This is a genomic window from Bacillus sp. MHSD_36 (assembly GCF_030757775.1).
Taxonomy (GTDB): Bacteria; Bacillota; Bacilli; order Bacillales; family Bacillaceae_G; genus Bacillus_A.
On record NZ_JAVBIS010000003.1, the window covers coordinates 172,220 to 285,412 of the forward strand.

A 113,193-nucleotide genomic window follows, 5' to 3' on the forward strand; every position below is an offset into this window, starting at 1 on the left:
ATGAAGAATCCTATTGTATCAATGGTTTGAGAGGCTTTTTGAGGAATATACTGGATTGTTTTTTACAAAACTGTAATGTTTCTGTTGTTCTTTTTTATAATAAAGTAACATATTTTTAATGTTGTAGAGGCCAAAAAAGCGGCTATCTCTTTACGTAGACGAAGGAGATAGCCGTTTTCTTATTATTACGTATGTTACGAGTTATTACGAGTTGGTTTCAATTGCTTCTAATAATAAATCTACAATGTGAATTCCTCTCATTTTATGAGAAAGACCTTCTCGCTCAATACCTAATTTCATTTGTAATAAACAACCTGGATTTGCGGTAACAATGGTCGCTGCGTCTGTTTCATGCACACGATCCATTTTGTAATCTAGAAATTCCATTGATAACTCTGAATGAACAATATTGTAAATACCAGCAGAACCACAGCAGCGATCCGCGTCTTTCATTTCACGGTATGTTGCGCCTTGAATTGCTTCTAGTAACATACGAGGTTCTGAAGATGTTCGCATAACATTGCGTAAATGACAAGAGTCTTGATACGTAATAATTTGCGGCGTGAGTCGTAAGTCAGTTCGCTTGTGGAAGTCTAGTTCTACTAGAATAGCGGTAATATCTTTAATTTTAGAAACAAACTGCTTCGCACGTTCAGCCCACTGTGGATCATCTTTTAAAAGATAATCGTAGTCTACGAGGTAAGCTCCGCAACCACCAGCATTCGTAATAATATAATCGATGTTTAAATCTTCGAATGCTTTTATATTGCGTTTCGCTAATTCTTTTGCTCCGCTTTTCTCACCAGCATGCCCATGTAATGCCCCGCAGCAACTTTGTGTTTTCGGAATAACGATATCACAACCAGCTAACTGAAGAAGTTTCATTGTTGCATTATTTGTTTCTAAAAACATCGTATCCATTAAACAACCTGTGAAGAATGCAACTTGTTTCTTTTTTGTACTTTCAGCATGTAAAAATTCAGGGCGATCTTTCATTGCTTTCATTTTAGGGACTTTTGGTAGAACGAGATCCATCGTTGCAAGTGTTTCAGGGAATAACTTCATAATTCCTGTTTTATGTGTTAGCGTTTGTAAACCAGAACGCTGATAAAATCCGATTAACCCTGTTAATGTTCTCATTCGATTTTGATGCGGGAAGAGTCCTTCAAAAACGACTTTACGAACAGCTCTCACTGGCACCGAGAACTTTTTGTTTTGATTTATAATATCACGAGTTTCTTCTAATAAATGTCCATAATTCACACCTGATGGACAAACAGGTTCACAAGCGCGGCAGCCAAGACAAACATTTAATGTGTTTTCAACATCTTCATCTGGCTCAATTAAACCGTCAACGACCGCTTTCATTAATGCGATACGTCCACGTGGTGAATGTGATTCTTTATATCCAGATTGAATATAAGTAGGACAAGTTGGTAAGCAGAAACCGCATCGCATACAGTTTAGTAGTTCATCTTCACTTAATCGTTCTTTAAATTCCTTTTGAATGTTTTCTTTATTCAATGTTGTCATCGCTCAACCACCACTCTTTTACGAGTGTCCTTCGCGAACATCTTTCCTGGATTCATAATGTTATTTGGATCGAAGGCTTGTTTAATTCCTTGCATAGCAGCAATACCTTCTTTACCTAATTTCATTTCTAAATACGGAGCTTTCATCGCACCAACACCATGTTCACCAGTAATCGTGCCGCCAAGTTCAATTGCTTTTGCAAATATTTCAGCAAAAGCTTGTTCAGCCCGGTGCATTTCTTCTTCATTACGAGCATCTGTCATACAAGTTGGATGTAAGTTACCATCACCAGCATGTCCAAATGTACAAATAGGAATATTATATTTTTTTGCAATGGCATTAATCGCTTCAACCATTGGAGCGATTTGTGAACGTGGTACTGTGGCATCTTCTAGTATTGTAGTAGGCTTTAATCTTGCAAGTGCTGATAGTGCGCTACGGCGAGCTGTTCGAAGCGCATCTGCTTCTTCTTCATCTTTTGCAACGCGAACATCGACTGCATTCATGGAGCGGCAAACGTTAGCCATTTTTTCAATATCTCGATTGACAACTTCAGGTGGACCATCTTGTTCAATTAATAAAATTGCTTTTACGTCAGTTGGTAAACCGATTTGTGCAAACTCTTCTACTACTTCAATTGTCGGTTGGTCTAAAAACTCAAGTGTCGCTGGAATGATTTTATTTGCAATAATAGAAGAAACAGCACGTGCAGCTTCGTTAATATCTTCATAGAGCGCAAGCATCGTTTTCTTCGTTTCAGGCATAGGAACAAGTTTTAATATCGCTTCTGTTACGACGCCAAGTGTTCCTTCAGAACCGATAAATAACCGAGTTAAATCGTAACCAGCTACATCTTTTGCTAATTTACCACCAGTGCGAATCATATCGCCATTTGGTAAGACAAGTTCAAGACCCATCACATAATCACGTGTTACGCCATATTTTAATCCGCGTAATCCACCTGAGTTTTCATTAATGTTACCGCCAATTGTAGAAATTTTCATCGAGCTTGGATCTGGTGGATAAAACAGACCTTTTTCTTCTACGGCTTTAATAATATCAAGTGTAATGACACCAGCTTGTACAGTAATTGTTAAATTCTCTTCATCAATTTCTAAAATGTTATTCATATGGCGGAAGATAAGAACAATACCGCCTTCAAGTGGACATGTCCCTGCGCAAAGGTTTGTTCCAGAACCACGAACATATACAGGAATTTTGTGAGTGTTACATACTTTTAACACTTCAGCTACTTCATTTGTATTACGAGGAGCAATGACTGCATCAGGCATTGCTTGGAAGTTTGGAGTGGCATCATAACTATACGTTAAACGCCCCATATTGGATGTATCTACATTATCTTCGCCAACAATGGATACGAATGAATGAATAATTTGCTTATCTAACATTGGAAATCCCCCTCAAACTGTTAACGTATTTAGTCATAATAAAAAACGTTGTAACAGTGCTTTCATTATAATGATAAAAAAGTTGGGGGATTCTTTCTATGTATAATCATCTAAACATTAATCTGTTTTATCATTCTTTTTTGTATGATTATCTAATAAGAGGAGAGAGAAGTATAAAATGTTTAAGTCTTTGAATTGTTTCGGGTCAAGGTCTGTATATTCCTCAATCTTTTTAAGTCTGTAATGCAATGTGTTAATGTGTATATGTAATTGTTCAGCTGTTTGTTTATAAGATTGGTTATAATCGATAAATAAACGTAAAGTGTGCATAAGTTCAGGTGATGATAATAAGTTTTCGATGGTGCGCCTTAGAAACTGTTCCCGCGTTTCAGCAGAAATATCTTGTAAGCACATTTCTAAACGTAAATCTTCATTAAATACAATTTTTTTCGTTTCAAGTGATACAGAAAGAGCTTGTAACGCTTGTTCGTACGATAAGTTCATATTGTTTGGCGTAACGGTTTGTCCAATCCCGATATATAAAGGAATAGAAAATAAAGTTTCACAGTCTTGTTTTAATCGTTTTAAAAATTGATACGTTTGCTCTTTGGAGTGCGTGGCTGTAAATAAAATAAATCGATCATTTCCCCAGCGAACAAATAGGTGCTCCTTTGTTAATAGATTGCGTACGTGTTGCCAAACTTTACGCTGAAGCATCGTGTCATTTTGATCGATAGCGAACAAAATAAGTTGTTTCTTCTTATATAAGTCAATACCAAGTGTTTTGGCGCGATCAAGAAAGCTTGGAGACCAGTCTGTATTTTGAAGCCAATCAAAGACAAATGCTTCATAAGAACGGTGTTCAAGTTCTAGTTGTTCTAAAAAGTAGTTTTCATGAATGAGTAGTTCGGTCATTTTACGTAATATTTCTCCGTATTGTGAAATATTTTCCGGTTCGCCTGTAATTCCAATGACACCAATTACTTCGTCATGGAATAGTAAGGGGAGGTTCATACCCGCCTTTACACCTTGCAAACGTCGTTCATCTTCTTTTGTAATAATGACAGTTTTCTTTTGTTTTGCACAGCGGAGTGCGCCTTCATGAAATTGACCAATTCTTTCTACATCTGTACTTGCGATAATAACGCCTTGTATATTAATGATAATAATATTTTCTTTAATTAGTCTGCGTACTTCTCGTACAATTTTATTTGCTAAATCAGGAAAAAGCATAATTTGCACACCTCAATTTCTATTTGTTGTACATTATATATGTAAATGATATAAGAAAGGGAAATTTCACACTTTCCACACATTTATTTGTTATTTTACAATTATAACGAAATCATCCGAAGATGGAGGGAATCTTTTGAGAAAGTATGTTTTTCTTCTCTGTTTTTTATTTCTATTAGTAGGGTGTCAAGGAAGTACATATACACCGATTGCTAAAGATAAAAGTGTTATTATAACCACGAATATAAAAGAAGGTAGCCTTAGTTTTGTTGATAAACAAACTAAAAAGTTAATTACGACATGGGAACTTAATGAACCGATGGCAGGAATTGCACTGCTTCCAAACGGTGAGGACATACTTGTATATGGTAAGCAGCTAGAGTACATGTATGTATATTCACTAGCAGAAGGAAGGCAAGTGGAAAAATATAAAACGGGAAAAGGTATTGTAAATGTGGTCGTATCAGAAGATAAAAAACAATTATTTGCTGCCGATCAAAATACTCAAAAGGTAAGGCTTTTTACGATAAAAGGAAAAGAGACAGGGAGTGTGTCAACCGGAAAAGGACCAATAACGATGGTAGAGCACGATAACCAGTTATCTGTATTAAATTTTTATGATACGAAGCTAACGACAATTGATACAAAGAAAAAAGAAGTGGTCCAATCCTTTATGATTCCCCCAGCGTCAACGGGAGCAACAATTAGTCCGGATGGTAAAGAGATATGGATTGGCGGACATGGTGATGGAAATCAAGTGAATGAGAAAGTATTAGTGTATTCTTTGCAGAATGGAGAAATGATACGTTCTTTACATGCCCCATTTATGCCTGTGAATATAACGAATGATAATAAGTATGTATATGCATTAAGTCACGGCTCGAATATGCTTAGAAAGTTTGATGTTAGCACGTATAAAGAGGTTGCTTCTGTAGAAGTAGGATCGAACCCATTTGCATTTTTGAAGAGCGGAGCAGAAGGCTACGTAGCAAGCTATGATAGTGATGAAGTGTGCGTCATGGATATGAAGAATTTGAAAATGAAACAAGCAATTAAAGTCGGAAAAGGGCCGTTTCAACTCATAGAGAGAGAAGGGAAGGACAATGAGTAAATATAGGGTGCTAGTTGTAGATGATGAAAGTGATATGAGACAGCTTGTTGGAATGTACTTAGATAATTTTGGGTACGAGTGGGGAGAAGCTGAAAATGGAAAAGAAGCGCTACAAAAATTAGAGAAGAATCATTATGATTTCGTTGTACTAGATATTATGATGCCAGAGATGGATGGACTTTCAGTTTGTAAAGAAATTAGAAAAACGTCAGATGTACCAATCATATTTTTAACAGCAAAAGGCGAAGAGTGGAATAGGGTGAACGGCTTACGTATGGGAGCAGATGATTATATTGTAAAGCCATTTAGTCCTGGAGAATTAATTGCTCGTATGGAAGCTGTGTTAAGACGTTATACAAAGCAAGAACAACAAGAGGAAGTTCAATTTGGACCAATCCTTATTAATGAAAAAAGTAGGAAGATTGAGGTAGATGGTGAACCGATTTCTCTTACAGTAAAAGAGTTTGATTTACTCTATTTTCTTTGCCAACATACGGGACAAGTATTTAGCCGAGAACAATTGCTGGAAAAGGTATGGGGATATGATTATGCCGGAAGTACAAGAACGGTAGATACGCACGTGAAAACGATGCGTTTGAAACTTGGAGAAAGTGGAAACTACATTCAAACTGTTTGGGGTGTAGGCTATAAATTTGAGGTGTAACGTATGTTTACGATGGTACAGAAGCTTTGGCTGACAGTAGTATGTGCAGTATTTGTAACAGTTTCTTTTCTCTATTTTGTATCTTTATACTCGTACGAAAAACTATACGTTGATAATTTAAAAGATTCATTAGTAACGGAGGGGAAGGGGCTTGCTGCGCAATATGATAAGGGTGAAGGTATATCTACTTTTGAAGAGAAAGTAAGAGCATTTGATCAAATATCTAGTTCAGACGTTCTTTTTGTATCGAACCCACGTGATTTAAGCGCATGCTTACCTTTTGATGTGCATCATCATTCTCTTATAAGTGAAGGGGACAGGCAAGCATTATTAGATGGGAAAACTGTGACAAAGATAGGATATGAGGAACATTTTGACCGTAATATTATGGGGGTTGTCATCCCTGTTTTAGAAAATAAAAAATTAGTAGGCATTATATATTCTTATATTCCTTTAAAAAGTATAAAAGACTTAATATATGATATGGGCCTTATTTTGGCACCGTTAGCACTTGCTATAACGTTACTAACAATATGGATTGGCAGAAAAATTATTATTGCTATTACGAGACCGCTTTCACAAATGGAACGAGTTGCGAATCATTTGGCTACGGGAGATTTCTCAGAACGGATTACAATTTCTTCTGAAGATGAAATTGGACGATTAGGAAAAGCATTTAATAAAATGGCAAATTCTTTAGAGACAGAAGACGTAAAGCGTAAGGAATTTTTAGCTAACGTTTCGCACGAACTAAGAACACCGCTTAGTTATATAAAAGGATATAGCGAGGCTATTTTAGATGGTGTAGCGAAGGGGCCACAGCAAGAAAAAGTAACACAGCTCATCCATAAAGAAGCAGATCGTATGCAGCGTCTCGTTCATGATTTATTAGATTTAGCACAATTAGAAGGTGAACATTTTCCGTTAAAGAAACAACCTATCGTTTTTTCGCAACTCATTGAAGATGTGCTAGATACGTATGAGCTTAAGTTTATAGAAAAGAAAATTCGTATTTCAACAAATTTAAACCCAGAAATCATTGTAATGATAGATGAGGATCGTATGCAACAAGTGCTTCATAACGTGTTAGATAATGCGATACGGTATACAAATCAAAATGGGGATATTATGATAACGCTTAGGCAGATAGATGATTATTGTGAATTAAGCATAAAAGATACGGGCATCGGTATTGATACAGAGCATTTAGAAAATCTTGGCCAACGTTTTTACCGCGTTGATAAAGCGAGAAGTCGTCAACATGGTGGAACGGGCTTAGGACTTGCAATTGTAAGACAAATTGTTCATATACATGACGGGCAATGGCGAATTGAAAGTGAAAAAGGAAATGGAACGACAGTTAGTATTAAATTGAAAGTACAGGATGAGGAGAGCATGTTCTAATTTTTAGGACATGCTTTTTTATCCCGCTATTTGCCGGGCAGTAAGATCCCCACCTCAAAATTCAGCGGAAGCAAAGAAGTTAGGTGGGGGTCGGGCTGCCCGTAAAAGCCCGATTGTTGAGGGCTGATAATCAGTGGGAGATAATAGTTATACAAAAAGGTATAAATTAATATGTAATAAATATCAGAAATTTGACGATTTTATGAACAAAACATTTGTACTTCTTACTAATTCGTTCTAAAATAGTTATGATGCAAAGTTTTTATAAATCGTTTCAATTGTTGTTTGGAAGATACTGAGGTGATTTAACTGGAGTACAAATCGATTAAACCGAAAAAAATTTACGAAGAAGTATCTGAAGCTATTTTAACAATGATTAAAAATGGTACGTTAAAACCTGGTGACAAACTACTTCCTGTACATCAATTAGCTGAGCAGTTTCAAGTTGGAAGATCTGCTGTTCGTGAAGCGCTAAGTGCGCTAAGAGCGATGGGCTTAATTGAGATGAAACAAGGAGAAGGTACATATGTGAAGAATTTCGATTCTTCTTCATTAACAAAATCATTAAACAATAGATTATTAATGAAGAAAGAAGATATTTTAAATTTATTAGAAGTACGAAAGGTGCTTGAAGTGGGGGCAGTTCGAGCAGCTGCGGCAAAACGTACGGAAGAGAATTTGAAAAATATGAAGCATTGGTTAGATGAAATGGCAAAGAGCATTGGAGATGAAAAAGCTGGTGAAAAAGCAGATTTTCAGTTCCATATGGGAATTGCGGAGTCTTCGCATAACAACATTTTGCTTGAACTCATGAATCATGTCTCAGAGATGATTGCTGAAACAATTGGTGAATCAAGACGCATTATTTTATATGGTGAACAAACAACATCAGAACGACTTATAGAAGAGCATCAAGTTATATATGATGCAGTGTTAAAGCAAGATGTAGAATTAGCGCAACAAGCAATGCTAGATCATTTAACAAATGTAGAACATATTGTCACAGGTATAAACGATATAAATTCGTAATTTAATCTTTTAAAAATCAAATTTTTTGATAAAATAGAGAGAGATTAAGTAAGCGTTTTCTTTAGAAGAGGGAGAGGATAGGCCGTGGTTGAGCCTACTTCTTCTTTTCTCAGTCATCTGATGACCATATGTTTGTTGGTGGAGTTGTAAAAAGGGGGAGTAATCATTATGAAAGTTACTTTATTTGTTACTTGTTTAGTCGATATGTTTGAAACAAACGTCGGCAAAGCAACAGTTGAGGTGTTGGAGCGTTTAGGTTGTGAAATTGAATTTCCAGAAGCACAAGTTTGTTGTGGGCAGCCTGCTTATAATAGCGGCCATGTAGAAGCAGCAAAAGAAGCGATGAAACATATGATTGAAACTTTTGAAGATGCAGAATATATCGTTACGCCATCTGGTTCTTGTGCGACAATGTTTCATGAGTATCCGCATGTTTTTAAAGATGATCCGAAGTGGGCTAAACGTGCACAAAAAGTTGCTGATAAAACATATGAATTTACACAATTTATTGTAGATGTTTTAAGGGTCACTGATGTTGGTGCAAGTTTACCAGGGGTCGCTACTATTCATAAATCATGTCATATGACACGTATGCTTGGAGTAAAAGAGGCACCAGGAATTTTATTATCAAACGTAAAAGGATTAACTGTGAGAGAGTTACCAAATGTGCAAAATTGTTGCGGATTTGGGGGAACGTTTTCAGTGAAGATGACTCCGATTTCTGAGCAAATGGTAGATGAAAAGGTAGATAGTGCAATGGAAACAGGCGCTGATTATTTAATCGGTGCAGATTGTGGGTGTTTGTTAAACATTGGCGGACGTATTGAGCGTTTAGGAAAAGAAATAAAAGTAATGCATATTGCTGAGGTACTGAATAGTCGCTCATGAAGGGGGAACATAAGCTATGTCTATGAAAATCAGTGAGAAAAAATTTAATGATCGCGTTGGCGATGGAATTCAAGATTCATTTATGCGCGGCGCTGTATCTTCTGCACAAACACGCTTATATACGAATCGTTTAAAAGCAGCGGATGAATTAGGAAACTGGGAAGAATGGCGTGAACTCGGTGAAGAAATTCGTCAACATACGTTAGAAAATCTTGATTATTACTTAATGCAGTTAAGTGAAAATGTATCAAAAAGAGGCGGACATGTGTACTTTGCGAAAACAAAAGAGGAAGCAGCAAAGTATATTCAAGACGTTGCAAAAAAGAAGCAGGCAAAAAAGGTAGTAAAATCAAAGTCGATGGTAACAGAAGAAATTAGTATGAACCATGCGCTTGAAGAAATCGGTTGTGAAGTGTTAGAAAGTGATTTAGGAGAGTATATTCTGCAAGTAGATAACGATCCACCTTCACATATTATTGCGCCTGCTCTTCATAAAAATAGAACGCAAATTCGTGATGTATTTAAAGAAAAGCTTGGCTATGAAAATTCTGATGATCCATACGAAATGACAAAGTTTGTTCGTAAACAACTTCGTGAAAAATTTATGGATGCAGAAATTGGTGTGACAGGTTGTAACTTCGCTGTTGCAAATACTGGTTCTCTTTGTTTAGTAACGAATGAAGGTAATGCCGATCTTGTTATGTCGATTCCGAAAACACAAATTGCAGTAATGGGTATGGAACGTATGGTTCCGACAATGGAAGAATTAGATGTTTTAGTTGGTTTACTATGTCGTAGTGCAGTAGGTCAAAAGTTAACAAGTTATGTAACTGTAGCGGGACCAATTCAAGAAGAGGAAGTAGATGGACCAGAAGAATTCCACTTAGTTGTTGTCGATAACGGTCGTTCTCAAATTCTTGGATCTGAGTTCCGTCAAGTGTTGCAATGTATTCGTTGTGCTGCTTGTGTGAACGTATGCCCTGTATATCGTCACGTTGGTGGACATTCATATGGGTCTATATATTCAGGACCAATTGGTGCGGTATTAACACCACTTTTAGGTGGATATGATGATTACAAGGAGCTTCCTTATGCCTCTAGTTTATGCGGGGCATGTACAGAAGCTTGTCCAGTAAAAATTCCATTGCATGATCTATTATTAAAACATCGTCAAGTTATCGTTGAGCAAGAAGGACGTGCTCCACTTGCAGAAAAATTAGCAATGAAAATGTTTAGTATGGGTGCATCTTCAGCAGCTTTATATAAAATGGGATCAAAAATGGCGCCAGCAGCGATGAGTCCATTTACATCTGGTAACCGTGTATCAAAAGGTATTGGGCCACTTAAAAACTGGACAGATATTCGTGAATTCCCGGCTCCAAGTAAAGAAAGATTCCGTGATTGGTATAAAGACCATAAGAAAGGCGGGGACAAATAATGACAGGATTAATTCAAAACCGTGAGTCCTTTCTAGACAATATTGCAAAAGAACTTGGACGTGCGCGTAAAACGGATGGTGTAAAACGTCCAGTGTGGAAAAATAATGTGAATAAAGAAACGTTAAAAGATTATTCACAAGAAGAATTGTTAGAAGTATTTAAAAATCAATGTACAAACATTCATACAACTGTTGTGGAAACGACAAACGACCGTTTACGTGAAGATATTCAAAAAGTAATCGTGGAAAACGGTGGGGGACCTATTCTATTATCGGCAGATGAACGTTTTGATTCGTATGGATTGACTTCTTTATTTAAAGAAGAGCTTCCAAAGCAAAATATTGAAGTGAATGTATGGGATCCTGAGAAAAAAGAAGAGAATATGCGCATCGCGGAAAGAGCGAATATTGGAATTGCATTTAGTGATTATACTTTAGCTGAATCTGGTACAATCGTTGTACAAAGTCATAAAGGCCAAGGTCGTTCTTTACACTTTTTACCGACTGTATACTTTGCTATTATTCCACGTGAAACACTTGTGCCTCGTATTACACAAGCAGTTGAGGATATGAACTCGCGTATAGAAAATGGTGAGAAAGTGTCATCTTGTATTAACTTTATTACAGGACCTAGTAACTCGGCAGATATTGAAATGAATCTTGTCGTCGGAGTACACGGACCATTAAAAGCAGTATATTTCATTGTATAAAAGAGGGGAAAGCAGGCCAGAAAATGGCCTGCTTTTTTAATAGAATAGAGATAATATGAAGTAGAAGTTCTCTCCTTTTTTTGCTATGTTCTTCTGGAAAGGAGAGGAAGGGATGTTCACTTATGTATATGCATTATTAGTGGGGATGGTGTTTGGTTCTTTTTATATGTTAATTGCGATGAGAGTTCCGCTAGGTGAGTCTATCATTGCCCCGCGTTCACATTGTCATTATTGTAAGTATGTGCTAAAGCCAAAAGAATTGATTCCAATCATTTCATTTTGTATACAAAGGGGACGGTGTACGAATTGTAAGAGAGAAATTCCAATTTTGTACGTAGTATTTGAACTTGTAACCGGAATGATATTTTTTCTTACTGTATATATGATTGGGGTGGAACAAGAACTTATTATCATTTTATCGCTTTTTTCATTACTTCTTATTATTTCAGTTACAGATTACATATATATGTTAATCCCAAATCGTATTTTAGCGTGGTTTGCCTGTTTACTTATTTTAGAATGTGCTTTCGTACCGTTAGTCACTTGGCTAGATAGTATAGTTGGTAGTGGTGTTATATTCGTTTTGTTATATTGCATGCAAAAGATATATCCAGAAGGGCTTGGGGGCGGTGATGTGAAATTACTTTCGCTACTTGGATTTATAGTGGGACTGAAAGGGATTTTTATCGTTTTATTTTTAGCATCTTGCTTTAGCCTTTGTTTCTTTGGAGTGGGTCTCGTATTAAAGCGGGTGAAAATGAGGACTCAAATTCCGTTTGGTCCTTTTATTAGTTTTGGAGCAATATGTTACATGTTAATCACGTATGCAAAATAGAAAGGAGGGTAGAACATGAATGTATATATGGATGATCAAAGAAGTTGTCCGTACGGATATGTGCTCGCAACTACAGTAGAACGTGCTTTGCAAATGGTTCGAGATTATGATGTGAATATTCTTTCCCTTGACTTTAATATGGGATGGGGAGAAAAAAGTGGATTAGATTTCGTAGAGGCTTTTTGTAAAGAGGGTTTATACGTAAATGAAATGCATCTTCATACGAATGATGTCATCGGTATGTACAAGATGAAACAGAGAATTGAAAAGGGAAAGGAAGAAGGAGAAATTAATCCTTATCTTGTTGTTAAATATGTGGGAAGCTAAAAACTCCAAAGTAAAACTTTGGAGTTTTTAATGTTTCAAATGCGCTTGCAACGGAATAATCTCTTCTTGTTGAGCTGCTACTAATTCAGTTTCTTCTTGTTTCACATCAGGTGCTTTCTTTGTTAAGTAATGGTATACCATACCAACAAATACAGACCCGCCAATAATATTACCGATTGTAACTGGAATTAAGTTATGAACAGCACCTGTAAAAGAAATTGTCTCCGGATGCGGTGAAACTAAAGATAAAGCAAATAGTGATAAGTTTGCAATGCTATGCTCGTAACCAGATAAGAAGAATGTAAAAACGAGTAGCATCATCATCATAATTTTTGCTGTATCACCTTTCACTTGAGAAGGTAAGAAACAAGCAAGACATACGAGCCAGTTACATAAAACCGCTTTAAAGAATAATTGAATTGTAGGTGTATTCATTTTTCCTTCTACTACTTTATTCATGAAATGACCGTGATCAATTGCTTCGAAAATTCCAGTTGCATAAAATAGTAAAGCAAAGAATAAAGCACCAGCTAAATTTCCTGCATAACAAGCGACCCAGTTACGAAGTGTATCGGAAATCGTTGTTTCTTTTCTTAAAGTTGCTACAGTGAAGTACATTGTGTTTCCAGTAAACAATTCAGCACCGCCATATATAATAAGGACGAGGGCAATTCCGAAAAACATAGAAGCCGCTAAATAAGTGGCTGGTGAATCTGCAATGTGAAAGAAGTTACCTAATTTAAAACATAGTACGATAATAAAACCAATATAAATACCCGCAAGTGCGGCACGAATGAAATATTGCATCGGGTTTATATCTAGCATTTGTTTTTTGCTCTTAGCCAGTTTGACAACATAATCTAATCCTTGTTCTAGCATGAGTAATACGCTCCTTTAGTACATCATCTATAAATACTCCTTATATAAATAAAGTACATGGATTCAATCATAGTTTCAATAAGTTTGTGCAATGTTTCACAAAAAGGACATACATGCACTAAGAAAACGTTTACAAAAGATAGTATAATAGAAATTTTTCTGGACATTGAGAGAGAGAAAGAGAAAGGAAAAAGAAAAAGCGCTATAATTACAGCGCTTTTTCGTCTAGATTTTTTTCGACTTTTGTTTCTACTTCTTTCGAGAAGAACCAGCCGCCAACTGCGATTCCAACTAATACAATCCAGAATGTAAGCTTCCAAGGTGTAGATTCTGGGAATGAATGTGGAATTACATTTAATGCAGGGTGTGCTAATGTGTAAACTGCTAGTTTCACACCAACCCAACCTACAATTAAGAATGCTGCAGTTTCAAGTCCTGGCTTACGTTTTAAAATTTGTACGAAAGCAGTTGCCGCAAATCGCATAATGATTAATCCGATAAGTCCACCTACAAAGATAACAACGAATTGCCCAGTATCAAGACTACCAATTGTACCTAATCCAGTTTTTGGTAAAGTCATTGCTAATGCAACGGCAGCTAAAATTGAATCAACTGCGAAGGCGATATCTGCAACTTCAACTTTAAATACAGTCCACCAAAAGTTCTCTTGTTTTTTCTTTGCTTCTTTTTCTTCTGTTTCTTCATCTGTATTCTTTTTAACATATGTTTTAAATAAGTGATTACCAGCGATAAACATAAGGTAAATGGCACCGATTGCTTGCACTTGCCATACGTCGACTAGGAACGAAATCATAAATAACGATCCGAAACGGAAAACAAATGCCCCCGCTAATCCATAAAATAGTGCTTTCTTTCTTTTTTCTTCTGGTAAATGTTTTACCATAATTGCAAGAACAAGAGCGTTATCAGCTGCTAAAATCCCCTCTAGTGCAATTAGGATAAGTAATACCCAACCATACTCCAATAATAATGATACATCCATGTACATTCTCCTCTCATTTCTATAAGTACTAAATAAGTGAAGAATTTCCCCACTATTTAGTTTCCCCATACTCCTGCCTATTAACTTTGGAAGAATTTGGAAATGAATGCAAAAAAGACCTCTGCCGTTAATAGGCAAAGGTCTTGCTAGACATATGTAATGAAAATGCCAACAAAGCCGGAAGAACTAAGTTCTACGTAATGACGACTTTGTTTCCAAGAAATATTCTTGGACGCTACTCCCCTTTGGAGATATGCTATTGTACTCTCATTATATGGATAATTTATACGGTTGTCAACCTGTTAAAATATCTTCGTTCGGATATTTTATTTTTCGGTTCTTTTTACGTGCAAATGAAAAAGCAAGTGTTAGAGGTCCCATTTTCCCGAAAAACATCATAAAGATAATAATAGCTTTTCCAATCATCGTTAAGTGCGGTGTGAAATTCATACTGAGACCGACAGTCCCAAATGCTGAAAATACTTCGAAAGCACTCATCAATAGAGGAACTCGCTCAGTAATACTCAAAATTAAAATAGCAAAAAAAATAAATGAAATAGAAATAATAGTGATGGTCAATGATTTGACAATAAGAGTATCTTTAATAGATTTTTTAAACACGACAATATCATCTCGTTCTTGTAAAAATTTAAATACCCCAAAAAACATGATTAAAAAGGTTGTTAATTTAATCCCACCGCCAGTTGAAGCACTACCGGCGCCGATAAACATTAGAAGCATCATTAATAAAAGGGAAGGCTTTGATAATGCAGAAATATCAACTGTATTAAACCCGGCAGTACGCGTTGAAATTGCTTGGAAATAAGCAGCCATGCCTTCTTCCAATGGAGTAAACCCCCTCATAGAGAGAGAATTGTGGAACTCGAATATAAAAATAAAAATAGTCGCAATAATATTGACGATTAGAGTAGAAGAGAGCATAAGTTTTGAGTGTAATGTAAGGTTTTTAAAATTTTTCTTTCTTTTTATATCAACGATTACTGTAAAACCAATCCCACCTAAAACAATGAGGGAGGAAATGACGAGATTGACCAGAATGCTATGAGAATGGGACATTAAATTATCGCTCCATACAGAAAAACCTGCATTGTTAAAAGCAGAGATGGAATGAAAAAAGCTATAATAGATTCCTTTAGCAATCCCATATTTCGGTACCCATTCAAAAGAAAGAATGAAAGTAGCGATACATTCGACTGTAAAGGAGAATAAAAATAATGCTTTGGCAAGACGGATGACACCGCCTATATTCGTTTGATTTAATGCTTGTTGCAGTAAAATTCGATTTTGAAGGCCAATTTTTCTGCCGAGCATAATCGCAATTAAAACGGCAAAGCTCATAATGCCAAGTCCGCCCACTTGTATAAGCGTTAAAATGACACATTGACCAAATAAAGTAAATACTTTTCCAGTGTCCACAACCCCTAGCCCTGTAACCGTACAAGCAGAAACTGTTGTAAATAAAGCATCGAGCCATGAAATAGACGTTGTTGTAGCGATTGGTAGTTTTAATAAGCATGTACCCATAATTGATAACATGATAAAAGACAAAGTAAGGACGCGGGGAGGACTCATGCGAATGTTAATCCGTTTCATGTTACATATCGTTCCTTTCTGTTTACTCTTACTAGTATGTGAAAAAGTACGTTTAGTATGTTGAAAATAGAAAGAGGCAGAGAATATCTGCCTCTAAGCCATATGTTATAGTGTTATCCGCGTAATTGTTGTTGAGCTAAAGAAACAAGACGTTTTGTTACTTCACCGCCAACGGATCCGTTAGAACGTGATGCAGTATTAGACCCTAAGCTTACGCCGAATTCTTGTGCAATTTCATATTTAAATTGATCAAGTGCTTGTTCAGCACCTGGAACTAGTAATTTGTTTGTTTTTGCCATGGTGATACACATCCTTATAAGTAGTCCAGTCCAGTTAAGTACTTATCTGAAATGGTACTGTTATTTTATGTGGAACCGGCGTGCTCATACGCGGAAGTAATCGGTGTGATTAGAAGTTATTGGATAGAAAAAAGAGTAGCAAATTTGCTACTCTTTTTTTAGTATTGTCGCTGTACCTTCCACGACAATATCATCCGATTGATTATATATATTTGTTTGCAACGTAATGATTTTTTTGTCGTCACGTTTTTTGATGACTTCTGCCACAACGCGAAGTGTATCGCCAATTTTGACAGGAGCACGGAATGAAACGTTTTGAGATAAATAAATCGTATTTTTTCCTGGAAGTTTCGTACCAAGGATGGTAGAAATAAAACTCGAAACGAGCATACCATGGGCAATACGTTCTTTAAACATTGTCGTTTTTGCAAAAGAGTCTAAAATATGAATAGGATTCACATCTCCAGTCAATTTTGCAAAATTGATAACGTCCTCATCCGTAATCGTTTTTGTAAGTGATGCTTGATCACCGACTTGAATCTCATCATAACGAAGCTCCGGGACGGTTTGTGCTTCTTGAAATGGATTCATTTTGTCCTCCTTCTTTTCCATATCGAAAAATGCCAGCCATCTTGATGTAGTAGGAGGAAGAAAGAGTTTTGTTTGTGCTGCAGTTAGCTCCCACATTTTTCTTACTTGATGGAAGTAAATAGATTTTTTGAGTTTTCCTCGAACTTTTTTGCGAGTTCCAACTGTTTTGACTTGAAATCTTCCAAAAAACCTTCTAACTGTTTTTGAGCCTCTTCACGTTGTAATTGTTGTTGTTCAATAAATTGCTTAGTTGTTTCTTCAAATTGACCGCTTGTTTGAGTAAGGATAGACAAAGATGTTTTTGTAGGAGAAACAGTTAGCTGTTGCATATGAGCAGAAAGTTCTTTCCACTTGTCTTGCCACTCGTTAATTTGATCATTTAAGGAGTTTCCAGTTAATTGCTTCACGTAATCTGTATATTGGTTATTGAATTGATTAGTGAATTGTTGCAGTTCTTTTTCTAGTTCATCTACTCCTGATGTTAATTTATGCAAAGCGTCTTGTTGTTGTTTTAATGTTTCTAAAGTAAGTTGCTCTAATTGTTTCCCAGCTGAAGAGAAAAGGGAAAGAGATTGAGACCAGTTTTTCCAAAATGCATCGACCAATTCGTATGGTTTAGTTTCCATTGTTTGACCCCCAAATGTTTTTTTGCATATTGTGAACGCAGATTACTCTGCTGTACCACCAGGTGAAGATGAAGAATCCTTTTCATCCTTTTCTGGAGAAGTGGCGAATGGAAAGAATGCGTTCGTATATAACGTGAAAAACGTTCGCAGCATATTTTGGTAATGCTCAAAAGAAGTTGCACATGTTGCTAAATATTTCTCTCCATATTCGGTTAAAGAATAAATTCTTTTTGCTGGCCCTCCTTCGCTTGTATCCCAAGTAGAAGAAATGAGGTTTTCTTTTTCTAATTTGCGTAGTGTTCTATAGACATTACCTTGGTCAACAGAAGAAAAGCCGATATCCATTAGCATTTGAATAAGTTTGTAACCATGAAGACTCCAGTCTTTTAGACATAGAAGTAAGAAGGGAACTAAGAAGTTTTTTGGCATGGAGTTTGGTTGTTTTGCTTGGTTGTTCTCCAAACTTTCGCGTTGTTCTGGTTCATTATGTAGCATGATTGTGCATCACCTCATGAATCAGTTAGATGGAATTTTTTGCTTATAAGTGCAATTTACACCTATCTGTTTTTAAAGTCAACACATTTGTTAGAAAATAGAAAAAAATAAAATATAGACTTGAAGTTTTATTCAGAATATTAGAAAATAATGAATAGGTTGAATTGTTTCAAAAACGAAAAAGGGAGTGTAGGTAAAGTGATTGATCAAAAATTCGATCCACTACAAGCATGGAAAAATGCTTATGAACAAACCGAAACATTTTGGGGAAAAGCGCTCAATGAAACAATTAAAACAGAAGAATATTCTGCTTGGATGGGCAGCGTTCTAGATTTGAATTTGTTTTATCAAAAAGCATTAAATGATACGACAAAAAATTATTTAGAGCAGGTGAATGTGCCTACGAAAGAGGATATCGCTAGAGTGGCTACGCTTGTTATTAACTTAGAAAATAAAGTGGATAACATTGAGGAGTTTCTAGAAGAAAAGGTAGAGTCAGTAGGACAAGCTCCTACATTAAAGCGCGATGTTACGAAAGTAAAACAAGATATTCGCACGCTAGAAACGAAAGTTGATCAAATTTTAGAATTGCTAGAAAAGCAAAATGCAGTACTAGCGAAACTACAAGAACCTGTAAAAGAAGAAGTAAAACCTACGAATAAGCCAGAAAACAAAAAGTGATAATAGCGCTTGTTTATAACAGGTAAAAGAGAGGGGAGAATCTTTTTTACATGTATAAACAGCGAAACATAATTATATAGGGACTCTATAGTATGAGTACCAAAATGATTCATAATAATCGTTCACAAATTCATTTAAGGGGGAAAAGAAATGGTTCAATTAAATGGCAAAGTAGCAATCGTAACAGGTGGAGCAAAAGGAATTGGAAAAGCGATTACAGTAGCGTTAGCACAAGAGGGAGCAAAAGTTGTTATTAACTATAACAGCAGTAAAGAAGCAGCTGAAAACTTAGTAAATGAATTAGGACAAGAAGGACATGACGTTTATGCAGTTCAAGCGGATGTTTCTAAAGTAGAAGATGCAAACCGACTTGTAGAAGAAGCAGTGAATCATTTTGGTAAAGTTGATATTCTTGTTAATAATGCTGGTATTACAAGAGATCGTACATTTAAAAAGTTAAATCGTGAAGATTGGGAACGCGTAATTGACGTGAACTTAAGCAGTGTGTTTAATACGACAAGCGCGGTACTTCCATACATAACGGAAGCAGAAGAAGGAAGAATTATTAGCATTTCTTCTATCATTGGACAAGCTGGTGGATTTGGACAAACAAACTATTCAGCAGCAAAAGCAGGTATGCTAGGATTTACTAAGTCATTAGCATTAGAGCTTGCAAAAACAAATGTAACTGTAAATGCTATTTGCCCAGGGTTTATTGATACTGAAATGGTAGCAGAAGTACCAGAAGAAGTACGCCAAAAAATCGTTGCGAAAATCCCGAAAAAACGTTTTGGTCAAGCGGATGAAATTGCAAAAGGTGTAGTATACCTATGCCGTGACGGTGCTTATATCACTGGTCAGCAATTAAACATTAACGGCGGATTATATATGTAATGAAGTAAGAAAAAAGTGCATATCCATAGCAGGAATGCACTTCTTTTTTTAGAAGGAAATCGACCAAAAAGGAGATAGAAAAATGACTACATTCGTAACAGAATGGGAAAAGCAATTAGAGCTATACCCAGAAGAGTACCGAAAAGCGTACCGCCGTGTGAAAAGGGCGAGTGAAATTTTATTACGTGAACCAGAGCCGCAAGTAGGATTAACGCCGAAAGAGGTTATTTGGACGAAAAATAAGACGAAGCTTTATCGCTACATTCCAAAACAAGAAAAAACACAAAGAGTTCCAATTCTATTAATATATGCTCTTATTAATAAACCGTATATTATGGATTTAACTCCTGGAAATAGTTTAGTGGAATATCTAGTGGACCGTGGTTTTGATGTGTATATGCTTGATTGGGGCACATTTGGTTTAGAAGATAGTCATTTGAAATTTGATGATTTCGTGTTTGATTATATTGCAAAAGCAGTGAAAAAAGTAATGAGAACTGCAAAATCGGACGAGATTTCTTTACTTGGTTATTGTATGGGTGGAACGCTAACTTCTATTTATGCGGCACTTCATCCACACATGCCAATTCGTAACCTAATCTTTATGACAAGTCCTTTTGATTTCTCTGAAACAGGATTATATGGTCCGCTATTAGATGAGAAATACTTCAATCTAGATAAAGCGGTTGATACATTTGGAAATATTCCGCCAGAAATGATTGATTTCGGAAACAAAATGTTAAAACCAATTACGAACTTTGTTGGTCCATATGTTGCTTTAGTGGATCGTTCAGAGAATGAGCGCTTCGTTGAAAGTTGGAGGTTAGTTCAAAAGTGGGTTGGTGATGGCATTCCGTTCCCAGGTGAATCATACAGACAGTGGATTCGTGATTTTTATCAAAACAATAAACTAGTTAAGGGTGAACTCGTTATTCGTGGACAAAAGGTAGACCTTGCAAATATTAAGGCGAATGTCTTAAATATCTCAGGGAAACGTGATCATATCGCCCTGCCATGCCAAGTAGAAGCGTTGCTAGATCATATTTCTAGCACAGATAAACAATATGTATGTTTACCAACGGGACATATGTCGATTGTTTACGGTGGAACAGCAATCAAACAAACGTATCCGACGATTGGAGATTGGCTTGACGAGCGTTCGAAGTAAAAATAAAAAAGTCCAACTAGCATATGTTAGTTGGATTTTTTTATGAAAAATAACAAAACATAGAAAGGAGAAATTTATATTTTAGGAGTATAATTATGAAACTTATGACTGGTAAGTTGTTTTGGAATACAGGAGTTTCTATACCTTGTTATCCGTCGTTAGAAAATGATATGATATGTGATGTGCTTGTAGTCGGAAGCGGTGAAGCAGGTGCTCATATAGCGTACTCGCTATCTACAATTGGAATGCACGTTACGCTCATTGAAAAACGAGAAATCGCTTGCGGCAGTACAGCTGCTAATACAGGTTTACTACAATTTTTGCATGATAAATCGTTAACCTCACTTATCCATACATTTGGTGAAGAAAAAGGGGTACGAGCATATAAGCTTTGTTACGAAGCGTTACGAACGATGGAGAAAGTTGTACCAACTCTCGATATTGATCCCCAGTTTATTCCGCGAAAAAGTCTATATTATGCAAGTAAAAGTGAGGATGTCCCATTTTTACAAAAGGAGTACAATACGTTACAGAATTATGGATTTCCGGTTGAGTATTTTACAGAATCTGATGTGAAAGAACGCTATCCTTTTACAAAACAAGCGGCATTATACACACACGGTGATGCCGAGGTGAATCCGTATTTATTAACGCATAGCCTTTTGCATAAAGCAAATCAAATGGGGGCTACTATATATGAACATACAGAGGCCATACATATAAAAAAATGCCAAAATGACTTAATTTGTTATACGAAAACAGGAAATCAAATTGTAGCAAAGAATATTATTATGGCGACAGGTTACGAAGAACTTTTCGGAAAGAAAGAGAAAAATACAACAGTGGAAACATCTTATGCAGTTGTGACAAATAAGGTAGATTCATTTGAAGGTTGGCACGAACGATCATTAATTTGGGAAACAGCAAGGCCTTATTTGTATTTTCGTACGTATGGAAACCGTATTATTGTAGGCGGATTAGATGAAGCGATACAAATTCAAACAATCGGTGATACGAAATTATTGCATAAGCGTGATATCCTTATTAACATTGTAAAAGAGATGTTCCCCAAGTATAAGAATATACAGGCAGAGTACTATTGGGCAGCGGCATTTGGCAGTAGTCAAGACGGTCTCCCGATTTTAAAAGAAGACAAAAAGATACATAATTTATTTTACGCATTGCCCTTTGGAGGTAATGGAACTGTGTATGGAATGGTATTTGCCAAAATATTTGAGCAGTTATTTACAAATAAAGAAAGTAAAGATTTTTCTTTATTTAATCGATAGAAAAAGGTAGCGAAGTGATGGAATGAAAGATATAAAAAAGTTTTTACAAAAATTACGACCTGTTCAACTCATTGTTTTGTTTTATTTATTAGCAGTAGTTGTATCGGTGATATTGCTTAGTTTACCGTTTGTTACGAAGTCTGGTGTAAAATGGACATTTATTGATGCTCTCTTTACAGCTGTTAGTGCGGTAAGTGTTACGGGACTGTCTGTTGTTACGATTTCAGATACGTTTACTACGGCAGGAATTATTATTTTAGCCCTTATTTTACAATTAGGTGGCTTAGGAATTATGGCACTTGGTACATTCGTTTGGATTATAACGGGGAAAAAGATTGGTTTGCAGAGAAGAAGACTCATTATGGCAGACCATAATCAAGGGAATTTATCAGGTCTTGTAGAATTAATGCGTTCTATTTTAATTGTAATTATTTCGATAGAACTTATTGGAGCAATATTATTAGGTACAAGATTCCTACTTTATTTTCCATCTTGGCAAGAAGCTTATTTTCACGGTTTCTTTGCGGCTGTTAGTGCAACTACGAACGGCGGATTTGATTTAACAGGGCAATCGCTAATTCCGTATAAAAAAGATTACATTGTTCAAATGATTCATATGTTACTTATTATTTTAGGAGCGATTGGTTTCCCTGTGTTAATGGAAGTAAAACAATTCCTTAGTAAAAGGAGACAGCAATTATTTCGTTTTTCGTTATTTACAAAATTGACGACAACAACATTTTTTGCGCTCGTTGTCGTTGGAACGATTATGATTTTTTTACTAGAACGAAATCATTTTTTAGCAGGAAAGTCATGGCATGAAACAGTTTTCTATACATTATTCCAATCTGTGACGACGCGAAGCGGTGGTCTTGCTACAATGGATATACTTGAATTGTCACAACCGACGCTTTTATTTATGAGTATATTAATGTTTATAGGGGCATCTCCAAGTTCGGTTGGAGGCGGAATACGTACAACAACATTTGCTGTTAGTATATTATCGCTATACACTTTTGCCAGAGGCGGGAGAACGGTTAGAGTCTTCAAACGTCAGCTACATGAAGAGGACGTGCTGAAAGCATCTGTCGTTATGACGATGGGGATTTTATTATGTGCCACGGCACTATTTATCTTATCTATTACGGAAAATGTACCGCTTATGAGTTTAATTGTTGAAGTGTGTTCTGCTTTTGGGACAACAGGACTATCGACAGGTATTACGCCTGATTTAACAACTGTTGGTAAGCTTGTACTCATTGTACTTATGTTTATCGGGCGTGTCGGGATTTTAACATTTATACTAGCAAGTGGCGGAAGAGAACAGCCACCTCGTTATAAATACCCGAAAGAGAGAATTATTATTGGATAGTATGAAACCATTCTACCTATGTGAGGTAGAATGGTTTTTTAGTCGTTAATGCCAAATTGCGGATGCATAAAAGCATCATTCTTATTATCTACTTCTTTTTTTAGCAACTCTTGATTTTCTTCTGAAATCCACCCAATATCATTTGTAGGATGGATCCATTCTTCTCCAGCCATAATGGCAGGGTCTACATCATCACTCCAATTGTGAAGTGGACTGTTCTCGGAATCATATTTACTGTCTCCGATTATGACGTCATATTGATTGATGAAAGGTTGTTGCATCTTCTTTCCTGTTCCTTTAAAAGATGGAAAATTCATTTGATGCGGGAGCGTTTCATCTAAAATGGGTGACTGAATCTTATCTTTCTTCTTCAAAATAATCGCTCCTTTTTATAATAATTTCTTCATAGGTAGTATTTCCATCTAGCGGCTCTTATGTACTTGTTAACACTTGCCAGTAATAATTATGTCGGCTTGCTTCAAACTAGAATAGAAAGTGAATTCTTGAGAGCAGGTGAATGTATTGGTAAAAAGAAAAGTGAAACAAAATGCGGCAATCAATAATAATAAAACTCCGAAAGAAAGCTTACCAGATGCAGAATTTGCATTAGAGTATGAAGGAGAGAATAGCGCGAAGTATGCAAATCGTAATTCAAAAAAAGGTAAACAAAAATGAGGCGTTTTTTACAAACGCCTCATTTTTTTGTGGGATTATAAAGGTTTTTTTAATTATTTGTAAATTTAGGGTTCATTATTAGCAGAAAAATGCGAAAAAACATAGAAGTAGCAACGTATTACACAAAAACAAACAACAAACAAAAGATTAATGTTGGTTTAATACTGCTTTTACACTAGTTGTTTATATTTGAATTGTACATAAGATTTGTAAAAGGAGAGAGAGACAGTGAAAAAAACAATCTTTAAAGCTGTAGCAACTGGAATGGTATTTTCGTTATTAATGGGGTGTGGTGCAAAGAAAGAAGAAAGTGCTGGGGCAAAAGTGAAAGATGATAAATTATCTGGATCATTGACTGTTTACACAGCGATTGAAGAAGAACTTGTACCAATTTATCTTGATTCTTTTAAAAAGAAGTATCCAGATGTAAAACTGAACATTGTTCGTGATTCAACTGGAGTTATTACAGCGAAATTGCTAGCTGAAGGAAAAAATACACAAGCAGATGTTGTATGGGGAACAGCAGCGTCTAGTCTATTAGCTTTAGATAAAAAAGATATGTTAAAAGGATACTCTCCAAAAGGAGCAGATCGTGTTCTTCCGCAATTTAAAGATGATAAGCAACCAGAAAAATGGGTAGGTAATACGGCATTTATGACGGGGATTGCTATAAATAAAGAAGAATTAAAGAAGAAAAATTTACCGATGCCAGAATCATACGAAGACTTAACGAAACCAGAATATAAAGGAACGCTTGTTATGCCACATCCGGCTTCTTCTGGAACAGGATTTTTAACAGTTTCTGCATGGTTACAAATTATGGGTGAAGATAAAGGCTGGGATTACATGAAGAAACTTCATGAGAATATGGCAACTTATACTCATTCAGGTTCAAAACCAGCGAAATTAGCAGGCGCAGGTGAATATCCAGTTGGTGTATCAATGGTTTATAGTGCTTTAAAAGAGAAACAAAAAGGTGCACCAGTTGAAGTAGTATTACCGAAGGAAGGATTAGGTTGGGAAGTAGAAGCGAACGCACTTATTAAAAAAGATAACGCAAAAAATGAAAAATTAGCGCAAGCATTTTTAGACTGGGCAATTACTGATGATGTAATGAAGTTATACTTTGAGAAAAATGGATTTGCGACAATTAAAAACGATTATAAACTTCCAGATGGATTCCCTAAAGACGTAACAGAAAAGTTATACAAAAAGAATGACTTTAAGTGGGCAGCAGAAAATCGTGACAAAATTTTAGAAAAATGGGAAAAAGAGTTTGGCCAAAAAGCAGAACCGAAAAAGTAAGTGAGTGGGAGAGAGAAAAAATGAGCGAATATTTATCAATTCAACACATTCAAAAGCAGTTTGATGCATTTACAGCGTTAAAAGATATTTCTTTTACTGTGAAAAAAAATGAGTTTGTATGTTTATTAGGACCAAGTGGCTGTGGGAAAACAACATTGCTTCGGATTTTAGCAGGGCTAGAAGAGGCAACAACAGGTAGTATAGCTGTGGATGGAAAAGATATTACAGCATTACCTCCTGGAAAGAGGAACTTCGGAATGGTGTTTCAATCGTATGCATTATTTCCGAACTTAACAGCACTTGAAAACATTGAATATGGCTTAAAGACAAAAAAATATGGAAAAGCAGAAGTAAAAGAGAAGGCGCTAGAGGTGTTAGAACTTGTAGATTTGCTGAATGTAAAAGATAAATATCCTGCTCAAATGTCTGGTGGACAGCAGCAGCGAGTGGCACTTGCACGTGCGCTCGCTCTGTCTCCGGATATTCTATTACTTGATGAGCCGTTATCTGCTTTAGATGCAAAAGTACGTGAAAAGTTACGTAGAGAAATGCGTGATTTGCAAGAAAAAGTAGGAGTAACAACTATTATGGTCACGCATGATCAAGAAGAGGCATTAACGATGGCTGATAAAATTGTTGTAATGAATCATGCGGAAATCATGCAGATTGGCACACCAGAGGAAATTTATCAAAGACCAGCTAATCCGTTTGTGGCAGATTTTATTGGTTCTATTAATTTCTTTTCGGAAAATAATGAAGAATATGCCATTCGTCCGGAACATGTAATAGTTGTACAAAACGGTGGTATTAAAACGGTTGTAGAAAGTATGGAATTTCGCGGATCTGTATATCGGACAGAAGTGAGAGTTGTAGAAGAAAAAACACATCTGTATAACGAGAAAATTGTAGTGGATATATTGGCATCAGAAGTAGAAAAAACCGCTATTAGAAAAGGAAAGCCGATTCAAATCTCTTTCTCAGAAAATCATATGTTGTCATATGGAAAGAAGGTCATTGTATAGATGGAGATGTTAGAAAATTTAGAGGTAGAAAGAACGAAAAAAAAGGTTAAGAGACGTATTGGTAAAGAAGAGTGGATACAAAGACTATTAATTATTGGTATGCTTCTCGCGTTTTTGATTATGCTTGTATTACCGCTATTACAATTGTTTACACAAGCTTTTTACGATAAAGATGGAGCATTCATTGGTGTTGCGAATTTTAGTAAATATTTCACAACCCCAACGCTAGTTCAATCATTACAAAATACGATATGGATTTCGGGTGCGACGACAATTATTGCAGTGACACTCGCTTTCGCTTACGCCTATGCAATTGCTCGTACGAATGTGTTTGGGAAGCGTGTATTTCAATATATTGCGTTGTTACCATTATTCGCACCAACGATGATGCATGGAATTGCACTTACATATTTATTTGGCAATCAAGGGTTAGTAACGAAAGGGATGTTTGGTTTATTTGAAGGGATACAAATCCCTTTATATGGACCAGTAGGAATTGTAATGGCTGAAGTCATGTATACATTTCCGCAAGCATTTCTTATATTATTAATTGCTTTTCAAGGCTCGGATTATCGTTTATATGAAGCTTCTAATATGTTAGGGGCGAGTAAAATAAAGCAATTTTTCACTGTTACTTTACCTAGTGTAAAGTACGGATTAATTAGTGCGATGTTTGTTGTATTCACACTTAGTTTCACTGATTTTGGGGCGCCAAAAATTGTTGGTGGGCAATATAATGTACTTGCTACTGACGTATATAAGCAAGTAATTGGGCAGCAAAATATGCCGATGGGTGCAACTGTAGGAATGATTTTATTAATCCCAGCTATATTTGCGTTTGCAGTTGATCGTATTACGCAAAGAAAGCAGGCAAATCTCTTGTCTTCTAAAGCAGTACCTTACAGAATAATAAATAATAAGAAACGAGATGTTATTTCATTCGTATATTGTAGCGTAGTAACGCTTATGATCATTCTATTATTTGTGGCAGTTGGTATTGCTGCAAGTGTGAAAGTATGGCCGTATAATATGAGTTTTACATTCGAGCATTTTAATTTTTCTAGTTTAACAGGAGATGGACTTGAAGCGTTTAAAAATAGCGTAATTGTTTCAGCAATCACAGCGGCTATTGGAGCAGTTTTAACATTTATGTTCGCTTATGCAATAGAAAAAATAAATCAGCTACAATTTTTCCAAAAAGCAGGTTACTTTTTCTCTATCGTCCCTTTAGCGATACCAGGTTTAGTACTAGGGTTAGGCTACGTTTTCTTCTTTAGTCAACCAACAATACAAATCTTTGGATTTTCCGTAACGAACCCGTTTCATTCTCTATACGGAACAATCGCTGTGTTAGTACTAGTTAATATCATTCATTTTTATTCTGTAACATTTGTTACGGCAACGACAGCTTTAAAGAAATTGGACCGAGAGTTTGAACTTGTTTCACAGTCAATGGGCATCCCGTTTTATAAAACATTCTTTCGAGTAACAGTGCCGATGTGTTTACCGGCAATTTTAGAAATGGTAATGTACTATTTCGTAAATTCAATGGTAACTGTCTCGGCAGTTGTATTCTTATACGCGGCTGACTTTAAACTAGCGGCTGTATCGATTGTAAATATGGATGATGCAGGAAATGTAGCGCCAGCAGCTGCAATGAGTGTGCTTATTGTTGTTACAAATATTGTAGTAAGAGTTGTATATGAATGGGGAACGAAAGCACTTCGTAACCGAACGTCACAATGGCAAAAAAGATAAAGTGAAACTTTAATCAGTGGGGGTGTTCCTCCCCCACTGATTATTAGTTGAACCAATCGGGCGTTTACGGGCAGTTGATCTCCCACTTAACTTTTTTGCTCCAGCCGAATTTTGAGGGGGAAGTCTTACTGCCCGTTAACGCGGGATAAATAAGAAGGGTGATGGATTAAATGAAAATAGAAGCAGTTATTTTTGATTGGGCAGGTACGACAGTTGATTACGGATGTTTTGCACCACTGGAAGTATTTATGGAGATCTTCCATAAACGCGGTGTTGAAATTACAGCAGAAGAAGCTCGTAAGCCAATGGGGTTATTAAAAATAGATCATGTAAGGGCACTTACAGAGATGCCTCGTATTGCGAGTGAGTGGAATCGTGTCTTCCGTCAATTACCAACAGAGGCAGACATTCAGGAGATGTATGAAGAATTCGAAGAGATTCTCTTCGCTATTTTACCGCGCTATGCGTCCCCGATTAATGGGGTAAAAGAAGTCATTGCTTCTTTACGTGAAAAAGGAATTAAAATTGGTTCAACGACTGGTTATACGAGAGAAATGATGGATATTGTAGCAAAAGAAGCAGCATTACAAGGATATAAACCTGATTTCCTTGTAACGCCAGATGATGTTCCAGCGGGTCGTCCATATCCGTGGATGTGCTATAAAAATGCGATGGAATTAGGTGTCTATCCAATGAATCGTATGATAAAAGTTGGAGACACGGTATCGGATATGAAAGAGGGAAGAAATGCTGGAATGTGGACAGTAGGGGTAATTCTTGGCAGTAGTGAACTCGGGTTAACCGAAGAGGAAGTGGAGAGTATGGATCCAGTAGAGCTTCGTGAAAAAATAGAAGTAGTTCGTAAACGCTTTGTTGAAAATGGAGCGCACTTTACGATTGAAACGATGCAGGAACTTGAAAACGTAATGGAACATATTGAGAAACAAGAACTTATTATTTTATAAAAGGGGAATAGGATTATGGCTGAAAATCACTACTTATTATTAACGCCAGGACCATTAACGACAACAAAAACGGTAAAAGAAGTTATGTTATACGATTGGTGTACGTGGGATGTTGAATATAACACGATGGTGCAAGATGTAAGAGCTAAACTTGTATCGTTAGCAACGAAAGAAAAAGAGAAATATACGACTGTTCTTATGCAAGGAAGCGGTACGTTTTCAGTTGAAGCAGTAATCGGTTCTGTTATTCCTAAAAATGGAAAGCTACTTGTTTGTACGAATGGTGCGTACGGTAAGCGAATTGTACAAATGGCAGAGATGTTACATATAGATGTGGTAGTTAGTCAAACGGAAGAATGGGAGCCTACTAATATTGCAGAAGTAGAAAAGATATTACAACAAGATAAAGAAATTACACACATTGCGGTTGTTCATTGTGAAACAACAACAGGTATTATCAATCCAATTGTAGATGTATGTAAATTAGGAAAGCAATATGGAAAAGTAACACTAGTTGATGCGATGAGTAGTTTTGGTGGTATTGAAATAGATATCGCTGAGTTGCAAATTGACTTTTTAATTAGTAGTGCGAATAAATGTATTCAAGGTGTTCCGGGATTCGGATTTGTTATTGCAAAGCGCGATGAATTATTGAAATGTAAAGGGCAGGCACGTTCATTATCATTAGATCTATACGATCAATGGGAAACGATGGAAAATCAAAATGGAAAATGGCGTTTTACGTCACCTACACATGTTGTACACGCTTTTTACCAAGCACTACTTGAATTAGAAAAAGAGGGTGGAGTAAAAGCGCGTTACAATCGATATGATAACAATCAAAAATTATTAGTGAATCGAATGAGAGAAATCGGATTTAAGCCACTAGTAGATGAAAAATATCAATCGCCTATTATTACATCCTTTATTTATCCAGAAGAATGGTTCGATTTTGAGCAATTATACAATGAATTAAAGCATGATGGATTTGTTATATATCCGGGTAAAATTTCAAAAGTAGATACATTCCGCATTGGAAATATCGGTGATGTACATGAGGCAGATATTAATCGCTTAGTTGATAGTATTGCTAAAGGGGTTGTAATCGGTTGAAAGTATTTTGCTTAGGTGGAGCAGGCAAAATTTGTCGTGAAGCAATTTTAGATTTAGTGCAATTTTCATCTTTTGAGACGATTACAGTAGCGGATTTTAATGAAGAAGAGGGCTTGAAAGTAGTAGAATGGCTCAACGATCCTCGCGTAGACTTTGTGAAAGTAGACGTAACGAATCACGAGGATACGGTTGCAAAAATGAAAGGCTATGACATTGTAATGGACGGTACGACAATTAAGCTAAATGGCTTGTCTACTCGATGTATTGCAGAAGCAGGTTGTCACGGTGTGAATTTGAATGGATTTGGTAAAGAAAATGATTCGCATTCTATATTTGTTCAAAATAGAAAAACATGTTTACCTGGTTTTGGTATGACGCCAGGTGTAACGCAAATGATGGCAATGCATGCAGCAAATCAGCTAGATACTGTAGAATCAGTTCGTGTAAGTCACGGTTCATATCGTCCCATTGCTTTTTCTGCATCCATTACAGAAACGACGACATATGAATATGATCCACATTTACCATCGCGTACAGTGTATGAAGATGGTGAGTTTAAGCAAGTACCTCCGTTTGCGCGTCCGAGAGAAATTGAATTACCGGCGCCTTATGGTAAAGCAACGCAGTATATAATTCCGCATTCTGAAACGGTTACGTTAGCAAAAGCGCTAGAACATAAAGGCGTCAAACTGATAGAGACGAGAGGAACTTGGCCAAAGCAGAATATGCAGCTCGTACGTGCATTATATGATTACGGCATATTGCGTAATGAGCAAGTTGAAATAAATGGGGAAGAAATCGGCATTATGGATTGTATTTCGAAGTATTTATTACAATCGACAGAAGGACAAGAAACAGAGGTTTATGGTTATGCACTTCATGTAGAAGTAATAGGTACGAAAAATAATGAAAAACAAAGGCACGTCTTATATCATACACACCCGTTATCTGATGGATCTGTTGTAGGATGGGAAAACTTAAGAGCTTATACGAGAAACGTTGGTATTCCATTTGGGATTGCTACAGAGTTAATGGCAAAAGGAAATGTAAATCGAATTGGTGTTGTGACACCAGAGGAAGCTTTTATAAATCCACAAATTATTTTTGATGAACTAAAAAAGCGTGGTATTGATATTCATGAAGAAGTTTCTACATACAAAGAAAGTTATAACTTTGTATAAGCAAGGCAGTTTATGAGGTAGAAATCAATGGGGTGAGGTTATGTCTGTAGTAGGTGAAGAAAGAAAGCGAACCATTCTTGAGAAGGTAGAATTTAAAGGGAAAGTAAAAGTTTCAGAGTTAGCGAGAGAGTTTGCTGTATCAACAGAGACGATCCGCCGTTATTTAGAAGAATTGGATCGTGAAAAGAAGTTGAAGAAAGTGTACGGTGGAGCCGTCCAGCTTCCTGGAGCTGGAATAGAGGCACCAATGTTAGAACGAGAGATGCTGCATATAGAAGAGAAGAAGCGAATTGGGTATAAAGCAGCAACATTTGTGGAAGATGGTGATGTTATTGCGATTGATGACGGAAGTACACCACTTCAAATGGTGCCATATCTTGTTCATCGTAAAAATTTAACGATTGTAACAAGTTCATTTCCAGTAGCAACACAATTAATTTCTTCTATTAATAAAAAGATGTTTCATGGTGAAGTTTTATTTATTGGTGGAAAAGTATCTCCAAAGCATTCACGTGTATCAGGGTCTATTTCGCAGCAAGTAATCCAGCAATTTCATTTTCATAAAGCATTCGTTTCGATTGATGGGTTGTTACCTGGTTTTGGGGTTTCTAGTTTTGAATTAGAAAAGGCAAAACTGTCGGAAGCGATGATGAAATTGGCAGAAAAAACATATATTCTATGTGATCATACAAAGGTAGGCGTAAAAGGGAATTACCGAATAGCAGCATTTTCCCGTATTCAGCATGTTATTTGCGATAAAAAAATGCCCTATAGTTTTGATGAGGAAGTTAAAAGACATAATATTCAATGGACAATTTGCTAAATACATGGAACTCCCACCTGGTTGTAAGGTGGGAGTTTTACTGCCTGAAAATAGCGGGATAAAAGATTTGTATTTATGCAAAAAAAGTGGACACATTTTCGCATCTCTTTCATATAATTTACCAATACAAAAAAAGTTGGTCGAAGGAAAGAAGGGAAAGTATGTCAGAACGGATATATAATAAACTTGTATTGTATGCAAATATTTTGCAAAAAATTGGTGTTATTAATGAAAAAGAAAAAAGTGAAATTCTGCATACGATAAGTAAAAAGGCCCTCTAAATAAAGGGCCTTTTTATTTTGTATCCCGCATTAACGGGCAGTAAGATCCCACCTCAAAATTCAGCGGAAGCAAAGAAGTTAGGTGGGGGTCGGGCTGCCCGTAAAAGCCCGATTGGTGAGGGCTGATTAAAGTTTCAATTTATCTTTGAAAATATAATTTTTATGTAATATTCTAATTGGTAAAGATAATGGGATTCATTATCGTTTATTCGTAGTTAATTGATAAAATTTATTAATTATAAAATTATATATGATAGGGGACATTATTTTGAAAAAATATATATGAAGGTGTTAGTAGTAGCAACAACATTAGCAATTCCATTTGCTGCATATTCTACTCCAGCATTTAAGAGAAATTGTTAATAAAAAAGTATTTAATAGAAAAGATTAAAATACACCTATTACGAAAGAAGAGTTATTACAAGTAAAGAACCTGTTTTTTAATACGAATGAGATTCTTGATTATAGTGCATTAAAATATATGCTAAATTTAAAATCTTTAACAGTTGCGAATGCGAAGATAACAGATCCGTCTTTCTTTGCGTGGTAATGAATTTTCAGCTGTAACGCCACTTGTTCAGATGGAGTATTAACTCGATACGAAATGTCTGTAGTATTATATAAAGTATTTCAGTTAAAAGAAGATGGAAATAATAAAGAGAGCTTTAAAGATGTACCAAACACGTGAACAATATGCACAGTTCTTATATAACGCAATAACGAAATAAAAGATGAGAAAATACGTTATTCTTTAATTTAAAAAGAATAGCGTATTTTTTATGTATAAAATGAAATAGTCAATAGATAGGAGTATAGACATATGAATGGCCCATTTTAAAGAAGGGCTATGAAACTATATTGACAAAAAAGCGTTCTCATGTGATAATTCAATTAAATTTTTAGAATAATCAAAAAATATTCCTTTTACATAGAAAGGATTCGAACATTATATGAATATTACGCCGGGGGTGACGAAATGTTATTTTTTCTAAAGAAATGGAATGAATTAAAAGATGTGAAATCTGAGTTGGCACTTCGTGATTGGTTTTATGGTACAAAGATTAGTTTATCACTCTGTACGTCAAAAGAGCCGTTAACTTTTTTAGTAAACGTTGAGGGAAGAGATAAAGGGCTATTTTCAGAAGAGGATTTTATTGTTGTAAATTGTATGTGTGAGCCAGTATTTGAAAATGAAGAAAAACCAGCTGCCGAATCATTTATGCATGCGGATATTTATAAAAAAAGTAGTGCAGAATGTATTTTACAAGTGCAAACTGTAGATAGTCATTTAATATCAGAGTTGTATGGAGAAACAGGAGAAGTAACATTTGATAAGCGTAGCGTGGAACGTGTTTTTGGAAAAGAAGGTATAACAGAAATGACCATTCCTATTGTAGAAGATGAGAAAAAATTCGCTAATTTATTAGAAAATAATGTACCTAATTTTATTGAAGGTGGAGGCGTAGTTCTCGTTCATAATTATGGCATGATCGTGTGGGGGAAAACGCCAGAAGAAGCGAAAAAATGGCTAGAGGGTATAGAGTATTTAATGAATTACCATGTAAAATTGTTAATGATAAAAGGTGCTAAGAGCTCTGTTATATAAAATGTTTATGATGCTGTTACGAGTTAATAAATAATTGAAAGCGTTTTAAAAATAAATTTACTCATAAAATATAGGTCTCCTTATTATATATAGATTACAGGTTGACATGTAAGGAGGAACATATTTTGCGAGTTAAATATCATTTTCTGCCAAAACCGCAAGTAACATTTTGCAAAATGAACGATTCAGGTGAAAAGGCTCTGCAAATTATGAATGAAACGGGATTTCGAGCAATCCCTGTATTAGCAGAAGATGAAAAGAAATTCATGGGGATTATTTATAAAGTAGACCTTCTAGAAAAGAAGTGTAATGGCGGATTAGAAAAATTAAGTATGGATCATATGCTGGAAGATTCCTCTGCTTTTATTTTTGAAAAGGATTCTTTTTTTAGGGCATTTTATGCTATTCGTCGCCTTCCATTTTTAGCTGTACTGAATGATTATAATGAATTTGTCGGTATCTTAACCCATTCCAATATATTTGATGTTATTGAAGATTCATTCGGTATGCGGACGGGTGGTTATATATTAACAATTGCAACACAAGATTGTAAGGGAACGATTAAAGAACTTGGAACACTATTGAAAGCATTTAATATCGGTGGACTGTTTACACTAGATAATGGCGATCAATATATTCGCCGCGTTATTGTAAATATAGCAGATGAGTTAAATGAAAAAAGATTAAAGCAATTAATCGAAAAAATAGAGAAAAAAGGATTCAGGGTGAGTCATGTAGATTATATTTAAGGTGAAAAGGAAAGAGAACAATTTGCTATATGCAGATCGTTCTCTTTTTTAGTTTGAGTAATGAATCTTATTTGGAAACAGGAGGTGGAGATAATGCTAAATCCGATAAAAAGATAAAGTCTGCATGTTGGCGAATGTTAGGAATAGAAGTTTCTATAACACGTGATGTAATTTCACCTGGAGGCCCAACATGTCCGATAGCTACCATAATCGGTTTTTCTTGAAGTTTTTTTATGAGTAATTGAGCTTGTTTTGAAATATGTGCCGCTGTGTATACATCATCAAAAAATAATTGATTTTCAATAATGGGTACTCCTAATTCTTTCCCGATTTTTGGAACAACACTTTTAGGATTTGTTTTGCTATCTAAATAAAATAAACCATGTTTTTTACAAGCTGCAAGTATAAGTCGTACAATCCTTTCGTCCGCGGTCACTTTCGATCCCATATGATTGTTCATCCCAATTGCATGTGGTACTTCTTGAATCGCTTGTTCGAGTCGAGTATTTATTTCTTCGTCGCTTAAATCAGTTGTAATTGCTTTTGGTCCAAGCCATTCTTTTTTACCTTTAATAGGTTCCATTGGCATATGTATAATAACTTCGTGCCCTTTCTTATGAGCTGCTATCGCATCTTCCTTTGTGGAAGGGAGAAAAGGCATAACGGCAACAGTAAGTGGAATAGGAAGTGATAACATTTTATCAGTCCCCTTCATATTATTGCCGAAGTCATCGATGACAATAGCTACTTTGTTTGTGTGTGCCTGTGCTTGAATAGGAAACAAGAAGGTTGGTAAGAACAGAGTAAACATAAGCAATGCAATCGTATATTTGCGCATATAAATATTTCCTTTCTATATTATCAATTATCATTATGGTTTGCGTTTTTGTATAAATTAAACAAAAAATGTCGAAGAAAAGTATAGAGAAAATAGAGAATCCGCTATTTAATTGATGTTTGTAAAAAAAGAAGATGAAAAAAATGTCTATTATTGCGAATGTATTTACAAAGATAGAATAATTTGTAATAATTCTCAAAGTGAGGGTAAAGATTTGTAAATTACAGGGAGAAAATGTTAAATTTTCTGATTCTTCAAATTCAAATATGATTAAGTAGTTAAAAGGCCAATGGAGAAATGAAGTCGAGAGCATGGAAGTATAATAAGGGGGATATGAATGTTTACTGTAAAAAGGAAGTATACATTAGAAAAGCTTTCACGTGATATTCATATGAAACGTGAAGAGATGATTCAATTAGGTTTAACAAGTGGATTAAATAGTATGGAGACAATTCAAGTTAGTCAAGAATTGGACAAGCTTATTTTACAGTACCAGTGTTATAAAGAAAAACAAACGCCAAAATGGTTATCAATTATAAAAGTACCAATTTTTCAAATTGGGTATGAAGGGAAGTCGAGTAATTTTTGGCGAATGCTTGTTGCTGGTCTTATGAAATAAGTATAATTACCCTTTTGAGATAAGGATAATTATACTGTGTGTAACGGAATTTCGATATGAACTGTCGTTCCTTCGTTTTCTATACTGTCAATAAAAATATGCCCATTGTACATCTCTATAATTCGTTTACATATGACAAGTCCAAGACCTGTTCCAGTATCTTTATTAGTAAAGAACGGATGAAAGAGGTGTTTTTGAATATGTTTTGGAATCCCTTTTCCAGTGTCTATAATTTGCAATTGTGCGTGTGTGTCATTGTTTGTTACGAAAATAGCCAGTGTGTCACCAGAAGTCATGGCTTCAATTGCATTTTTTGTAACGTTTAAAACCACTTGTTTCATATGGTCTTTTGAGCAACGAATATGAACAGGATGGTCTGGCAAATGTAAATTGAATATAATGTTATATAGATTCGCCTCAGATTGAATAATTAATGCAACCTCATTTAGAATGGTTCTCACATCATATGTTTGTTCAATTATAGCAGTTGGCTTTCCAAGAATAAGAAATTCGCTGACAATTTCATTAATCCGTTCTACTTCTTGTTCGATGATGGAAAAATAGAACTGATCTTGTTCATCTTTATATTTCTCTTTTAATAGAGCGACGAGCCCTTTAATTCCAGTAAGAGGATTACGGATTTCGTGGGCTGTACTAGCTGCAAAAGTTCCAACTAATTCAATTTTTTGTAGTTCATTTTGTTGTCTTTCCAGTTTCGTTTGACGTTTTAACAACATATATTGAGCTAGTAAAAATAAAATAGACATTAAAAATAAAGTAGCTATACATTCTATTGCAACCCACTGGTATAAAGTTTTGTGATGGATCGGCAATGGAGAAACAGAGACCTTCCAATTTAATCTTTTGAGTGGCGTAGTAAGCATATTAGAATGTGCATCACTTGTTTTGTTATTATCATCATTTAGAAAAACTACATCATGTTTATCAGTTACTTCAAAATGGTATTGCGGCTTAATGGCATTTAAAGATGATGAAATGTAATCAAAGCGTAAACTTGCTAACAATAAGCCTGAGACTTTCTTCTGTTTATTGAAGATGGGAGAAGCAATGATGATAGCTTGATGTCCAAGAACACGATCTGTAATGACTGATGATACAGTTGTTTTCTTCGTTTTTAATACATCTTGAATATATTTCCGATCTGAGACATCAACAGGTGGTCGGTCACCTTCGGATGCAATTGTAATGATGCCTTCTAGAGTAGCGTAATATAGACCAGAAAAGCGTGCATCGTTTTTGTCTGTATCATGTACAATTTCTTTAATTCCATTTATATTTCCAGTCTCGGTTTCAACGACCTTTGCAAGCATTTCTAATGCGGAAATTGCTTCGCCAAGGTGATAATCTAAATAGTCTCTATATAAGAAGAGAACCGTGTGAGCAGATAGTTTGTTTTCCTGTTTCATTTTATACGAATGATATGAATAAAATGTAGCACCAATCCCTATCGTTGGTAGGATAACAAGTAATATATATAAAACTATGCTGTGGAATTTGACTTTCAAAATTGGTACTCCTTCTTTTTTATTATCATTATATATAAACTATGTTAAAATTGTCATGTTTTTATTCAAGAATCATTCATAATATATTTGGGGAGAGGTAATGAATGAGTGAATACTCATTCGGAATTTACATGCAGTACTATTTTTCTTTTTATTACTGAGAATTTAAGTGAAGGGTTGAAAGTTGTATGACATCAAATAATGGACGAGAAGAAATTTCTCAATCTTTAAAAGTATTTATTGCATTATCTCGTGTACATCGTTCTGTTATGGATACTACAAATAAATCTATACAAAGTAACGGGTTAAATCCAACTGAATTTGCTGTATTAGAACTGCTATATCATAAAGGTGGTCAACCACTTCAGCAAATTGGTGAGCGTATTTTAATAGCTAGTGGCAGCATTACATATGTTGTAGATAAGCTAGAGAAAAAGGGACTAGTAAAGAGAATTCCGTGCCCGAATGATAGACGTGTTATTTATGCACAATTAACTGAGGCTGGAGAGAGGTTTATTGCTTCTATTTTTCCAGGGCATGAGCAAGTTATACATCAGTCTTTTGAAATGTTAACGAAAGAGGAAAAGGACGAATTACTTGATCTATTAAAAAAAATTGGAAAGTATGAAAAGTAATAACGTGTTCCAAAAGAGCTTTGGATAAAGAAACCCAAAGCTTTTTTGTTTACATGTGATGATGGCAGTATATGCCGTAATTTGCTGAAGAATAAGAGGAGATTTGTAAGTAAGCATTGAATTATAGTAAGGATGCATATAATGGAGAGGAGGCTCGTTCATGTCATTTAAAGACTATGAATATAAACGGCCAAATATTGAAGAATTAAAAGAGAAGTTTACTATTGCTTTAGAGAAGTTTGATAACGCAAAAACCGCGGAAGAACAAAAACAAGTTATTCATTCAATTAACGAAATTCGCAACGATTTTGGTACAATGGGGAATCTTTGTTACATTCGTCATTCTGTTGATACGACAGATACTTTTTATAAGGAAGAACAAGATTTCTTTGATGAATTCTCTCCAGTTGTACAAGGGTATGGTACAAAGTATTATAATGCGTTAATTCATTCTCCATTCCGTGAAGAATTAGAGGCGTATTATGGGAAGCAATTATTTGCTCTTGCAGAGTGTGATTTAAAAACATATTCTGATGAAGTCGTGAAAGATTTACAATTAGAGAATAAATTGTCTTCACAATATACACAGTTATTAGCATCTGCAAAGATTGACTTTGCAGGAGAAGAAAGAACGTTATCACAGCTTATTCCATTTATGCAAGGAAAAGAGAGAAGTGAACGTAAAGCAGCGAGTGAAGCATACTACGGATTTTTAGCTGAGAATGAGGAAGAGTTAGATCGTATTTATGATGAGCTTGTTAAAGTGAGAACGAAAATCGCAAAATCTTTAGGTTTCAAAAACTTTGTTGAACTGGGATATGCACGAATGTACCGTACAGATTATAATGCGGAAATGGTGGCGAATTATCGTCAGCAAGTGCTAGATTATATCGTTCCCGTTACAACGGAATTAAGAAAACGCCAACAAGCACGTATCGGTGTAGAGAAGTTAGCGTATTACGACGAAAACTTTGAATTTCCTACAGGTAATCCAACTCCAAAAGGAGATGCGAATTGGATTGTTAATCATGGGAAAACGATGTATAAAGAGTTATCGGCTGAAACAGATGAATTTTTCAATTTCATGTTAGATAATGATTTATTAGATTTAGTTGCGAAAAAAGGAAAAGCTGGCGGTGGATATTGTACATATATTGAGAATTATAAAGCGCCGTTTATCTTCTCGAACTTTAACGGAACGTCTGGTGATATTGACGTATTAACACATGAAGCGGGCCATGCTTTCCAAGTATACGAAAGTCGTAAATTTGAAATTCCAGAATATAATTGGCCAACATATGAAGCGTGTGAAATTCACTCTATGAGTATGGAATTCTTCACATGGCCATGGATGACGCTATTCTTTGAAGAAGATGCTGATAAATATTACTTCTCTCACTTAAGTTCAGCACTTCTGTTTTTACCGTATGGTGTATCTGTTGATGAGTATCAACATTATGTATATGAAAATCCTGAAGCATCACCAGAAGAGCGTAAGACAGCATGGCGTAATATAGAGAAAAAGTATTTACCGCATCGTTATTATGAAGATAATGATTATTTAGAGCGCGGTGGATTCTGGCAACGTCAAGGGCACATATATAGCTCACCGTTCTACTATATCGACTACACGTTAGCTCAAATTTGTGCACTGCAATTTTGGAAACGTGCAAGAGATAATAGGCAAGAGGCGTGGGAAGATTATGTGAATCTGTGCCAACAAGGTGGAAGTAAATCATTCTTGGAATTAGTAGAAGTTGCAAATTTAACATCTCCATTTGCTGAGGGCTGTGTGAAAAGTGTTATTACAGAAATTGAAGCATGGCTATATGCAATTGACGACACAAAATTGTAAAAAACATGCGCTTTTTTTCACATATTTAACATCGACATAAAGAGAAAATAATGAGATAATAAAAGAAAATTCAGAATACTGAAGAGGTGTTTCTAATAAGGAGCACCTCTTTTGACCAACAAAAAGGGGGGGAAGAAGTATGCTTCAATCTAATATGGATGTGAGTTTAGAAAGTTTGGTGAACTCATTACAGTCTACCCGAAGCACGCTATTATCAGAAATTGAAATGTTAAATGATACAGAAGTGAATGTAAAGCCACGCCGCGATAAATGGAGTATTATTCAAATTTTGCATCACTTGCATTTAGTTGAACAATCTGTCACGTCTGCCCTTGTATATGCTTTACAAAAAAATGAAAGAAACATGACTCCATTTAAAGACCTCCAACTTACACTTAATCGCACACATAAACGGGAAGCTCCTCAGCAGATGAAACCAACAGAAACGTTAATGAAAAAACAGCAAGGAATTCAATTACTAGAACATTCACGACAAGAACTATTACACGCGCTTCATAGTGTGATAGATGAAAAAGATTTACTTGAAAATGGATTAAAGCATCCTATTTTTAATGATCTAAATTTGTATCAGTGGGTTCAATTTCTTGATTTGCATGAACAAAGACATCTTACGCAGTTAAAAGAGGCGAAACATGCAATTTTACAGCGATAATTAGGAAGAAGTGGGAGACCACTTCTTTTTCATATGTGCATAGTTTTTCTTCTTATTTTGGAATACTACATAGAGAAAGAAAAGAAGGAGTTGAAAAGTATGTCCAAGAAAAAGAAAGAAGAAGAGCGCGCTTGGAAAGCACGTAAAGAAAATCAAAAACCACATGGAAAAGTGAAAGCTTTTGCTGAATTAGTTGAAGGAACAGAAAAAACGTGATGAGTATTTCATCACGTTTTTTGTATGAGTGGAAAAGTTAATAAGAAGGTTGTACCTGTACCTTTTTCACTTATAATATCAATTTTTCCGTTCATAGCTTGCACAACACTGAATACGACCATCATTCCAAGACCAGTACCTTTTTCTTTCGTTGAGTAGAAAGGGGACCCAAGTCGTTTTACTTGTTCTTGATCCATGCCAACTCCTGTATCTTTTATATATAATTGAATATGCTTATGATCAGGAACTAATGTGAAATAAAGGTCACCGCCTTTTGGCATGGCCTCAATGCAGTTTTTTAAAATATTTAACAAACATTGATTTAGTTTTTGTTTTTCTCCCGCGATAAAAAAAGAAGTGCTTTGCTTTATATAATGTGTACGCACATTTGTTAAATTAGCAAGCGGTGTAATTAGCGATAATGCATGTAATAGTTCGTCTTCTAACTGTAATCTTTGTTCTTTTTCAATACTTGGTTTTGCAAAGGTTAAATAATCTGTAAGAACGTGGTTTGCTTGTTCGATTCCGTTGATAGCTATGTCGATATATAATTTTCGCTCTTGCTCAGTGCATGTATCTGATTGTAAAAGTTGCAAAAATCCTTTTGTTGAAGTTAATGGGTTGCGAATTTCATGAGAGATAGATGCTGCCATTTCACCAATTAAATGAAATTTTTCAGCATTCATAAGTTCATTTTGTAGACGGACTTGAGTTTGTAATATGTGTAGTAAATATAAAATAAGGATTGTACCAAGTATCGTACATAACTCATACACAATAATATGTGGTATATAATCAGCCTTGTTTGTAACCTTTGAAAGGAAGAAAGGTATCCAACTAAATCCGTATGTCAAACTGTAGATAATAGCAAGTATTATTTTTATACGATTAGAAGTTCGATTGAAAAATTTGTATGTAAATAGTAGAACAATATATAGGAGGATAGAACCGATAAGCGATGGGAAAACACCTATTCCTCCTAATAAAAAGCGATATATATTTAATACAACTAATATTGATCCACCAGCAATAGGACCTCCGGTTAATGTACCGACAACTAATACGATATGACGCATATCAAATTGAAACCCATAATTTGTTTTTGCTGCGAAAGTGATACATAGTATAGTAACGAGGCAGCATAATACAATAAATATAGCTGAATTTAATTTAGGAGAGCGTTTCCCTTTTTGATTCCAAAATAAATGGTATACGAGCATTGTAACAAGGATGAATAATATATTTAGAAAGAGATAAATAATAAAGGATTTCAGTGGGATGCCTCCTCTCTTCTTATATTAAATTAATCATACTATAAAATGAAAGAAATGAAATGAGAAATAGCGGAAAAATCAGAAATTTTTTCTGGTAGTATACAATATGTTACAATAAGCTTTGTCAATGAAAGAAGGAATTCCGTGCAATACGCGGGAGAGGTTCGCGAACTCCCTCTATAAAAAACTATGGAAACAACAATATCTCTAGGTATTGTTTTGTTTTTTTATTGTGACAGTTCAAGAACGTTCTTTCTTCTTATTCGTAGTAGAGAAGGAGAATGAGTGAAATGAAAAAAGAAAAGGCAGTTGTTGTTTTTAGTGGAGGACAAGATAGTACGACGTGTTTATTTTGGGCAATAGAGCAGTTTGCAGAAGTAGAGGCTGTAACGTTTAATTACAATCAACGTCACAAGCTAGAAATTGATTGTGCAGCGGAAATTGCAAAAGAGCTAGGAATTAAACATACAGTACTAGATATGAGTCTATTAAATCAACTTGCTCCAAATGCGTTAACGAGAACGGATATGGAGATTACACATGAAGAAGGTGAATTGCCATCGACGTTTGTAGATGGACGAAATTTACTATTCTTATCATTTGCTGCTGTATTAGCAAAACAAGTTGGAGCACGTCATATTGTAACGGGTGTATGTGAAACTGATTTTAGTGGTTATCCAGATTGCCGTGACGTGTTTGTGAAATCGTTAAACGTTACTTTAAATTTATCTATGGATTATCCGTTTGTAATTCATACACCACTTATGTGGATTGATAAAGCGGAAACATGGAAATTATCAGATGAACTTGGAGCATTCGAGTTTGTTCGAGAAAAAACATTAACATGTTATAACGGAATCATTGGTGATGGTTGCGGTGAATGTCCAGCATGTCAACTTCGTAAAGCAGGATTAGATACGTACCTACAAGAACGCGAAGGAGCGAGTAACTAATGGAGAATTTCTTTGGATTTCGCATCGTAGAAAATTTGCAAAAAATGGACAAGGATATTCAGCGTAAACAGCTCAAATATCATAATAAACGAGTAATGGTCAGCAAGGAATTTACTTTTGATGCAGCACACCATTTACACTGTTATGAAGGAAAATGTAAAAACTTACATGGTCACACATATAAAGTGGTATTTGGGATTAGTGGATATGTAAATGAAATAGGTCTTGCAATTGACTTTGGAGATATAAAAGAAATTTGGAAGAATGAAATAGAAATTTATTTAGACCATCGTTATTTAAACGAAACGTTACCAGCGATGAATACAACTGCTGAAAATATGGTCGTTTGGATTTATGAAAAGATGGCAGAAGCGTTAACAAAAGATAATCGTGTGAACGAATATAAAGGAGCTCGTGTTGAATTTGTTCGTCTATTTGAGACTCCGACTAGTTATGCAGAAGTAAGACGGGAGTGGATGCTCGATGAGTAAAATCCCTGTCTTAGAAATATTTGGTCCGACTATTCAAGGTGAAGGAATGGTTGTAGGACAAAAGACGATGTTTATCCGTACAGCTGGCTGTGATTATAGCTGCGCTTGGTGTGATTCTGCTTTTACGTGGGATGGATCTGCTAAAGATCAAATTAGACAGATGACAGCAGAAGACGTTTGGCATGAGCTTGTAGAAATTGGTGGCGAAAATTTTTCTCATGTTACGATTTCAGGTGGAAATCCGGCATTGCTGAAAAATATTGAGTTTCTTCTTTCTATATTAAAAGAGAACGGAATGCGAACGGCAATCGAAACGCAAGGGAGCAAATGGCAAGATTGGTTACTTGAAATTGATGAAATAACGATTTCTCCAAAACCACCGAGTTCGACGATGAATACTGATTTTCAGAAGTTAGATGATGTGATTCAGAAGCTAGCAGGAAAAGACATTAGCTTAAAGGTAGTAGTATTTGACGATTATGACTTTGAGTATGCAGTTAAGATGCACGAACGTTATCCAGATGTACCATTTTTCTTACAAGTAGGAAATGATGATACAAAAACTGTGGATGATGCGATGTTGATTAAAAAGCTATTAGATAAGTATGAGTGGCTTATTGAAAAAGCGGTTAACTGCAAAGAAATGAATAATGCAAAAGTATTGCCGCAGCTTCATGCGTTAGTATGGGGAAATAAACGCGGAGTATAATGAGAAGGGATGTTTAAAATGGCAGGAAGATTAGATGAAGATTTAAAAGATGTAACATTATTAGGAAATCAAAATACAAAATATTTATTTGAATATAGCCCAGAAATTTTAGAGGTTTTTGATAATAATCATCCAAACCGTGATTATTTTGTAAAATTCAATTGTCCTGAATTTACAAGCTTATGTCCGAAAACAGGCCAACCAGATTTTGCGACAATTTATATTAGCTACATTCCAGAACAAAGAATGGTAGAAAGTAAATCTTTAAAGCTATATTTATTTAGTTTCCGCAATCATGGTGACTTCCACGAAGATTGCATGAACGTTATTATGAATGACTTAATTAAATTAATGGATCCACGTTACATTGAGGTATGGGGTAAATTCACACCACGTGGAGGGATTTCAATTGATCCTTACTGCAACTACGGTCGCCCAGGAACGAAGTATGAACAAATGGCTGACTACCGCATGATGAACCATGATCTATATCCAGAAACAATTGATAATCGTTAATATATAATAGAAAGAAAGGATCTGTATAACATACAGATCCTTTCTTTCTATTATATTATGCATTTTGATTAATGACAGTATAGTTTTTATGACTTACAACTGTAAGAGGTTCCATATCTAGTTCTCTAAAATTTTCCATAATTGTTATATCTACAATAACGGAGTTTTGATTTACTTTTTGAACACGGCCTTGCATTCCACCTTTAAATTCAATGATATCTCCAGTTTCTGCGATCTGCATAAGCAACTCTCCTTGTTACAGTTTTCCCAAAAAAGAATAATTTTGGTTTTTTTATTTCCTCTTATTTTGAACCATATTGTCCACTTTGTAAATGTTTCCAAAGTAAAAATTCGAAAAATATTCACTTTTTGTAAGAAAATATGCAAAAATGTCATGTTATTAGAAAAAAAGAAAGGTTTAAATGCAGACATCTTTATATAGGGGTATAATAAAAATGGACAATAACCTACTAAAGTGGGAGAAATTAGAGGCGGTAAAATGATGTTTGAATTTGTGGGGAGTGTTATAGCATTAACTTTATTTGTATTTTCTTATATAAATTTAAAAAAGATTCGTCATCATGAAACGACTACATATTTTGATGGGATGGATGGGATACATGCTTCGATTTCACATGAGATTGGCGGGGATATGTAAAGGTGTACACCTTTCTTTTTTGCGTGGTATGATATTAAAAAATAGTACATAATAGAGTTCATAAGTGATGAATGGAGAGTGGAAAGAATGAAGATTTCTTTTATTCGTCATGGTCGCTTAAATCGTACTATAGAACCAATGACGGTTACATCCTTTCATGAATGGATGAAAGGATATGACTTACATACTATAACAGAAAAAGCACCTATACCAATGGAAACAAGAGAAGCGGTTGAGGCAGCCAAATTGATTGTATCAAGTGATCAAAGGTGTGCTATACAATCAGCAGCTGAATTAGTGGATTCTTTATCTTTTATCCAAAATTCTCTTTTTAGGGAAGCTGAAATTCCGACGAGTTTTTATGCTCCAAAATGGTTGAAGTGTAAACCTAACGTATGGATGTTTATCGGACGAACAGTATGGATACTTGGTTACCATAAAGATGTTGAGTCTTATAAGGAAGCAAGAGAGAGGGCAAAGCAAGCGGCTTACGTATTACACCGTTACGCTCTCGTACATGGAAGTGTTGCTCTTGTAGGTCATAATTATGTGAATGTAATGATTGGTGCGGAACTGAGAGCGATAGGATGGTCTGGTACGCCTATTTTGCACAGAGAGCCATGGGGATGTACAACATATACGTTCCACGAAGCGATGAATGGAAATGTATTGAATACGAATTTAACATAAAAGCACACGATTTATATAAATCGTGTGCTTTTTTTAAGATATAGAAATTTTGATGTTTAATGGCTTTATGAGATGTGCATAAGGTTCGCCTACAAGCATGACGATTTGATCTTTTTTATAACCTAGTTTTTCGTATAGTGAATAGGCGCGTTTGTTTTCTAAATTAACAAGTAATGCGATTTTTTCATACTCCTTTTCAGTTGCATGGATTTCAGCAGCTTCAATTAATTTAGAACCAATTCCTTTTCCGCCATGTGCACTTGAAACGGATAAAGTATCAATGTAATATTCATCAAGCTCGGCTTCTTTTTCTAACGTAATCGATTCATCTTTATGTAATTCTCTTAAGTGACGTACAATTGGTTCATCAAGCTTTGTTGCTTCACTACCGTGATAAGCGACAATAACTCCAACTGCACCCCCGTCTTGCTCATATACAAAACAGTTTTCATAGCTCAGTCGATTTCTCTCTTTTGAGAACCATGTTTCAAGTCCTAGTAATACTTCTGTCTCAACTGTGCTACCTGTAATTTTTTCAGCAATTTCGTGCAGAGCGTTATATAATAAAGGCGCTACTAGCTTCGCGTCTGTCTTTTTTGCTTTCCGAATCATAGTATCCCTCCTAGTTCTATTTATATATTGTAGCATAGTGGTATGGAACTTTGCATAATGGAATGATGAAATGATTGATATAGAGAAGTAGCTATGTTAGTATATGATATTTAGTGGACATATACTAAAGAGATCTTTTTTGAAAAATAATGAAAATGAAATAAAGGTATAGTACCTGGATAATTTTACAGTTGTTGACTTATAAAATATACGATAAAATAAAATATTGCATAGAGGTGAAATACATGGATAAAGAATTAGCAAATACAATTTTGGATCAGCTGAAAAATGGTGAAATAAAGGAGTATGTTGTTACGAAAGATGTATTTTATACGTTCAGAGAAGTTTTAGTAAGTCGAGAAGACTTTAAACATTTCATTGGTAACGCACAGCGCGGCGGACAAGTAATTTATACATATTCAGAAACGCCACGTTCGTAACTAGAAGAATATAGGGAGGAGAATTATGGGCGATTTTAAACAAGGCATATTACCGCATTGGGATTATATGTGGAAAGATAGAGCCGGTAATAGGTTTATGGGGATGGTCATGTATCCAGAGAAGCGAAAGTGTTCGGCAAAAATGCTTCAGAAAATAAAAAGAGCATATGAAGAGGCTGTAGAAATTAAAGTAACGGTACAAGTTCAACATACATATCAGTACGTAGAAGGAATGATTGTATACTTTGATGAAGAAGCTCCAGTATGTACAATGATTGATAAAGATGAAAATCCGCATCATATATTTGTAAAAGATATTTTGCGTATTGAGCACTCTGCATAATCTTTTCATAAATAAGTTGAATTTCCATAATAATAATCTTTTTCTATAATAATTATCTTTTAGTATGTAACGCGAACCGAAAGTATATGTATAATATTTAATAAAGTAAAACTGATAAATGTAATCGTTTTTTAGAACAGATTATCGTTTCATGTCTGTTCTTTTTTGCGTGATGCTGGAGAAATATATTCCTCCAGCATTTGCCGTTTTATGACAAAATATATTGTTAACTTTTTTTAAAATAAGGTTAAATTCGTTGACAACTTTTTTGAAAAGCACTTTATTGACATGAGTTTTAGAATGTTGTTTCATAGTCATTGTATTGAAAAAAATCGACTGTCTTGTCGAAAAGTAAAAGTTAAAAAAAGAAAGAATTTATACATATATCTTGTGTCTTATTTTGAAACGTAATACAATATATAGAGAAATCAAGAAAGAACATACAGAGAGTATAGATTGAAAAGGGAGGGTCGGAAATGTTAGTTGCATATGATTCTATGACAGGAAACGTGAAGCGTTTCATTCACAAATTAAATATGCCGGCCGTTCAAATTGGTGAAGATCTAGTAATAGATGAAGACTTTATTTTAATTACGTATACAACAGGTTTTGGCAATGTACCAGAACGTGTTTTAGAATTTTTAGAGCGCAATAATGAAAAATTAAAAGGCGTATCTGCAAGTGGCAATCGTAACTGGGGAGACATGTTCGGTGCAAGTGCTGACAAAATTTCTGCTAAATATGAAGTGCCTATTGTATCAAAATTTGAGTTATCAGGAACAAATAACGATGTAGAATATTTTAAGGAAAGGGTGCGGGAGATTGCGACACATTGAACTGAATAATGAAATCACGCAAATGCAGGACGGTTTTTATCAGCTTCATAAAGATAAAGAGGCATTAGAAGTCTTTATGGAAGAAGCTAGAGAGAATACCGTTCATTTTAATAGCGTGGCAGAGCGAATGGAGTATATGAAAGAACATGATTACTATTACAACGTTCTGGACGAGTATAACTTGGAGGAAGTAGAAGAGGTATATAACATCGCTTATGGTGAAAACTTCGAGTTCCAATCTTATATGGCAGCATCTAAGTTCTACAAAGATTATGCGTTAAAAACAAATGATCAAAAACAATACTTAGAAAGCTATGAAGATCGTGTAGCAATTGTGTCATTATACTTAGGACGCGGTGATGTTGCGAAGGCAAAACAATTCGCAAGCATGATTGTCAAACAAAACTACCAACCAGCGACACCAACCTTTTTAAATGCGGGAAGAAGCAGAAGAGGAGAAATGGTGTCTTGTTTCTTGTTAGAGATGGATGATAGCTTAAATTCAATCGGCTTTAACATTAATACTGCAATGCAATTATCAAAAATCGGCGGAGGAGTAGCTTTAAACTTATCTAAGCTACGCGCACGTGGTGAGCAAATTAAAGGTATCGACAATGCTGCAAGTGGTGTAGTACCTGTTATGAAGTTACTTGAAGATTCGTTTTCATATGCGAATCAGCTTGGCCAACGAAAAGGTGCCGGCGCAGTATACTTAAACATTTTCCATTGGGATATTATTGAATTCCTGGATTAATTGGTAGTCCCTCTACACAGTAATGTGTATGAGAAAACCTTGTGAACCTAACCAATAGGGTGTCGCATTAGCGGCTAACGGTATCAGTTGAATAAGGGGTAAAAGAAAAAGAACCCGCGAAGAAGCTGACTAAGAGAGCCTACGGTCCATGCAAGTGGATAGCAGGTAATACCGTGCCAAGCTTGAAAGAAATATTACTTGGGTGAAGTGGAATCTTATATTCACCGGAGGCGAGATTCCATGACCTGTGGAATTTATTTGATAATTAATAAGGAAAACAGGAAGTTTTATATTGGTAGTTCTAATAATCTCCCTAATTATCAATACTTTCAAGAAGGTGTAGAGACTATCGAACGCGCGTCATTAGACGAAAGCTAGTAGAGTAGGCTGGAAATAGGTACCAGTCGAAGTGCAAGGCAACCAGTTACAGGTTGATGATATAGTCCAACCTTCATAGAAATATGAAGACGAGTTGACCAAAAAAATAAATGCCGATGAGAAGAGCCGTATTCAGTCTCTATCAATCGGAATTATCGTTCCAAGTAAGTTCTTTGAGCTTGCTGAGAAAAACGAACCTTTCCATGTTTTCGCGCCTTATACGGTGTATAAAGAATACGGAAAGCATTTAGATGACATTGATATCGATGAAATGTACGATGAATTAATGAGCAATCCAAAAGTGAAGAAGAAGCCGCTAGATATTAGTGCACGTGATATGCTTATTAAAATTGCTATGATTCAGCTTGAGTCTGGTTATCCGTACTTAATGTTTAAATCAAATGCAAATAACCAACATCCATTGAAGGATATTGGAACTGTGAAGATGTCCAACTTGTGTACAGAAATCTTCCAGCTACAAGAAACTTCTGAAATTAACGATTACGGTACAGATGACATTATTCGTCGTGATATTAACTGTAACTTAGGATCTTTAAACATTGTAAACGTAATGGAAAATAAAGAAATTCGTGAAGCAGTTCATGCGGGGATGGAAGCTTTAACAGCTGTTTCTGATATGACGATCATTCCGAATGCACCAACTGTGAAAAAAGCAAATGATGAGCTTCATTCAGTTGGGCTTGGTGCAATGAACTTACACGGATATTTAGCAAAAAATAAAATCGCTTATGAAAGTGCAGAAGCGAAAGAGTTCGCTCGTACATTCTTTATGATGTTAAATTACTACTCTATTGAGAAAAGTATGGAAATCGCTAAAGAAAAAGGCGAAACATTTAAAGACTTCGATAAATCTGATTATGCGAATGGGACATACTTTGAAAAGTATGAAACGACAGATTACAGCCCAGTAACTGAAAAAGTTCAGCAATTATTTGAAGGAATTCATATTCCAACAAAAGAAGATTGGACAAGTTTAAAAGAGCAAGTGCAGAAGAATGGTTTATACAACTCATATCGTCTTGCTATCGCTCCCACACAATCAATCAGTTACGTTCAAAATGCAACTTCAAGCGTAATGCCGATTGTAAGTCAAATCGAATCAAGAACGTATGCGAATGCGACAACATATTATCCAATGCCGTATTTATCAAAAGATACGTTCTGGTACTATAAATCTTCTTACGATATGAATCAGTTTAAATTAATTGATTTAATCGCAGAAATTCAAGAACATATTGACCAAGGTATTAGTACAATTCTTTACGTTAATAGTGATATTTCAACACGTGAATTAGCACGTTATTACATCTATGCACATAAAAAAGGCTTAAAGAGTCTGTATTATACGAGAACACGTAAATTAAGCGTGGAAGAGTGTGTGGCTTGTACTGTTTAATATAAAAAGCGAGACATGATGAGCAGGGTTTTCTGAACCCTGCTCATGCTTAGTTATCATATTTAGAGAAGGGGCGATTGAATGCGTGCGGTAAACTGGAACAAAAAAGAAGATGATTTTAGTTTAATGTTTTGGAAGCAAAACATCGCTCAGTTTTGGACAGAAGAAGAAATCGCGGTGTCTTCTGACAAAAATACTTGGGTGCAATTATCGAAAGAAGAGCAAATTGCTTATAAGCGTGTATTAGGTGGTTTAACACTTTTAGATACGAAACAAGGCGGCGAAGGGATGCCACTTGTACTTGTTCATCTTGAAAATTTACAAGCGAAAAGTGTATTAGCTTTCATGGGTGCTATGGAAGAAGTACATGCCAAGAGTTACAGTCATATCTTTACAACATTAGCTACTGAAGAAGAAATCGATGAGATTTTTGACTGGGTAGATACTCATCCGTTACTTGAGAAAAAGGCTGGTATTATTACAAGTTACTATCGTCGTTTATTAAAACCTGAAGTGACGAAAAAAGAGTTATACATGGCAATGGTAGCAAGTGTGTTCTTAGAAAGTTACTTATTCTATAGTGGATTCTTCTATCCACTTTACTTAGCTGGTCAAGGAAAACTAACGGCAAGTGGTGAGATTATTAACTTAATAATTCGTGATGAGTCCATTCACGGCGTATTCGTCGGTATTTTAGCACAACAAATCTTCGCGGAACTTTCTGCAGAAGATCAACAAGAAGTGCAAAAAGAAACGCAAGAGTTATTAATGGAACTATATGAAATTGAAATGGCATACACAGAAGAAATTTACACTTCTATCGGTCTTGTAGAAGATGTAAATCGTTTCGTTCGTTACAATGCGAATAAAGGACTTATGAACTTAGGACTTGAGCCAAAGTTTGAAGAAGAAGAAATTAACCCAATCGTTTTAAATGGTTTACGTACAGATACGAAAAACCATGATTTCTTCTCTGTAAAAGGAAATGGTTACGTAAAAGCAACGAATGTTGAAAAGTTATCTGATGATGACTTTGTGTTTAATTTTTAATATATGATTATAAAGAAAAGCTGTCTTATTCATTAATAAGACAGCTTTTCTTTATAATTTTGTTTACATAACACTATTATTTTTGTATAACGATTTTTGTTTGGAAAGTTCTATCCGGCTAATGGATAGAACTTTTTTTGTAATTAAATGGGTATTTACAATCTTTTTGTATCAGTGTATTATTTAACTAGTACACCGATACAAAAGGAGGGAAGAAATGAAAATAGAGTTTTCTCCAAATACACCAATTTATATTCAGGTAATGGAATACATAAAAAAAGAAATCGTAACAGGATATTTATTGCCTGGTGATAAAATTCCCTCTGTACGTGAATTAGCAAGTGAATTACAAGTAAATCCAAATACGATTCAGCGTACATTTCAAGAGCTAGAACGGGATGGAGTTGTTGTAACACGTAGAGGAATGGGACGATATGTAACGAATGAAGGGGAGAAAATTATGGAGCTACGAAAAGAGATGGCGAAAGAATTACTTCACTCTTTTATAGATGGAATGGGCAATTTAGGTTTTTCAGAAGAAGAAATTCTTACAATCCTTCGTTCTTCATTACATGAGAAAAGGGAGGAGAGCGAATGACAGAGTTATTAAAAATAGAAAACTTATGGAAGAGATACGGGTTAAAAGCAGTGATTCGTGACTTAAACATAGAGATTACGGAAGGGAAAATTATAGGGCTTGTTGGAGATAACGGGAGCGGGAAAACGACGTTATTGAAAATGATTGCTGGTCTGCAGCACCCTTCTGAAGGTAGCATTACAATCGCTGGTCAAAAGGTAGGATTAGAAACGAAAGAAATTGTTTCTTTTATGTCGGATAAACCAGTATTTGATGATTGGATGACGGTAAAAGATTTTTTATTTTTCTACCGAGATTTTTATAAAGACTTCGATATTCAAAAAGCGGTAGATACGGTTGCGGAATTTAAAATACCGTTAGAAGAAAAAATTACAGCTTTATCAAAAGGGATGGTTGAAAAGCTACAAATTATTTTAACATTTTCGAGGAAAGCGAAGTTATACGTGCTAGATGAACCACTGGGCGGAATTGATCTCGTTTCTAGGGAACACGTATTGGAACTTATTTTACAGTTTTATCGCGAAGATTGTACCATTTTAATTGCAACGCATTTAATTGGAGAAGTGGAAAACATTTTTGACGAAGTAATCTTTTTAAAAGATGGTGAAAGTGTACTTCATGAAAATGTAGAGGAGTTACGCTTTCAGCGAGGAAAAGCTGTTACGGATTTGTTTAAGGAGGTGTTTAGTAGATGAAGGCCAGTTTAATATATATGTACAATGCGAATAAAAAACAAATTTTTATTTCGTTATTGTCATTCATATTTATTGTAGCTGTCGCTTTTGTAAGTATGGGGAATTATATTAAACAAGAATCAGGAGAAGTAAGGCAAATGATTATTATTGCTTTAGTATTCTTAGTTTATATGATTTTTGCAGTATTAGTATTTCTGCAGGCGATATCTGCGTTCGGGAAAATGACCGAAAGTACATTATTTCGATTAACACCGATATCTGGTAAAAAAATTATTTTAGCAATATTGTCATATGCGGCAATTAGCTTTATGTGTTTTGAAGTAATAGGTACTATGTTTGTCTATAGTATTTCGATGAAAGTAATAAAAGGTACAGAACTCTATGGAATGTTATTTACGGAAAGTACAATTGAGCTAGATATAGTAAAACAATTATTTAGTAGTGTGTTATATGTATTTAATTTATCAAGTATATTGTTAGTTTTACTTTTTACAGTAGCTGGTGTGAAAGTATTTTCTTTGAAAAAGAAAAAAATGGAGTATGTAATTATTTTCTTCTTATTTTTACTAGTAACGAAAGTAATCAACCTGATATATGAAATGCTGGGTCGACTTGCGCCTACACCTAATTTTATTAAAAAATCAGTTTATATAGATGAATCAGTGGATATAAATCTCATACTATATCCAGAAAGTCTTATGAATTTATATAGTATTACTTTTTCAATCAGTATATTTGTTTTACTTGTTTATATAACAGGTCGCATAATCGATAAAAAATTAGAAGTCTAAAGGAGGAATCGGCATTGGGAAACGTAGTAGTAAAGTTAGAGAATGTTCGAAAAAAAATTGGTGGAACGGAAATTATCCGTGGTTTATCATTTGAAGTTCGTGAAGGGGAAGTGTACGGGTTCCTTGGACCGAACGGTAGCGGTAAGACAACGACGATCCGTATGATGACAGGTCTTATTTCAATGACAGGGGGCGATATTACAATTTGTGGTCATAGTATTCGCACGGAGCGTGAAAAGGCACTAGAGAAAATTGGAGCGATTGTAGAAAATCCTGAATTATATGATTATATGACTGGAATGCAAAACTTAAAGCATTTTGCGAACATGGCAATTACACCAATTAGTAACGAGCGCATTGCTGAAATTGTAAAGCTAGTTGAGTTAGAGCATGCGATTCATAAAAAAGTGAAAACATATTCACTTGGTATGAAACAGCGTTTAGGAATTGCACAGGCATTACTTCATCAGCCGAAAATCTTAATTTTAGATGAGCCGACAAATGGATTAGATCCAGCTGGTATTCGCCAAATTCGTGATTATTTACAACGTCTAGCGAAAGAAGAGAATATTGCTGTAATCGTATCAAGTCACTTATTAAGTGAAATTGAACTCATGTGTGATCGCGTCGTTATTATTAAGCAAGGTGAGTTTGTACAAGAGTACAACTTACATGAACAAGCAAAACATGATGAGACAGTCGTTGTAGCGTTTGAAGTAGATCAAGTACAGAAAGCAAATGAAATCATGAAAGGTAAGGCGCAAGGAAATGTCATTGTAGTATCTGTAACGAAAGAAGAAATTCCACAACTTGTAAAGAAACTTGTGAATGAAGATGTGCTTGTATACGGAGTTACTGTTCAAAATAAAACGTTAGAGGACGAGTTCTTAGCGATTACAGGGGGAGTGAAAGCGTAATGTTTAAATTAATTCAAAATGAATTTTTAAAGCTGCATGCGAAAAAAGGAATGTATATTTTAATTGGTGTTATTGCAGTATTGGAGATTTTGGGAGTTTTAGTGATGTTGAAATGGGGAGACGGGACTGAATTTAAAGGATCATATTTAGATTTTGCAAGTTCAGATATTGTTTTAATTACTTTGTTTGCGACGATATTTGGAATTACGATTGCTTCTCGTATGATTACTGATGAGTTCCAAAAAGGTACAATTAAGCAGTTATTAATCCGTCCAAGAAAACGAATGACAGTTTTATTCTCTAAATATATTACAGTGTTACTTACTATAGTATTTATCATATTTGCTAGCACGTTCATTGCAATGATTATTGGCGGAATTGTAATGGATGGTAGCAAAACAGAATTAACGGTAGGAATCGTAATGAAATCTACTTTATATCAAGTACTTTCACCGTTCTTCTTTGCGACGCTTGCATTTTTCTTAGCAAATGTATTTAGAAAATCTGTATTGCCATTAATTATTACATTGTTCTTCTTTTTCCTACAACAGCCAATTAAGATGATGCTTATGATGTTTGCAAAAGGCTCCGCAAAATTTGTTGTGTTGTTCCATTTTAATTTAAATGTTTACGATGGCAATAAATTAATTAATCGTGGTGCAGAACCACCGTTCACAGAATTTACGTTTACAACTTCATTATTACTTGTGATTACGTATATTGTTGTATTACTTATAGCATCAGGCGCATTATTCCAGAAACGTGACGTATTATAATAAAAGAAATCCCCGCTTGTAAAAACGGGGATTTTTATTACATAACTTTCTTGTATATTTCAACTGGAAGAAAAGAATGATTACTATATATATTGTTCGAAATTATTTGAGAAAAATAGGAAGAATTTCAACTATATTCATATTATAATTTAGTTATCACACCATTTACTTTTACTATCTTTGGAGGTGTTCTATATGCACTATGCATTTTCACGTATAAGACTACGTAGCTTTTTTGGATGGATGATTATAGGGTTGTTCCTTACGATGATTCCATTAAGTCTATCAAATGTTTCTGAGAATACGGTGGAGGTTGTTTCACAAATAACTTTATTTTTTGTATTTCCGTTATTTTGGTTATACATAAAAACAAATAAAAATAATGTTGTATTTAACAGCTTCTTTGATAAGCCAGGACGTTTGTCGTGGGGGTTAATTGGGTTAGCAACGATAATGGGAATGATTTTTTCAGTTGGTATATCTCATATTCAATTTTACATATTAGCACATACGTTACCGAATTTCTTAGTTACTATGTTAGAAGATGGAAATGTTATTAATACAAGTAACGTATATATGACGATATTTACTTTCATTTCAGCATGCGTATTAGCACCTATTATGGAAGAGGTTATTTTTAGGGGCTTCTTTTTACAGCGAATGGCTTATAAATGGGGGATTAAAAAAGCTGTTATTATATCTTCACTTATTTTTGGCTTAGGGCATTTTGATGTTATTGGTGCGTTCATGTTTGGTGTTGTGATGTGTCTTTTATACATAAAAACGAAAAATATATGGACGAATATAGCTGTACACGCTTTAAATAATTTAATTGCAACAAGTATGCAATTTGTCGGTGGAGAAGAGGGTAGTGCCATTTCAATTCCTGAATTACAAGCGCAAAGTAATTTATGGATCGGTATCGGTCTTACAGTTGTTGGATTACTTTGGTTAATTCCTTACGTTTGGAAACAATGGCGTACAGTAAAAGAAGTGGGTGTGCCACCAGTGCGCTTTATAAATGAGGAAAAAGTAGTGAGTGCATTACAAGAAAATGAAGAGTATACTCAAGTGTTCGTAACAGATAGACTGATGGCTGTAGAGTTACCAGATGAGGCTGTGAATAAGCTTCGGTTAGAAGAAAATGATTATGTAACAGTATCTGTAGAAGAGGATAAAATTGTAATAAAGAAAGCACATGATAGATAATTAAAAAGTAGCTCCTTAAGAGCTACTTTTTAATTTGTAATAATTTCTACACGAAAATTATTACCGTTCTTTACATATTTAATATCTGTAACAGTGCGGACTGTTTTTAAAATCTCAACTTTTTCACCAATTCGAGGGATAGTCGGAACATTATCCCAAATGCCAAGCAAGCCATCTAATTGTGCCGTTTTTTCATAAAACCAGATTTTCAATGTAAAGCCCCTTTCTCGAACTTTATGTATTTTAATACATAATATATTATTTTTATTCTTATTGTAAGGGGTTTTTGTATATTTTATGAATAAAAATTAATTAATCTTCTGGGAAGATATGTTCAATATCAGGAGTAAGAGATACTTCTGATAATACGATATGAGAAACAGTCGTTGCATATGAGGAAACATCATTGATAAATTCTTCAAGTTCAACGAGTGAAGGAACAGAAATTTTTACAATGTAGCATAAGCTTCCTGTTACTCGGTAACAAAAACTTGCAGATGGATAGGACTGAATAAATTGTTGCATACGTGTTGTGTCCCCATTTTTTAAAGTGATTTCTAAAATACAATCTAAAACAAGTCCTGCTTTTTTATAATCGATATCGATTGTGTACTTTTGGATCACGCCTTCACTTTCGAGTTTACGAACACGTTCTGCAGTAGACGGAGCAGATAAGTTTACTCGTTTCGCCAATTCACGCATGGAAAGGCGACTATCATTATATAATTCATTTAAAATTTTTCGATCAACACGGTCTAGTTGCATTTGTAAATATACCTCCAGTAAAATAATGATTTTTGTAAAGGAAAAATATAAATTAAGATTCATATGAAATGTAAAGTGAACTTTATTTATTTTACAATAAAACAGAAGGAAATAGGAGGGGAAATGATGGAGAGAATTTCATTATCAAATGTAGGAGATACAAAGTTTCAAAAGTTATTAGGGCATAATCCAGAGTTATTACATTCATGGAGTATGGTAGAGAATACATTGTATAGTAAAGGAACTCTCTCGGCAGAGCTGAAAGAGCAAGTAAGAAGAACATTAGCTTACGGGAATGAATGTCCGTACTGTATGGCAAAGGGAAGGCCTGATGATATGCAAAAGGTAGAAGAAATTGGGGTAGCAGTTACTTTTGCGCATACATTTGTTCATGACAAAAAGGCGATAGATGATAATATGTTCCATGTATTGCAACAATATTGGACGGAAAAAGAAATTGTAGAGCTTTGCGCTTATATTTGTTTTATTACTGCGTCGCAACAACTTGGTTTTCTATTTCAATTACAGCCAAATGAAGGAGAAAATGATAATGAATCAAATAGCACTTATCATAATTGATGTACAAAAGGCGTTTCAATTACCATACTGGGGTGAGAGAAATAATCCTTTTGCTGAAGAAAATATGAGAATTTTGTTAGCAGAATGGAGAAAAAGGAAACGACCAGTTTTTCATATTCAACATGTAAATAAAGAAAATGAACATTCGATGTTTTATGAGGGAGCAGAAACAGTCAACTTTAAAGAAGAAGTGAAACCACTGTCAGGTGAAGTGGTTATTCAGAAAGCCGTTAACAGCGCGTTCATTGGAACAAATTTAGAAGAGCAATTAAGAGAAAACAAATGTAATGCAGTAGTGATTGTAGGGTTAACGACAAATCATTGTGTGGAGACTACGACACGAATGGCAGGAAATTTTGGATTTACAACATATTTAGTGAGTGATGCAACGGCTACTTTTAATCGTAAAGGTCTAGATGGTAAAGAGTATAGTGCAGAAGATATTCACAATATGACACTTGTAAATTTACATGAAGAGTTTGCTACGATTGTGACGACAAAAGAAGTATTAAAATTATTTTAAGAAAATAATTGCGAATTATGTAGAAAAAAATAAGAATATTTCGTATAATCTAAGTACAATCATTTTGAAAATAGGGGTGGCATCATATGGAGCAAATTCCGGTAAAGAGAATAGAAGAAGTACTTGTTGTAGCAGGGAATGATAAACAGAAGCAAAAGGAATTTTATGAATTGCTCTTATCTACTGAGTTTTATGTTGCTGGTTCACTAGAAGCAGAGGACGGGGCAACAGAAGGAATACTTCGTTTGCGTCATTTCCAAGGAGAGGGTAGATGGATCGTTCCGTTCTTTACACAAATGGAATTTGTAAAAGACGTGTTGCCAGAAGGAACGCCCCTTATTACGATACGTGGGAAAGAGTTATTTGGTAGCATTGAGAAAGATGCTACAGCAGTATTAAATGTTGGCACTGATATTAGTAAAACATTTATTCCAGAAGAAATTGCAGATATCGCATCTGGACGAATTTTTAATTATTATAAATAAAAGGAAAAGCTGAATCGCTTTTCCTTTTTTAATTTGAAAACGGAGTGGCTACGCCAGAGGAAATAGAGAGTGTTTTATTATTTGTATTTATTGTCGCTGTAGCTCCAAGAGGAATCCCGATGTTTGGGCTTATATGACCGATCGGCAAACCGAATAGAACAGGTATATGATAGGGTGCGAAATATTCATATAATATTGTTTGCAATGATTGAGATGGTTTAGAAGGAGTGCAGTCGTGACAACTTGTAAAAATAACACCACTACATTCATTAAACTTTCCAGATAAAAGTAGCTGATTTAACATACGGTCAATACGATATGGTTCTTCTCCAATGTCTTCAAGCAACAAAAGTTTATTAGCCGTATTTATCTCATAGGATGAGCCAATTATACTCGTTAATACAGTTAAATTTCCTCCTATTAACGTGCCTGTAACTGCACAGGAAGGGGTAGGTACGATACATTCTGAAGCAGATAAGATGGTGGAGTACGGATGGAATAGTTGATTGAAAGAAGATAAAGAAAGAGAATCTATACCTTTTCCTAACTCTTCAACCATTGGCCCATGAAAAGTAACGAGCTTTGCATAACGTGAAAAGGCCGTATGTAAAGCTGTAATATCGCTATATCCCCAAAAGATTTTTGGGTTTTGCCTAATGACTTCATATTGAATGTGAGGGAGGAGACGAGCACTTCCGTAACCACCTCGTGCACAGAAAATGGCCTTTACTTCATGATTTGAAAAAGCTTCATGTATATCATCGAGCCGAACTTGATCACTTCCAGCTAAATATCCGTACTTCTCATAAACACTCTTCCCGATTACTACAGATAAACCTATTTCTTGTAGTACGTTTACACCTTTTAATACATTTTCAATTGTTGGTGGGCCGGACGGTGCAATAATCATTACTGTATCACCTTGTTGTAACGCATTTGGATATATCATTGTTTTCAGCCTCCTTCACTTTCAATATATTCGCTTCATAGGAAGTTCAACCCTTGTAAAAGAAGGGGAAAGTTTGTCAAATAAAGAAGATATAAGGGGAATAGGAGGAGAAATGATGTTTACAAGTCGAGTTATAGATACATTACAAATTAAGTATCCAATCATTCAAGCGGGTATGGCAGGTGCAATTACGACGCCTGAGCTTGTTGCAGCTGTAAGTAATAGCGGAGGATTAGGAACGCTTGGAGCGGGCTATATGAGCCCTGAACAAATTCGTGGTGCAATTTATAAAATAAGGCAACAAACGGATAAGCCTTTCGGTGTGAATTTACTGTTAACGAAAGAGATACAAATAGAAGAAGAGAAGATAAACTTGGCCAAGGGATTACTTAGCGGAGTGAATAGAGAATTCGGTATAGAGGAAGAAGAGCAGTTAAAGCTTCCCAAAAGTTATAAAGAACAATTACAAGTGTTAGTAGAAGAAAACGTGCCAGTCGTTAGCTTTGCATTTCAAACGTTAGAAAAAGAAGAAATAGATGAATTGAAAAGAAGAGGAATTAAAGTCATCGGAACAGCTACTCATGTGGCAGAGGCGAAAGTACTTGCTGAATTAGGAGTAGACATTATTGTCGGTCAAGGTAGCGAGGCAGGAGGGCATAGAGGAACGTTTATTGGGAAAGAACAGGACGCTATGATTGGGACGTTCGCATTAATTCCGCAGTTAGTAGCAGCTGTCCCTCACATCCCGATTGTTGCAGCAGGTGGTGTAATGAACGGACAAGGGCTTGTTGCGGCATTTACACTGGGGGCAGAAGCTGTTCAAATGGGATCAGCCTTTTTAACGAGTGAAGAAAGTATTACGCCTGATGTATATAAACAAGCGGTTTTACGTAGTACAGATACAAGTACAACTGTGACTCGTGCGTTTTCCGGAAAATATGCACGAGGTATTCGTAATGAATTTATAGAGAAGCATGAAGGGAAAGAAGAAGGGCTTCCGATGTATCCAGTGCAAAATGTATTAACCTCTAAAATACGCCAAGAAGCAGCAAAACGTAATAAAAGAGAATATATGTCGCTTTGGGCAGGACAAGCGTCATCATTAGCACGAATAGAATCAGCTCAGCATGTAGTGGAGCGAGTGATGAAAGAAGCAGATAACGTAATCGAACAATTGCAAAATGTATATAGAAAAAGACCACTTGAATAATTCAAGCGGTCTTTTCTTTAGTTTGCTTTATAAAATTGTTGGATGGCTTCATCGATATAAACCCAGCCTTTCCAACCTAAGTGCATGTGATCTTTTAAGAAGTATTTATCATACTCATGATTTGAGAAGTCGGCAATTGGATAGCCAGCTTTCTCAATTTGCTCATGAACTTTCTTATAGTACAATTCTCGGCGTTCTTTCGGGAAGCCAGCGTAATCGTACCAAGGACCTTTTACAGGAACAGAAATGAAGAGTGGTTTTGCACCAGATTGTTTTAATAAATCAAGTACAATTTGTAAATCTTCATATTCTGGCGATTGATCATAAGCATCATTTTTTAAGTAGCCTTCACGTTGCTTTAATTTCTTCTTGATTTTGCTGTTGAAGTAACCATCTTCGATACCATATTCGTTAGATCCAGATTCCGCTGCACCTGTTTGATCTGCATGTTTACGAGCTTCATCCCAGTTCATTTGTTTTAATGAAGGGTCAAGTTTTTCTTTATGCGGTTTAATATCAAACATTGCTGTAAATAAATCTTTGCGATCTAAAATGTTACGATAAATATAAGCGAAAGGTTTAGCAGCAAGTGCTTTTACTTTATGCTTTGTATCATCGTAAACGATACCTTCAAGCGAAATTTTAAGTAAAGTTTCTTTCTTAACAATCTCAAAGTTTAATAAACGTTTTGCAATTTGCTTTTTCATTTCAGGTTTTACATCATCGTTGAAAATGAAGTGGTAACCTTGTTGTTTTGAAAAGTTAGGTGCAAAGTGTGTTTCATCAATACCTTGTGGCACAAACCATTGCGGAGAAAGAACGAATACCATTTTCTTATCCTTCAATTGATCCATTGTAGATGCAAAGTTTAATACATGTACAAGGTCTTGTGTTCCACCGCGTCCAAGTAGGAATGGTGTGAAGCCTTCAGGCTTTACTTTGAAATAATTTGATGGATGGTAAGCATCCATACGTGCGAATTCTGATGATCCATACATCGGAAGGTATTTCGAGTCTGCTAACATCTTTTGCTGTAAAATCATACTTTGAATCTTTTCTTCTTTTAAAGAAGTGGCAGCTTGTTCTACTTTTTCATCACTTAAAAGTGGAAGTAGGAAGCGCGTTGGAATAAGTAAGAATACAGCAAAAAGGGCCAATGCTAAAAGCATCGGACCAAATTTTGCTTTGTTCATCGGATTTCTTCCAACTTCTTAATAACCATGTTTGGAGTAGCCCACTCGTCACGGTCAAAATCAGAAATAGAAACTTCAATATCTAAACGCTCTTGGAATTCAACTAATAAAGATACTACAGCGAAAGAATCAAGAATACCTTCTTCAAATAATTGAACATCTAAGTTTTCTTTCACAATATCGTTTTCACATACTTCTTCTAAAATATCTAATACTTGCTCTTTGAATTCTGCCATTTTTAAAATCTCCTTTATATCCGAAATATATTATATGTGCAACTTCTTACTAGTTATAAGAAGGGTGCATTAAAAGTATCTGTTAAGGTGTCCAGAGAAAATTAGGAAACCGAAACATACAACGTGGAACGTAATTACAATCGCAAGGACGTGTGTAAATTTATTGTTTGGCCAAAACTTATGCTTCTTGTTTTTTCGTTCGAAAATATCGAATAAAATGAACAGTGCGGCATGATAGAGACCATAAATAACATATTGTGCAACAGCGCTTCCTTGGATGTGCCAAATTCCCATAATGAAGAAGTTTAAAAATGCACCGATATACGAAATTGTGTAACGGTTCTTAATTAACTTTTTCTTCGTTGCAAAAAAGACGAAACGCATGTAGATGAAATCACGGAACCAGAATGATAAACTCATGTGCCAGCGGTTCCAGAAGTCTTTAATATTACGACTAAGGAATGGCTTATTAAAGTTTTCTGGCGTTTTAATTCCCATCATGTAACTGATACCAATTACGAACGCACTATAACCTGCAAAGTCAAAGAATAATTGCATGCTAGTAGCGTACATAAAAATCACATTAGATAAAAGTGTATCTTGATTGGCGAATACTGCCTTTACAAGGTATGTTGTTATCAAGTGCGCGATTATAAACTTATACAGAAAACCTTGGAAAATACGGTTAAGCCCTGTATATAGTAAATTTTGATATTCCTCAGCACTAGGTGGCTTTTGGATATCTTTTTGGAATCTACGATAACGATCGATAGGTCCACTTGAAATCGCAGGGAAGAATAAAACGAATTCCCAGAAATTAAAGAAGGAAAGTTCTTTAATTAAATTATCACGAACTTCAAAGACCATTTGTACAGCTCTAAATGTTACGTAAGACATACCTGCGAAAACAATAAAATGTAATTCAGGTACAAATGGTGCGATTTTTGCCAAAATAAGTGGCAAAATCGATAAAATAACAGCTATACAAAACGTGAATGTACTATTATTTTGTTTTCTTAAAATTAAATAGCCTTTAATTAGGGCATATTGCCAAATAATAAATGCGGCTAACATAATCGCTTGCTTCGGTTTATCTGAGAAGATAATAGCAATCATGACTAATGTTAATACTGCATTATATTTACGCAACATTTTACCTTTTAATCCAGCTATGATAGTAGGTATTAATAAAATGCCCACTATAGCGAAAAAATAAAATGATCCATATGCGGTCATGCTGTAACCTCACTCAATAATTTTTTGCGATCTACCTTTCCATTTGGTGTCATTGGAATAGAAGATTGATACATGAATTTACGTGGAATCATGTAGTTTGGTAATCGCTCATTGAGTTCTTTTTTGATTGCAGATGTTAATTTGAATTCTTTTTCAAATGAATGTTCTCCAGGAACAACAACCGCTAATAAATAATCGTATTTTTCACCTTTTTTAATTGGAACGATAACTGCACCTTCTACGTAAGAACACGCACGAAGGTGATGCTCAATTTCTTCTAATTCCATTCGATAACCATGCAGCTTAATTTGGAAATCAAGACGACCATTATAGAATAGAAGACCATTTTCAACATAGCCAGCATCGCCTGTTTTATAGGCGCGCTCACCGTCAATCATAGTAAATGCTTTTTCTGTTAATTCAGGGCTTCCTAAATATCCAACGCTTACGCTTGGACCGACAATTACGATTTCACCTTTTTCACCATCGGGTGCAACCGTACCATCTTCTTTCATAATAAGAAGGCGGCAGTCTGATTTACAGTAGCCAACTGGAAGTGATTTGTATTGATCAAGCACTTCTTTTGTAACGTGAATACCAGTTACAGCGACAGTAGCTTCTGTTGGACCGTACGTATTCATAATTGTTGCTTTCGGGAAACGCTCAATTAATTTTCTAGCTACTTCATTTGGTAACACTTCACCGCAGAATAAGAATGTTTTCATGTTTGGTAGCATACTCTCAGAGAAAGATGCTTCCATTAAACACATCTCTGCGAAAGATGGTGTTGAAGTCCATACTTGTATATCCGATTGCTCTAAAGAAGCAAACAAGTCTTTTGGACGTGCAATCATATCTTTATCGATTGCCCAAAGTGTACCACCTGTTACTAATGATGGGTAAATATCCATGACAGATAAATCGAATGAGAAAGGTGCTTGGTTTAAGAATACTTGCCCTGTTTGTAAGTTGAAATCTTCTACAGCCCATTTTGTAAAGCTTACAAGGCAGTTATAAGTAATCTGAACCCCTTTCGGATTACCTGTGCTTCCTGAAGTGTAAATAATGTAGAAGTTCTCATCACCTTTTACCGCATGTTCAGGATTTGGAGTGTTCCCTTTATGAGTAAAGAAAATATCTTTTAAGTTGTCCTCACTTACAATGCGAACTGGTAAATCAGTTACAGTTACTGCTGCTGCTGATAAAAGTAGTTTCGCACCAGAATTTTCAGCGATACGTTGTACACGATCAGCTGGGATAGATAAATCTACAGGAATATAAGCATGTCCAGCTTTTACACATCCTAAAAAGTTAATAATCATTTCAGGTTGCATATGGCCATACACCATAATTGGTGAACGATCATCTGGATACTCAGAAGAAATCCAATGTGCTAACGCATCAGAATCTTCCTTTAATTGTTTGTACGTAATTTTCGCATCTCGCCAAACAAAAGCAGTTTGATCAGGCGTTTCAATAGCCCACTTTTCAATTTGTTCTAATAACTTCATAACGTTCCCACCCTAGAATTCATTGTAAATAAATGTACTTGTGTTTGTATCATGGAATCCATACAACCAAAGTAATGCAAATAAAATTGCAAGGTAATAAACCGTCTTTGCAACCCATTGTGTGAGTGGTCGAGACCATATCTCTTTTAATCTTTCCATGTCTTTCCCTCTCTTAATGAAATAATAGCTCTTTGTAGGTATCATGTCCTACATTATTGTGAAAAAAACAAAATTCCACATTTTAGGTAAAAATAAGTCAAAAGGCTCTTTTCTGATATTAGCACTAAATACTAAAAAAGAAAATCCCTAACTTAGCAATTATATTACATTCAGCATCAATTTGTAATGGATTTGATATGTAAATAAAAAGTGGACTGTATGAATGTAGAGAAATACAATATTTGTTTGTATTTCTTCATAATTAATATATGAATTGCTAAAGTCTCTTAAAAGGGGGAGTATCTGATGGAGAGTGTGTGGAAAAATCTAATTTCGGAAGAAAATATTGTGAAATGGAGACGACATTTTCACAAGTATCCGGAATTATCATTTCATGAAAAAGAAACTTCGCAATTTATATATGATACACTATGCTCATTTTCTTCTTATGAAGTAACGAGACCGACGAAGTATAGTGTACTAGCGATTAAAAGAGGAACGGAACAAGGGAAAGTGATTGCGATTCGAGCTGATATAGATGCTTTGCCAATTCAAGAGGAGACAAGTAAATCTTATACATCTGTAAATAAAGGAGTGATGCATGCATGTGGGCATGATGCTCACGCCGCTATTTTGTTAAGTACAGCAGAGGCACTATCAAATATAAAGGAAGATTTTGCAGGTGAAATTCGTCTATTCTTTCAGCACGCGGAAGAGGTGTATCCTGGCGGGGGGAAAGAAATGGTTGAGGCAGGCGTGATGGACGGTGTTGATTATGTAATAGGTTTACATGTTATGTCAGGACTTGAGAGCGGGAAGATTGGAATTGCGTACGGTCCGATGATGGCGGCACCAGACGTATTTACAGTTGAAATTCAAGGGAAAGGGGGACATGCGGCGAGACCAGAAGAAACGATAGATCCTATTGCTATCGGAGCACAGATTATTACAAATTTACAACATATCGTATCAAGAAATACAAATGCTTTCATGCAAAGAGTCGTTTCAGTTACGCAGTTTCATGGGGGAATGGCTGATAATATCATCCCTAGTGTAGCAACTTTAATGGGAACTGTTCGTTCATTTAATCAAGCATTGAGAGTAGAAGCAGAAGAGAAAATTGAGAAAATCGTGAAAGGAATTACAAAAGCACATGGGGGAGAGTATACATATACGTATCGATATGGATATGATCCGGTTATTAATGATGAATATATTACGAAAGTAGTAGAAGAAAGTGCACTACATTTATTTGGAAATGAGCGTGTTGTGAAGCTTAAACCTTCTATGGGAGGAGAAGATTTTTCAGCATATTTAAGAAAAGCACCTGGTTGTTTCATTAAACTAGGAACAGGGAATGAAATGATAGATACTTGCTACCCGCATCATCATCCAAAGTTTGATGTAGATGAATCAGCGCTAATTTATGGAGTGGAACTATTTTTAGAGACAGCGATAAGACTACTAAAATCATAGAAAAGTATAAAAAAAGGCAACTGCGCTCTATCGCAGTTGCTTTTATTTCTTTCCGTCAGAGAGGGCTGAGAAAGAACTATGCTCATTTATAGTATATGAATAGCTAACGGACAAGCTTGTACATTTTAATCATTTTTTTAAAAATAGTTGTTGACAGTGATAATCAATGTCAATTAATCTAAAAGTAGTTGAAATTGATAATTATTATCAATAGGGTGGATGCGACATGTTAATGAGAAAAAAATTTCACCTTCTGCGGAGGGGATTAAAAGATAAAAATAAAGAAGTTGATCAGCATATGGAATGGCAACGAAATGTAATTCGTTCCGAATATGTAGATGAGAAGAAGAGCATTCAGACAGAAAAAGAGATACAAAGTAAAGGGAGAGGTTCAGTTGAGTAAGTTAGTAATGATTTTTGCAAGTATGAGTGGAAATACAGAGGAAATGGCTGATCATATTGCCGGCGTGATTCGTGAAACAGAAAATGAAATTGAAGTGATTGATATTATGGATTCACCAGAAGCTTCTATACTAGAACAGTATGATGGAATTATTTTAGGTGCATACACTTGGGGAGATGGTGACCTTCCTGATGATTTCTTAGATTTTTATGACGCAATGGATTCTATTGATTTAACTGGGAAAAAAGCGGCAGTCTTCGGATCATGTGATTCTGCTTATCCGAAGTACGGCGTAGCGGTTGACATTTTAATAGAAAAGCTACAAGAACGCGGAGCTACAGTTGTGATAGAAGGACTAAAAGTAGAATTAACGCCAGAAGATGAAGATGTAGAAAAATGTTTACAGTTTGGAGCTGAATTTGTAAAACACCTTTCTTAATGGCAGAAGGGAGATGAAGAGCAAGTGCACGAGAAAATCGCAATCAAAACGATGACAGATTATCATTTGTATGATTTTATGCGTTGTCCGCATAAATTTTATTTTCGTCATATAAAAAGAAGAGAACCTTCTTCGTTTGAATGGCAACAAATCGCACAAATGATTGTGAATCGAATTATTAACGAATATTACACACTACCTGCGGGCCAACAAACGAAAATTGTACTTTTAATATTAATAGAAAAGTATTGGAAAAAAGTAAGGGTTAATATGTTTGCTTCGAAGGCGGAGTATTATATTGTGTTAGCGAAGCTAACAGATCACTTATTACAGTTTGTTGAAAGAGAGGATAGTCAGACACCGCCGTTATTTTTGTATGAAAAATTTCAAACATATATGGAAGAGTTAGGTGTCCACATGTCATTGACATTAGAAGTTGGTGAGTGGAGTACTAAGTCGTTTGTAATTAAAAAGTATGTTGTCGATGCAGATGAGGAAATGCTTGCTCTTTGTCAAAAGTTAATGACAGTATTTAGTTGTAAAGCTTTCGGCATTCTTCCAGGAAAAATTGAAGTAATTAATTTAATAGAAGGAACCAAGTATGAGTACATTCCGAAACAGGAAGATATTATAACTGGAATGGCTGATTTATCTAGAATGAAAGAAATGTTGCAGCAACCGGAGCATTATATAGAGCGTCAGTTTCGTTCTGAGTGTATAAGTTGTGCATTTCGTAGCGAATGCCAAGGGGAAGAAGTAAAGAAAGAAGCGGAGCAGAAGAAAAATATCGTACATTAAAGGATGCAATGTTGCATCCTTTTTTTGTATTGACATGAAAAGCTTTTCATCATTTACCGTATATTTGTAGCAGATTTTAATAAAGGGAGGAATAATTAATGAAAGATGAAACGCAAGTATTTCAATGGTTAAAAGAACAGAATGCCCCTTTTGGAATTCAACTGCAAATTTTACAGGCATTTCAACTGTATAAAGTCATTGTTGAAATGGATAAAAGGTTAATGTTGTATGAGGAGAGAGAGCAGAGGGAGAGAATGTAATCTCATCCCTGCAGTATTATTTTCAGTTGTTCTATACCCGATATGAATGCAAGTTCATTCTTATTTTCAAAGTTATAAATTATATTATGTAGTAAAGGGCTGTATTGATAAAAGGTAGTGATGCGGTGAATGAGTAATGGATCATGGTGTGAAATAAGCATGCTATATTGTTCATATACTGATGTAGTAAATTCATGTCCAAAATCATAATATAGCCCAGCAAAGTCAAAGGCGGGATCTCCCATTTGAGCATCACCAAAATCGATAATCCCTGAAATGGTTTTATTTTGTTTATCAAATAAAATGTGATGATGTGTAAAGTCAGCATGAATAATGGTATTTTGAAAAGTGGATGTATCGATACATGTAAAGAAATTTTCAAATAACCGATTTAAAGATGAATGCTGTAACGAAGTAAGACGGTTAGTAACATACTGATTTAACTTAGTTTGTAGCTCTTTCCAGTAGGTAAGTGTTTTTTCAACAGGGAACCCTAACGTTGTGCCTTGTTTTACAGGAATACTATGTAGAGTTGCAAGGAAGGTAGCTAATTGTGTAATAATAGTTTTCAGTTCTTTATCCTCAAGCTTGGTAACTGTGTCTGTTTTTAATGGTTCACCATGAATGAGCGTGTAGTAACTACAAAGTGGAACCGCATCAGCATCATTTCTATATAATAGGTGATAGTGTGGAACCTTAATTTCATGTAGTGAATAAGAGAGAAGTCTACATAGTTCTTTTTCTACCGGAATGCGCATTGCATATTCCTGTTTTCGCGGGAAACGAAACAGTAGTTCATCATTTACTATAATCGCTACGTTATCCCATCCTTCTTCATTTTGTTGATAGGAATGTATAGAAAGATTAGGCAAAGCTTCTTTTATATATTGTTTGTAAGAGTCCATAAATGTTCCTCGTTTCTAGGTTAAGTTATTCCACTTTATGATATCAGAATTTTCTTTCTATATGTTAAAATATAACTATCATTATAAATAAGGGTGGGAGTATTACGAAGAAAAGACTATTAATCGCTTCTCTATGTATTGCTTTTGGATTGTTTTGGTCATATAAACAGCAGGTTTTTGCAGCCTTTAAACCGATTGATCAATATGGATTAAATGAGGAACTGAAGAATAAAAGTATAGAAACTTTAACTCATAATGAAATGAAAAAGGTAGGAGAACATTTTGTGACAGAGCAACTATCAGTGTTTGAGTTTCATAATAAAGAAGATGTGAAACGAAAAGGTGAAGAAATATTTGTAAATAGAGGGTATGAGCAATTAATGAAAAATTATTATCCAAATCGTTTTCAGGATTTAGAGTATAAATTTATAAACGAGGAGATACGTGAAGTGATGAATGAAGGTTTTCTCTATAAAACTGTAGCATACGTTGCGGGTACTGAAAATGGTAAGAGAAGCGAAATGAAATTGAATTATGAAATGAACATCGTAAAGGTTAATAATATATTTAAAGTGTTAGAACAAAAACAGTACGTACAATAAAGGGAAACATGAACCAGTACTATAAATAGCGGTATAAAAAAATCCCCCAGTTCTTTGAGGGATTCTAAAGGTTTTCATTTTGTTGACCAATTTCTTTTTGAGCAATATATAAATTGCCTTGCTCGACTTGTTTCTGAGTAAGAACAGAATCACCTGCATACCCTTTTTCTGTTTTTACAGTTCGTTTTGAACGATTGGAATCTTGTTTCTTCATATAATAAATCACCTTCCATCAAAAATAAACGAAAATGATAAGCACAAGCAATACAGCAGCAAAAATGGTAATACCCATTAAAAACGAAGTGTTTTTATATTTAGGTTGTTTATGTACATCTTGCCGATATCCAGGTGAAATTTCAGGGGCGAATTCTTCGTCGAATGATTGCTTTTTTTCTTTTTCGTCCATATGTATCCACCTTTCTTTTTCATTATGTTATACGTTTAAAGAAAAAATATGCATAAAGAAAACCGCCCTCTATCGTGAGCGGCGGTCTTCTGTTGTGTATTTTTTTTGAACTTGAAAGAGACGGACAAGCAGGAAGGTTGCTCCAAATGCTAGACCGATAATAAGGCCAATCCAATATCCTTTTGCTGCCCAATCAGTATAGGTTGCTAATATGTAACCGAGAGGGAGACCAATTACCCAATAGGCGATCAATGTCATAATTAAGGCGACATTTACATCTTTATAACCACGTAGTGCCCCTTGTACAGGAGTTGCAATTGCATCTGAAATTTGAAATAAAATCGCAAATATAAGGAATTCTTTTGCTAAATGATGAACTTGTATATCTGTCGTATAAATCGAAGCAATTTCATCATCAAAGAAGTAAAGAAGAATGGAATATAATAGGGCGAATGCAAGTGCTAAGCCAATCCCGATAAATCCATATTGTTTTGCGTTATTATATCGTTTCGCTCCAACTTCAAATCCAACAGAGATGGTCATGGCCATTGCTAAACTTAAAGGAGTCATATATAGCAAGGAAGCGAAGTTCATAGCCGCTTGATGAGCTGCGATTGTTGTCGTACTAAAATTACTCATCATAAGTGTTACCGCAGCGAAAATACTCGTTTCAAAAAAGATAGCAAATCCGATAGGGACGCCAAGTTTTAAGAATTCTTTCCAACTCGAAAGAGAAGGGCGATATAATTGTTTAAAGATATGGAAAGATGCAAAAGGCTCTTTCGTACGAATAATCATAACGGTAATAATTAAAATGCACCAATAGGTTGCTGCAGAAGCAATTGCTGCTCCGACACCACCGAGTTTTGGAAAACCGAAATGACCGAAAATTAATACATAATTTAATACTATGTTAATAGGTAATGATAGTAACGTAATAATCATCGTTGTGCGAGTTTTTCCTAATGCATCAATAAATCCACGTAAAACAGTGTAAGTAAATAAAGGAATAATTCCAATTGCGATAATACTTAAAAATTGTGCTGCAATACGTTCCACCGGTTCTTCTAATCGCATGCCATTTAAAATGGGTGTAACAGCGAAGAATCCAATAAGGATAACGACGAAGCTAGCGCAAATTGCTAAATAGACTGCTTGTATGACGACTTGGGGGACATCCTCTTTTTTCTTAGATCCAACGAGTTGTGCAACAATTGGAGTCGTAGCCATCAAAATTCCTGTTAATCCCGTACTAACTGGAATCCATATACTTGTTCCGATAGCAACACCTGCTAAATCAATAGGGCTTGCATGTCCTGACATTGTCGTATCGAAAAAACTCATTGCAAATAATGACATTTGCGTAACGAAAATCGGGAAAAATAGTAATACAAATTGTTTTAATTTTTGTGATAATGAATTAGTTTCTTTCATAAAATCCCCTTTCCGCTAAAAAACAAACTCTAACTATCATACAATTTAATCAAAAAATAGAAAAGAAATACGCGTATACAATATGCACAATCAATAAAAAAAGGATGCACTTTAAAAGGGGATAAGGTATTATGATAAGGTGTGAAAAATTACATATTTGTTATTAAGGAGGCACTACTCGTGGCTGATTGGTTAATTGGAATAATCATGGGTGCTGTTGAAGGTTTAACAGAGTTTTTACCAGTTTCATCAACAGGACATATGATTTTAACAGGTCATTTACTTGGATTCGACGACGAGAGAGCGAAAGTTTTCGAAGTTGTTATCCAATTGGGATCGATTTTAGCAGTTGTAGTTATATTTTGGAAGCGTCTATGGTCTTTAGTAGGTATAGGAAAAGTAACAGATGGACCATCGTTGAATTTATTACATATTATTATCGGAATGATTCCTGCCGGCATATTAGGTGTATTATTCCATAGTGCAATTAAAAAGGTTTTATTTGGTCCAGGACCAGTTGTCATTAGTTTAGTAGCCGGTGGTATTTTAATGATTGTTGCTGAGAAGTTTTCGAAACCAAGTACAGCAAGAACATTAGATGAAATCACATATAAGCAAGCATTTACAATCGGAATGTTCCAATGTTTAGCGCTTTGGCCAGGATTTTCTCGTTCTGGTTCTACAATAAGTGGTGGTTTATTAGCTCGCGTGTCACATACAGCGGCAGCTGAATATACATTCATCTTAGCAGTACCAATGATGGTAGCAGCAAGTGGCTTAGATTTAATTAAAAGCTGGGATATATTAAGTGCGGCTGATATACCGTTATTTGCAACAGGATTTATTACAGCGTTCGTTGTTGCAATGCTTGCAATTGTTTCATTCTTAAAATTATTATCTCGCGTAAAACTAACACCGTTTGCTTACTACCGTTTCATTTTAGCTGCGGTATTCTATTTCTTCATTATGTAATAAAAAAACTGCCGAGTTCGGCAGTTTTTTTATTTTACTACTTTTTCCATCATACTTTTCATTACATGTTCCCAAAGAGAAGTATCATCCGCTAATGTAGCACGGAAATTAGCGTACATTTCTTTTTGTTTCTCTTCGAATGTTGGATCTTCTTTTTCAGGTAATGTAGCGCGCATCGAAGTTACTAACTCTTGTACTTTTGGAGCACGTGGTCCCCAAACGGCTTGTTCGTTTCCATCTTTATCAATGAAAATAAAGATTGGAATCGCACGTGCTGTTCCATTTGTTAAATATTGATCCATTAATTCTAAGTTTTCATCGCGAATTAATAATGACATATCAATATTTGCAACTTCAGAAATTCGTTTCATAACAGGTACGCATAAAAGAGCATCACCACACCAATCAGCTGTTAATACGATAACACGCCAGCCGTCATTTTGACGTTCTTCTAATACAGGAAGTAATTCATTTGGAATTAAAAAATTATTGTAAATGTGAAGTAACTCGTATTGATTTACTTTCATTTCATTTACATATGTATCAAAGGACATACCTTTATCAGCCCATTGTTGTAAGTTCATAAGTAACACCTCTTTAGTATGATTTGCTTTCATTGTACCAATTTTTATATAGAAAAGCTTGTATTCTTACTCTTTCTTGTCACTTAATAATTTATTTAATAGGAAAAGGAATAGTACGACACATAATTCAGCTATGTTGGACAGTTGTACGCTCTCTATCCAATCGTCAGCGGTATGAATGACGAACCAATCTAGCGTAATTTCAATGATTGCGAAAAGGGTAATAGAAAGCCAATTTGGCATGTTTTGTGTCATTGGATATAGCAGTGCCTTGAAGAAACTGAAGATGAAAAATATAATATCGTCTAAGAAAGTAATTAATAAAAAAAATAGAAGTAAGGCAGTGCGCGACCTATACTCTACACCAGTAATATGAAAGATTCCTACATATACAAAAAATATAAATGCAAAAATTATAATGAGGAACAGAATAATAAAACCAATAATCAAAATTTTATCTTTTAGATTAAAATTAGAAAATTTGTCTTCTTCGCCCACTATTCTAACTCCTTTTTTTGGAAAATCAACTTCATTTTATCATGAAATGTCTATTAAAAAACTACGAATTATGGGAAAATAAGATGACAAAAAGTAAGATTTCATGTAAGATTATTAATAAGGTTTTTATTTAACTAAATGAAATAAAAGGAGCTGTCAAAGTTGTCTCAAAATCGAGAGCAATTAATGGAAGAACTATCGACAAATGTTTTTGCTATGTTCCGCACGTTGCGTAATGATATTGGAAAAATATTTGGTGGTTACATACCGTGGAATGAGTTCATCGTCCTTAGAATATTGAATCGCACGAATAAAGAAATGGTATCACGTGTAGCGAATGAGTTAAATGTGTCGAATAGTCATATTACAGCTGTTACAGAAAAATTAATTAATAAAGGTTTTGTAACTCGTTCACGTTCTACGTCAGATCGCCGAGTTGTATATTTAGAAATCACAGAACAAGGCAAAGATTTAGTTGCGAAAATGGAAGGCGCGAAAAAACAATATTTACAAGAAAGATTCTCTATGCTTTCAGAAGAAGAAATGAATATAATGATAGCTATTTCTAAAAAACTTATTTAATTCATTATAAGTAAGAAAACGCTTACGCAGTAAAGGAGAAGCCCTTCCTTATATGAGGAAGGGCTTCTTTCGTATGTAAAAGATTATAAAAAAGAAAATATGTAACATACTACTAGTAAAGGAAAGGGGGCAAAAATATGACAAATCGAAATGGTAGTAAAGGGAGCGGAAATCAAGGCTCACCGAGATCAGGGCAATTTCAGCAAGAGTTTAGTGCTGAATTTGAGACTGGTAATGATAACAAAGGAAAAGAATATCGTTCGAAAAAAGGAAGTAAATCAAAAAAGGAGTGAATCATTTCACTCCTTTTTTGATTTAAGATGCGGCAGATTGATCCGTATTATATTTTTCTTCTGATTTTGCGACAATCATTGCGCAAATTGCATCACCAGAAATATTTACAGCTGTTCTTGACATATCTAGAATGCGGTCAATACCGATAATTAAGGCAATACCTTCTACTGGTAGATTTACTTGATTTAAAACCATCGTCAGCATTACAAGCCCAACACCTGGTACACCAGCAGTACCGATACTTGCTAGTACAGCAGTTAATACGACTACAGCTAACTGGGAGATAGTAAGTTCAACGCCGTATACTTGAGCGATAAATACAGTTGCTACACCTTGCATAATGGCAGTACCGTCCATATTAATCGTTGCACCTAGTGGTTGTACAAAAGAGCTGATTGCTTTTGGAACTCCAAGCTTCTCTTGTGCGGTTTTCATTGCAAATGGAAGAGATGCATTAGAGCTAGATGTACTAAATCCAATCGCCATTACAGGTCCGAAATGTTTAAAGAAACGGACAATACTTTCTTTTGCTAATACCTTTAATAAGCCGCCATATACGAAGACACCGTGAATAATAAGTACTAGCATAACGACAATCATATACTTGAACATCGCAGCGACGCCTGCAAGACCCATTTTACCAACGGATGAAGCGAGCAAGCCAAATGTTCCGATTGGAGCCAATTTCATAACGAGATTAACGAGATACATCATTAATTCGTTGCCTTGTTCAAGTAATGAATGGATACCTTGAACTCGTTTTCCTAAAATAGCTATACCGAGTCCGATCAATACGGCGAAGGCAATAATTTGTAACATGTTTCCGTCAGCCATCGCTTTTGCTGGATTATCTGGTACGATATTTAGCAATGTATCAACGAAAGATGTTTCGGTTTTTGCCCCCTCATATTTAAGCCCTTCGGTTTTAAAGTTACCGCCAGATCCTGGTTTTATAATAAGTGCAAATGTAACAGCGATAGAGATGGCAACAGCTGTTGTTACGAGGAAGAATGAAATTGATTTTAAACCAATTCTTCCAAGTTGCTTCGGATCTCCAAGACCAGCAGCTCCAAGCACGATAGAAATAAATACGACAGGAACAACTAGCATTTTAATGAGTCGAATAAACAATTGACCAAGTGGATTGAATACATATTGATTTAATGGATCAAAAATGGATGGAGCAGCTAAATTTAAAGTAAGTCCGACAACTAAACCGAGAAATAATGCAATTAAGATTGCTTTTGTTTGTTTCAATAAAATCCCCCCTTATTTTTTGTAAAATAGCTTTCTGCATTAATTGTACCGAAAAAATACCTATTTTGACAATATTTTCTGAATATTTTGTATAAAAAATTATTTTAATGTAGAGAGGATTACATTTTGTATAAAAAAAACAAAATAGGTCATCACATTGGATGACCTAGGGAAGGGGACAATTTATGTCAATTTAATTAGGGATGGAAGTTGTTCAAGACACTGGGGAATGTCTTATAAATTAGGGAGGAACAACTTCGATACATATACTATAAAAGGTGAGTGTGACCTTGATGTGAACATAGAGTGAAAGAGAGAGGGAGTTTTAAATAGAAGATAGAGAGACAAAAAATAAGACCATCACATATGATGGCCTAAGGAAGGGGACAATTTATGTCAATTTAATTAGGGATGGAAGTTGTTCAAGACACTGGGGAATGTCTTATAAATTAGGGAGGAACAACTTCGATACATATACTATAAAAGGTGAGTGTGACCTTGATGTGAACATAGAGTGAAAGAGAGAGGGAGTTTTAAATAGAAGATAGAGAGACAAAAAATAAGACCATCACATATGATGGCCTAAGGAAGGGGACAATTTATGTCAATTTAATTAGGGATGGAAAGCTGTTCAAAGACACTGGGGAATGTCTTATAAATTAGGGAGGAACAGCTCCGATACATATACTATAAAAGATAGATGTGACCCCTATGTGAACATAGAGTGAAAGGTATGAGGATTTAAGAAATGATACATATAAAATGATTGTTGCGAGAGTTGTAGAGTAAGGATAAATATAATAGAAAGAGTCTTGTCATAAAATGAAGTGAAGTTCGTGTATAAATAAAAGTTGAAAACTATGAAAAAAAGGATTATGCTCAACTATATTATAAGAATATAAGGTTTATCCCGCTATTTAAGGTTTTTTATAAGCCTTTAGTTATGAGGGAAAAAGGGAGTTAGTGAATATGGAAGTAACAAAAAGACAAAGGCTGTATAATCGTTTTATACGATTAAATCCACCACAAATATTAGCATTAGGTTTTTTCTGCTTAATTGTGGTTGGCGGTTTGTTATTAAAGTTACCATTCGCAACGAAAGTACATATTAGTTGGGTAGATGCTTTCTTTACGGCAACGTCAGCAGCAACTGTAACAGGATTAGGAGTAGTAGATACCGCAAGTACATTTACGATGTTTGGCGAAATTGTAATTATGTTTTTAATTCAAACAGGTGGTCTAGGTCTTATGACGATAGCCATTTTAATTGTTTGGGTATTAGGTAAAAAAATCGGATTACGCCATCGCTTATTAATTGGGGAGGCATTTAATCAGACGAATATAGGTGGTCTCGTAAAATTAGTAAAACGTGTCTTTATATTTTCAATTTGTATTGAGTTGATTGGAATTATCTTTTTATCATTTCGCTTTATTCCAGAGTTTGGCTTTGGAAAAGGTGTATACTATAGTATTTTTCACGTAATCGCATCTTATAATAATGCCGGATTTGCACTATGGCCAGATAATTTAACGAGGTATGTAGGCGATCCTATTATTAATATTGGGATCTGCTCTTTAATCGTAATAGGTGGTCTCGGATTTACCGTATTAATTGATATATGGTATAGCCGGAGTTTTCGAAAACTATCGCTTCATTCCAAAATAATGATTGTTGGAACGGTAGCGCTAAATGTGATAGCGATGATCGTGATTTTTGTATTGGAATATAATAATGTGAAGACGTTAGGGAATTTACCTTTAAATGAAAAGTTATGGGCTTCTTTCTTCCAAGGTATTACTCCTCGTACTGCTGGATTTAATACAGTTGACTACGGGGGGATGGAAGAATCATCTATATTATTTACGATGGCTTTAATGTTTATTGGTGCAGGAAGTGTATCAACAGGTGGAGGGATTAAATTAACAACGTTTGTTATTTTAGTTACATCTGTCCTTTCTTTCTTTAGAAAGAAAGAGGAAATTGTATTATTTCAGCGCACAATAAAAATGTCGACAGTAACGAGAGCGTTAGCCATTGCCGTTGCCAGTCAAATCCTCATTTTTGCAGCAGTATTTGTGTTAATGCTTACAGAAAACTTTAGTTTTATTCAGTTACTATTTGAAACAATTTCAGCGTTTGGAACGGTAGGATTAACAATGGGGATTACTGCAAAGTTATCAGCGTTTGGAAAATGTATTATTATGTTTGTTATGTTTTGCGGATTAATTGGACCGTTAACACTTGTCTTTTCTTTAGCGCGACCAGCAAAACAAAAAATTAAGTATCCATCGGAAGATGTATTTACAGGATAAGGTATCCCGCGTAAGCGAGATACCTTTTTTTTCTTTTTAAAAAAGGGAGAACAATAATCCGATAAGTGCTACTCGGAATAAAATTGCAATGAGTGCTGCAATTCCGCCGACTATCGCAGCGATACCACCAGTTACAGTAGCTCCGCGATTATAAGCGTAAATACCTAGTAATACAGAAACAAGACCAAATAATGTTGGGAAGGTAAAGAGTGATAAGATAGATAAGGCAAGAGCGATAAAGCCAGCAGTTGATCCAGCGGCCGACGATCTCACATCATCTTTATGATCCTTCTCGTCGTAATCATAATCAATGCGCTGTGGTGCAACCTCAGCTGCATATTCTTCTTTATAGTCACTATAATCACTATCTATTCTATCTCTTTTTTTGTACTCATCAAATTTCTCAGTCAAAGTCATGACTCCTTTCATAACAAGGTTCAATAGTAGTATGTATCTCTTTTTCCTTTTTATCCGAGTATGTACAGGGAGTCATATCCATTTAAAAAGTGGAGATTGTTTTTTTGAAATAGTAAAAGTTAGTATGACTTCCTCTATTTTGGAAAGTATAAAAAAGAATAATGAGGAAAGGGTGCAATACATAATGGAACATCCAATTGAAAATTTAATGAAAACAGCAATGACAAATTTAAAAGAGATGGTAGATGTAAATACAATTGTTGGCAGCCCGGTTTCAACAGCTGACGGAAATGTAGTATTAACAGTATCTCAAGTAGCTTTCGGTTTTGGAGCTGGCGGAAGTGATTTTAAAGGTGATTTTATTTCCGAAAAACATAAGAACGGGCAAGGGCAACATAAAGAGCACAAACAAAGTCATCCATTTGGAGGCGGGAGCGGGGCTGGGGTTTCTATTAGCCCAGTTGCTTTTTTAGTAGTTGGTTCTAACGGTGTGCAAGTATTGCACCTCAATAGTAGTACACATTTAATTGAGAAGGCTTTAAATACTGTACCAAGCACTGTAGATAAATTTGTAAATAACCGTCAAAAGTGAACTTGCATTTTTTAGGAATTATGATATATTAGAACAAGTGTGCTTTAGGATGATCGGTATAAATGAACTGTAAATATATATGATGTGTGGAATAAGGGAGAGGAATTTATGATTAATATCAAAAACTTAGTAGTTGGCTTATGTATGTTAGTAAGCGGCTTTGTTGTATATGTAATAAAAGAAAAAGCTCCATTCTAAAACAGACAAACCGCTACTGTCTGTTTTTAATTTGTAAAAAATGTTGACAAGTTATTGTATTGATGTTAAAATTTCAATTCGTGTCTCGGTTACAGCTAGTGTAAAGTAAATAAATCTTATAAATATAATACGAAAAGTTTGCGAAAGATCGGGTAATCTTACCAACAACTTTTGTGAACAAACCCTATAAATTATAATTATAGGCTTTATAGGTATACTAGTGAATCAAGGAGCGGTCAGTGGAACCGTAATGATGAGAGAGAGGTAGGGCTTTCATCCAGTATATGTTACTTTCCCGTTAGGTGAATATAAAAAAGAGGACTCCTTTTCAAAAGGAGTCCTCTTTCTTTTTGTAAAATAAATTTAAATACGGCTCTCAACTTGCTGACAAATTTCATCCGTTGTTAAACCATGAGCTGTAATTACCGATCCTTTAATTGATGTATCTGCAATCCCCATCATATTGGAATCTTGCCCAGTTACCACACAACAATCGCAGCCTTGTGCATCCTGTTCAGAGTTAAGGGTAACAACTTCATATCCTTGTTGCTGAAGAGCTTGCTGAACATCTGTTAATGAGTTTTCAACACCGATTCTAGCCATAATTCTCACCTCCTACCATCTAGTTACTAGTATGCTCAAGTACATCGCATATATTTATGCAAAGATGGTAGGAAACATATATTTATCTGCTATTTACCGGTAGTTTGATTAAAGTCCGATTGGTGAAGGCTAATAATCAGTGGAGGATGAAGAAAACCCCGACTGATTAAAGTTTCACTTTATTCAGTCGTTATATACACCAGTAAGCATTTGGCTTACGAATTGATCGTTTAAAGTATCTTGTGCGGAAGAAGTATTTGAATGGATGTCGATTGAAGCAATAAAATTATTATGTTCTTTATGATTTGGTTCTACCTCTACATAATTATCGAATTTACAAAAACCTTTCGTATTCATTAGATCAAATAGTTGAAGCATTTCTACTACCTCTTGTCTCGTTCCTTTAATTTGTACACACGCCATATTGTTTTCCTCCTTCATTTTGACAAATTGTTTTTTAAAAATAGGATTATGATTCCGAAATGAAAAATATGAATGTTAATTTTAGACAGCGTTATTTTTATTATTTTCCTCCTTTTTCAGCAAAAGTCGTTATATATTCCCGAATTTATAAAAACGGACGTCCGTTTATTGAATACAATAGATTCGTATCAATTGATGAAAATCCTTCTTTTAAACAAATATTTTTTTAGTGGAAATTGGCGAAAAAAATTTTTGACTTTTTTGTAAACGTTAACAATGTTGTTAAATCAATATAATTAAAGATGTACGTACGAATAAAAATTATAAATTTTCTAAAAATTCACTTGATTTATTTAGAAAGGAGAGTAAACTAGGAAACAATAAAAAATTCATAGAACATAGGAGGCGCTTTCCAGTGAACGAGCAATGGATTTTCTTAAATGGAGAATTTGTTCCAAAAGACGAGGCAAAAGTATCAGTATATGATCATGGTTATTTATATGGAGATGGAGTATTTGAAGGAATTAGAGTCTATAGCGGTAATGTTTTCCGTTTGAGAGAGCATCTTGTCCGGTTATATGAATCAGCAAAATCCATCATGTTAGAAATTCCATATTCTTTAGATGAAGTAACGAATATTGTTGTTGAGACGATTCGACAAAATAAATTATCTAATGGATACATTCGCCTAGTTGTATCGAGAGGAGCAGGAAACCTTGGATTAGATCCTGATTCTTGTAACAAACCGAATGTAGTAGTAATTGCAGAGCAACTATCTTTATTCCCGCAAGAATATTATGAAAAAGGGATTCCAGTTGTAACAGTTGCAACGCGTCGAAACCGTCCAGATGTATTGTCGCCTCAAGTAAAATCTTTAAATTACTTAAACAATATTTTAGTTCGCATCGAAGCGAAATTGGCTGGAGTACAAGAAGCGCTTATGTTAAATGATCAAGGATACGTAGCTGAAGGCTCAGGAGATAATGTATTTATTGTAAAAGGAAATAAATTAATTACACCACCAAGTTCTGCTGGAGCGTTAGAAGGTATTACACGAAACGCTATTTTAGAAATTGGTGAAAAACTTGGATATGACGTTAGAGAAGAGTTATTTACAAGACATGACGTATATGTAGCTGATGAAGTATTTTTAACAGGAACAGCAGCTGAAGTAATTGCTGTTACGACAGTAGATGGTAGAACGATTGGTTTAGGGCAAACGGGTCCACATACGAATCGTTTATTAGAGGAATTCCGAAAGTTAGTTATAGAAGATGGAGAGAAAATTTACGAAGAAAATAAAGTTGGATAACAACTCTTTATAACATAAGAAAGCGTTGATAGGGAGGAGTAGTTGATTGTGAAGCCTCACAGAGAGTCGGTGGTTGCTGGAAACCGATGGTTCACGTCGACGAACATCGCCCTTGAGTGCTAAGCTGAAGCATTTGTCTAGGCTTAGACGGTAGCTCCGTTATTAGCTAGACTCATTTATGGGTCACTGAGGCAAGAGTATTCTTGCAAAGAAGGGTGGTACCGCGAAATCTTTCGTCCCTTCAGCACATAGCTGGAGTGTGGACGTAGGATTTTTTTTATTGATAAAAGTTTTTAAAAGGGGGCTTATAAGAACAATGTCTTCAAAAACGGAAGAGAAACTGGCAACTGGTGCACAGCTATTGTTAGAAGCGCTAGAAAAGGAAGGAGTAGAAGTGATTTTCGGTTATCCTGGTGGTGCTGTTTTACCTCTTTATGATGCACTCTATGACTGTGAAATTCCACATATTTTAACAAGGCATGAACAAGGTGCTATTCACGCTGCTGAAGGGTATGCCAGAATTACTGGCAATCCAGGGGTTGTCATTGCAACGAGTGGACCAGGTGCTACAAATGTGATTACGGGTCTAGCAGATGCGATGATTGATTCATTACCACTTGTAGTATTTACAGGGCAAGTAGCAACAACGTTAATTGGAAGTGATGCTTTTCAAGAAGCGGATATTATGGGGCTTACGATGCCTGTGACAAAACATAATTATCAAGTGCGAAAGGCTTCAGATTTACCTCGAATTATTAAAGAAGCATTTCATATTGCGAGAACAGGAAGACCAGGCCCAGTCGTTATTGACCTTCCGAAAGATATGGTGGTAGAGCAAGGCGAACGATGTAGTGATGTGCAAATGGATTTACCAGGATACAACCCTAATTATGAACCGAATCTACTTCAAATAAACAAATTATTACAAGCAATTAGTTTTGCAAGCAAGCCATTAATTTTAGCTGGAGCAGGTGTATTGCATGCGAAAGCTTCGAAAGAATTAACAAGTTTTGCTCGTAAATATGAAATTCCTGTTGTGCATACATTACTTGGTCTTGGTGGCTTTCCGCCAGATGATGAACTTTTTCTAGGCATGGGAGGGATGCATGGTTCTTACACAGCTAATATGGCGTTATATGAATGCGACTTACTCATTAATATAGGTGCGAGATTCGATGATCGTCTTACTGGAAATTTAGCTTATTTTGCGCAAGGGGCGACTGTCGCGCATATTGATATTGATCCAGCAGAAATCGGAAAAAATGTGCCGACTGAAATTCCTATTGTTGCAAGTGCTAAGCAAGCGCTCCAAGTATTACTTCAACCAGAAGGAAGGAAAGAAAATCATCATGAATGGATCTCCTTATTAAAGAGTAGAAAAGAAGAATATCCATTCTCTTATAAACGAAACTCTGAACGTATTAAGCCTCAATACGCAATTGATATGTTATATGAAATTACGAAGGGAGAAGCGATTGTAACAACAGATGTTGGGCAACATCAAATGTGGGCAGCCCAATATTATCCGCTGAAAAATCCAGATAAATGGGTAACTTCAGGAGGATTAGGGACGATGGGGTTCGGATTTCCAGCAGCAATTGGTGCGCAAATTGCAAAGCCTGAAGAACTAGTTATTGCAATTGTCGGTGACGCTGGATTTCAAATGACTCTGCAAGAATTAAGTGTGTTAAAAGAACACTCTTTACCTGTTAAAGTATTTATTTTAAATAATGAAGCTTTAGGAATGGTAAGACAATGGCAAGATGAATTTTATAACAAAAGATATTCGCACTCTTTACTATCGTGTCAACCAGATTTCGTCGCTCTTGCGAATGCGTATGGCATAAAAGGAGTTCGCATAGATGATCCATTTCTTGCAAAGAAACAATTACAGCAGGCGATTGAATTACAAGAACCGGTCGTAATTGATTGCCGTGTACTTCAATCAGAAAAGGTAATGCCGATGGTTGCGCCAGGGAAAGGTGTTCACCAAATGGAGGGAGTGGAAAAAAGGTGAAGAGAATTGTTACAGCAACAGTTCGAAATCAAAGTGGTGTGTTAAACCGAATTACAGGTGTTATGACACGAAGACATTTTAATATTGAAAGTATTTCAGTAGGTCATACGGAATCGTCGGACATATCGCGTATGACGATTGTTGTACACGTTGAAAATGAACAGCAAGTTGAGCAGTTAATTAAACAACTCCATAAGCAAATTGATGTTTTGAAAGTATCAGATATTACAGAAGAAGCGATGATCGCAAGAGAACTTGCACTTATTAAAGTAGCAACTTCAGTAGCGAGGGCGGAATTATATAGTTTAATTGAACCGTTTCGAGCCGCTGTAATAGATGTTGGGAAGGATTCCATAGTGGTACAGGTAACAGGTACGCAGGAGAAAGTAGAAGCGTTAATTGAATTGCTTCGTCCATACGGTTTGAAAGAAATTGCAAGAACAGGGGTAACAGCCTTTACGCGTAGTATGAAAAAACAAGATAAGCAAGTTATGTTAATTCAATAATCATTTAAATATAGGGGGAAATGAAAATGGCTAAAGTTTATTATGAGAAAGATGTAACGGTAAATGTATTAAAGGAAAAGAAAGTAGCAATCATTGGATATGGCTCGCAAGGTCATGCACATGCGCAAAATTTACGTGATAACGGATTTGATGTAGTAGTAGGGCTGAGAAAAGGGAAGTCTTGGGATAAAGCGAAAGAAGATGGATTTTCTGTATATACAGTAGCAGAAGCAGCAAAGCAGGCTGATGTAGTAATGATTTTGCTACCGGATGAACTGCAACCAGAAGTATATGAAGCGGAAATTGCGCCAAATTTACAGGCAGGAAATTCTCTCGTTTTTGCACACGGATTTAATGTTCACTTTGATCAAGTGAAACCACCAGCGAATGTAGATGTATTTCTAGTAGCGCCAAAAGGTCCAGGACATCTTGTACGCCGTACATTTGTTGAAGGCGGAGCTGTTCCTGCATTATTTGCAGTATACCAAGATGCAACAGGAGTTGCGACTGAAAAGGCACTTTCTTATGCTGATGGAATTGGAGCGACGAGAGCTGGTGTATTAGAAACGACATTTAAAGAAGAAACGGAAACAGATTTATTTGGAGAGCAAGCTGTACTTTGCGGCGGAGTAACTGCGCTGGTGAAAGCTGGATTTGAAACGTTAGTTGATGCCGGATATCAGCCGGAACTTGCATATTTTGAATGTTTACATGAACTGAAACTTATTGTTGACCTTATGTATGAAGGTGGACTTGAAAATATGAGATATTCAGTTTCAGATACAGCGCAGTGGGGCGACTTCGTATCAGGACCACGCGTTGTAACGGAAGATACGAAGAAGGCGATGGGAGCAGTGCTAGCAGAAATTCAAGATGGTACATTTGCAAGAGGTTGGATTGCAGAGCATAAAGCAGGAAGACCGAATTTCCATGCGACAAATGAGAAAGAGAATGAACACGAAATCGAAGTAGTTGGACGTAAATTACGTGAAATGATGCCTTTCGTACAGCCGCGAGTAAAGGTAGGGATGAAATAATATGAAGCAGATTTTGTTCATGGATACGACGCTACGTGATGGCGAACAATCACCAGGAGTGAATTTAAATGAACAAGAGAAATTGCAAATTGCAAGGCAATTAGAGAGACTAGGGATTCATGTTATGGAAGCTGGCTTTGCAGCAGCTTCCGAAGGGGATTTTCAATCGGTAAAACGTATCGCGAATACAATTCAAAATGCTACAGTTATGAGTTTAGCTAGAGCAAAAGAAAGCGACATTCGACGAGCATATGAAGCTGTGAAAGGTGCGGTATCTCCTCGTTTACACGTATTTTTAGCTACGAGTGATATTCATATGAAATATAAACTTTGTATGTCAAAAGAGGATGTGTTAGATAGTATTCATCGTTCTGTTACACTTGGAAAATCATTATTTCCAACAGTACAATTTTCAGCAGAAGATGCGACAAGAACAGCAAGAGATTTTTTAGCTGAGGCAGTAGAAGTTGCGATTCGTGCAGGAGCGAATGTAATTAATATTCCAGATACAGTTGGATATACGAATCCAGAAGAATATTATTCTCTTTTTAAGTACTTACAAGAATCCGTTCCTTCATATGAAAAAGCAATTTTCTCTTGTCATTGTCACGATGATCTTGGGATGGCTGTAGCAAATTCGCTAGCTGCAGTTGAAGGGGGAGCATTGCAAGTAGAGGGAACAATTAATGGAATTGGTGAAAGAGCAGGGAATGCGGCATTAGAAGAAGTCGCAGTTGCTCTTCATATTAGAAAAGATTTCTATCAAGCAGAGCCTTCTATGACGCTAAAAGAAATTAAAGCGACAAGTACATTAGTAAGCAGATTAACAGGTATGGTTGTACCGAAAAATAAAGCGATCGTTGGAGCGAATGCATTTGCTCATGAATCAGGAATTCATCAAGATGGTGTATTAAAAGAAGTGACAACATATGAAATTATTGAACCAGCGCTAGTAGGTGAATCTCAAAACCTATTTGTACTTGGGAAACATTCTGGACGTCATGCGTTTACAGAAAAAATGAAAGAGCTTGGTTATGAATTTACAACGGAAGAACGAGATGCGGTGTTTGAAGCGTTTAAAAAATTAGCTGATCGTAAGAAGGAAATTACTGAGGAAGATTTACGAGCACTTATGCTTGGTGAAGCGGCATTTGCGGCTCAGCAATATAACATTACGCAATTGCAAGTACATTTCGTATCAAATAGTACACAATGCGCGACAGTTGTACTAAAAGATGAGGAAGGAAATGTATTCGAAGATGCAGCTACTGGCTCTGGTAGTATTGAAGCGATTTATAATGCAATTCAAAGAATTTTAGGATTAGAATGTGAATTGGCAGATTATCGCATACAATCTATTACACAAGGTCAAGATGCACTGGCTCATGTTCATGTTGAATTAAAAGAAGGAACACATCAAGTATCAGGTTTTGGTGTTGCGCAAGACGTATTGGAAGCGTCGGCAAGAGCATATGTCCACGCAGCGGGGAAATTGAAATCTTTTATCCAGCTTGTGAAATAAGTGTTTGATAGGTGAGAGGAGTTATTCTCGCCTATCAAATCAAAGTTCTGAAAATTCAATTAAAAGGAGTGTTGAAATTGGAAAAACGTATTGTTTGTTTAGCTGGTGACGGTGTTGGCCCGGAAGTTATGGAAAGTGCGAAGGAAGTATTGCATATGGTAGAGAGGTTATATGGGCATCATTTTCATTTACAAGATGAGTACTTCGGCGGGAGTGCTATTGATTTAAATGGGCAACCATTACCACAACGAACGCTTGCCGCCTGTTTAGCAAGTGATGCGGTTTTACTAGGAGCAGTTGGTGGACCAAGGTGGGATAGTGCGAAAGAAAGGCCAGAGAAAGGATTATTAGCTCTAAGAAAAGGACTTGGTGTATTTGCGAACGTTCGTCCTGTAACGGTAGAAAGTGCAACGGCACATTTATCGCCATTAAAAAAGGCTGACGAAATTGATTTCGTTGTCGTTCGTGAATTAACAGGGGGAATTTATTTTTCTTATCCGAAAGAACGAACGGACGAAGTAGCAACAGATACCCTTACGTATCATCGCCATGAAATTGAACGTATCGTTTCTTATGCTTTTCAATTAGCGAGTAAGCGGAAGAAGAAAGTAACATCTATTGATAAGGCGAATGTTTTAGAATCTAGTAAACTATGGAGAACTGTGACAGAAGAAGTAGCACTTCGTTATCCAGACGTTGAACTAGAACATATTTTAGTAGATGCCGCTGCTATGGAGTTAATTCGAAATCCAGGACGATTTGATGTAATTGTAACGGAAAATTTATTTGGAGATATTTTAAGTGACGAGGCTTCCGTATTAGCTGGATCATTAGGAATGCTTCCGTCAGCAAGTCATGCGGAAAAGGGACCTTCATTATACGAGCCTATTCACGGATCAGCGCCGGATATTGCCGGGAAAAATAAGGCGAATCCAATTGCCATGATGCGCTCTGTTGCCATGATGCTTGGGCAATCGTTCGGATTGACGAGAGAAGGGTGTGCAATTGAAGAAGCAATTTCTGCAGTCCTTACATTAGGGAAATGTACAGCAGATATCGGGGGGACTGAAACGACAACTTCATTTACGAAGGCAGTTATGCAAGAAATGGAAGAACAAGCATTGGTAGGGAGAGGAAGATAATGGGGAAAAGGTTGCTAGATAAACTTTGGGAAAGACACGTAGTTACGACAAACGAAAATGGATTGGATTTATTATATATCGATCTGCATCTTGTTCACGAAGTAACGTCACCGCAAGCCTTTGAAGGCTTGCGGCTTACAAATCGAACGGTTCGCAGACCAGATTTAACATTCGCAACGATGGATCATAATATCCCAACGAAAGATGTTTGGAATATTACCGATCGCATTGCGAAGCAGCAACTAGACACGCTTCGGGAAAATTGTAAACAATTTCAGGTGCCATTAGCGGATATTGGAGATGAAGAGCAAGGGATTGTTCATGTTATCGGACCAGAGCTAGGGCTCACGCAGCCAGGGAAAACAATTGTTTGTGGTGATAGTCATACAGCAACGCATGGTGCGTTTGGCGCGCTAGCATTTGGCATTGGTACGAGTGAAGTGGAACATGTATTGGCAACGCAAACGTTGTGGCAAAGAAAACCGAAAGCGATGGGCATTGAATTAAAAGGAAAATTACAGAAAGGTGTTTACGCAAAAGATATTATTTTGCATCTCCTTTCAAAGTACGGAGTAGCAGTTGGAACTGGATACGTAATGGAATTTTACGGAGAGACCATTGGGGCTATGGAGATGGAAGAGAGAATGACGCTTTGTAATATGGCAATTGAAGGAGGCGCAAAAGCGGGTATTATCGCGCCAGATGAAAAAACCTTTGCTTACGTAAAAGGGCGTAAATATGCACCGAAAGACTATGAAACTTTCGAGGAGAAATGGTCTGAACTTTATACAGATGCAGATGCAATGTATGACTTACATATTTCAATTGATGTTACGGATTTAGCACCGTACGTTACGTGGGGAACCAATCCGAGTATGGGTGTTCGTATTGATGAAAAGTTACCGGAAAAGCATGATGCAAATGACGAAAGAGCATTTTCTTATATGGGATTAAGCCCTGGGCAAAGTATGTATGACATTCCAGTTCAGCATGTTTTCATTGGATCATGTACGAATTCTAGACTTTCTGACTTAGAAATTGCTGCATCTGTTGTGAAAGGGAGAAAGGTAAAAGAAGGTGTGCGAGCGCTCGTTGTGCCTGGATCAAAAAGAGTAAGAGAAGCTGCAATGAAAAAAGGACTACATCACATATTTGAAGAAGCTGGGTTTGAATGGAGAGAACCTGGATGTTCCATGTGTCTTGGAATGAATCCAGATCAAGTACCTGAAGGAGAACATTGTGCTTCAACTTCAAATCGTAATTTTGAAGGAAGACAAGGAAAAGGAGCACGAACACATTTAGTTAGCCCAGCAATGGCGGCAGCAGCTGCGTTATATGGTCATTTTGTTGATACTAGAAAGGAGAGTTATGATGGAGCCGTTTCGTATTCATAAAGGTACCGTGGCAGTACTGATGAATGATAACATTGATACAGATCAAATTATTCCGAAGCAATATTTAAAGAGAATTGAAAGGACGGGATTTGGAAAATATTTATTTGATGAGTGGCGTTATGATAATAACCGTCATGAAAATCCTAATTTTTCGCTTAATGCACAAGATAGAAAAGGGGCAAGTATATTAATTACAGGAGATAATTTTGGTTGCGGTTCTTCAAGAGAACATGCACCTTGGGCACTTGCTGATTATGGTTTCCGTGCTATTATCGCTGGAGGGTTTGCAGATATTTTTTATATGAATTGTATGAAAAATGGTATGTTACCAATTGTAATGGATAAAGAAATGCGTGAACAACTTTCCCAAACGGATGCGAGAGAGCAAATAGAAGTAGATTTAGAGAATGAAGTCATTACAACAAGTACACACAGGTTTCATTTTACAATCGAAAAAATGTGGAAAGAGAAATTACTAAATGGTTTAGATGAAATTAGTATTACAATGCAGTATGAACAAGAAATAAAAGAGTATGAAAGAAGGGCAGCTGTATATTAAGAGATAACGGAATATTTAAAATGTATTTACATTCAGAATTATGTGTTATATACTATGTAAAAATTAGAGGAGAAAGGGAGTAAGTATAATGAAAACAATGCAATCTATTAAAATGCTTACACAACTACATCATCATACGTAAAGCCCTTGAACCTAACGTGAAAACGTGTAGGTGCAAGGGTTATTCCCGTTGTACCTACACGCTATTAAAGAGCCTTGTAGGTATATTTTATCTACAAGGCTCTTTTTATTTTCGGTTTAGGTGCATGAAATAAGCATACATTAGAAAGGGAAAGGTGTGAGAATTTAGATGACAAAATGGAAACGGGCAAACCCAAATGGAACGAGAGATTATTTATTCGAAGAATGTACGTTAATTGAAGAAGTGGAGCAAAAATTAAGGCGTACTTTTTTAGAGAGAGGTTATGAAGAAATAAGGACACCAACAATTGAATTTTATGATGTGTTCGCCTTTCAAAATAGACCGATAGATGAAGAAAAGATGTATAAATTTTTTGATGAAAAGGGGCGGATTATCGTATTGCGTCCAGATATGACAATTCCTTTAGCGAGAGTGGTGGGAACGCAGAGGTGTGATACGCCACTTAAAGTGACGTATAGCGGAAATGTATTTCGAGCGAATGAGTCTCTTACTGGAAAATATAATGAGATTGTACAAAGTGGTATTGAAGTTATCGGTATTGATAATGTAAGAGCTGAAATTGAATGTGTTATAAGCGTCATTCAATCACTTCAAAAGTTGAAGGTGCAATCTTTTACAATAGAGATTGGGCAAGTACAGTTATATAAATGTATTGTCAAAAAGCTCTCCATTCATGAGGAAGAAGAGAAAGTTCTTAGAACATATATTGAAAGTAAAAATTATGCCGCTCTATCAAATTTTATTAGAGAAAAGAAATTAGAGCGATGTGATGAAACAGTAAGGTTACTGGAGAAATTACCAAGGTTATTTGGGAATTTAGAAGTGATTGAGGAAGCAGAAAAACTCGCATCAAGTAATGAAATGAAAATGGCCATCGCAAGAGTGAAAGAAATATATGAAGCAATTGACAAGCTAGGCTATGGATCGTACATATCAATTGATTTAGGTATGATTCAACATTTGGATTATTATACAGGTGTTATTTTCAAAGGGTATATATATGAAATTGGAGAAGAAATTGTTAGTGGTGGAAGATATGATGAGTTAATTGGAAATTTTGGAGAAATGTTGCCGGCTGTTGGACTCGCGGTGCAAGTTAATCAAATTGTGAAGGCGCTGCAGGAGCAGCAAGAACCGTATGAACGAAAGAGAATAGATATTATGATTCATTATGAGTTAAATAGATTAGCAGAAGCGGAACGGTTACGAAATTTACTTCAAAAGGACGGGAAAAAAGTAGAGATATCTTTATGTTCTAATTTAAATGACACCTTTCAATTTGCAAGAAAAAATCAAATAGTAACGGTCGTTGAGGCAAAGAACGAATCGTTAGTGGAATATGTATGGAACGAGAAATGGATAGTCCAGAAAGAAGGAGAAACTTCATGCGTAACATTCAAATTGCGTTAACGAAAGGAAGGTTAGAAAAACATGTGATTCCACTCTTTGAGCAGATTGGAATCGATTGTTCAGAGCTTAAAAATAAAGGACGAAAGCTTGTCTTTCAAAGTAAAAATACAGATATCTCATTTATTTTGGTGAAAGCAGTAGATGTTGCTACTTATGTAGAACATGGAGTAGCGGATATCGGGGTCGTTGGAAAAGACATTTTAATGGAAAACGAAAAAGATATTTATGAAATGTTGGATTTAGGAGTAGGTGTGTGTAAGTTTTGTGTTGCTTCTATTCCTACTTATAATCCGAAGAGCTACCGGAAGAAACGTATTGCGACGAAATATCCACATATTACTTCTAACTATTTTCATGATAAAGGAGAGGATGTAGAAATCATAAAAATAGAAGGGTCTGTAGAAATCGCTCCTATTCTTGGATTGGTAGATGCGATTGTTGATATTGTTGAAACAGGAAAAACATTACAAGAAAATGGACTCATTGTATTTGAGGAAATGTATTCTATATCTGCTCGAATGATTGTGAATAAGGCTGCATTAAAAACTAAAAAAGACGAAATATTCAGTATTATAAATATGATGGAGCAAGAAATTTTGTCAGGAAAATAGGGGGACTTGTAATGGAGATCGTTTTTGAAGATTTTCAAAAGGCGTTATCGAAAATAAAATTGCTACGAGAAAACGCTAATATAATAGAAGAAACTGTTCAAAGAAATGTAAGCGAAATCGTTCGAAATGTAAGGGAGAGTAGGGATGAGGCCCTATCTTTTTATACAAAAAAGTTTGATGGTGTAAAGATGAAAGAGTTTCGTGTAAGTGAAGAAGAAATAAAACGAGCGAGTATGTTTGTAGAAAATTCATTTTTAGAAGCGTTACAAGAGGCGAAGAAAAACATTATTTCGTATCACGAAAAGCAAAAAAGGCAATCTATATTCGATTGCGAGAGTAAAGGTATCGTTAGAGGACAAATCATTCGGCCGTTAGAAAATGTAGGAGTATATGTGCCAGGCGGAACGGCTTCGTATCCTTCGTCAGTATTAATGAATGTATTGCCAGCAAAACTCGCTGGTGTGCAAAAGATTGTAATGGTAACACCGCCGAGAGAAGGAGGAATTGATCCACATATTTTAGTTGCTGCAAGTCTTGCAGGGGTAGATGAAATTTATACGATAGGTGGTGCGCAAGCAATTGCAGCTTTAGCATACGGAACGGAATCGATTCCGAAAGTGGATAAAATAGTTGGACCTGGAAATTTGTACGTCGCTCTAGCAAAACGAGAAGTATATGGAATAGTAAATATCGATATGATTGCCGGACCATCAGAAATTGTAGTTATCGCTGATGAAACCGGTAATGCAAAATATATCGCTGCTGATTTATTATCACAAGCAGAACATGACGAGAGAGCGACAGCAATTTGTATTACAACGAATATAGAGTTAGCAAAAAAAGTAGAAAAAGAGATAGAAAGACAGTTAGAAACATTACCGAGAAGCGAAATTGCACGTGAATCGATAAATAGAAATGGAGCTATTTGTATCGTTCCTTCTTTAGATGAGGCGCTCCAATTATCGAATGAAATTGCCCCGGAACATTTAGAGTTACATATAAAAGAACCGATGAATGCTTTAGCTTATGTGAAACACGCAGGATCTATCTTTCTTGGACCATATGCACCGGAACCGCTCGGTGATTATGTAGCAGGGCCGAATCACGTGTTACCGACAAGTGGAACGGCAAGGTTTTTCTCACCGTTATCAGTCGATGATTTCGTGAAAAAATCAAGCTTTTTGTCTTATACGGAGGAAGCATTAAGAGATGTCCAACATCATATTGTAGAGCTTGCCAATAAAGAAGGATTACATGCGCATGCGAGAGCAATTCAAATAAGATTTGAGGAGGAAGTATAATGCGTGAGTCTAGTCAAATACGTGAGACGACAGAGACAAAAATAAAATTAAGTTTACAGCTTGATGATGGGAAGAACGTTTCTGTACGAACGGGAGTTGGTTTTTTTGATCATATGTTAACTTTATTTGCAAGGCATGGAAGATTCGGTTTGCAAGTGGAGGCAGAAGGGGATGTATTCGTTGATGCGCATCATACAGTTGAGGATGTTGGGATTGTACTCGGAAATTGTTTGAAAGAAGCATTGCACAGTAAAGAGGGGATTAACAGATACGGCTCAGCATATGTACCGATGGATGAGTCTTTAGGCTTTGTCGCAATTGATATAAGTGGACGCTCATATATTGTATTTCAAGGAGAATTAACGAATCCGAAGCTTGGGGATTTTGATACAGAACTAACGGAAGAATTTTTTAGAGCAGTTGCTCATGCTGCCAATATTACATTACATGCTCGTATTTTATACGGAAGTAATACACATCACAAAATTGAAGCGTTATTTAAAGCGTTTGGTAGAGCGCTTAGAGAAGCAGTCGAAAGAAATGCCAACATTACTGGTGTAAATTCAACGAAAGGGATGTTGTAATTGATTGCCATTATAGATTATGGAATGGGAAATATTCGTAGTGTAGAACAAGCATTAAAGTATATTGGAGCAGCGTACATTGTAACGAGTGATAAAGAAGAGATTTTTAGAAGTGATGGAGTGATTTTACCAGGAGTAGGTGCATTTCCAAAAGCGATGGATGTATTGGAAGAAAAAGATTTAGTGCGTGTGTTACAAGAAATCGGGCGTTCAAGAAAACCACTTCTAGGTATTTGCCTAGGAATGCAGCTTTTATTTGAAAAAAGTGAGGAACTACAAGACTGTAACGGGCTAAGTTTATTGCCAGGCGTTATTCGAAAGTTAAAGGTTCCTTATAAAATTCCTCATATGGGATGGAATGAGTTAAAGAAGGAAGGAGAAATAGCGCTTTGGAATGGAGTAGAGGACGGTTCTTTCGTATATTATGTCCACTCTTATTACGCAGATTGTCCAAATGAAATTGTGTATGGAATAAGTGATTATGGAGTGAAAGTACCTGGTTTTGTAGCAAAAGGAAGTATATATGGCGCACAGTTTCATCCTGAAAAAAGTGGTGACATAGGAATGAAAATGTTGAAAAATTTTAAAGGAGTGGTAGAATCATGGAAATCTTCCCAGCTATCGATTTGAAAAAGGGACGATGCGTTAGACTGTATCAAGGAGAATTTAGTAAAGAAACAGTAATGAATGAAGATCCGGTTGCACAAGCGATTATATTTGAAACATTTGGAGCGAAACGGTTGCACATTGTTGATTTAGATGGTGCAGTTGCTGGTGAGTCGTTAAATTTGTCCGTCATTGAAAGAATTTGCAAGGCAGTACGTATTCCAGTGCAAGTTGGAGGAGGAATTCGATCACTTGTAGCCGTAGAGAAGTTATTTTCAGTAGGGGTAGATAAAGTGATTTTAGGAACAGCTGCTCTTTATGATAAGCCATTTTTAGAAGAAGCAGTTTTTCTATATAAAGAAAAAATCATCGTCGGAATTGATGCGAAAAATGGTTTCGTAGCAACGAGAGGCTGGCTTGATGTATCTGAAATTTCTTACATTGATTTAGCAAAACAAATGGAGAATGTAGGTGTTCAAACGATTGTATTTACAGACATTTCGAAAGACGGGACACTTGCAGGACCGAATATAGAACAATTGGAGTTACTACAAAAAAGCGTTTCTACTCGACTTATTGCTTCTGGAGGAGTTGCATCTATTCAAGATGTGAAAAAGTTAAATGATATGAACATATACGGCGTCATAATTGGTAAGGCTCTTTACGAGAAAACGATAGATTTAGAAGAAGTGCTAGAGGTAACAAAGTTATGTTAGCAAAACGCATTATTCCATGTCTAGATGTGAAAGAAGGGCGAGTCGTAAAGGGTGTCAATTTTATAGGATTACAAGATGTCGGGGATCCTGTTGAAATAGCAGCTTTATATAATGATGCGGGAGCAGATGAAATAGTATTTTTAGATATTACAGCAACTCATGAAGGACGAAAAACGATTATAGATGTTGTAGAAAAAACGGCTTCAAAAGTATTTATTCCTCTTACAGTTGGCGGAGGAATTTCAAGTGTGAAAGATATGTACAATTTACTAAGAGCTGGAGCAGATAAAGTTTCAATTAACTCAGCAGCAGTGCGAAATCCTAAATTAATTGAAGAAGGGGCAGAGCATTTTGGCTCACAATGTATTGTTGTAGCAATTGATGCTAGAAAAGTAGCGGAGGGTAAGTGGAATGTATATGTGAACGGCGGAAGAGTTGATACGGGAATGGATGCAATCAGGTGGGCAAAGCGTGTTACAGAGCTAGGCGCAGGCGAAATTTTATTAACGAGTATGGATGCAGACGGAACGAAAAACGGATATGACCTTCGTTTAACAGAAGAAATTTCAAAAAGTGTTTCCGTACCTGTCATCGCGTCAGGCGGGTGCGGTCATGCTGATCACATTATAGAAGTGTTTCAAAAGACAACAGTTGATGCAGCATTAGCGGCATCAATCTTTCATTACGGTGAGGCGACAATAGGGGACGTAAAGAGAAAGTTAAGAAATGCAAATGTTGAGGTGCGGCTATGAAACCTAACTTTTCAAAAGGACTATTACCAGCAGTTGTAATTGAAGAAGATACAAAAGAAGTTTTAATGCTAGCTTATATGAATGAAGAGGCATATGAAAAAACAATAGAAACGAAAAGAACATGGTTTTATTCTCGTTCAAGAAGGTCGTTATGGAATAAAGGAGAAACATCAGGTAATGTCCAACATGTGCAATCTCTTTATTTAGATTGTGATCAAGATTCAATCGTTGTTGTCGTAAAGCAAGTGGGACCTGCATGTCATACGGGAGAAAAAACATGTTTTCATTACAAAATTATATAGGGGGATACATATGAAAAACGCCTTTACATTATTATTTGAAACAATTGAAGAACGAAAGAGAAATCCACTTTCTGAATCATATACAAATTACTTGTTTTCAAAAGGAGAAGATAAAATTTTAAAGAAAATTGGTGAGGAATGTACGGAAGTAATTATTGCATCCAAAAATAATGATAACGAAGAGCTAGTGAAAGAAATGGTTGATGTAATGTATCACTGCTTCGTGTTATTAGCCGAAAAAAATATATCATTAGAAGATATTATGGAGGAAGTGAAAGAAAGAAATGGGAAGCTTTCGAGAGTAGGGGACAGAAGAGAAATAGATACATTATAGGGGGAGTATGTATGAAGGTGGATTATCACATTCATTTAGAAGAAGGGCCATATTCAATAGGATGGCTAGCTAAAATAAATGAATCATTACAACATTATGAACCGCTAAAAGAAGAAAAACATTCTATGGAATGGCTTGTGAAAACACAAGAACGCCTGCAAAGACGTGTGAATGAAGGGCCATTTACAACGAAATGGATTAATTTATATTTAGAAGCAGCTTTGCGAAACGGGATAAAAGAAGTTGGTATTGTCGATCATTTATACCGTTTTTATGAAGCGAAAGAATACTATGAAAAATATGTTGATATTAGTGATTCGGGGCTTGGACGTTTACAAAAGGAATGGTTAGACCAAGTAAGGGTAGCTTCACTACATGATTTTACAAAGGCAATTGAAGAGGCGAAAGAACGGTGGAGTAAAAGAGGTGTTACGCTTAAACTTGGAATTGAAGCAGATTATTTTATTGGTGGTGAACAACAATTACAATCTTTACTTGCATTAGGAGATTTTGATTATGTAATTGGTTCTGTTCATTTTTTAAATGGCTGGGGATTTGATAATCCAGATACGAAAGAATATTTTAAGGAACATGACTTATATGCTTTATATGATACGTTTTTCAAAACGGTTGAGTGCGCAGTTCGTTCTGAGTTATTTGATATTATTGCTCATCTTGACAACATAAAAGTATTTAATTATCGGTTAGATGAGAATGAACAAATTTCTTATTATAAGAAAATTGCGCGTGCATTAGTAGAAACAAATACAGCAACGGAAATAAATGCGGGATTGTACTATCGCTATCCTGTGCGCGAGATGTGCCCGAGTCCACTATATTTACAAGTATTAGCTAAGCATGGAGTCCCGATTACACTTTCCTCAGATGCTCATTATCCGCATGATTTAGGAAAATATGTGGAAGAGAATATAAAGACGTTACGAAATCATGATATTTCGCATTTAGCTACATTTACGAAACGAGTAAGAACGATGAAATTGCTGGAAGGAGAAGTTACAATCTTAAAATGATCACGATTTTTTGATGAAAACCCACCTTTTTGTTCAAAATAAGAAAGAATAAAAAGGAGGGTAAAGAAATGGCGAAACAACAAAATAAACAAAATGTACAAGGTGCACAGCAACAAGCGTATACTTCTGAAACGAATGCTACATCTCAATCCGTTATTGAGGAACAAATTAGTGATACAGTTGCAGAAGGAACGATTGATGTGAAGCTTGGAAAACAATCGCAAGAAAAAGCATAAGAAGAGGGGGAGATTTGCATCTCCTCTTTTTTGTGGAAAATTGTCGATTTTTAAAACTATAATCAAATTCCTTGGTTTTTATATATGGATTTCTTACAATGAGAGATAAGAGATATCTTATTTTCTATAGAAGAGGTGTTAGTAGTGGCAAAAATATTAGTAGCAGGGAAAATTCCAGCAATCGGATTAGAACTATTAAAGGATCATGATGTAGAAATGTACGATAAAGAGGCGTTAATTTCTTTAGATGAATTAACAGAGCGTGTAAAAGACAAAGATGCATTGTTAAGCCTACTTTCTACAAAGGTGACAAAAGAAGTGATTGATGCGGCACCTAATTTGAAGATTGTTGCAAACTATGGTGCTGGTTACGACAATATTGATTACACGTATGCGGGTGAAAAAGGAATTGTAGTATCGAATACACCGAAAGTATCAACTGAAGCTACTGCAGAACTAACATTTGCACTTCTTTTAGCAGCGGCACGTAGAATTCCTGAAGGTGATACGCTATGTCGTACAACTGGATTCAACGGATGGGCACCATTATTTTTCTTAGGCCGCGAAGTACACGGTAAAACAATTGGAATTATTGGCCTTGGAGAAATCGGAAAGGCAGTTGCAAAGCGTGCGAAAGCGTTTGGAATGAATGTTTTATATACAGGACCAAATCGAAAGCCTGAAGCTGAAAGTGAACTGGAAGCAACATATGTAACATTGGAAGAATTATTACAAACAGCAGACTTTATTACAATTAACTGTGCGTATAATCCGAAATTGCACCATATGATTGATGAAGAACAATTTAAAATGATGAAGAAAACTGCGTATATTATAAATGCTTCACGTGGACCAATCATGCATGAAGCAGCACTCGCTCATGCATTAAAAACGAATGAAATTGAAGGGGCGGCTCTTGACGTGTTTGAGTTTGAACCGAAAATTACTGAAGAGCTAAAAGGGTTAAAGAATGTAGTACTTGCTCCTCACGTAGGAAATGCAACATTCGAAACGCGTGATGCGATGGCTGAAATGGCAGTAAGAAATATTTTAGCAGTATTAAACGGTGAAGAGCCTGTAACACCTGTAAATCAAAAAGTATTCGTTACAAAATAAAAAGAAACCTTCCGGAACCGGAAGGTTTTTTTATTTGTCTTTATTTGCTCTTTTAGATGGTCTTTGTCTAATAAATTGAGATAGCATATACAAAATGTATAGTGGAATAGCAATGAATAAGAAAACGGAAAAATTACCGAACCCTGTTTGGTACATTGTGATAATGATTCCAACTAAAAATAGTGTAATAATGATGCTATATCGTGGAATTGGTACATCTTTTAAACTTGGGATACGAATGCGGCTCACCATTAAAAATGCGAACGTTACAAATACTGTAATAAGAACGATTTTTGGAATGGTATGTGAAAATAATGTTAAGAAAGCAACAAGCCCTCCCGCTGCTGTAATCGGTACCCCAGTGAAATATTTCATTGAAGTAGAAGATGGTGTAACATTAAATCGAGCTAAACGATATGCTCCGAAAAGAGGGAATAGTCCCGCTATGTAAAGTCCGATGATTCCATAATTGGAGAAAGATGTGTAATACATGAGAACAGCAGGTGCTGCACCAAATGTTACGACATCTGCAAGCGAGTCAAGCTCTTTTCCCATTTGTGAATCAACGCGTAATAAACGAGCAACACGCCCATCAAGACTATCTAACATCATCCCGATAAGTACTAAAATAGCAGCTGATTTATAATATCCTAAAGATGCATAGCCGATTGACAAGAATCCACTATATAAATTTCCGAGCGTAAATAAGTTTGGAATAGCTGCTCTATACAAAATCTGATCCCTTGCTTTCTGTAATAAATTCTTAATTAGTGTATGAAAGTTTACTTATTTTATCATACCATAAATTTCTTCCTCATACGAAAAAAATTCCCAATTTGTGAAAGATTTCATAGAAGAATGATTTGAAAAATAAGTAAAAAAAGAAGCAACTTTTATAAAGTTGCTCCTTGTATTATTCAAATTTCGTTGTCATCGTTCCAGTCTTATACCGATTGTTAGGGTCGAAACGTAATAAATCTCCATAAATGAGTTTGTCGGAGAGTTTCAATTCAGTTTTTGCTTTTTCAATATTTGGTTGACATAATGAAATGTCCGCTTCTTCACCTGTATTTCGTTTATAACACATGTTTTTTGTATACACATAATCTTCCGAGACGAAGCTGCCATCACGCATTACCATAAGTGGGTCTTTTTCTTTAATAAATAAGTCAGTTCCAAATTCAACTGATTGATTTGTTTTAATACCAAGTAAATGAAGTAGCGTTGGTTTAATATCAATTTGACCAGATACTTTAGAAATGACTTTTCCTTCTTGACCAGGCACGTGAATAATGAGAGGGACGCGTTGTAGTTGCATAGAATCAAACGGTGTAATAGCGTCTTTCCCAAGGAACTGGGCCATGGCTGCGTTATGGTTTTCAGAAATACCGTAATGATCTCCGTAAATGACAATAACGGTATTATCATACAGTCCTTCTTCTTTTAATTGTTGAATAAATCGTTTAAGAGCTTCATCCGTGTAACGAACAGTTGGGAAGTAACGGTTTACAACACCACTTTCTGAATTAAACTCATCAACATATTGATCTTCTGGATTTAGAAGAAATGGAAAATGGTTTGTTAAAGTAATGAACTTCGTATAGAACGGTTGTGGTAAAGATTTTAGCTTTGGAATAGATTGTTCAAAGAACTCTTTATCTTTTAATCCCCAACCGACAGACATTTGTTCTGTGCCTACGTAATCATTCAAATTAAAGTAACGATCATATCCAAGTGCAGGATACATTACATCACGATTCCAAAACGCTTTATCGTTTGAATGGAATACAGCAGAAGAATATCCGTATTTCTTTAATTGTTCTGGTGTAGCTGTATATTCATTTGTTGCATGAGTAAAGAATACAGAACCACGATCTAGCGGATAAAGTGAGTTTTCAACGATAAATTCAGCATCAGAAGTTTTACCTTGTCCTGTTTGATGATAGAAGTTATCGAAATAAAAACTATCTTTAATAAATTCATTTAAAAATGGTGTAATTTCTTTTCCATTTATTTTTTTATTTATAACAAAACTTTGTGTAGATTCCATTGAAATCAAAATCACATTTTTACCTTTTGCAGCTCCAAATAAGTTTTTATCAGCTTGCTTATCTTTTGAGTCTGTATAGTTTTTAATTTCAGAGAACCCGTCGCCGCTTGCAAATACACGTTCAGCTGAAGATTTTGATTGAAGTGTAATATCAAATAGATGATATGTGTATAAACCTAAATTTTTCACGACAGTTTGACGGTCAAATGAGCGTGAGAACATTTGTGGTTTATAAATAACAGAAACAACAATTTGTAGTGCTAATAGAGCTGTTACACCGCTAAAGAAAGTTCGCTTCTCAGAGCGAGAAAGCGGCGTCTTGTCACAAAATGCAGGGAATTTACGCGAAAGAAACATTAAAATAATTGCATCTGCAAATAAAAGTAATGTTTTGTACGTAAAGAGTTCTTTTATACTCGTCCCTAAATCAGCCATATTATTTGTTTGAAATAACACTGGGAATGTAACGAAATCGTTATAAAACCCATAAAACATTGCATTTCCAAATAAAATGAATGATAGTATAAAACTAATTCCAACTATAACGCGGTTTCGGTGTTTAGATGCAAATAAAGCAAAACCGAAAAATAAAAGTAACGCAGCTAGTGGATTAATAAAAAGCATAAATTCTTCAAAGAAATTATCAATTTTAATATCGAATGCTAGCTTGTACACAATATATGTTTTTATCCATAATAAAACGACTGCAACGAGTGCAAATCGCAGTTTTGGAAACAGACGTTGTAGCATAATATACTCCTCTCCTAAAAAGCATGACAGTTCTTGTGAGTCGATTTGATTAGCGCCTCATTTTATATATACGAACAGTCCTTTGTTATTATGTTTATTATACTATGAGTATCATTATACGAAAATAAAAGAGAGTTGTGGACTTTTTTATAATAATTGAGTAGAAAAAGGGCAGCAGGAGACAATAAAACGGAGTTTCTATATATGATTATTGTCGTGCGCAGAAAGAATCGTGTAAGGAGGTTATAATGCGAAAGTTATTGTATTTTATAGTATGTAGTAGTGTTATACTTTTTGCTTCACCGAGTGTGTCGGTAGCCCAGTATGATGCACCTCTTATGGAAGATGCCCTTTATTCTGTTTTATTTCCGAAAATAAATAAAGCAATTGAAAAACAATATGGGAGCTTGAAGCCGTATGAATGTCCTAAAATTATTAGTTTAAAAAAAGTGTATAGCGGTACATATTTATTTCAAGCAAGTATTGAAGTAACGAAATATGAACGAGTTGCGGGGAAAATTGCTCCACCATTTGAGAAGGTAACGATTACATTTAATAATGAAGAAGGCGAATGGGAAGTGACGAAGGTTTTAGTAAAGCGCTTACCAAACGATACGAAACTAAACTGTAAAAAAACAATATAAAAAATTGTTTGACAAATAAAATGGTCCTTTGGTATTGTTAATAGCAACAATTAGATGTTTGAAAATTAAATAGACTTACCTCATCTACTCTCAAAGGTAGAGGCCGCGATAGGAAAGAGTAAACTATGGGAGATTTAATGGAATCTGTGATCATAGGTTGAAAGGGACTATTGCCGAAATATAAGAATAACCATCTTATTCATATATTGGGACTGCGTTGAATAAATGTAGTACTGTCATAAGATTTATTTTATGGAGAGCTATTTGGAGATGTTGATGCGGTTTCTTATTTTGAGGAGATAACAACTCGTTTATTTTTTCAATATATATTTTTCCTAATAAGAAACGCGTGTGAACATTGTTCCGCGCGTTTTTTGTCTATCTAAAAGCGTGCTGCAATGAATAGAAGATTGGGGTTATGAGTTTTAGAGGAAATAAGGGAGGAATTCAAATGTATTTACACGGCACAAGCCGAATCAATGGGCAAGGACACTTAGAAATTGGAGGGTGCGATACGACGCAGCTAGCAAAACAATATGGAACACCACTTTATGTATACGATGAAGAGTCAATTCGAGGAAAGTGCCGCGCGTTTCATCGTGCTTTTAAAGAAAGTGGTTTCTCTTATCAAGTAGCATATGCAAGCAAGGCGTTCTTGTGCATGGAGATGTGCCGAGTAGCTCGTGAAGAGAATATGTCATTAGATGTTGTTTCTGGAGGGGAATTATATACTGCACTTCAAGCAGGATTTCCGGCATCGCGCATTCATTTTCACGGCAATAACAAAACAGATGAAGAAATTGAGATGGCTCTTCAGGCGAATATTGGTTGTTTTGTCGTAGATAACTTCTTAGAATTAGAAATTTTGCATGATTTAGCAGTGCGACATGGGAAATTTGTGAACATATTAATTCGTGTAACGCCTGGGGTAGAGGCGCACACACATGAATATATTACAACAGGTCAAGATGATTCAAAATTTGGATTTGGCGTGTCAAATGGTCAAGCGATGCAAGCAATTGAGCTTGCTTTACAAAAATCAAATTATAACGTGTTAGGAATTCATTCACATATCGGATCACAAATATTTGAAACGGCCGGCTTTGTGCGAGCGATTGAAGTTCTTCATCAATTTTTAGAAAAATTGAGAGAGCGAACAAATTATGTAGTAAAAGTGCTAAATGTGGGCGGAGGATTCGGAATACGCTATACAGAGTCAGATACGCCATTAACTCTTAAGACGTATGTGCGAGCTGTAACCAGTGCAGTGAGAGAGCAATTTACAGTATGTAATTATCCCTTGCCAGAAATATGGATTGAACCAGGCCGTAGTATTGTAGGTGATGCTGGAACGACACTTTATACAGTTGGATCTGTAAAAGACATTCCTGGTATTCGGAAATATGTATCAGTCGATGGTGGGATGACTGATAATTTAAGGCCTGCTTTATATAACGCTCGTTATGAAGCGATGTTAGCGAATCGAGGGAATGATGAGAACGAGGAAGTTGTTTCGATTGCAGGGAAATGCTGTGAGAGTGGAGATATGTTAATTTGGGATATTACCCTACCAAAAGTTGCTTCTGCTGATTTACTAGCAATTTCTTGTACGGGGGCATACGGGTACTCGATGGCGAATAATTATAATCGGATTCGTAGACCAGCTGTCGTCTTCGCGAAAGGTGGTACATCACAAATTGTTGTAGAGCGCGAAACATATGAAAATATTATTGGGAACGATCGCATACGTATTAAAGAACTTGTTTAAATGAAGAAAAAGGAGTTGTTCGGAGGGGCAATTCCTTTTTTATAAAATAAAATAATTAAAATATATCGGAAAACTAGGATTGAAAAAAATCAGAATTGTGATAAAATACAAATACAAAGCTTATCAAGAGAAGCGGAGGGAACTGGCCCGGCGAAGCTCGGCAACCTGCTTATAGAAAGCAAGGTGCTAAATCCAGCAAAATGGAATCCATTTTGAAAGATAAGGTAAAATATATTACCGAACAGTCTTTTCGAAATGGGAAAGATTTTTTTTATGAATAAAAAGGGGGGCTGTTCGCGTGAGTGTACGGGAACATTTTGAGGAAGTATCTGAGAAAATTGAAGCGATGCTTGCTGATATGAAATATGGTTCAATTACAATTGTTGTGCAAGATGGAAAAGTCATTCAATTAGAGAAAAGTGAAAAAGTACGTTTAAAGTAAAAAGCGCTGACTAGAAAAACTAGAGGCGGTTTTAACCTATTTTGATTAGGTTAAAACCGTCTTTTTGCTTTTACAGGGGGAAAAAACATGTTGACGTATGAAACGTGGGAAGAAAATGATGTTTCATTTTCAGAAGAAGATAAAACGAAAGGCGCGTTATCTGTATTAAGTTGGGCTTATAAAGAATATAAAAGTGAAATTGTATACGCATGTAGCTTCGGAGTGGAAGGGATGGTATTGCTGCATCTTATAAACCAAGTAAATCCATCTGCTAAAGTTGTATTTTTAGATACAAATGTTCATTTTCAAGAAACGTATGAATTAATTCAAAAAGTGCGGAGGCGATTTCCTTCATTAAATATTATAGAAAAACAACCGGAACTTACGCTTGACGAACAAGCGAAGTTGCATGGTGAGAAATTATGGGAAAGTAATCCGAATCTTTGTTGTAAGATTAGAAAAATTTTACCGTTAGAAAAATCATTAGCAGCGGAAAAAGCGTGGATATCGGGCTTAAGGAGGGAACAATCAGAAACCCGTAAGCATACAAAGTTTATAAATCAAGATCATCGCTTTCGATCTATTAAAGTTTGTCCGCTCATTCATTGGACGTGGAAAGAGGTATGGCGATATGTATACAAACATAGTTTGCCGTATAACCCATTACATGACATTGGATATCCAAGTATTGGGTGTGAGAAGTGTACGTTACCTGTAGGAGAGGGTGGCGATTCGAGAGATGGTAGATGGGCTGGGAAAGTGAAAACTGAATGTGGTCTTCATTATCAATAAGATGAATCTTGAAATAAAACTAAGAGGGGATATAGAAAATGAGTACAGTAAACGAATTAGTAAATCGTGTAGACGAGACATACGACGTATCACAAATTGAAAAAGAAATTGGGCTAGACAACATTGCATTAAGTGATTTAGAACTATTAGCGACAGGGGGATATAGCCCGCTTACTGGTTTTTTAGGAAAGAAAGATTATGATTCGGTTGTAGAAACGCTTCGTTTAAATAATGGAAGTGTTTGGAGTATACCAATTACATTACCAGTAACAGAAGAGGTAGCAGAGACGCTAAAAGTTGGAGAGGAAGTAAAACTTGTTAACGGTGGAAATGTATATGGTGTCATTCAAATAGAAGATATTTTTGTGCCTGATAAGGAAAAAGAAGCGTTACTAGTGTATAAAACGACGGATGAGGCTCATCCTGGAGTGAAAAAATTATACGAACGACCGAACGTTTACGTCGGAGGAGCTATTGTTTTGACGAAACGTTTTGAAAATAATCCGTTTCCTTCTTATCATTTAGATCCAATTGAAACGAGAGAGGAATTTAAAAAACGTGGTTGGAAAACAGTAGTTGGATTCCAGACGAGAAATCCGGTACATCGTGCTCATGAATATATTCAAAAATCTGCTCTTGAAATTGTAGATGGCCTCTTTTTAAATCCGCTCGTTGGGGAAACGAAGTCGGATGATATTCCTGCTGATGTAAGAATGGAAAGTTATGAAGTATTACTTCAAAACTACTATCCGAAAGATCGTGTCTTTTTAGGTGTATTTCCTGCAGCGATGCGTTACGCAGGGCCGAGGGAAGCGATATTTCATGCACTAGTCAGAAAGAATTTTGGATGTACCCACTTTATTGTAGGGCGAGATCATGCAGGGGTAGGAGATTATTACGGTACTTATGAAGCGCAAGAAATTTTTACAAACTTTACAGTAGAAGAATTAGGGATTACACCGCTATTTTTTGAACATAGTTTTTATTGCACGAAATGTGAAGCGATGGCTTCGACGAAAACATGCCCGCACGGAAAAGAAGATCATGTCATTTTATCGGGTACGAAAGTAAGAGAATTATTAAGAAACGGTGAGGTTCCGCCAAGTACATTTAGTCGTAAAGAAGTAGTGGAAGTGCTAATTAAAGGCTTGAAAAAAGCAGTAGTAACAGAATAGGGAGAGAACGAGATGGATACGAATATTACTTGGCATACAGCTTCGGTTTCAAAAGATGAGAGAAGAGTGAAGAATGGACATCACAGTTTTGTAATTTGGTTTACTGGTTTATCTGCTTCGGGTAAATCTACAGTAGCAAATGCGGTCGCTCGTAAACTGTTTGAAAAGAATATTGGAAATTATGTGCTGGATGGGGATAACATTCGTCACGGTTTAAATAAAGACTTAGGTTTCTCTGAAAGTGATCGTATGGAAAATATAAGGCGAATTGGCGAAGTAGCGAAGCTATTTGTAGATCAAGGGACTGTTGTTCTTACAGCGTTTATTTCACCGTTTCGAGTAGACCGAAAACAAGTTAGAGATCTATTAGCTACAGATGAATTTATAGAAGTGTTTGTAAAATGTCCAATTGAAGAGTGTGAGAAACGTGATCCGAAAGGGCTTTATAAAAAAGCAAGAAAAGGTGATATTAAAGACTTTACAGGTATCGATTCACCGTATGAGGAACCAGAGAAAGCGGAATTAGTTGTAGAAACGCACAAGTATTCTATTGAAGAATGTGCAGAACAAATCGTGACATACTTACAAGAGCGTAGTTTTATATAGGGGGATAAAAAATGAGTTATGAAAAAGTATGGGCTAACAATGAAAAATTAAATCAAACTGAGAAAAATAAATTAAAAAAAGATGGCTTGGAGATCTTTAATGATATTCCTTACTATGCAGAGAATGGCTTCGAATCTATTCCGAAAGAAGAGTGGGACTCATTCAAATGGGCAGGGTTGTATTTACAAAGACCGAAAGAAGCTGGTTATTTTATGATGCGTGTAAATATTCCTTCTGGGATTATTACGAATGCACAGGCAGAAGTGCTTGCTTCTATCGCTGAGGATTATGGACGTGACGTAATAGATATTACGACAAGACAGGCAATTCAGTTTCATTGGTTAGAAATTCATCAAATTCCAGATATTTTTAAAAGATTAGCAAGAGTTGGGTTATCTTCAGCTGGGGCGTGTGGTGATATAACGCGTAATATTACAGGAAATCCACTTGCTGGCATTGATGCAAATGAACTGTTTGATACAACTGGCATTGTAAAAGAGGTATATGACTATTTCCAACATAATGAAGAGTTTTCTAACTTACCACGTAAATTTAAAATGTCTATTAGTTCTAACATTTATAATTCAGCAAACGCAGAGATTAACTGTGTTGCATTTACACCTGCAACGAAAGAGATAGGCGGTGAGAAAAAAGTTGGTTTTCATATAAAAGTAGGCGGTGGATTATCAGCTCGTCCATATTTAGCGGATGAATTAGATGTATTCGTTTTACCAGAAGAAGTGAAGGCGGTAGCAATTGCGATTGCTACGATATTCCGTGATTTTGGATATCGCGAAAAACGTCATTTAGCCCGTTTGAAGTTTCTTGTTGCAGACTGGGGAGCAGAGAAGTTCAAAGAGAAACTAATAGAGTATACAGGACCATTGCAAAGTAAAGGGGAAAGTGCTCTCAAAGGCTGGAATGCGGGATACTTTTATGGAGTTCAAGATCAAAAACAAGACGGACTAAAATATGTAGGTTTTAATGTGCCAGTAGGACGCCTACATGCAGAAGAAATGTTTGAGATTGCAAGAATTGCTAAACAGTATGGGAATGGACAAATTCGTACATGTAATTCACAAAACTTTATTATTCCGAATGTTCCGCCAGAAAATGTGGAGGGTTTACTAAATGAGCCATTATTTGAAGCGATATCAGCAAGTCCGAAATCGTTTATTGGTCATGCGGTTTCTTGCACTGGTATTGAATATTGCAATCTTGCTTTAGTAGAAACGAAAGAAAGATTGCGAAAAATTGCCGAATACTTAGATACACAAATTGCACTCGATGTTCCGGTTCGTATTCATATGGTAGGGTGCCCGAATTCATGTGGTCAACGTCAAATTGCTGACATTGGATTACAAGGGGTGAAAATGAAAACGAAGGAAAAAGGAATTGTTGAAGCATTTGAAATATATGTAGGTGGAACGCTGTTAGATGGTGGTGCTTATAACCAAAAGTTAAAAGGAAAAATAGATGGCGAGGATCTACCTGATGTACTCGCATCATTTATACGTTATTTCGAAGAAAATAAATTACCAGCTGAAACGTTTTATGATTTTGTAGGCCGCGTTGGTGTAGAGACATTACAAATAGCCTTAAATAACATACTAGAAGAAGTAATAGCGTCTTAGGAGGGACAATATGGATTTATATCGATTTGAAGCTGTGTTAGTAAATAGTATTGTTCCTATTGTTGTCGTTGCTCAAAGTGAAGAACAGGCGTTTAAGCTTGCGGAGATGGAGCTTGAAAAGCATTTTTTACCGCTGCCAGAAGTAAAGGAGATTTCCTTATTTGAAAAAAAGAAGATTCGAAAAGGTGCGGCATTTGTTATTCATGAGTAGGGAATAAAAAATAATGAAAACTTCCATTCGTATATAAGGATGGAAGTTTCACTTTAATAGTAGAAATGAGGAGAGATGATGGGGAAGGTTTATATCGTGGGAGCGGGTCCTGGTGATCCAGATTTAATTACTGTAAAAGGATTGAAATGTATTGAGAAAGCAGATGTTATTTTATACGACCGTCTCGTGAATAAAGAATTGCTTTCTTATGCAAAGCCTGAAGCGGATTTAATTTATTGCGGAAAACTACCAAATTATCACACGATGAAGCAAGAGACAATTAACACGTTTCTTATTAAATATGCGAAAAAGGGAAAAGTTGTAACGAGGCTAAAAGGTGGGGATCCATTTGTATTTGGTAGGGGAGGAGAAGAAGCTGAAGCGTTAGCAAAGCAAGGTGTACCGTTTGAAATCGTTCCTGGTATTTCAGCTGGAATAGCTGCTCCTGCTTATGCTGGTATCCCAGTGACACATCGTGATGCAAGTGCAAGTTTTGCTATTGTAACGGGGCATAGAAAAGAAGATGCCGAAGAAGAAGTGAAGTGGGAAAATTTAGCGAAAGGTGTAGAAACTTTAGCTGTATATATGGGGGTTAGCAATTTACCCTACATATGTGAGCAACTGATGAAGTATGGAAAAGATAAAAGTACACCCGTTGCTATTATTGAGCGAGGAACGACATCTATGCAGCGTACAGTTGTTGGAACGTTAGGAACAATTGTAGATGTTGCAAAAACAGAACAAATTCAAAATCCGAGCATGATTGTAATTGGAGAAGTGGTCCGTTTTCGAGAAAAAATCCATTGGTTTGAGAAACAGACAGAAAGTACGTATCAAGTAAGTGGAGTATTATAAAATGAAAGCCATCTTATATATATGCCATGGAAGTCGTTTGAAAGCAGCTAAAGAAGAAGCTATTGGGTTTATTACGTCATGCATGAACCATGTAGAGGCAAATATTCAAGAAGTTTGTTTTTTAGAGTTAGCGAGTCCGACTATTGATGAAGGGTTCCGTACATGTGTGAAGCGTGGTGCTACAGAGATTATTGTTATTCCAGTTTTTTTATTAGCGGCAGGTCATGTGAAAAAAGATATCCCGTTTGAATTGGAAAAGTTAAATAATCAATTTTCGAATGTTAAAGTGACTTATGGTAATCCGTTTGGTGTATCAGAAACACTTGTTAAATCGGTATATAGCGGGAGTGGTATTGAACAGGAAGATAAAAATGAAGTGACGCTACTTCTTGTTGCAAGAGGGAGCAGTGACCCTGAAGTATTACGAGATATAAACTGGATTGCTTCTTTATTTCAAACGGAAGAGAAGATTGAGAAAGTAGAAGTTTGTTATTTAGCGGCTGCCGAGCCGAAATTTGAGGAGACGTTAAAGGAAGTTGTAGAACGAAAAGAAAAGAATATCGTTGTACTGCCTTACTTGTTATTTACAGGTTTGCTTATGAAGCATATTGAAAAAGAAGTACGCCAATATGAGTTGGATGATATAAAAATAAGTCCGTATTTAGGGAAGAATGAAGCGTTTCAGTATATGTTAATTCAGAAAACGAAAAAATTATTGAAAGGAGATCAATATGTATCCACTTACAGTGCGAGTTGAGAAGAAACGTGTTGTTGTCATTGGTGGAGGGAAAGTTGCGGGGTTTAAAATTATTCCTTTACTAAAACAAGGTGCGGATATAGTTGTGATAAGTCCTGAATTGGATGCAAATTTAGTGAAACTTGTAGAAGAAAAGAAAATTCGTTGGTATCAAAGGGAGTATGAGAAAAGTGACATTAAAGACGCTTTTTTAGTTGTTGCAGCGAGTAGTGATGCCGTATTAAATGAACAAATTGCTGAAGATAGCGCAGAAAATCAATTAGTAAATGTTATTACGAACCCGGAAAGTGGTAATGTTCATTTTCCGGCGGCGATTCATCGTGGATTACTGAATGTGGCTGTTTCTACTGGGGGAGCGAGCCCAAAACTTGCAAAAAAAATTCGTGATGATATTGCAAATAAATATGATGAGGCGTATGAGTCGTACCTTAATTTTTTATACGAAGTTAGAATAAAAGTGAAAGAATTACAAATAGAGAAAAGACAGAGAAATATATTGTTGCAAGAAGTATTAAAGTCGATATATGTTCAAAATGAACAAAAAAGAGAATTGTTTTTACAAGAATTAGAGAGAAGAGTTCATATAGGATAATGAATAAATTGTACTTTACAACTATAAAAATATAATTTATAATCACAAGTAACTTCAATAGATGAAATCGATGAGCAAGAAGAGTATGTATATTTGATACGTTCAGAGAGCTGGGGTAAGGTGTGAGCCCGGTACGATAAAATATACAGAATGGGCTTGCGAGAGGTATGTTGAACATTGTAGTAGGCAACCCGGGTTCCGCCGTTAAAAGGATAGAGTATCGGAGTTTTTCCTGTACTTGAACAAGTGGGATTTATCAATCCAATTGAGGTGGTACCACGGTATTTACATTACATATATCGTCCTCTACATGCATATTTGCGTGTAGGGGACTTTTTTATTTTCTAAAGGAGGTGTGCGAGTATGAAATGAAAGTGTATAATTAACAAAAGTTTAAATATTCAGAAAAGGAGAAATTATAATGAAAGAAACACAGCAATGGACGTCGAAAATAGGCTTTGTACTCGCAGCAGCTGGAGCCGCAGTAGGTCTTGGTGCGATATGGAAATTTCCATATGTTGCAGG

General features: G+C 35.7%; 130 protein-coding genes, 3 pseudogenes, 4 riboswitches and 2 other annotated features (1 of these 139 running past the window's edge). Of the genes and pseudogenes, 97 read left to right on the forward strand and 36 right to left on the reverse strand.

Annotated features, from left to right (window positions below):
- Nucleotides 1-204: 204 nt before the first annotated feature.
- From Q9B79_RS13950 to Q9B79_RS13960, 3 genes are all read right to left on the reverse strand, one after another.
- On the reverse strand, nt 205-1,533 hold the full coding sequence (locus Q9B79_RS13950; protein ID WP_306185142.1) for a (Fe-S)-binding protein: 1,329 nt from the start codon (nt 1,531-1,533) through the stop codon (nt 205-207).
- On the reverse strand, nt 1,530-2,942 hold the full coding sequence (gene glcD / locus Q9B79_RS13955) for a glycolate oxidase subunit GlcD (protein WP_306185144.1): 1,413 nt from the start codon (nt 2,940-2,942) through the stop codon (nt 1,530-1,532). The genes Q9B79_RS13950 and glcD overlap by 4 nt, the downstream gene beginning before the upstream one ends.
- 117 nt (nt 2,943-3,059) lie before the next feature.
- On the reverse strand, nt 3,060-4,175 hold the full coding sequence (locus Q9B79_RS13960) for a CdaR family transcriptional regulator (protein WP_306185146.1): 1,116 nt from the start codon (nt 4,173-4,175) through the stop codon (nt 3,060-3,062).
- Nucleotides 4,176-4,311: 136 nt separating this feature from the next.
- Between Q9B79_RS13960 and Q9B79_RS13965 the strand changes: the two genes are divergently transcribed.
- The 9 genes from Q9B79_RS13965 to Q9B79_RS14005 all read left to right on the forward strand — a co-directional run bounded on the left by Q9B79_RS13965 (nt 4,312) and on the right by Q9B79_RS14005 (nt 12,581).
- A complete protein-coding gene (locus tag Q9B79_RS13965; RefSeq protein ID WP_306185148.1) occupies nt 4,312-5,286 on the forward strand; it encodes a YncE family protein in 975 nt (324 codons plus the stop codon).
- Nucleotides 5,279-5,950: a response regulator transcription factor gene (locus Q9B79_RS13970; protein WP_306185150.1), complete on the forward strand. Its 672-nt coding sequence runs from the start codon at nt 5,279-5,281 to the stop codon at nt 5,948-5,950. Before Q9B79_RS13965 ends, Q9B79_RS13970 begins: the two co-directional genes overlap by 8 nt.
- Before the next feature lie 3 nt (nt 5,951-5,953).
- Complete coding sequence (locus Q9B79_RS13975) at nt 5,954-7,354, forward strand: sensor histidine kinase (RefSeq protein ID WP_306185152.1); 1,401 nt, start codon at nt 5,954-5,956, stop codon at nt 7,352-7,354.
- Nucleotides 7,355-7,693: 339 nt separating this feature from the next.
- Nucleotides 7,694-8,383, forward strand: a complete 690-nt coding sequence (locus Q9B79_RS13980; RefSeq protein WP_255448402.1) for a FadR/GntR family transcriptional regulator — start codon at nt 7,694-7,696, stop codon at nt 8,381-8,383.
- Between the two features lie 168 nt (nt 8,384-8,551).
- Nucleotides 8,552-9,271 carry a (Fe-S)-binding protein gene (locus Q9B79_RS13985; RefSeq protein ID WP_306185154.1) on the forward strand — a complete coding sequence of 240 codons (720 nt, stop codon included), beginning with the start codon at nt 8,552-8,554 and terminating at the stop codon, nt 9,269-9,271.
- Between the two features lie 16 nt (nt 9,272-9,287).
- Entirely contained in the window at nt 9,288-10,709 is a 1,422-nt protein-coding gene (locus Q9B79_RS13990; RefSeq protein WP_306185156.1) for a LutB/LldF family L-lactate oxidation iron-sulfur protein, read from the forward strand.
- Complete coding sequence (locus tag Q9B79_RS13995; RefSeq protein ID WP_306185158.1) at nt 10,709-11,419, forward strand: LutC/YkgG family protein; 711 nt, start codon at nt 10,709-10,711, stop codon at nt 11,417-11,419. The genes Q9B79_RS13990 and Q9B79_RS13995 overlap by 1 nt, the downstream gene beginning before the upstream one ends.
- A gap of 112 nt (nt 11,420-11,531) precedes the next feature.
- Nucleotides 11,532-12,254 carry a prepilin peptidase gene (locus Q9B79_RS14000; protein WP_306185160.1) on the forward strand — a complete coding sequence of 241 codons (723 nt, stop codon included), beginning with the start codon at nt 11,532-11,534 and terminating at the stop codon, nt 12,252-12,254.
- A 15-nt stretch (nt 12,255-12,269) separates the two neighbouring features.
- Nucleotides 12,270-12,581 (forward strand): cyclic-phosphate processing receiver domain-containing protein, encoded by a 312-nt coding sequence (locus Q9B79_RS14005; protein WP_306185162.1) that lies wholly within the window; start codon nt 12,270-12,272, stop codon nt 12,579-12,581.
- A 27-nt stretch (nt 12,582-12,608) separates the two neighbouring features.
- Here the strand turns inward: Q9B79_RS14005 and Q9B79_RS14010 are convergent, their stop codons facing one another.
- The 7 genes from Q9B79_RS14010 to phaQ form a co-directional block, all read right to left on the reverse strand.
- Nucleotides 12,609-13,460, reverse strand: a complete 852-nt coding sequence (locus Q9B79_RS14010) for a formate/nitrite transporter family protein (RefSeq protein ID WP_306185164.1) — start codon at nt 13,458-13,460, stop codon at nt 12,609-12,611.
- 208 nt (nt 13,461-13,668) lie between these two features.
- On the reverse strand, nt 13,669-14,463 hold the full coding sequence (locus Q9B79_RS14015; protein WP_000383325.1) for a TerC family protein: 795 nt from the start codon (nt 14,461-14,463) through the stop codon (nt 13,669-13,671).
- Between the two features lie 90 nt (nt 14,464-14,553).
- Nucleotides 14,554-14,719: riboswitch (yybP-ykoY riboswitch) on the reverse strand.
- A gap of 38 nt (nt 14,720-14,757) precedes the next feature.
- Nucleotides 14,758-16,077: a TrkH family potassium uptake protein gene (locus Q9B79_RS14020; protein ID WP_306185166.1), complete on the reverse strand. Its 1,320-nt coding sequence runs from the start codon at nt 16,075-16,077 to the stop codon at nt 14,758-14,760.
- Between the two features lie 113 nt (nt 16,078-16,190).
- A complete protein-coding gene (locus Q9B79_RS14025) occupies nt 16,191-16,376 on the reverse strand; it encodes an alpha/beta-type small acid-soluble spore protein (RefSeq protein WP_001140707.1) in 186 nt (61 codons plus the stop codon).
- Nucleotides 16,377-16,523: 147 nt separating this feature from the next.
- Nucleotides 16,524-16,967 (reverse strand): MaoC family dehydratase, encoded by a 444-nt coding sequence (locus tag Q9B79_RS14030; protein WP_001067916.1) that lies wholly within the window; start codon nt 16,965-16,967, stop codon nt 16,524-16,526.
- Between the two features lie 101 nt (nt 16,968-17,068).
- A complete protein-coding gene (gene phaP, locus Q9B79_RS14035) occupies nt 17,069-17,593 on the reverse strand; it encodes a polyhydroxyalkanoic acid inclusion protein PhaP (RefSeq protein WP_306185169.1) in 525 nt (174 codons plus the stop codon).
- A 42-nt stretch (nt 17,594-17,635) separates the two neighbouring features.
- Nucleotides 17,636-18,088: a poly-beta-hydroxybutyrate-responsive repressor gene (gene phaQ / locus Q9B79_RS14040; protein WP_000903021.1), complete on the reverse strand. Its 453-nt coding sequence runs from the start codon at nt 18,086-18,088 to the stop codon at nt 17,636-17,638.
- 198 nt (nt 18,089-18,286) lie between these two features.
- On the opposite strand from phaQ, the gene phaR reads away from it, so the two are divergent.
- The 5 genes from phaR to Q9B79_RS14065 all read left to right on the forward strand — a co-directional run bounded on the left by phaR (nt 18,287) and on the right by Q9B79_RS14065 (nt 23,492).
- Entirely contained in the window at nt 18,287-18,769 is a 483-nt protein-coding gene (gene phaR, locus Q9B79_RS14045; protein ID WP_074602806.1) for a polyhydroxyalkanoic acid synthase subunit PhaR, read from the forward strand.
- Between the two features lie 150 nt (nt 18,770-18,919).
- The gene (locus Q9B79_RS14050) at nt 18,920-19,663 is read left to right on the forward strand and encodes an acetoacetyl-CoA reductase (protein WP_306185173.1); all 744 of its coding nucleotides are present in this window, start codon (nt 18,920-18,922) and stop codon (nt 19,661-19,663) included.
- A gap of 82 nt (nt 19,664-19,745) precedes the next feature.
- Complete coding sequence (phaC, locus tag Q9B79_RS14055; protein WP_306185175.1) at nt 19,746-20,831, forward strand: class III poly(R)-hydroxyalkanoic acid synthase subunit PhaC; 1,086 nt, start codon at nt 19,746-19,748, stop codon at nt 20,829-20,831.
- Between the two features lie 95 nt (nt 20,832-20,926).
- Nucleotides 20,927-22,120, forward strand: coding sequence for an NAD(P)/FAD-dependent oxidoreductase (locus Q9B79_RS14060; RefSeq protein ID WP_306185177.1), 1,194 nt, complete (start codon nt 20,927-20,929; stop codon nt 22,118-22,120).
- Between the two features lie 22 nt (nt 22,121-22,142).
- Nucleotides 22,143-23,492: a TrkH family potassium uptake protein gene (locus Q9B79_RS14065; RefSeq protein WP_306185179.1), complete on the forward strand. Its 1,350-nt coding sequence runs from the start codon at nt 22,143-22,145 to the stop codon at nt 23,490-23,492.
- Nucleotides 23,493-23,530: 38 nt separating this feature from the next.
- Here Q9B79_RS14065 and Q9B79_RS14070 read toward each other — a convergent pair whose 3' ends face one another.
- Nucleotides 23,531-23,866: a DUF3905 domain-containing protein gene (locus Q9B79_RS14070; RefSeq protein WP_306185181.1), complete on the reverse strand. Its 336-nt coding sequence runs from the start codon at nt 23,864-23,866 to the stop codon at nt 23,531-23,533.
- 148 nt (nt 23,867-24,014) lie between these two features.
- On the opposite strand from Q9B79_RS14070, the gene Q9B79_RS14075 reads away from it, so the two are divergent.
- The 11 genes and pseudogenes from Q9B79_RS14075 (at nt 24,015) to cbpA (ending at nt 34,970) form a co-directional block, all read left to right on the forward strand.
- Nucleotides 24,015-24,167, forward strand: coding sequence for a hypothetical protein (locus tag Q9B79_RS14075; RefSeq protein WP_000240799.1), 153 nt, complete (start codon nt 24,015-24,017; stop codon nt 24,165-24,167).
- A gap of 228 nt (nt 24,168-24,395) precedes the next feature.
- Nucleotides 24,396-25,472, forward strand: coding sequence for a putative 2-aminoethylphosphonate ABC transporter substrate-binding protein (locus Q9B79_RS14080; RefSeq protein ID WP_098412871.1), 1,077 nt, complete (start codon nt 24,396-24,398; stop codon nt 25,470-25,472).
- Between the two features lie 20 nt (nt 25,473-25,492).
- Nucleotides 25,493-26,494, forward strand: coding sequence for a putative 2-aminoethylphosphonate ABC transporter ATP-binding protein (locus tag Q9B79_RS14085; protein ID WP_306185184.1), 1,002 nt, complete (start codon nt 25,493-25,495; stop codon nt 26,492-26,494).
- Nucleotides 26,495-28,252, forward strand: a complete 1,758-nt coding sequence (locus Q9B79_RS14090; RefSeq protein WP_306185186.1) for a putative 2-aminoethylphosphonate ABC transporter permease subunit — start codon at nt 26,495-26,497, stop codon at nt 28,250-28,252.
- A gap of 170 nt (nt 28,253-28,422) precedes the next feature.
- On the forward strand, nt 28,423-29,217 hold the full coding sequence (gene phnX, locus Q9B79_RS14095) for a phosphonoacetaldehyde hydrolase (protein ID WP_306185188.1): 795 nt from the start codon (nt 28,423-28,425) through the stop codon (nt 29,215-29,217).
- A 15-nt stretch (nt 29,218-29,232) separates the two neighbouring features.
- On the forward strand, nt 29,233-30,330 hold the full coding sequence (gene phnW, locus Q9B79_RS14100; protein WP_306185190.1) for a 2-aminoethylphosphonate--pyruvate transaminase: 1,098 nt from the start codon (nt 29,233-29,235) through the stop codon (nt 30,328-30,330).
- Nucleotides 30,327-31,511 carry a saccharopine dehydrogenase family protein gene (locus Q9B79_RS14105; RefSeq protein WP_306185192.1) on the forward strand — a complete coding sequence of 395 codons (1,185 nt, stop codon included), beginning with the start codon at nt 30,327-30,329 and terminating at the stop codon, nt 31,509-31,511. The genes phnW and Q9B79_RS14105 overlap by 4 nt, the downstream gene beginning before the upstream one ends.
- A 40-nt stretch (nt 31,512-31,551) precedes the next feature.
- Nucleotides 31,552-32,334 (forward strand): DeoR/GlpR family DNA-binding transcription regulator, encoded by a 783-nt coding sequence (locus tag Q9B79_RS14110; protein WP_306185194.1) that lies wholly within the window; start codon nt 31,552-31,554, stop codon nt 32,332-32,334.
- 627 nt (nt 32,335-32,961) lie between these two features.
- Nucleotides 32,962-33,202 (forward strand): annotated as a pseudogene (locus Q9B79_RS14115) (NEAT domain-containing leucine-rich repeat protein); the annotation flags it as partial.
- Nucleotides 33,203-33,591: 389 nt separating this feature from the next.
- Nucleotides 33,592-34,221 (forward strand): class II aldolase/adducin family protein, encoded by a 630-nt coding sequence (locus tag Q9B79_RS14120; protein WP_000895998.1) that lies wholly within the window; start codon nt 33,592-33,594, stop codon nt 34,219-34,221.
- Between the two features lie 125 nt (nt 34,222-34,346).
- Nucleotides 34,347-34,970: a cyclic di-AMP binding protein CbpA gene (gene cbpA / locus Q9B79_RS14125; protein ID WP_306185198.1), complete on the forward strand. Its 624-nt coding sequence runs from the start codon at nt 34,347-34,349 to the stop codon at nt 34,968-34,970.
- Between the two features lie 67 nt (nt 34,971-35,037).
- Here cbpA and Q9B79_RS14130 read toward each other — a convergent pair whose 3' ends face one another.
- Nucleotides 35,038-35,808 carry a divergent polysaccharide deacetylase family protein gene (locus Q9B79_RS14130; RefSeq protein WP_306185200.1) on the reverse strand — a complete coding sequence of 257 codons (771 nt, stop codon included), beginning with the start codon at nt 35,806-35,808 and terminating at the stop codon, nt 35,038-35,040.
- 337 nt (nt 35,809-36,145) lie between these two features.
- On the opposite strand from Q9B79_RS14130, the gene Q9B79_RS14135 reads away from it, so the two are divergent.
- Nucleotides 36,146-36,427 carry an aspartyl-phosphate phosphatase Spo0E family protein gene (locus Q9B79_RS14135; RefSeq protein WP_306185202.1) on the forward strand — a complete coding sequence of 94 codons (282 nt, stop codon included), beginning with the start codon at nt 36,146-36,148 and terminating at the stop codon, nt 36,425-36,427.
- A 29-nt stretch (nt 36,428-36,456) separates the two neighbouring features.
- Here the strand turns inward: Q9B79_RS14135 and Q9B79_RS14140 are convergent, their stop codons facing one another.
- On the reverse strand, nt 36,457-37,953 hold the full coding sequence (locus Q9B79_RS14140) for a DUF3149 domain-containing protein (RefSeq protein WP_306185204.1): 1,497 nt from the start codon (nt 37,951-37,953) through the stop codon (nt 36,457-36,459).
- Nucleotides 37,954-38,141: 188 nt separating this feature from the next.
- Between Q9B79_RS14140 and Q9B79_RS14145 the strand changes: the two genes are divergently transcribed.
- From Q9B79_RS14145 to Q9B79_RS14160, 4 genes are all read left to right on the forward strand, one after another.
- Nucleotides 38,142-38,588, forward strand: coding sequence for a MarR family winged helix-turn-helix transcriptional regulator (locus Q9B79_RS14145; RefSeq protein WP_306185206.1), 447 nt, complete (start codon nt 38,142-38,144; stop codon nt 38,586-38,588).
- Nucleotides 38,589-38,748: 160 nt separating this feature from the next.
- A complete protein-coding gene (locus Q9B79_RS14150; protein WP_306185208.1) occupies nt 38,749-40,443 on the forward strand; it encodes a M3 family oligoendopeptidase in 1,695 nt (564 codons plus the stop codon).
- Nucleotides 40,444-40,582: 139 nt separating this feature from the next.
- The gene (locus Q9B79_RS14155) at nt 40,583-41,116 is read left to right on the forward strand and encodes a DinB family protein (protein ID WP_306185210.1); all 534 of its coding nucleotides are present in this window, start codon (nt 40,583-40,585) and stop codon (nt 41,114-41,116) included.
- Nucleotides 41,117-41,215: 99 nt separating this feature from the next.
- Complete coding sequence (locus Q9B79_RS14160) at nt 41,216-41,332, forward strand: DUF6254 family protein (protein WP_000038254.1); 117 nt, start codon at nt 41,216-41,218, stop codon at nt 41,330-41,332.
- 11 nt (nt 41,333-41,343) lie between these two features.
- On the opposite strand, the gene kinB is transcribed toward Q9B79_RS14160, so the two are convergent.
- On the reverse strand, nt 41,344-42,552 hold the full coding sequence (gene kinB / locus Q9B79_RS14165) for a sporulation sensor histidine kinase KinB (RefSeq protein WP_306185212.1): 1,209 nt from the start codon (nt 42,550-42,552) through the stop codon (nt 41,344-41,346).
- A gap of 207 nt (nt 42,553-42,759) precedes the next feature.
- A riboswitch (PreQ1 riboswitch) is annotated at nt 42,760-42,803 on the forward strand.
- Between the two features lie 93 nt (nt 42,804-42,896).
- On the opposite strand from kinB, the gene queC reads away from it, so the two are divergent.
- The 4 genes from queC to queF are packed head-to-tail and all read left to right on the forward strand — an operon-like array spanning nt 42,897 to nt 45,275.
- The gene (queC, locus tag Q9B79_RS14170; RefSeq protein WP_000711596.1) at nt 42,897-43,559 is read left to right on the forward strand and encodes a 7-cyano-7-deazaguanine synthase QueC; all 663 of its coding nucleotides are present in this window, start codon (nt 42,897-42,899) and stop codon (nt 43,557-43,559) included.
- Nucleotides 43,559-44,050 carry a 6-carboxytetrahydropterin synthase QueD gene (queD, locus tag Q9B79_RS14175; protein ID WP_098669890.1) on the forward strand — a complete coding sequence of 164 codons (492 nt, stop codon included), beginning with the start codon at nt 43,559-43,561 and terminating at the stop codon, nt 44,048-44,050. The genes queC and queD overlap by 1 nt, the downstream gene beginning before the upstream one ends.
- Nucleotides 44,043-44,759 (forward strand): 7-carboxy-7-deazaguanine synthase QueE, encoded by a 717-nt coding sequence (queE, locus tag Q9B79_RS14180; protein WP_306185215.1) that lies wholly within the window; start codon nt 44,043-44,045, stop codon nt 44,757-44,759. Before queD ends, queE begins: the two co-directional genes overlap by 8 nt.
- 18 nt (nt 44,760-44,777) lie before the next feature.
- The gene (queF, locus tag Q9B79_RS14185) at nt 44,778-45,275 is read left to right on the forward strand and encodes a preQ(1) synthase (protein WP_000918895.1); all 498 of its coding nucleotides are present in this window, start codon (nt 44,778-44,780) and stop codon (nt 45,273-45,275) included.
- A 55-nt stretch (nt 45,276-45,330) separates the two neighbouring features.
- On the opposite strand, the gene Q9B79_RS14190 is transcribed toward queF, so the two are convergent.
- Nucleotides 45,331-45,516, reverse strand: a complete 186-nt coding sequence (locus Q9B79_RS14190; protein ID WP_001165081.1) for a YkvS family protein — start codon at nt 45,514-45,516, stop codon at nt 45,331-45,333.
- A gap of 234 nt (nt 45,517-45,750) precedes the next feature.
- Between Q9B79_RS14190 and Q9B79_RS14195 the strand changes: the two genes are divergently transcribed.
- The gene (locus Q9B79_RS14195; RefSeq protein WP_306185219.1) at nt 45,751-45,933 is read left to right on the forward strand and encodes a hypothetical protein; all 183 of its coding nucleotides are present in this window, start codon (nt 45,751-45,753) and stop codon (nt 45,931-45,933) included.
- Nucleotides 45,934-46,020: 87 nt separating this feature from the next.
- Nucleotides 46,021-46,623: a histidine phosphatase family protein gene (locus Q9B79_RS14200; protein WP_098669893.1), complete on the forward strand. Its 603-nt coding sequence runs from the start codon at nt 46,021-46,023 to the stop codon at nt 46,621-46,623.
- 33 nt (nt 46,624-46,656) lie between these two features.
- Here Q9B79_RS14200 and Q9B79_RS14205 read toward each other — a convergent pair whose 3' ends face one another.
- Nucleotides 46,657-47,235, reverse strand: coding sequence for a GNAT family N-acetyltransferase (locus Q9B79_RS14205; protein WP_098669894.1), 579 nt, complete (start codon nt 47,233-47,235; stop codon nt 46,657-46,659).
- Between the two features lie 245 nt (nt 47,236-47,480).
- Here Q9B79_RS14205 and Q9B79_RS14210 point away from each other — a divergent pair, with 245 nt between their 5' ends.
- The 13 genes and pseudogenes from Q9B79_RS14210 to Q9B79_RS14270 all read left to right on the forward strand — a co-directional run bounded on the left by Q9B79_RS14210 (nt 47,481) and on the right by Q9B79_RS14270 (nt 57,439).
- On the forward strand, nt 47,481-47,675 hold the full coding sequence (locus Q9B79_RS14210; RefSeq protein ID WP_071758925.1) for an abortive phage infection protein: 195 nt from the start codon (nt 47,481-47,483) through the stop codon (nt 47,673-47,675).
- Between the two features lie 25 nt (nt 47,676-47,700).
- Nucleotides 47,701-48,018, forward strand: a complete 318-nt coding sequence (locus Q9B79_RS14215; protein ID WP_098344482.1) for a hypothetical protein — start codon at nt 47,701-47,703, stop codon at nt 48,016-48,018.
- Nucleotides 48,019-48,494: 476 nt separating this feature from the next.
- A complete protein-coding gene (gene nrdI, locus Q9B79_RS14220; protein ID WP_000959450.1) occupies nt 48,495-48,854 on the forward strand; it encodes a class Ib ribonucleoside-diphosphate reductase assembly flavoprotein NrdI in 360 nt (119 codons plus the stop codon).
- Nucleotides 48,841-49,605: pseudogene (locus Q9B79_RS14225) on the forward strand (ribonucleoside-diphosphate reductase subunit alpha); the annotation flags it as partial. The gene nrdI and the pseudogene Q9B79_RS14225, both read left to right, overlap by 14 nt.
- Before the next feature lie 243 nt (nt 49,606-49,848).
- On the forward strand, nt 49,849-49,986 hold the full coding sequence (locus Q9B79_RS14230) for a GIY-YIG nuclease family protein (RefSeq protein ID WP_372339547.1): 138 nt from the start codon (nt 49,849-49,851) through the stop codon (nt 49,984-49,986).
- A gap of 97 nt (nt 49,987-50,083) precedes the next feature.
- Nucleotides 50,084-51,403: pseudogene (locus Q9B79_RS14235) on the forward strand (ribonucleoside-diphosphate reductase subunit alpha); the annotation flags it as partial.
- Between the two features lie 81 nt (nt 51,404-51,484).
- Nucleotides 51,485-52,453 carry a class 1b ribonucleoside-diphosphate reductase subunit beta gene (nrdF, locus tag Q9B79_RS14240; RefSeq protein WP_001203038.1) on the forward strand — a complete coding sequence of 323 codons (969 nt, stop codon included), beginning with the start codon at nt 51,485-51,487 and terminating at the stop codon, nt 52,451-52,453.
- A gap of 217 nt (nt 52,454-52,670) precedes the next feature.
- Nucleotides 52,671-53,051 (forward strand): GntR family transcriptional regulator, encoded by a 381-nt coding sequence (locus Q9B79_RS14245; protein WP_306185228.1) that lies wholly within the window; start codon nt 52,671-52,673, stop codon nt 53,049-53,051.
- The gene (locus tag Q9B79_RS14250; RefSeq protein ID WP_306185230.1) at nt 53,048-53,746 is read left to right on the forward strand and encodes an ABC transporter ATP-binding protein; all 699 of its coding nucleotides are present in this window, start codon (nt 53,048-53,050) and stop codon (nt 53,744-53,746) included. The genes Q9B79_RS14245 and Q9B79_RS14250 overlap by 4 nt, the downstream gene beginning before the upstream one ends.
- The gene (locus Q9B79_RS14255) at nt 53,743-54,537 is read left to right on the forward strand and encodes an ABC transporter permease (protein ID WP_306185232.1); all 795 of its coding nucleotides are present in this window, start codon (nt 53,743-53,745) and stop codon (nt 54,535-54,537) included. The genes Q9B79_RS14250 and Q9B79_RS14255 overlap by 4 nt, the downstream gene beginning before the upstream one ends.
- Nucleotides 54,538-54,551: 14 nt before the next feature.
- Complete coding sequence (locus Q9B79_RS14260; protein ID WP_306185234.1) at nt 54,552-55,454, forward strand: ABC transporter ATP-binding protein; 903 nt, start codon at nt 54,552-54,554, stop codon at nt 55,452-55,454.
- On the forward strand, nt 55,454-56,230 hold the full coding sequence (locus Q9B79_RS14265) for an ABC transporter permease (RefSeq protein ID WP_306185235.1): 777 nt from the start codon (nt 55,454-55,456) through the stop codon (nt 56,228-56,230). The genes Q9B79_RS14260 and Q9B79_RS14265 overlap by 1 nt, the downstream gene beginning before the upstream one ends.
- Nucleotides 56,231-56,425: 195 nt before the next feature.
- Complete coding sequence (locus tag Q9B79_RS14270) at nt 56,426-57,439, forward strand: CPBP family intramembrane glutamic endopeptidase (protein WP_306185237.1); 1,014 nt, start codon at nt 56,426-56,428, stop codon at nt 57,437-57,439.
- A gap of 29 nt (nt 57,440-57,468) precedes the next feature.
- Here Q9B79_RS14270 and Q9B79_RS14275 read toward each other — a convergent pair whose 3' ends face one another.
- A complete protein-coding gene (locus Q9B79_RS14275) occupies nt 57,469-57,651 on the reverse strand; it encodes a DUF3913 family protein (RefSeq protein WP_000707111.1) in 183 nt (60 codons plus the stop codon).
- A gap of 100 nt (nt 57,652-57,751) precedes the next feature.
- Nucleotides 57,752-58,204 (reverse strand): Lrp/AsnC family transcriptional regulator, encoded by a 453-nt coding sequence (locus Q9B79_RS14280; protein WP_001175498.1) that lies wholly within the window; start codon nt 58,202-58,204, stop codon nt 57,752-57,754.
- Between the two features lie 63 nt (nt 58,205-58,267).
- On the opposite strand from Q9B79_RS14280, the gene Q9B79_RS14285 reads away from it, so the two are divergent.
- The 3 genes from Q9B79_RS14285 to Q9B79_RS14295 all read left to right on the forward strand — a co-directional run bounded on the left by Q9B79_RS14285 (nt 58,268) and on the right by Q9B79_RS14295 (nt 59,791).
- Nucleotides 58,268-58,783, forward strand: coding sequence for a carboxymuconolactone decarboxylase family protein (locus Q9B79_RS14285; RefSeq protein ID WP_306185240.1), 516 nt, complete (start codon nt 58,268-58,270; stop codon nt 58,781-58,783).
- Nucleotides 58,752-59,306, forward strand: a complete 555-nt coding sequence (locus tag Q9B79_RS14290; protein WP_306186169.1) for a cysteine hydrolase family protein — start codon at nt 58,752-58,754, stop codon at nt 59,304-59,306. The genes Q9B79_RS14285 and Q9B79_RS14290 overlap by 32 nt, the downstream gene beginning before the upstream one ends.
- Nucleotides 59,307-59,392: 86 nt before the next feature.
- Nucleotides 59,393-59,791, forward strand: coding sequence for an SseB family protein (locus Q9B79_RS14295; RefSeq protein WP_306185242.1), 399 nt, complete (start codon nt 59,393-59,395; stop codon nt 59,789-59,791).
- Nucleotides 59,792-59,819: 28 nt separating this feature from the next.
- Here Q9B79_RS14295 and Q9B79_RS14300 read toward each other — a convergent pair whose 3' ends face one another.
- Nucleotides 59,820-60,740, reverse strand: a complete 921-nt coding sequence (locus Q9B79_RS14300; RefSeq protein WP_306185243.1) for a S66 peptidase family protein — start codon at nt 60,738-60,740, stop codon at nt 59,820-59,822.
- 115 nt (nt 60,741-60,855) lie between these two features.
- Here Q9B79_RS14300 and Q9B79_RS14305 point away from each other — a divergent pair, with 115 nt between their 5' ends.
- Nucleotides 60,856-61,950 (forward strand): NAD(P)H-dependent flavin oxidoreductase, encoded by a 1,095-nt coding sequence (locus tag Q9B79_RS14305; protein ID WP_306185244.1) that lies wholly within the window; start codon nt 60,856-60,858, stop codon nt 61,948-61,950.
- A gap of 17 nt (nt 61,951-61,967) precedes the next feature.
- Here Q9B79_RS14305 and dltD read toward each other — a convergent pair whose 3' ends face one another.
- The 5 genes from dltD to Q9B79_RS14330 all read right to left on the reverse strand — a co-directional run bounded on the left by dltD (nt 61,968) and on the right by Q9B79_RS14330 (nt 66,285).
- The gene (gene dltD / locus Q9B79_RS14310) at nt 61,968-63,143 is read right to left on the reverse strand and encodes a D-alanyl-lipoteichoic acid biosynthesis protein DltD (protein ID WP_098669906.1); all 1,176 of its coding nucleotides are present in this window, start codon (nt 63,141-63,143) and stop codon (nt 61,968-61,970) included.
- Complete coding sequence (gene dltC / locus Q9B79_RS14315) at nt 63,140-63,379, reverse strand: D-alanine--poly(phosphoribitol) ligase subunit DltC (RefSeq protein ID WP_000807310.1); 240 nt, start codon at nt 63,377-63,379, stop codon at nt 63,140-63,142. Before dltC ends, dltD begins: the two co-directional genes overlap by 4 nt.
- Nucleotides 63,380-63,448: 69 nt before the next feature.
- Entirely contained in the window at nt 63,449-64,615 is a 1,167-nt protein-coding gene (dltB, locus tag Q9B79_RS14320) for a D-alanyl-lipoteichoic acid biosynthesis protein DltB (RefSeq protein ID WP_306185248.1), read from the reverse strand.
- Nucleotides 64,612-66,126, reverse strand: coding sequence for a D-alanine--poly(phosphoribitol) ligase subunit DltA (gene dltA / locus Q9B79_RS14325; protein WP_306185250.1), 1,515 nt, complete (start codon nt 66,124-66,126; stop codon nt 64,612-64,614). Before dltA ends, dltB begins: the two co-directional genes overlap by 4 nt.
- Before the next feature lie 12 nt (nt 66,127-66,138).
- The gene (locus Q9B79_RS14330) at nt 66,139-66,285 is read right to left on the reverse strand and encodes a teichoic acid D-Ala incorporation-associated protein DltX (protein WP_000440293.1); all 147 of its coding nucleotides are present in this window, start codon (nt 66,283-66,285) and stop codon (nt 66,139-66,141) included.
- 306 nt (nt 66,286-66,591) lie between these two features.
- Here Q9B79_RS14330 and amaA point away from each other — a divergent pair, with 306 nt between their 5' ends.
- The 5 genes from amaA to Q9B79_RS14355 all read left to right on the forward strand — a co-directional run bounded on the left by amaA (nt 66,592) and on the right by Q9B79_RS14355 (nt 69,661).
- Entirely contained in the window at nt 66,592-67,761 is a 1,170-nt protein-coding gene (gene amaA, locus Q9B79_RS14335) for an N-acyl-aliphatic-L-amino acid amidohydrolase (RefSeq protein ID WP_306185253.1), read from the forward strand.
- Nucleotides 67,762-67,987: 226 nt separating this feature from the next.
- Entirely contained in the window at nt 67,988-68,164 is a 177-nt protein-coding gene (locus Q9B79_RS14340) for a hypothetical protein (protein ID WP_000929012.1), read from the forward strand.
- On the forward strand, nt 68,157-68,603 hold the full coding sequence (locus Q9B79_RS14345; protein ID WP_306185256.1) for a flavodoxin: 447 nt from the start codon (nt 68,157-68,159) through the stop codon (nt 68,601-68,603). The genes Q9B79_RS14340 and Q9B79_RS14345 overlap by 8 nt, the downstream gene beginning before the upstream one ends.
- A gap of 24 nt (nt 68,604-68,627) precedes the next feature.
- Nucleotides 68,628-69,401, forward strand: coding sequence for a hypothetical protein (locus Q9B79_RS14350; RefSeq protein WP_306185258.1), 774 nt, complete (start codon nt 68,628-68,630; stop codon nt 69,399-69,401).
- Between the two features lie 98 nt (nt 69,402-69,499).
- Complete coding sequence (locus Q9B79_RS14355; protein ID WP_098669911.1) at nt 69,500-69,661, forward strand: hypothetical protein; 162 nt, start codon at nt 69,500-69,502, stop codon at nt 69,659-69,661.
- 2 nt (nt 69,662-69,663) lie between these two features.
- Here the strand turns inward: Q9B79_RS14355 and Q9B79_RS14360 are convergent, their stop codons facing one another.
- The gene (locus Q9B79_RS14360) at nt 69,664-70,566 is read right to left on the reverse strand and encodes an aminoglycoside phosphotransferase family protein (protein WP_306185261.1); all 903 of its coding nucleotides are present in this window, start codon (nt 70,564-70,566) and stop codon (nt 69,664-69,666) included.
- Between the two features lie 83 nt (nt 70,567-70,649).
- On the opposite strand from Q9B79_RS14360, the gene Q9B79_RS14365 reads away from it, so the two are divergent.
- On the forward strand, nt 70,650-71,168 hold the full coding sequence (locus Q9B79_RS14365) for a biotin transporter BioY (protein ID WP_306186171.1): 519 nt from the start codon (nt 70,650-70,652) through the stop codon (nt 71,166-71,168).
- 64 nt (nt 71,169-71,232) lie between these two features.
- Here the strand turns inward: Q9B79_RS14365 and Q9B79_RS14370 are convergent, their stop codons facing one another.
- The 3 genes from Q9B79_RS14370 to Q9B79_RS14380 form a co-directional block, all read right to left on the reverse strand.
- On the reverse strand, nt 71,233-71,382 hold the full coding sequence (locus tag Q9B79_RS14370; protein ID WP_000743738.1) for a hypothetical protein: 150 nt from the start codon (nt 71,380-71,382) through the stop codon (nt 71,233-71,235).
- A gap of 18 nt (nt 71,383-71,400) precedes the next feature.
- Nucleotides 71,401-71,574: a hypothetical protein gene (locus Q9B79_RS14375; RefSeq protein WP_000343560.1), complete on the reverse strand. Its 174-nt coding sequence runs from the start codon at nt 71,572-71,574 to the stop codon at nt 71,401-71,403.
- Between the two features lie 69 nt (nt 71,575-71,643).
- Entirely contained in the window at nt 71,644-73,008 is a 1,365-nt protein-coding gene (locus tag Q9B79_RS14380) for an MATE family efflux transporter (RefSeq protein WP_306185264.1), read from the reverse strand.
- A gap of 180 nt (nt 73,009-73,188) precedes the next feature.
- Here Q9B79_RS14380 and uppP point away from each other — a divergent pair, with 180 nt between their 5' ends.
- The gene (gene uppP / locus Q9B79_RS14385; RefSeq protein ID WP_000796243.1) at nt 73,189-73,980 is read left to right on the forward strand and encodes a bacitracin resistance undecaprenyl-diphosphatase; all 792 of its coding nucleotides are present in this window, start codon (nt 73,189-73,191) and stop codon (nt 73,978-73,980) included.
- Between the two features lie 29 nt (nt 73,981-74,009).
- Here the strand turns inward: uppP and Q9B79_RS14390 are convergent, their stop codons facing one another.
- Nucleotides 74,010-74,597: a thioredoxin family protein gene (locus Q9B79_RS14390; RefSeq protein ID WP_306185267.1), complete on the reverse strand. Its 588-nt coding sequence runs from the start codon at nt 74,595-74,597 to the stop codon at nt 74,010-74,012.
- A 33-nt stretch (nt 74,598-74,630) separates the two neighbouring features.
- Nucleotides 74,631-75,062 (reverse strand): YrvL family regulatory protein, encoded by a 432-nt coding sequence (locus Q9B79_RS14395; RefSeq protein ID WP_306185269.1) that lies wholly within the window; start codon nt 75,060-75,062, stop codon nt 74,631-74,633.
- Nucleotides 75,063-75,224: 162 nt separating this feature from the next.
- Here Q9B79_RS14395 and Q9B79_RS14400 point away from each other — a divergent pair, with 162 nt between their 5' ends.
- Nucleotides 75,225-75,644: a MarR family winged helix-turn-helix transcriptional regulator gene (locus Q9B79_RS14400; RefSeq protein ID WP_306185271.1), complete on the forward strand. Its 420-nt coding sequence runs from the start codon at nt 75,225-75,227 to the stop codon at nt 75,642-75,644.
- A 137-nt stretch (nt 75,645-75,781) separates the two neighbouring features.
- The gene (locus Q9B79_RS14405) at nt 75,782-75,937 is read left to right on the forward strand and encodes a hypothetical protein (protein ID WP_000184934.1); all 156 of its coding nucleotides are present in this window, start codon (nt 75,782-75,784) and stop codon (nt 75,935-75,937) included.
- Nucleotides 75,938-75,959: 22 nt separating this feature from the next.
- Here the strand turns inward: Q9B79_RS14405 and Q9B79_RS14410 are convergent, their stop codons facing one another.
- Nucleotides 75,960-77,195 (reverse strand): dicarboxylate/amino acid:cation symporter, encoded by a 1,236-nt coding sequence (locus tag Q9B79_RS14410; RefSeq protein WP_000814800.1) that lies wholly within the window; start codon nt 77,193-77,195, stop codon nt 75,960-75,962.
- A gap of 969 nt (nt 77,196-78,164) precedes the next feature.
- Here Q9B79_RS14410 and Q9B79_RS14415 point away from each other — a divergent pair.
- Nucleotides 78,165-79,508 (forward strand): TrkH family potassium uptake protein, encoded by a 1,344-nt coding sequence (locus tag Q9B79_RS14415; RefSeq protein WP_306185273.1) that lies wholly within the window; start codon nt 78,165-78,167, stop codon nt 79,506-79,508.
- A gap of 36 nt (nt 79,509-79,544) precedes the next feature.
- On the opposite strand, the gene Q9B79_RS14420 is transcribed toward Q9B79_RS14415, so the two are convergent.
- A complete protein-coding gene (locus Q9B79_RS14420) occupies nt 79,545-79,937 on the reverse strand; it encodes an imidazole glycerol phosphate synthase (RefSeq protein WP_002020776.1) in 393 nt (130 codons plus the stop codon).
- A 112-nt stretch (nt 79,938-80,049) separates the two neighbouring features.
- Between Q9B79_RS14420 and ytfJ the strand changes: the two genes are divergently transcribed.
- Nucleotides 80,050-80,517 carry a GerW family sporulation protein gene (gene ytfJ, locus Q9B79_RS14425; RefSeq protein WP_002071000.1) on the forward strand — a complete coding sequence of 156 codons (468 nt, stop codon included), beginning with the start codon at nt 80,050-80,052 and terminating at the stop codon, nt 80,515-80,517.
- A 108-nt stretch (nt 80,518-80,625) separates the two neighbouring features.
- Entirely contained in the window at nt 80,626-80,715 is a 90-nt protein-coding gene (locus tag Q9B79_RS14430; RefSeq protein ID WP_000608225.1) for a hypothetical protein, read from the forward strand.
- A 363-nt stretch (nt 80,716-81,078) separates the two neighbouring features.
- Here Q9B79_RS14430 and Q9B79_RS14435 read toward each other — a convergent pair whose 3' ends face one another.
- Nucleotides 81,079-81,318, reverse strand: a complete 240-nt coding sequence (locus Q9B79_RS14435) for a YkuS family protein (RefSeq protein WP_120449730.1) — start codon at nt 81,316-81,318, stop codon at nt 81,079-81,081.
- Nucleotides 81,319-81,501: 183 nt separating this feature from the next.
- A complete protein-coding gene (locus Q9B79_RS14440; RefSeq protein WP_306185277.1) occupies nt 81,502-81,741 on the reverse strand; it encodes a DUF3911 family protein in 240 nt (79 codons plus the stop codon).
- Nucleotides 81,742-82,156: 415 nt separating this feature from the next.
- Between Q9B79_RS14440 and ilvE the strand changes: the two genes are divergently transcribed.
- The 20 genes from ilvE (at nt 82,157) to Q9B79_RS14540 (ending at nt 100,392) form a co-directional block, all read left to right on the forward strand.
- On the forward strand, nt 82,157-83,053 hold the full coding sequence (gene ilvE, locus Q9B79_RS14445; RefSeq protein WP_306185279.1) for a branched-chain-amino-acid transaminase: 897 nt from the start codon (nt 82,157-82,159) through the stop codon (nt 83,051-83,053).
- Nucleotides 83,054-83,069: 16 nt separating this feature from the next.
- Nucleotides 83,070-83,297, forward strand: a binding site (T-box leader).
- A 72-nt stretch (nt 83,298-83,369) separates the two neighbouring features.
- Nucleotides 83,370-85,070: an acetolactate synthase large subunit gene (gene ilvB, locus Q9B79_RS14450; RefSeq protein WP_306185281.1), complete on the forward strand. Its 1,701-nt coding sequence runs from the start codon at nt 83,370-83,372 to the stop codon at nt 85,068-85,070.
- The gene (gene ilvN / locus Q9B79_RS14455; RefSeq protein WP_000822948.1) at nt 85,067-85,576 is read left to right on the forward strand and encodes an acetolactate synthase small subunit; all 510 of its coding nucleotides are present in this window, start codon (nt 85,067-85,069) and stop codon (nt 85,574-85,576) included. Before ilvB ends, ilvN begins: the two co-directional genes overlap by 4 nt.
- Nucleotides 85,577-85,602: 26 nt before the next feature.
- Nucleotides 85,603-86,613: a ketol-acid reductoisomerase gene (gene ilvC, locus Q9B79_RS14460; RefSeq protein ID WP_306185283.1), complete on the forward strand. Its 1,011-nt coding sequence runs from the start codon at nt 85,603-85,605 to the stop codon at nt 86,611-86,613.
- A 1-nt stretch (nt 86,614) separates the two neighbouring features.
- Nucleotides 86,615-88,135 (forward strand): 2-isopropylmalate synthase, encoded by a 1,521-nt coding sequence (leuA, locus tag Q9B79_RS14465; RefSeq protein WP_070805577.1) that lies wholly within the window; start codon nt 86,615-86,617, stop codon nt 88,133-88,135.
- 77 nt (nt 88,136-88,212) lie between these two features.
- A complete protein-coding gene (gene leuB, locus Q9B79_RS14470) occupies nt 88,213-89,277 on the forward strand; it encodes a 3-isopropylmalate dehydrogenase (protein WP_306185288.1) in 1,065 nt (354 codons plus the stop codon).
- Nucleotides 89,277-90,671 (forward strand): 3-isopropylmalate dehydratase large subunit, encoded by a 1,395-nt coding sequence (gene leuC / locus Q9B79_RS14475; RefSeq protein WP_306185290.1) that lies wholly within the window; start codon nt 89,277-89,279, stop codon nt 90,669-90,671. Before leuB ends, leuC begins: the two co-directional genes overlap by 1 nt.
- Nucleotides 90,649-91,230 (forward strand): 3-isopropylmalate dehydratase small subunit, encoded by a 582-nt coding sequence (gene leuD / locus Q9B79_RS14480; protein WP_306185292.1) that lies wholly within the window; start codon nt 90,649-90,651, stop codon nt 91,228-91,230. Before leuC ends, leuD begins: the two co-directional genes overlap by 23 nt.
- A gap of 310 nt (nt 91,231-91,540) precedes the next feature.
- A complete protein-coding gene (gene hisZ / locus Q9B79_RS14485) occupies nt 91,541-92,803 on the forward strand; it encodes an ATP phosphoribosyltransferase regulatory subunit (protein ID WP_306185295.1) in 1,263 nt (420 codons plus the stop codon).
- Nucleotides 92,779-93,414 (forward strand): ATP phosphoribosyltransferase, encoded by a 636-nt coding sequence (gene hisG / locus Q9B79_RS14490; RefSeq protein ID WP_001244478.1) that lies wholly within the window; start codon nt 92,779-92,781, stop codon nt 93,412-93,414. The genes hisZ and hisG overlap by 25 nt, the downstream gene beginning before the upstream one ends.
- 11 nt (nt 93,415-93,425) lie before the next feature.
- The gene (gene hisD / locus Q9B79_RS14495; protein ID WP_306185298.1) at nt 93,426-94,715 is read left to right on the forward strand and encodes a histidinol dehydrogenase; all 1,290 of its coding nucleotides are present in this window, start codon (nt 93,426-93,428) and stop codon (nt 94,713-94,715) included.
- A complete protein-coding gene (gene hisB / locus Q9B79_RS14500; RefSeq protein WP_001209290.1) occupies nt 94,715-95,299 on the forward strand; it encodes an imidazoleglycerol-phosphate dehydratase HisB in 585 nt (194 codons plus the stop codon). The genes hisD and hisB overlap by 1 nt, the downstream gene beginning before the upstream one ends.
- The gene (hisH, locus tag Q9B79_RS14505; RefSeq protein ID WP_306185301.1) at nt 95,300-95,929 is read left to right on the forward strand and encodes an imidazole glycerol phosphate synthase subunit HisH; all 630 of its coding nucleotides are present in this window, start codon (nt 95,300-95,302) and stop codon (nt 95,927-95,929) included. It begins immediately after the preceding gene.
- Nucleotides 95,902-96,621: a 1-(5-phosphoribosyl)-5-[(5-phosphoribosylamino)methylideneamino]imidazole-4-carboxamide isomerase gene (gene hisA / locus Q9B79_RS14510; RefSeq protein WP_306185304.1), complete on the forward strand. Its 720-nt coding sequence runs from the start codon at nt 95,902-95,904 to the stop codon at nt 96,619-96,621. Before hisH ends, hisA begins: the two co-directional genes overlap by 28 nt.
- Nucleotides 96,615-97,373 (forward strand): imidazoleglycerol phosphate synthase cyclase subunit, encoded by a 759-nt coding sequence (gene hisF, locus Q9B79_RS14515; protein ID WP_306185306.1) that lies wholly within the window; start codon nt 96,615-96,617, stop codon nt 97,371-97,373. Before hisA ends, hisF begins: the two co-directional genes overlap by 7 nt.
- Nucleotides 97,370-97,675 carry a phosphoribosyl-AMP cyclohydrolase gene (hisI, locus tag Q9B79_RS14520; RefSeq protein WP_000803969.1) on the forward strand — a complete coding sequence of 102 codons (306 nt, stop codon included), beginning with the start codon at nt 97,370-97,372 and terminating at the stop codon, nt 97,673-97,675. The genes hisF and hisI overlap by 4 nt, the downstream gene beginning before the upstream one ends.
- Nucleotides 97,676-97,685: 10 nt before the next feature.
- Nucleotides 97,686-98,009 (forward strand): phosphoribosyl-ATP diphosphatase, encoded by a 324-nt coding sequence (hisE, locus tag Q9B79_RS14525; RefSeq protein WP_306185307.1) that lies wholly within the window; start codon nt 97,686-97,688, stop codon nt 98,007-98,009.
- A gap of 11 nt (nt 98,010-98,020) precedes the next feature.
- Nucleotides 98,021-99,040, forward strand: coding sequence for a histidinol phosphate phosphatase domain-containing protein (locus Q9B79_RS14530; RefSeq protein ID WP_306185308.1), 1,020 nt, complete (start codon nt 98,021-98,023; stop codon nt 99,038-99,040).
- Nucleotides 99,041-99,108: 68 nt separating this feature from the next.
- Complete coding sequence (locus Q9B79_RS14535; protein WP_087985505.1) at nt 99,109-99,276, forward strand: YozQ family protein; 168 nt, start codon at nt 99,109-99,111, stop codon at nt 99,274-99,276.
- 144 nt (nt 99,277-99,420) lie between these two features.
- Nucleotides 99,421-100,392 carry a 2-hydroxyacid dehydrogenase family protein gene (locus Q9B79_RS14540; protein WP_087985506.1) on the forward strand — a complete coding sequence of 324 codons (972 nt, stop codon included), beginning with the start codon at nt 99,421-99,423 and terminating at the stop codon, nt 100,390-100,392.
- Between the two features lie 30 nt (nt 100,393-100,422).
- On the opposite strand, the gene pssA is transcribed toward Q9B79_RS14540, so the two are convergent.
- Nucleotides 100,423-101,124: a CDP-diacylglycerol--serine O-phosphatidyltransferase gene (pssA, locus tag Q9B79_RS14545; RefSeq protein ID WP_306185313.1), complete on the reverse strand. Its 702-nt coding sequence runs from the start codon at nt 101,122-101,124 to the stop codon at nt 100,423-100,425.
- A 181-nt stretch (nt 101,125-101,305) separates the two neighbouring features.
- Nucleotides 101,306-103,192, reverse strand: a complete 1,887-nt coding sequence (locus Q9B79_RS14550) for an LTA synthase family protein (RefSeq protein WP_306185315.1) — start codon at nt 103,190-103,192, stop codon at nt 101,306-101,308.
- A gap of 248 nt (nt 103,193-103,440) precedes the next feature.
- Between Q9B79_RS14550 and Q9B79_RS14555 the strand changes: the two genes are divergently transcribed.
- The 12 genes from Q9B79_RS14555 to Q9B79_RS14610 form a co-directional block, all read left to right on the forward strand.
- Nucleotides 103,441-103,836: a DUF3888 domain-containing protein gene (locus Q9B79_RS14555; protein WP_306185317.1), complete on the forward strand. Its 396-nt coding sequence runs from the start codon at nt 103,441-103,443 to the stop codon at nt 103,834-103,836.
- Nucleotides 103,837-103,925: 89 nt separating this feature from the next.
- Nucleotides 103,926-104,107: riboswitch (Lysine riboswitch) on the forward strand.
- Nucleotides 104,108-104,287: 180 nt separating this feature from the next.
- A complete protein-coding gene (gene lysA, locus Q9B79_RS14560) occupies nt 104,288-105,604 on the forward strand; it encodes a diaminopimelate decarboxylase (RefSeq protein ID WP_306185319.1) in 1,317 nt (438 codons plus the stop codon).
- Nucleotides 105,605-105,721: 117 nt separating this feature from the next.
- Nucleotides 105,722-105,830: riboswitch (SAM riboswitch) on the forward strand.
- A 72-nt stretch (nt 105,831-105,902) separates the two neighbouring features.
- Nucleotides 105,903-106,046 (forward strand): YezD family protein, encoded by a 144-nt coding sequence (locus Q9B79_RS14565; protein ID WP_000116161.1) that lies wholly within the window; start codon nt 105,903-105,905, stop codon nt 106,044-106,046.
- A gap of 87 nt (nt 106,047-106,133) precedes the next feature.
- Nucleotides 106,134-106,838 carry a phosphoadenylyl-sulfate reductase gene (locus Q9B79_RS14570; RefSeq protein ID WP_306185321.1) on the forward strand — a complete coding sequence of 235 codons (705 nt, stop codon included), beginning with the start codon at nt 106,134-106,136 and terminating at the stop codon, nt 106,836-106,838.
- A gap of 38 nt (nt 106,839-106,876) precedes the next feature.
- A complete protein-coding gene (gene sat / locus Q9B79_RS14575) occupies nt 106,877-108,013 on the forward strand; it encodes a sulfate adenylyltransferase (protein WP_306185323.1) in 1,137 nt (378 codons plus the stop codon).
- Between the two features lie 12 nt (nt 108,014-108,025).
- A complete protein-coding gene (gene cysC, locus Q9B79_RS14580; protein ID WP_306185325.1) occupies nt 108,026-108,619 on the forward strand; it encodes an adenylyl-sulfate kinase in 594 nt (197 codons plus the stop codon).
- A gap of 11 nt (nt 108,620-108,630) precedes the next feature.
- Entirely contained in the window at nt 108,631-110,253 is a 1,623-nt protein-coding gene (locus tag Q9B79_RS14585; protein WP_306185327.1) for a nitrite/sulfite reductase, read from the forward strand.
- A 10-nt stretch (nt 110,254-110,263) separates the two neighbouring features.
- Entirely contained in the window at nt 110,264-110,464 is a 201-nt protein-coding gene (locus tag Q9B79_RS14590) for a DUF3906 family protein (protein WP_000366917.1), read from the forward strand.
- Nucleotides 110,465-110,542: 78 nt separating this feature from the next.
- The gene (cobA, locus tag Q9B79_RS14595; RefSeq protein ID WP_306185329.1) at nt 110,543-111,319 is read left to right on the forward strand and encodes a uroporphyrinogen-III C-methyltransferase; all 777 of its coding nucleotides are present in this window, start codon (nt 110,543-110,545) and stop codon (nt 111,317-111,319) included.
- Between the two features lies 1 nt (nt 111,320).
- Nucleotides 111,321-112,076: a sirohydrochlorin chelatase gene (locus tag Q9B79_RS14600; RefSeq protein WP_306185331.1), complete on the forward strand. Its 756-nt coding sequence runs from the start codon at nt 111,321-111,323 to the stop codon at nt 112,074-112,076.
- A complete protein-coding gene (locus Q9B79_RS14605; protein WP_306185333.1) occupies nt 112,051-112,668 on the forward strand; it encodes an NAD(P)-binding protein in 618 nt (205 codons plus the stop codon). Before Q9B79_RS14600 ends, Q9B79_RS14605 begins: the two co-directional genes overlap by 26 nt.
- A gap of 61 nt (nt 112,669-112,729) precedes the next feature.
- Nucleotides 112,730-112,978: a binding site (T-box leader), on the forward strand.
- Between the two features lie 111 nt (nt 112,979-113,089).
- A protein-coding gene (locus Q9B79_RS14610) for a sodium-dependent transporter (protein ID WP_306185335.1) crosses the window boundary here: on the forward strand, nt 113,090-113,193 show its start. 1,252 nt of this gene lie beyond the right edge of the window; 104 of the gene's 1,356 nt are visible here — the first part of the coding sequence; the start codon lies at nt 113,090-113,092; the stop codon falls past the right edge of the window.

What these genes read in the sequence shown, in the direction of transcription:
- nrdF (WP_001203038.1), top strand. Translation starts at nt 51,485, where the DNA reads ATGCGTGCGGTAAACTGGAACAAAAAAGAAGATGATTTTAGTTTAATG.
- Q9B79_RS13950 (WP_306185142.1), bottom strand. Translation starts at nt 1,533, where the DNA reads ATGACAACATTGAATAAAGAAAACATTCAAAAGGAATTTAAAGAACGA.
- Q9B79_RS14585 (WP_306185327.1), top strand. Translation starts at nt 108,631, where the DNA reads ATGAGTTATGAAAAAGTATGGGCTAACAATGAAAAATTAAATCAAACT.
- hisZ (WP_306185295.1), top strand. Translation starts at nt 91,541, where the DNA reads ATGACAAAATGGAAACGGGCAAACCCAAATGGAACGAGAGATTATTTA.
- Q9B79_RS14375 (WP_000343560.1), bottom strand. Translation starts at nt 71,574, where the DNA reads ATGGACGAAAAAGAAAAAAAGCAATCATTCGACGAAGAATTCGCCCCT.
- queE (WP_306185215.1), top strand. Translation starts at nt 44,043, where the DNA reads ATGAGTAAAATCCCTGTCTTAGAAATATTTGGTCCGACTATTCAAGGT.
- ilvC (WP_306185283.1), top strand. Translation starts at nt 85,603, where the DNA reads ATGGCTAAAGTTTATTATGAGAAAGATGTAACGGTAAATGTATTAAAG.
- Q9B79_RS14550 (WP_306185315.1), bottom strand. Translation starts at nt 103,192, where the DNA reads ATGCTACAACGTCTGTTTCCAAAACTGCGATTTGCACTCGTTGCAGTC.
- Q9B79_RS14285 (WP_306185240.1), top strand. Translation starts at nt 58,268, where the DNA reads ATGAAATGTAAAGTGAACTTTATTTATTTTACAATAAAACAGAAGGAA.
- dltC (WP_000807310.1), bottom strand. Translation starts at nt 63,379, where the DNA reads ATGGCAGAATTCAAAGAGCAAGTATTAGATATTTTAGAAGAAGTATGT.
- Q9B79_RS14250 (WP_306185230.1), top strand. Translation starts at nt 53,048, where the DNA reads ATGACAGAGTTATTAAAAATAGAAAACTTATGGAAGAGATACGGGTTA.
- Q9B79_RS14190 (WP_001165081.1), bottom strand. Translation starts at nt 45,516, where the DNA reads ATGCAGATCGCAGAAACTGGAGATATCATTGAATTTAAAGGTGGAATG.
- Q9B79_RS14255 (WP_306185232.1), top strand. Translation starts at nt 53,743, where the DNA reads ATGAAGGCCAGTTTAATATATATGTACAATGCGAATAAAAAACAAATT.
- dltB (WP_306185248.1), bottom strand. Translation starts at nt 64,615, where the DNA reads ATGACCGCATATGGATCATTTTATTTTTTCGCTATAGTGGGCATTTTA.
- queC (WP_000711596.1), top strand. Translation starts at nt 42,897, where the DNA reads ATGAAAAAAGAAAAGGCAGTTGTTGTTTTTAGTGGAGGACAAGATAGT.
- hisD (WP_306185298.1), top strand. Translation starts at nt 93,426, where the DNA reads ATGGAGATCGTTTTTGAAGATTTTCAAAAGGCGTTATCGAAAATAAAA.
- phaQ (WP_000903021.1), bottom strand. Translation starts at nt 18,088, where the DNA reads ATGCTACATAATGAACCAGAACAACGCGAAAGTTTGGAGAACAACCAA.
- hisG (WP_001244478.1), top strand. Translation starts at nt 92,779, where the DNA reads ATGCGTAACATTCAAATTGCGTTAACGAAAGGAAGGTTAGAAAAACAT.
- Q9B79_RS14135 (WP_306185202.1), top strand. Translation starts at nt 36,146, where the DNA reads ATGTTTACTGTAAAAAGGAAGTATACATTAGAAAAGCTTTCACGTGAT.
- Q9B79_RS14280 (WP_001175498.1), bottom strand. Translation starts at nt 58,204, where the DNA reads ATGCAACTAGACCGTGTTGATCGAAAAATTTTAAATGAATTATATAAT.
- Q9B79_RS14050 (WP_306185173.1), top strand. Translation starts at nt 18,920, where the DNA reads ATGGTTCAATTAAATGGCAAAGTAGCAATCGTAACAGGTGGAGCAAAA.
- Q9B79_RS14230 (WP_372339547.1), top strand. Translation starts at nt 49,849, where the DNA reads ATGACCTGTGGAATTTATTTGATAATTAATAAGGAAAACAGGAAGTTT.
- Q9B79_RS14155 (WP_306185210.1), top strand. Translation starts at nt 40,583, where the DNA reads ATGCTTCAATCTAATATGGATGTGAGTTTAGAAAGTTTGGTGAACTCA.
- Q9B79_RS14390 (WP_306185267.1), bottom strand. Translation starts at nt 74,597, where the DNA reads ATGAAAGCAAATCATACTAAAGAGGTGTTACTTATGAACTTACAACAA.
- Q9B79_RS14145 (WP_306185206.1), top strand. Translation starts at nt 38,142, where the DNA reads ATGACATCAAATAATGGACGAGAAGAAATTTCTCAATCTTTAAAAGTA.
- Q9B79_RS14415 (WP_306185273.1), top strand. Translation starts at nt 78,165, where the DNA reads ATGGAAGTAACAAAAAGACAAAGGCTGTATAATCGTTTTATACGATTA.
- Q9B79_RS14090 (WP_306185186.1), top strand. Translation starts at nt 26,495, where the DNA reads ATGGAGATGTTAGAAAATTTAGAGGTAGAAAGAACGAAAAAAAAGGTT.
- phnW (WP_306185190.1), top strand. Translation starts at nt 29,233, where the DNA reads ATGGCTGAAAATCACTACTTATTATTAACGCCAGGACCATTAACGACA.
- Q9B79_RS14065 (WP_306185179.1), top strand. Translation starts at nt 22,143, where the DNA reads ATGAAAGATATAAAAAAGTTTTTACAAAAATTACGACCTGTTCAACTC.
- Q9B79_RS14200 (WP_098669893.1), top strand. Translation starts at nt 46,021, where the DNA reads ATGAAGATTTCTTTTATTCGTCATGGTCGCTTAAATCGTACTATAGAA.
- kinB (WP_306185212.1), bottom strand. Translation starts at nt 42,552, where the DNA reads ATGCTCGTATACCATTTATTTTGGAATCAAAAAGGGAAACGCTCTCCT.
- Q9B79_RS14300 (WP_306185243.1), bottom strand. Translation starts at nt 60,740, where the DNA reads ATGATATATCCAAATGCGTTACAACAAGGTGATACAGTAATGATTATT.
- Q9B79_RS14380 (WP_306185264.1), bottom strand. Translation starts at nt 73,008, where the DNA reads ATGAAAGAAACTAATTCATTATCACAAAAATTAAAACAATTTGTATTA.
- hisE (WP_306185307.1), top strand. Translation starts at nt 97,686, where the DNA reads ATGAAAAACGCCTTTACATTATTATTTGAAACAATTGAAGAACGAAAG.
- Q9B79_RS14130 (WP_306185200.1), bottom strand. Translation starts at nt 35,808, where the DNA reads ATGCGCAAATATACGATTGCATTGCTTATGTTTACTCTGTTCTTACCA.
- Q9B79_RS14570 (WP_306185321.1), top strand. Translation starts at nt 106,134, where the DNA reads ATGTTGACGTATGAAACGTGGGAAGAAAATGATGTTTCATTTTCAGAA.
- sat (WP_306185323.1), top strand. Translation starts at nt 106,877, where the DNA reads ATGAGTACAGTAAACGAATTAGTAAATCGTGTAGACGAGACATACGAC.
- Q9B79_RS14120 (WP_000895998.1), top strand. Translation starts at nt 33,592, where the DNA reads ATGTTATTTTTTCTAAAGAAATGGAATGAATTAAAAGATGTGAAATCT.
- Q9B79_RS14430 (WP_000608225.1), top strand. Translation starts at nt 80,626, where the DNA reads ATGATTAATATCAAAAACTTAGTAGTTGGCTTATGTATGTTAGTAAGC.
- Q9B79_RS14340 (WP_000929012.1), top strand. Translation starts at nt 67,988, where the DNA reads ATGTTAATGAGAAAAAAATTTCACCTTCTGCGGAGGGGATTAAAAGAT.
- phaP (WP_306185169.1), bottom strand. Translation starts at nt 17,593, where the DNA reads ATGGAAACTAAACCATACGAATTGGTCGATGCATTTTGGAAAAACTGG.
- cysC (WP_306185325.1), top strand. Translation starts at nt 108,026, where the DNA reads ATGGATACGAATATTACTTGGCATACAGCTTCGGTTTCAAAAGATGAG.
- Q9B79_RS14265 (WP_306185235.1), top strand. Translation starts at nt 55,454, where the DNA reads ATGTTTAAATTAATTCAAAATGAATTTTTAAAGCTGCATGCGAAAAAA.
- Q9B79_RS14405 (WP_000184934.1), top strand. Translation starts at nt 75,782, where the DNA reads ATGACAAATCGAAATGGTAGTAAAGGGAGCGGAAATCAAGGCTCACCG.
- Q9B79_RS13990 (WP_306185156.1), top strand. Translation starts at nt 9,288, where the DNA reads ATGTCTATGAAAATCAGTGAGAAAAAATTTAATGATCGCGTTGGCGAT.
- ytfJ (WP_002071000.1), top strand. Translation starts at nt 80,050, where the DNA reads ATGACTTCCTCTATTTTGGAAAGTATAAAAAAGAATAATGAGGAAAGG.
- Q9B79_RS14330 (WP_000440293.1), bottom strand. Translation starts at nt 66,285, where the DNA reads ATGGAAAGATTAAAAGAGATATGGTCTCGACCACTCACACAATGGGTT.
- hisF (WP_306185306.1), top strand. Translation starts at nt 96,615, where the DNA reads ATGTTAGCAAAACGCATTATTCCATGTCTAGATGTGAAAGAAGGGCGA.
- leuD (WP_306185292.1), top strand. Translation starts at nt 90,649, where the DNA reads ATGGAGCCGTTTCGTATTCATAAAGGTACCGTGGCAGTACTGATGAAT.
- Q9B79_RS14005 (WP_306185162.1), top strand. Translation starts at nt 12,270, where the DNA reads ATGAATGTATATATGGATGATCAAAGAAGTTGTCCGTACGGATATGTG.
- Q9B79_RS14245 (WP_306185228.1), top strand. Translation starts at nt 52,671, where the DNA reads ATGAAAATAGAGTTTTCTCCAAATACACCAATTTATATTCAGGTAATG.
- hisA (WP_306185304.1), top strand. Translation starts at nt 95,902, where the DNA reads ATGGAAATCTTCCCAGCTATCGATTTGAAAAAGGGACGATGCGTTAGA.
- leuA (WP_070805577.1), top strand. Translation starts at nt 86,615, where the DNA reads ATGAAGCAGATTTTGTTCATGGATACGACGCTACGTGATGGCGAACAA.
- Q9B79_RS14110 (WP_306185194.1), top strand. Translation starts at nt 31,552, where the DNA reads ATGTCTGTAGTAGGTGAAGAAAGAAAGCGAACCATTCTTGAGAAGGTA.
- dltD (WP_098669906.1), bottom strand. Translation starts at nt 63,143, where the DNA reads ATGAACAAAGCAAAATTTGGTCCGATGCTTTTAGCATTGGCCCTTTTT.
- Q9B79_RS14025 (WP_001140707.1), bottom strand. Translation starts at nt 16,376, where the DNA reads ATGGCAAAAACAAACAAATTACTAGTTCCAGGTGCTGAACAAGCACTT.
- phaC (WP_306185175.1), top strand. Translation starts at nt 19,746, where the DNA reads ATGACTACATTCGTAACAGAATGGGAAAAGCAATTAGAGCTATACCCA.
- nrdI (WP_000959450.1), top strand. Translation starts at nt 48,495, where the DNA reads ATGTTAGTTGCATATGATTCTATGACAGGAAACGTGAAGCGTTTCATT.
- Q9B79_RS14215 (WP_098344482.1), top strand. Translation starts at nt 47,701, where the DNA reads ATGGGCGATTTTAAACAAGGCATATTACCGCATTGGGATTATATGTGG.
- cobA (WP_306185329.1), top strand. Translation starts at nt 110,543, where the DNA reads ATGGGGAAGGTTTATATCGTGGGAGCGGGTCCTGGTGATCCAGATTTA.
- Q9B79_RS14530 (WP_306185308.1), top strand. Translation starts at nt 98,021, where the DNA reads ATGAAGGTGGATTATCACATTCATTTAGAAGAAGGGCCATATTCAATA.
- Q9B79_RS14590 (WP_000366917.1), top strand. Translation starts at nt 110,264, where the DNA reads ATGGATTTATATCGATTTGAAGCTGTGTTAGTAAATAGTATTGTTCCT.
- leuC (WP_306185290.1), top strand. Translation starts at nt 89,277, where the DNA reads ATGGGGAAAAGGTTGCTAGATAAACTTTGGGAAAGACACGTAGTTACG.
- Q9B79_RS14600 (WP_306185331.1), top strand. Translation starts at nt 111,321, where the DNA reads ATGAAAGCCATCTTATATATATGCCATGGAAGTCGTTTGAAAGCAGCT.
- Q9B79_RS14030 (WP_001067916.1), bottom strand. Translation starts at nt 16,967, where the DNA reads ATGAATCCATTTCAAGAAGCACAAACCGTCCCGGAGCTTCGTTATGAT.
- hisI (WP_000803969.1), top strand. Translation starts at nt 97,370, where the DNA reads ATGAAACCTAACTTTTCAAAAGGACTATTACCAGCAGTTGTAATTGAA.
- Q9B79_RS13985 (WP_306185154.1), top strand. Translation starts at nt 8,552, where the DNA reads ATGAAAGTTACTTTATTTGTTACTTGTTTAGTCGATATGTTTGAAACA.
- Q9B79_RS13995 (WP_306185158.1), top strand. Translation starts at nt 10,709, where the DNA reads ATGACAGGATTAATTCAAAACCGTGAGTCCTTTCTAGACAATATTGCA.
- Q9B79_RS14355 (WP_098669911.1), top strand. Translation starts at nt 69,500, where the DNA reads ATGAAAGATGAAACGCAAGTATTTCAATGGTTAAAAGAACAGAATGCC.
- glcD (WP_306185144.1), bottom strand. Translation starts at nt 2,942, where the DNA reads ATGTTAGATAAGCAAATTATTCATTCATTCGTATCCATTGTTGGCGAA.
- Q9B79_RS13970 (WP_306185150.1), top strand. Translation starts at nt 5,279, where the DNA reads ATGAGTAAATATAGGGTGCTAGTTGTAGATGATGAAAGTGATATGAGA.
- hisB (WP_001209290.1), top strand. Translation starts at nt 94,715, where the DNA reads ATGCGTGAGTCTAGTCAAATACGTGAGACGACAGAGACAAAAATAAAA.
- phnX (WP_306185188.1), top strand. Translation starts at nt 28,423, where the DNA reads ATGAAAATAGAAGCAGTTATTTTTGATTGGGCAGGTACGACAGTTGAT.
- Q9B79_RS14555 (WP_306185317.1), top strand. Translation starts at nt 103,441, where the DNA reads ATGCGAAAGTTATTGTATTTTATAGTATGTAGTAGTGTTATACTTTTT.
- ilvB (WP_306185281.1), top strand. Translation starts at nt 83,370, where the DNA reads ATGTCTTCAAAAACGGAAGAGAAACTGGCAACTGGTGCACAGCTATTG.
- Q9B79_RS14060 (WP_306185177.1), top strand. Translation starts at nt 20,927, where the DNA reads ATGAAACTTATGACTGGTAAGTTGTTTTGGAATACAGGAGTTTCTATA.
- Q9B79_RS14150 (WP_306185208.1), top strand. Translation starts at nt 38,749, where the DNA reads ATGTCATTTAAAGACTATGAATATAAACGGCCAAATATTGAAGAATTA.
- Q9B79_RS14010 (WP_306185164.1), bottom strand. Translation starts at nt 13,460, where the DNA reads ATGCTAGAACAAGGATTAGATTATGTTGTCAAACTGGCTAAGAGCAAA.
- Q9B79_RS14305 (WP_306185244.1), top strand. Translation starts at nt 60,856, where the DNA reads ATGTTTACAAGTCGAGTTATAGATACATTACAAATTAAGTATCCAATC.
- Q9B79_RS13975 (WP_306185152.1), top strand. Translation starts at nt 5,954, where the DNA reads ATGTTTACGATGGTACAGAAGCTTTGGCTGACAGTAGTATGTGCAGTA.
- Q9B79_RS14015 (WP_000383325.1), bottom strand. Translation starts at nt 14,463, where the DNA reads ATGGATGTATCATTATTATTGGAGTATGGTTGGGTATTACTTATCCTA.
- Q9B79_RS14360 (WP_306185261.1), bottom strand. Translation starts at nt 70,566, where the DNA reads ATGGACTCTTACAAACAATATATAAAAGAAGCTTTGCCTAATCTTTCT.
- Q9B79_RS14000 (WP_306185160.1), top strand. Translation starts at nt 11,532, where the DNA reads ATGTTCACTTATGTATATGCATTATTAGTGGGGATGGTGTTTGGTTCT.
- Q9B79_RS14160 (WP_000038254.1), top strand. Translation starts at nt 41,216, where the DNA reads ATGTCCAAGAAAAAGAAAGAAGAAGAGCGCGCTTGGAAAGCACGTAAA.
- Q9B79_RS14270 (WP_306185237.1), top strand. Translation starts at nt 56,426, where the DNA reads ATGCACTATGCATTTTCACGTATAAGACTACGTAGCTTTTTTGGATGG.
- Q9B79_RS14370 (WP_000743738.1), bottom strand. Translation starts at nt 71,382, where the DNA reads ATGAAGAAACAAGATTCCAATCGTTCAAAACGAACTGTAAAAACAGAA.
- Q9B79_RS14085 (WP_306185184.1), top strand. Translation starts at nt 25,493, where the DNA reads ATGAGCGAATATTTATCAATTCAACACATTCAAAAGCAGTTTGATGCA.
- Q9B79_RS14440 (WP_306185277.1), bottom strand. Translation starts at nt 81,741, where the DNA reads ATGGCGTGTGTACAAATTAAAGGAACGAGACAAGAGGTAGTAGAAATG.
- dltA (WP_306185250.1), bottom strand. Translation starts at nt 66,126, where the DNA reads ATGAAGTTATTAGAACAAATTGAAAAGTGGGCTATTGAAACGCCTGAT.
- Q9B79_RS14020 (WP_306185166.1), bottom strand. Translation starts at nt 16,077, where the DNA reads ATGAAACGGATTAACATTCGCATGAGTCCTCCCCGCGTCCTTACTTTG.
- Q9B79_RS14435 (WP_120449730.1), bottom strand. Translation starts at nt 81,318, where the DNA reads ATGGCTAGAATCGGTGTTGAAAACTCATTAACAGATGTTCAGCAAGCT.
- Q9B79_RS14535 (WP_087985505.1), top strand. Translation starts at nt 99,109, where the DNA reads ATGGCGAAACAACAAAATAAACAAAATGTACAAGGTGCACAGCAACAA.
- Q9B79_RS14210 (WP_071758925.1), top strand. Translation starts at nt 47,481, where the DNA reads ATGGATAAAGAATTAGCAAATACAATTTTGGATCAGCTGAAAAATGGT.
- Q9B79_RS14205 (WP_098669894.1), bottom strand. Translation starts at nt 47,235, where the DNA reads ATGATTCGGAAAGCAAAAAAGACAGACGCGAAGCTAGTAGCGCCTTTA.
- amaA (WP_306185253.1), top strand. Translation starts at nt 66,592, where the DNA reads ATGGAGAGTGTGTGGAAAAATCTAATTTCGGAAGAAAATATTGTGAAA.
- Q9B79_RS14420 (WP_002020776.1), bottom strand. Translation starts at nt 79,937, where the DNA reads ATGAAAGGAGTCATGACTTTGACTGAGAAATTTGATGAGTACAAAAAA.
- Q9B79_RS14605 (WP_306185333.1), top strand. Translation starts at nt 112,051, where the DNA reads ATGTATCCACTTACAGTGCGAGTTGAGAAGAAACGTGTTGTTGTCATT.
- queD (WP_098669890.1), top strand. Translation starts at nt 43,559, where the DNA reads ATGGAGAATTTCTTTGGATTTCGCATCGTAGAAAATTTGCAAAAAATG.
- lysA (WP_306185319.1), top strand. Translation starts at nt 104,288, where the DNA reads ATGTATTTACACGGCACAAGCCGAATCAATGGGCAAGGACACTTAGAA.
- queF (WP_000918895.1), top strand. Translation starts at nt 44,778, where the DNA reads ATGGCAGGAAGATTAGATGAAGATTTAAAAGATGTAACATTATTAGGA.
- Q9B79_RS14295 (WP_306185242.1), top strand. Translation starts at nt 59,393, where the DNA reads ATGGAGCAAATTCCGGTAAAGAGAATAGAAGAAGTACTTGTTGTAGCA.
- Q9B79_RS13960 (WP_306185146.1), bottom strand. Translation starts at nt 4,175, where the DNA reads ATGCTTTTTCCTGATTTAGCAAATAAAATTGTACGAGAAGTACGCAGA.